This window comes from Acinetobacter sp. YH01005 (assembly GCF_013420465.1).
Taxonomy (GTDB): domain Bacteria; phylum Pseudomonadota; class Gammaproteobacteria; order Pseudomonadales; family Moraxellaceae; genus Acinetobacter; species Acinetobacter amyesii.
This window is the reverse complement of sequence record NZ_VOYA01000003.1, coordinates 1-115,343: the sequence shown is the minus strand read 5'-3', so window position 1 is coordinate 115,343 and position 115,343 is coordinate 1. Positions and strand designations below refer to the sequence as shown.

Genomic DNA, 115,343 nt, shown 5'->3' with positions numbered 1-115,343 from the left:
TCAACATGAATAAGGGTGAAATTCTGATTCCGGGTGCTCAAGGCATTGGCTTTATGGCTTTGGCGATCTGCCTGCTTTCCCCGATTTCACTGCTGAATAAAAACGAGAAAACTTCGCCCGAAGGTAAAGTTTAAATGCTGACGTTTTGGTATTCTGAGCGCTGTAACCGACAAATCAAGCTCATCATTTGTATCAGTACCTGTGTGCTTATTTTTCTATGCGCTGAACAAAAACAACTAGATCTCCGCTTTGCGGGCTTCAGTTTAGCCATTGGTATGATGATTGATCTGCTTTATAAGCTCAGACAAGACAAACTAAAAACACTGTCTCCGTCATTAAAATGCGGTTTGGCTAGTTTGCCAATTTTATGTTTAGTGTGCTTAATTTATTTTCTACCCAATGAGCAACGCTGGATTTTAGCGCTGCAATGTGTGGGCTTTGCTGCAATTGGATTATTTATCGTCTCGATCTACAGTCAGCGTGCAAAAAGGTTTGAAGACTAACCTTTTTTGCAGCCATGGGCTTTAATCTGCTAAGCGGTAATAGCTGTATTTCACATTTGGAGTTCGATAGACCGCATAACCCGCTTGACGATAATCAGATACCCAGTCCTTACCTGAATATGCTGCGATATGACCATAACGGCTACTTTGATTGCGGTCGATAATATAAATATCGCCTTTCTTTGGTCGATCAAACGCTAAATTAATTTTTTGATAACCAATTTTTTGTAATGTGCTGCCCCAGTCTGCTGCGGCAACGGGGTGACCGTTAAAACGTGCCCCTGCGGACTCAAGTGCTAAACGAACACTGCGGGCACATTTCTGAGTACTTCTTTGGCGGGTAATGCCTTGTAAAAATCCAGTCAAACGATCGATATCGATACGCTGACCATTGCGGGATACCACATTTTTAGTCGCTGCTTTTTGAGTGGTATTGGACTTGCCCGTATTTTTACTCGCCTGAGAACGAATTATGATATTTGCCTGAACTGGAGCATGCACTTCACTCAAGTTTACATTGTGATCATAAGCCATTCTTTAACCCACACTCCCGCCTATATTTAGGCATTCAAAAATTTTAACGAGGGTGATAGTACCGCGTAAATCATGTTTTTTCATGTAAAAAATGTAAGATTTCTTAAAACAAATCTTACATTTAAATACGACCGTCTATTTTTAATTCAAATAGATTTATTTTTTATATCAAACTCTTAATCAAAAATAGTTGTTCAATATCACCTCTTCATAATGAGAAAAATCACGTTTATTTTTTAATCAAACTTATCTGTATTTTTTTCAACACTGCGAAAGAAGCATCTCTCAATATGTAAAAAATAGAGCTTCGTTTTCTAAGCTCATGCTTGATTTAACAGACATATTGTCTCGTTAACACTTGATGTAGTTGTTATAAATAGACGTCTTCAGCTCAGGCAACTCAGCGCTTGTTGCCTGCAAAATTTGGTCATCACCCAATAAACACCGTATGTTTTGGATTTTTTAAACCTGACTATATTCAAGCGCCCATCACAGTTCCTTCCACACGCAAAACAAGCTAATATGTGCCACAAGAAATTTAGCAAATTATGAGAGAGACATGCGCCAGTATTTAGACCTTTTACAACACATTCTCGACAACGGCGGCGACAAGGGCGACCGTACGGGTACGGGAACACGTTCTGTATTTGGTCATCAAATGCGCTTCGATCTTTCTCAAGGTTTCCCTTTACTCACCACCAAAAAAGTTCATTTCCGCTCTATCGTGATTGAACTGTTGTGGTTCCTTAAAGGCGATACCAATGTTCAATATTTGCAAGACAATAAAGTTTCCATTTGGGATGAATGGTCTACAGCAGAACAAACTGCGCGTTTTGGTCGTCCTGCTGGCGAATTAGGTCCTGTTTACGGTCATCAATGGCGTAATTTCGGTGCAACCAAAAAAGCCGATGGCCTATATGAACAAGATGGTTTTGACCAAATTAAATGGTTGGTCAATGAAATCAAAACCAATCCTAACTCTCGTCGTCTAATCGTGTCTGGTTGGAACCCAAATGAAGCAGGTAATGTTGCATTGCCACCATGCCATACCTTGTTCCAATTTTTTGTCCAAAACGGAAAATTATCTTGCCAATTATATCAACGTAGTGCTGACGTTTTCCTAGGTGTGCCGTTTAACATTGCCAGCTATGCCCTGTTAACACACATGATTGCACAAGTTTGTGGTCTTGGTGTGGGCGACTTCGTTTGGACCGGTGGGGATACACATTTGTATGCCAACCATTTCGAACAAGCGCAGTTGCAACTGACACGTGAACCAATGGGTCTGTGCCAATTAAAACTCAATCCTGAAATCACCGATCTTTTCGATTTTAAATTTGAAGATATTGAAATTGTAGGTTATGAATCACATCCTGCAATTAAAGCCCCTGTTGCGGTTTAATTTCAGAAATCCCAAGTGAAAAGCAAAATCCCGCTTTACCTCAAGCGGGATTTTGCATTCTAATAGACGACAAATAATTCGGCTATTTGAGTTCAAACTATGGCATTTCAAAATTTAGAAATCGTGCACGTTGTCGCTATGGATCAGCAGCGCTGCATTGGTAAAGGTAATGATTTGCCGTGGCATATTTCTGCCGATTTACAGCACTTTAAAGCCATCACCCAAGGTGGTGTAGTGGTTATGGGACGCAAAACCTTAGAGTCTATGGGACGTACCCTTCCGAAGCGTGTCAATTGGGTCATTACACGAGATAGCAATTGGTCATTTGAAGGCACCAAAGTCGCATATAGTATCGACGAGGCGTTAACGCAAGCTGTTGCTGATGTCGCAAGTTCAGAAAAACCAACGAGTTTGTTTATTATTGGTGGTGGTGAAATTTTTAAGCAAACCATCGGCATCGCAGACCGTTTAGAACTCACGCATGTTGAACTGGATGTTCAAGGTGATGCGCATTATCCTGAAATTCCTGCGGACTTTCAAAAAGTGGCGTCAGAACAACATATCGACGACAAAACTGGGATTGCTTTTGAGTTCGCAACTTACCGAAAATAAAGAAAAATCTTAAGCTAAAAGAAAAATATGCAACAGAGTGACCAACAAGCAATGTTCAAAAAAATAGGGCGAAGTATTCTTCATGCTCTATTTAGTGTGTTTGTCCTCTGTTCTTCGATTTGGCTTTGTGCTGCCCTGTGGATACAGCAACCGGCAGGCTGGTTAGGCAGTCGCATTATCATTGGAATCTGGATTGCTTTTGCCCTGAGCATTTTAGGCATCTATATTACCCAACACTTTTTTAGCCGTCGTAAAGATGTCTTGATTTATATAGTGGGCTTTATTTGCGGTCTATTTTGGTATTTTGGCATGGAAGCGCGTCAAGATCGTGAATGGAATCCTGAAGTAGCAGAAATTCTGCATTATGAAAAGCAAGGTAATCTCGTCACCTTACACAATGTGCGTAATTTCGACTGGCATGCCGATGGCAGCTATACCCCGCGTTGGGAAACCCGCCAATATGACCTGAGTCAAATCAATGGCGTCAACATCATTACCTCGTATTGGATGGGGCCGCAAATCGCCCATACCTTGGTCAGTTTTGATTTTGCTGACCGACCACCGCTGACATTTTCGATTGAAATTCGCAAAGAGAAAAACGAAGAATTCTCTGCGATTGGTGGTTTTTTCCGTAAATATGAACTAAGCCTCATTGCATCAGATGAAAAAGATATTATCTATACCCGCAGCAATACACGCGGAGAACAGGTCTATTTCTTCCCCGTAAACATGCCAAAATCTGAAATGCAGGCGCTGTTTATTGAATATCTACATAAAGCCGATGAACTGCAGACTCAACCCAAATGGTACAACACACTCACTAGTAATTGTACAACACTGGTGTTTGACATGATTCAAGCGGTTTCCAAACATCAACTTCCAACTGATTACCGCTTATTTGCATCCGGTTATTTGCCGAATTATTTGCACGACCTCCATGCCATAGACCAAAATTGGGATATGAAAACATGGTATCAAAAAGCCCATGTTAACCCCCGCGTCTCTCAAATTAAGCAACTGAGCAGTGAACAATATTCGAAGTTAATCCGACAAGGTTTGCCGCATTCACAGTCTAATCCAAGCGCCAATCAATTGTAATTCTTAAATATTGATACAAATATGGCTAGCTTATCTGTGCGATATTTGCTTAGATAATTGAAATGCTTCCACGGGGAAATTCCGATGCTAAAACAAATATTTGTTGCTGCAACTTTGGTTTCAACTTTAGTGGTGACAGGCTGTGAAAGCATGCCTGCACAAGACAACACCATAACTGAAAATTTAAACCTATTACAAAACCGTACTTGGATTGCCACTCAGATTGGCAACACCCCAATCAAAACAGCACCCAATGCGCATAATATTCCAAGCATTCAATTCGATGCGGCTTCAAAACGTGTCTCAGGTGCAGACGGCTGTAATCGTATAATGGGCGGCTATAATGCTGGCAAAGACACCATAACGTTTGGCCCGATTGCAGCGACACAGATGGCTTGTCTCAATAACAATGGGCTAGACCGACTGTACCATGCAGCACTCGAAAAGGTAACGCATTATCAAGTTTTTGGAAAAACTTTGAAATTACTAGACCGTCATGGCAATTTATTAATTCAATATGAAAGCGCCGTTCAACCGCGTTAAATCATTTTAAAAGTCTGCTTCGGCAGACTTTTTTATTCACTGTTCAGTCATGCCAGAGACATTTAATGCACATAAACTTGTGATTAATATACAGACGTACATTGCAGTTTTTAGCTATAACCCCATATTAAACATCAGGGAACAAGATAGGATTTCACTATGCAACAAGCGGTATTTGGTGGTGGATGCTTTTGGTGTGTAGAAGCAGTTTTTCTACAACTTCAGGGCGTGCAAACAGTTGTCAGTGGTTATGCAGGGGGAATTACTCAGCATCCAAGCTATGAGCAAATCTGTGAGGGAAATACCCAACATGCAGAAGTCATTCAGATCAATTTTGATGACAGCCAAATCAGTTTTAGCCAATTGCTGGATGTATTTTTCGCAACCCACGATCCCACTACGCTGAACCGTCAAGGCAATGATGTCGGTACCCAGTATCGCTCAGTGATTTTCTATCAAGACGAATCACAAAAGCAAATCGCTGAACAACGTATTGAAGAATTAAAAGCTGAAGGCATCAATATCGTGACTGAACTGAGTCCAATGCCGACCTTCTACCCTGCCGAAGAATATCATCAGAACTTCTTTGCGCGTAACCCAAACCAAGGCTACTGTAATTTTTCAATACCACCTAAACTCATGAAATTACGTAGCAAATTTCAAGACCTACTCAAATCTGAGTGATCTAATTAAACAGCATCTATTTTCAAAATAGAGACATAAAAAAAGCGACATTTCAGTCGCTTTTTTTTAGTTATCTTTGCTCAGTGCTTAGTTATCACTGGCAAAGGCGATATCGCTGAGTCCGGCTCCACTCGCACGCGACATCACTTGTGCAACTGTGTCATAACGTGATTCTTTATCAGCTTTTAATACCAATGCAGGCTTACGTTCTTGCTGACCAGCTGTATTTAGACGACTTTCTAAATCTTCGAGCGTGACAATATCACCATTCCAAGCGATATCACCCGCTGAGTTAATGCTGATGGTTACGCTTTCAGGCGGCAGATCAATCACTTCTGCAGTCGTTTGTGGCAAGGTTAATGGAATTGATGGGTTGGCAACAGTCGCAGTCACCAAGAAGATGATCATCAATACCAACATAATATCGATGAGCGGAATGAGGTTCATCTCATTCATGCCAGCATCGTTGTCTTCACCCAATTGAAAAGCCATTAAGCTTGACCTCCAGCTAAACTTTGCTGTGCAGTTTTCACGTCTTCTTTCTTCGCAGCAGAATCTTGTTGCAACATCGTGTCAATCAATAAACCATGTGCTTGATCTTGCAATTCATTCGACAGTGTACGGTTAAAACGAACACAGATGTTATAAGCCAAAACCGCAGGAATCGCCACAGCCAAACCAAGACCGGTCATGATTAAGGCTTCACCAACTGGTGTTGCTACTTGTGCAAGACCTGCTTGACCGCTTTTTCCTACTGCTACAAGGGCATGAAAAATACCCCATACTGTACCGAACAAACCTACGAACGGTGCAATTGAAGCAATCGTACCCAATACAGATACGCCTTTTTCAGCATTAGCTTTTTCTACCGAAATTTGACGTAGTAATGCTTGTTCAGCCACAGCCTTACGTTGTTCAAAAGCTAAAGGAGCAAATTTCGCTTTCAGTTTGCTTAGTGCATCTGCAAGGTGGTTATATGCCACTTGCTTGAGCTGACGTGTGCCCATAATACGAAGAACGAAGATCGTCCAAGTCGCAATCGACATTGCAAGTAACACGAAATACAGTGTTTTGCTGACTGCATCTGCATGTTGCCAATAAACTGAAAAGTTCATATTCGAACTCCTAATGGGTTAGCCGGAATCTTAATTAAGTTTAAAGTTGAATGGTTGATCAACTCGCGTCGGAGTTGCCACACCATTATCAATATATTTGGATAAACGTGCACGCTTCACTGCATCAGTCACTTTACGGTTTACAGCAGCGCCACAAGTCGAGTTTTTAATCGTTGCTGATTCGACTTTACCTTCAGCACTTGCAGCAATCGCAACTTCAACTGTACACGACGCTTTTAATTCACCATTTTCAAATTGAACATTCGGTTTCTTAATCCAACTGACACCATTACCAATGCTCACAGTTTTAGGTGTCGGTGGCGCAGGTGGTGCTGGAGGCGCAGGTGGTGGTGCAACAGGTGCCGGAGGTGTTGGTTCAACACGAACGACTTTCGTTTCAGAAACCACAGTTGAAACAACAGGTGTTGGTGGTACGTTTTTGACCGCTTCAACAGTTGGTTTCGGCGCATCTTTCTTTTTCACCTGTTCCACTTTTTCCACTTTCTTCGGTGGAGGTGGTAAAGGCTTATCTACAATTTTGACTTCTTTTGGCTTTGGTGGCTCTTTCTTCGGTTCTGATTTTGGCTTCGGAGGTTCTGGTTTTTTCTCTTCAACAATCTTCACAAAGCGAACTTTAATCGGATCTTTTTCGATCGGTTTAAGTTCTGGTGCTTTCATATTGCTGACCGCCCACAATACCCCCATATGCCCTACCACAACAGCGAGAAGCGCAGTAATGATTTTCTTTTTCATCGGGTTAGGTGATTGCATCATTGGAGCGGGAGATTGACTCATTAAACTCAGTTACCTTGAAGAAGCGATTGCATTTATTTTGTCAAAAATACAATCATGCTCATCGGTTAGCACAATTAAAGTACGGCAATAATAAATGAGAAGTGTTTTCATTTGCAACTATTAATTCGTCAGATTTAATGACTTTTTTTAATCATAATATAAAAAAGGCATACCTAAAGTATGCCCTTTTATTCAAAAATTCATCTCGTTTTATTGAAATACAACAGTTTTATTACCATCGACAATAATACGATCTTCAAGATGCCATTTGACTGCACGTGCGAGTACATTACGCTCTACGTCCTGACCTAACTCACGCAATTGTTCAACGGTAAAGTCGTGACTGACACGCTCTACGTCTTGCTCAATAATCGGACCTTGGTCAAGATCAGCAGTCACATAGTGCGCTGTTGCACCAATCAGTTTCACGCCTTTTTCATGCGCTTGCTTATATGGGTTCGCACCAACAAAGGCTGGGAGGAATGAATGGTGAATGTTGATCACTTTCATTTCCCATTTTTGAACAAATTCTTCGTCTAAAATTTGCATATAACGAGCAAGAACGAGTAAATCATTGCCTTGCATCAACTGATCAATTTGCTCATAAGCTTCACGTTTGTTTTCTTTATTCACAGGAACAACTTCAAACGGAATACCGAAATTTTCTACAGATTCACGTAAAGCATCGTGGTTAGACACGACTTTGGTGATTTCACATGGCAAACCACCACGTGCATGACGCCACAACAGTTCAAGCAATGCATGGTCAACTTTAGACACCAAGATACCGACTTTCTTCACATCACTGACTAAAGCTAAACGCCAGTGCATGTTGTAACGCTCAGCAACATTGCTCGCAAATGTTTGAGTTAGACTTTCTTTACGGCTTTGTAAATTGTCCAATTCGAACTCAACACGCATGAAGTATCGCCCCCCTTGAGCTTCAGTCGCGTATTGATCAAGTGCGGTAATATTTGCTCCCTGATGATACAAAAAGCTCGATACAGCTTGCACAATCCCTGGTTTATCTTCACAGGTAATGAGTAAGCGTGCTGTGTTAGCGGTCGACATATTCATGTTGGTTTATATCACTAATCAGTTAAATTGAAAAAAGAGCCGAGTATTCTAACGCTTTTTAAAGCCAGACTAAATAGTCTTATTCAGTAACCTGATGCTTTGCGTTTGAAAGACTTGCAAATAAGTCCGACGGCCCTAAAGTTTCGAGCAATCGCTCATAGGTTTCACGGCTTTCACCACGTAGATATGCACCTTCTAAGAACACCATTTGTCGTAGTGCTTGCCACACCCATTTTTCTTCCAAAGTGTTTGAGTCAGTAATATGGCCAGACATATAAAGGAAGTTGGTCCAGTTGGTCAGCACGATCCACAAGTTAATGGTTAAGGCCTCAATTTCAGAATCGGTCATCTGCATTAAGCCTGCGTCAACAAAGGCACGATAAATTTTCTGCCCTTGTTGCATGACTTGACCGGCAAAACGTGGATACATTTTGCGGAAATCTTCATTATTTTCGACCAAGTGATAAACATCACGATGTAAAAAGCGATAAGCCCATAATTGGCTACTTAACACTTGGAAATAGCGAATTTTATCATTGGCATCAAGCTGACGATCATCAGGAAGCGCTAACATTTCTAGCGTTTCATGCTGATATTGCTCCATTAATTCCTTAATAATTTCACTTTTATTTCGGAAATGGTAATACAAGTTACCTGGGCTCATTCCCAGTTCAGCAGCAATATGATTGGTTGTCACTGAACGCTCGCTACGCTCATTAAACAACTGCAAACTCAGCTGCAAAATACGTTCTTTCGTTTTTAAGGTTTTGGTGTGAGACATCCTAAAACAACCATTTATTTCAAAGCATTAGAACACTAACACATAAAGTAACTTGACTATTTAGAGTATTTGCTCTAAAAATTAATTAATCGCTAATTTGGATATGGTCGTGCGACATGAATAGTCAGACAAAAACAACTTCAATGACACCACATTCTTTTGATCACCAGCATCTCAACAATATGTTGGAACAGCAGAAACAAGCGTATTTACGTTACCCATTGCCTACAGCGAAGGAACGTATTGACCGTTTGGCTCGGCTTAAGCGTATCTTAGTTAAGTATCAAGATCAATTTGCTGATGCAATTAATCAAGACTATGGTAACCGTTCTATTGGTGAAACCAAGATTGGTGAGTTGCTCACATGTCTTGAACACATCAAATATTATAGCAAGCATTTGACAGACTGGATGAAACCATCCAAACGCCATGTCGGAATTATTCATCAACCTGCAAAAGCATGGGTGCAATATCAACCGCTTGGTGTCGTCGGCATTATTACGCCATGGAACTACCCACTGCTTCTTTCTATAGGCCCACTGATTTGTGCTTTGGCTGCGGGCAACCATGCCATGATCAAAATTTCGAGTGCCTCTGCGGCATTCGGTGATGTGCTAGAAAAAGCTCTCGCAGAAGCATTTCCTCAAGAATTGGTCGCAGTCGTCAACGGTGGTGGCCCAATTTCAGATGCGTTTAGTCACCTTGCCTTCGACAAAATGATTTTTACTGGCTCCACCAATGTCGGTAAAACCGTCATGGCGGCAGCGTCTGAAAACTTAGTTCCGGTGATTTTAGAATTAGGCGGAAAGTCACCTGTATTGGTTCATCCGTCTATTGACCTTGCAGATGTCGCACAGCGTCTTGCGGTTGGTAAACTTTGGAATGCAGGTCAAACTTGTGTTGCACCTGACTATGTGTTCTTACCTCGTGGTAAAACAGCTGAATTTTTAGATCACTATAAAGTGTGCGTTGAAGCCATGTACCCAAGTATTGCCCAAAATCAGGACTACACCTCGATTATTAATGACAAGCAGTACAACCGCCTACAAGGTTATTTAGAAGATGCGCGTGATCAAGACGCACAAATCATCAGTTTTAACCCACAAAATGAAGATGTGGACGCTGTACGTAAAATTGCACCGACTGTTTTAACGGGTGTCACTCCAGACATGCAAATTATGCAGCATGAAATTTTCGGTCCGATCCTTCCGATCATGGAATATGATCAAATTGACGAGGTTATTGCTTTTATTAATAGCCGTCCTCGTCCACTTGCTTTATACTATTTCGACTTTGATCAGGCACGTGCCGACTATGTCGCAACACGTACCCATTCAGGACATTTCGGACAAAACACGGTATTAACCCATGTTGCTCAAGATGACCTGCCGTTTGGCGGTGTGGGGGCTTCGGGTATGGGGAAATATCATGGTCCAGAAGGTTTCTTCAGTTTGTCGCATGAACGCTCGGTGATGTCGAATCCAAAACTCTATAGTTTGAAATTCATTCTTCCACCGTTCAATAAGCCGATCCACAAACTGATTTCGAAGACACTTCTTCGATAAACGATCAAGGCATGAACGATCACACTAGGTGATCGTTCGTTTTATGCAAAATCGCTTGTCTTTTAAGCGCATTTTTGATATAAAACGCCCCTTGAATGAATTCAATGTTTTTTTTGACTGGCCATACAGATTTGCTGTTGGCTAAATCAATGGAGTTACACCATGTCTAAGGTTTGCCAAGTTACCGGCAAGCGTCCAGTCGTTGGTAACAACGTCTCACACGCCAACAACAAAACTAAACGCCGGTTCGAGCCGAACCTGCATCACCACCGTTTTTGGTTAGAAAGCGAAAAACGTTTCGTACGTCTTCGTCTAACTACTAAAGGTATGCGTATTATCGACAAATTGGGCATCGAAAAGGTTGTTGCTGACCTACGTGCTCAAGGTCAAAAGATCTAAGGAGCTACGAACATGCGTGATAAAATTCGCCTAGTTTCTTCTGCTGGTACAGGTTATTTCTACACTACCACTAAGAACAAACGTACTATGCCGGAAAAAATGGAAATCAAAAAATTTGATCCAAAAATCCGTCAACACGTAATCTTCAAAGAAGCTAAAATCAAATAATTTTAGTTTTTTGAAAAAAACGACCTGCTTAGGTCGTTTTTTTTTGCATTTTTTTTATTCGAATTGCTAAACTTTCAAAATGCTTTTGGCACTTTTTGTGCTTGTCTTTTTTACCCTTAACTTAGGCTTAAGGAGTTTTTAGTGCCTCATGATGTAGAACTCATAATATTACTTGCTGTTGGCTTTGGTTTTGCCTTAATTTTTGGCTATATAGCTGCGCGCCTGCGACTTCCTCCCCTCATCGGCTATCTGATTGCCGGTATTATTATTAGCCCAAATACGCCTGGAGTAGTTGGTGACATCCATCTCGCTAACCAGTTGGCCGAACTCGGTGTCATGTTCCTGATGTTTGGCGTGGGTATGCACTTTTCACTCAATGATTTGATGCAAGTCCGTCGTATTGCCCTCCCCGGTGCCATTTTACAAATTGCAGTGGCGACCTTACTCGGTATGGGAATTTCCACGCTTTGGGGCTGGAGCATGGGTTCAGCTTTAGTGTTTGGCTTAAGTTTGTCGTGTGCAAGTACTGTCGTTCTACTCAAAGCCTTAGGTGATCGAGGCTTACTCAACTCCGTCAATGGTAAAATTGCCGTGGGTTGGCTCTTGGTTGAAGACTTGGTGATGGTTTTGGTCCTCGTCCTTCTGCCTGCTACTGCCGTACTGCTTGGCGGCCAACCGCTCACAGAAAGCAGTGCTGATGAAAATATTTGGCTGACCTTAGGTCTAACTTTACTCAAAGTTGCTGGCTTTATTGCCTTCATGCTGATCATTGGTAAACGTTTAGTGCCAATGATTATGCAAGTGGTTGCACGCTTAGGCTCACGTGAATTATTCACGCTCACCGTGGTTGCAGCAGCCGTGTCTATTGCCTTTGGTGCCTACAAGGTATTTGGTGTATCCATGGCACTGGGCGCATTTTTTGCCGGCATGGTGGTCAAAGAGTCTGACTTTAGTCACCGTGCAGAAGAAGAAACCCTTCCGCTTCGTGAAATTTTTTCGATTCTGTTTTTCGTCTCCGTTGGCATGCTGTTTGATCCACGGATCTTGATTGAACAACCGCTTCATGTCTTAGCTGTGGTCGGTATTATCATGATTGGTAAGACCATCGCTGCAATGGCATTGGTATTGTTCTTCCGCTACCCCATCAATACCGCATTAACCGTTGGGGCGAGTTTGGCGCAGATTGGTGAGTTCTCATTTATTTTGGCGACCTTAGGTGTATCTCTAAACCTCCTTTCCATGGAAGGTCAAAATCTGATACTGGCAGGCGCTTTAATCTCGATTACGCTGAATTCATTTATATTTTCTGCAATCGAGCCTATGCAGCGACTCATCCGTGAGCGCTCGAATTTGGCCCGTTTACTGGAACGTAGTAGTGACCCATTAGCCATGTTGCCGGATGAGGTCTCACAGGATTATCTGCGTGATCAGGTGGTGCTGATTGGTCATGGTGAAGTAGGTCGTCGTATTACCCGCGAATTAATGAATGAAAATATTAAAGTGGTTATTGCTGAAGAAAACCGTGAAATCGTGGAAAACTTGCGGGAAAAAGGCATCGCTGCGGTATCTGGTGTAGCAACAGAACCGGGTGTTTTAATTCAAGCCCATATTCAACACGCACGCCTTTTGGTCATTTCACCTATGGATATTTTAGATATTCATAAAATTGTCGACATTGCCAAAATGCTGAATCCGTCTATCCAAGTATTGGTTTGTGCGGAAAGCAAAGAAGAAGCTGAAGTCATTCGTCGCGACAATGTCGGTGAGGTTTATTATGCCAAAGAGGAAATGGCGAAAAATATGAGCAATCATATTTTAAATCAAATCCAAATTGCCCATCATCAAACACCGACACACTAAGTGCCTAAATAAAACGCTTAGGGGCGATACAAAAAAGGCGATGCATTTAAGCATCGCCTTTTTTAAACTGATAAAATTCAGCATTTTCAAAATTACAAATAATTGAATTTAAAATATATATTGATAAAATTAGCACCAAACGAAGCATCATGTTAAATACTTCAAACAAGAAACGAGAAAAACATGTACATCCTCTATTTAGGCCTTGCCATTATTTTAATTGGCGGTCTGGGCTTTCTCATCGCTGCATTTAAAACCAGTATTTTATGGGGACTGGGCTGTCTATTGTTTTATCCCATTTCCATCGTCTTTCTGATTCTGTATTGGCAAGATGCCAAAAATCCTTTTTTCTTACAGCTCATCGGGGTCTTTATTGTATTTTTAGGTTCGATACTGATCTCACCTACTGAACTGGGCACAGTCTAAGTGTCATTTTGGGCATAAAAAAACGCACCGAAAGGTGCGTTTTCATTATCATGATCCGCAAAGTCAGCAGCTATATGATTAGCTCATATATTTGGGCTTTTCATCAACCACTTCGGCATGCCATTCATCCACTTGTTTTTCTAACAAACCAAACAATGCAGCCTGAATCATTTGCTGAGCGATCACACTCATTTGATCGCCCAAAATATTGCGTAATTCTTCATTGAATTGGATAGTCACCAAAGGCTCTTTTTCTGAGCCTGCATTACGCAATGCCAACTCACCACCTTCCAATTGAACCAGCTCTAAAATTGCTTCCTGGTTCCCAAAGAGTTCTTTCAACTGTTCTATAGACATATATCCCTCCATGCGCAACATGGTGATAAAGGCATCTGCACTTTGTATTACTTAGATAATCTTATATCGGGTTAAATAAATTTATTTCAAGTAGCAATAGTCCAATTAGAACTCCACCATCTCGTTACGAAATCCATCAATTAATTGAGTTAGATCACGATGCCATTCACGCAAAATAGCGGTATCTGGCAACCATGCTTGCGGTGTTTGGGTAACTTTAATAATTAAATTTGAAGACGTTTCATCTTCTGGCTCTGGTGCAGACGGTTCAGGTGCATATTGACACATACGATGTGCGCGTTTCAGCTCTGCAATAAAGCCCTGCTTTGCCAATTGCTGCATAACAGTCACTTCAGGTGATACCTGACCTTTTTCAGCCATCAGCGTTTCAATCGACTTTAACGTGGGCGCAGGATCATTTAAACGATAGTAACGCACCAACTCTTGTAAAAACGCAAGTACTGCACCATGCAAATGAAAAACTGCTGCTTCGCGATAAGCCTGAGCTTGTTGAACATGATCGGTCTGCTCAGCTTGCTGACATGCAAGACGGGTAAAATATAACTTTTGATTGGTACGATCAGCATGAAAGCGAGCAACACGAGACATGAACAATTCCCTAAATTTTGGCGTTTTTCTACATGAATAAGCTTAAACGGATTTTTAGGAAATTCACAATAAATATTATGGATGATCGATTTCAATTAAATAAATGTCACGCTTGGCAGGAACAGGCATATCCCAATCAATCATCCTGATATTTTCCAGACGCCAAGCCCAGTACCCTGCGGCCCAATATGTCGCCTGCGCTTGCTCTACCTCTGTTTCAGTCCATGCATGAACGTCATATACATCGACCTTCGCCACTGCACGTCCAATATCTTCATCTCCGCTTTCATGTAAGTAGCGTTGATTTTCCACGATCACTAAATCTTTTAAAGGCAAATGTTCGGGCTGCCATGAGCGGACTTCAAGCGTTTTAAGCCCACACGCAATGTTCGAACCAGATGGCGCAACAATAGACAAAGCTGAGTAGCATTTTTTCATAGATCACCGATAAAAAAAGGAGCGTTACGCTCCTTTTTGAATTTATGCTTTAGGCTTATCTTCAGCCGCTTTTACGCGAATACCCGCACCTTTGACTTTCAAAGTATTCAGGCCTTTAATCGCTTTTACAGCTTCACGACCATTTGGCATTTCGACAAAACCAAACCCTTTCGATTTACCTGTGCTTGCATCCATAACAACAACAGCAGACTCTACTGCGCCAAATGGTTTAAACAGTTCAACCAATTCTGCTTCAGTAACTGAACGCTCTAAGTTACGTACTAAAATTTTCATTCAATCTTCCAAATAGACAGCATCATCAAAAAGCATTTGTCTATTTTGCTTTTTAACTTGCGTGTAAATCACGTCAAAAATCTATTTTAATCGAGATCGATACCAAAATCTAAATTAATCGATTTTCTTTCGATTAACGCACTTTTTACGGTTTGCTGACGGGTTTTATAGTGTGTTTCCAAACTACATAAATTTCGAGTTAAATCATTCATAAAATAACTTTCTACTTTACGCCCTTGCTCATCCACAGTTTCACGTGCCCAGTGGTTCAAGTTTTGCTTAGTCAAAATCAATTCATTTTGCGCACGTGTCAGCGCCACATATAACACGCGACGCTCTTCTTCCACCTCATCGAAATTACCCTGAGCACGTGCATGCGGGTATTGCCCTGGTGTCACATTCGCCACATAACAGACTTTTTGCTCCGTTCCTTTTGCCGAATGAATAGTAATTAACGTCACGACATCACTGTCAGATTGGCGTTCAATTTCAGAAATGGAAACTGGATCAAGGACATATTCTTCTAAGAATTCACTCAACTGCGTATGTTTGGATGCCAATTGTTTCACCAGATCAAAATCACCGACACGGCGATTCCAATCTTTTTTATAGTTCTCTTCCAGCTGCTCAGAAATCGCTTGAACAGCCAAGCTTACACATTCTTTGACCTGATCTTTCAACACCGACATTTGCTTCATCATCAGAATCGCTTGGTCAGGCACTTTGCCAAATTTTTCCAACTTGGTTGCAATGGCTTGCATTTCTGGCTCAAGTAAAATCTGCTGCGATAACTTACTCGCACCGACATCACCCACACCATTCCACAAGGTTAAAAAGCGCATCCACGCGATATCATCTAAAGGATTGGCCACTACACGCAGCACACTGAGCAAGTCTTTGACATGGGCTGTTTCAAGTAATTTCATTCCGCCAATAAAGCGATACGGCACGTTTGCGGCAATACAGGCTGCTTCAATATGACGAGCAGCAAAGCTTGAACGCACAAGCACCATATGATCCGACCATTTGCTGCCTTCGAGGTAATGACGCTCTTTAATATCAATGGCAATCCATTTGGCTTCATCAAACTCATTCGGGAAAATATGCATTTTCGGCTTAATCCCTTCACCACGATAAGCATCTAGGCGTTTGTCATATTTAATTTCACTTTCATCCAACAACCAATTCGACAGATCTAAAATTTCTTGGGTTGAACGATAATTTTTTTCGAGTTTGAAAATCTGTGCGTCGGGTACACGCTCTTTGAAATGATGAATATTTTCAAAGTCTGCACCACGGAAGCCGTAAATGGACTGTGCATCATCGCCGACACAGAACAAACTGACACGTTCTTTTAGTGGCTCAAGTAACGCCCATTGCAGCGGATTGGTATCCTGCATTTCATCAACCAACATGTGGCGACAAATCGAAGCGACATAATCGACCAATCCATCTGATTCCGCCAAGGCTTTCGCCACAATCGCCAAGATATCGTCATAATCTAAAAAACTACGCGCACGTTTACGAGCTTCGTATTCTTTCATGATATCCGCGATTTGATCTTTTAACGCAAAGTACTCAGGCATTTGCTTTTCCATGGCAATGCTGAGTTTTTGACGCGTATTCCGCGCAAAGGAATACAGATCACAGAGTTCTTTCGGCTTGGGCAAGTGGTTCGGGTTTTTCTTATCATCACGACCACGAATCAGGCGGAACATCATGAGCTGATCATCACGATCAATAATCGAAAACTGTTCTAGACCAAAGGCTTTTGGAATGCGGCGCAATAGGTACATACAAAAAGTATGAAAGGTTGATGCGCGTAACCCTTTGGCTTGCTCACCCAGAGCCAGCTCCACACGAGCGACAATTTCACTGGCTGCACGGCGAGTAAAAGTCAAAATTTGAATTTGATTGGCAGGCACGCCTTGATCAATTAAATAAGCTGCACGCGCCACGATGGTTTTGGTTTTACCACAACCTGCTCCTGCCAAAACCAAGCTATGCTGTGCTTCTGTTGTTGCGGCTTGTTTTTGTTGAGGATTTAATTCATCAATCAGGTTGGCTAAACTCATGGTGTCTCATCGTGCTATGTGAGTTGGTAGTTTAACAGAGCTATAGATAAATTATGAGTTTTACAATCTAGTAAGAAATCTTGATTACCAACAAAGTGCAACACTTTATAGAATTAATTTCATTTAATAATGCCACTTGCTATCGAAAGTTTTTCAATAGTTTCGCAGTTTTTTTCAAAAGTCGTTCCTGATAAATTCTGAATTGCTAGTTGAAAAGGTAATATTTCATTTTTCAAATTATTTGCTAGATGCCCAGCATCTTGAATCTGTTTATTTTCTAAAGCTAATTTATACATTAGATCTCTTTCATAAATCAAAAAACGATCTTCTTTTTGGTTAATATTTGCACTCCGGATTTCTTAGCATTCGTGCATAATCTGCGGATGAAATACATCGATTCAAACAAGCTTTCTGATCCTCAGTTCAAGCGATACACAGGCATCTCATGGTCAACTTTCTATTTGATGGTTGAGCAATTGAAGAAACATGTCCCTGCCAAAGGCAGACCGCCCAAGTTAAGCCTGGAAGACCAGGTTCTGCTCTGTCTAAGCTATTGGCGGGAATACCGAACCTTATTTCACGTTGCGACGAGCTACGGGGTTTCAGAGCCCACAGCCTCAAGAATTGTCCGTCATGTTGAAGACTGCCTGATTCGGTCCAATCTCTTTAATTTACCCAAAGATTTACCCGAGGGCGAAAGCATCGATTGGAATGTTGTGATCGTGGATGCCACAGAAATTCCAATCCAAAGGCCTAAAAAAACAGAAGAAAAGCTATAGCGGCAAGAAAAAGACCCACACTTTCAAAGTACAGGCCATCATTCATTATCAAACTCAAAAAATCCTGAGTTTATGTACGAGTCGTGGTGCCGTACATGATTTCGAACTCTTCAAACGTAACTTGAATCAGATTCCTGCAGGTGCATTTATCCTTGCGGATAAGGGTTATCAGGGAATTTATACAGTGTATCCAAATAGCTTGTTGCCATTAAAAGCAAAGAAGCGCTGTAAACTGGATTCCGAACTAAAAATCTATAATCAGGAAATCAATAAAAGAAGAATTGGAATTGAGCATGTATTTGGCAGTTTGAAAACCTTCAAAATTCTTGCTGAGCGATATCGCAATCGAGGCAAAAGACTAGCATTAAGATTCAATCTAATTGCTGGAATTTATAACTTGGAGCTGAGTGAAAAATGACTTATGAAAGAAATCTATTGCTAATTTTGAGTCCCAAACTTTACATGTTAATAAATTGCTTTTTACAGTTGCCTCAAACGAACTTTCAGAACTTAACTTCTTTAGAGCTGCCTGATCACTAGCAAGTTCATTTTTATAATTTTTATAATTTACATTAAATTCCGCTTCAGAAATTCGTTCTGCATAAATCGATGTGCTCATAAACACTATTGAGAGAATTATTATCGGTTTCATAAATTTAATTTGTTTAATGATTGAAGAGAAACAATAGTACAAAATAAACAAAGTTATTAGTCTTTTATTATAAAAAATTATTACTAAAATTTCAGTCCCTTATAACACTCTATTTTCATCTAATAACCCTAACCACATTCTTGCAACACCTTTCTAAATTTCTCTCACCATTTTTTAATGCATCTTCCAACTTACAATCTGGTGGATTAATCCCAACAATCTGTGTGAAACCTAAATCGTAGAGTTCCGCGATATCCTCACCAACCACACCAGCAAAAGCAATCACGGGCTTATTTAAACTTTTTGCGACCTGTGCCACGCCAAAAGGCGTTTTACCTAGCTTGGTTTGTTGATCAATTTTTCCCTCACCTGTCAGCACATAGTCTGCCTGTGCTATTTTTTCATTCAACTGACATTGTTCAATGACCAATTCCACACCTGATTGCATCGATGCACCCGCAAAAGCCATCAGCCCAAAACCTAATCCACCTGCAGCACCTGCACCTGCGACATCACGTAAAGCACAACCCAGTGTCGTTTCAACCACATCGGCATAATGACTGAGCTTCTGATCTAACTGACGCACCATCTCCTGCGTTGCGCCTTTTTGCGGGCCAAAGATATGGGATGCGCCATTATCACCACACAGCGGATTAATGATATCACTGGCAATGATGATCTCTGTTTGAGATAAACGGCTATCGAGTTGGGAAAGATCAAGAGTTTGAATGAGATGAAGATTGCCACCACAAACTGCGATTTCCAAGCCATTTTCATCTAAAAATTGCGCCCCCAATGCCTGTGCCATACCTGCACCGCCATCATTGGTCACACTCCCGCCCAAGCCAATGATAATTTTACTTACTCCAAAGTCTAGAGTAGCCTTGATCATTTCGCCCGTACCATAAGTTGATGTCAGTAAAGGATTTCGCTGAGCCATATCGACAAGATGAATACCATTGGCTTTTGCCATTTCAATCACCGCAGTTTTCCCACCGTCAATCAAACCGAAATACGTCGTCACACGTTGATTGGGCAAAGGACCTGTAAGCGCTATCGGCACTTTTTGACCGTGGCAAGCACTGAGTAACGCATCTACAGTTCCCTCACCGCCATCTGCCATTGGCACAGCGATGACATTTGCATCAGGTATGAGCTTTAAAATTGCACGTTGCATCGCATCACAGGCTTGTTGAGCACTCATACTTTCTTTAAATGAATCGGGCGCAAGAACAAAAGTGGTCATCTAAATGCTCAAAATAAAACTTGTCCTCAACCATAACGGTTTTAAAATAGCAGGTATATCTAAAAACATCAGAAAGGCTCAAAATGTCACGAATCAATCTAGGTCAGTCTGCACCAGAACTGTATAAAAAAGTTGCAGAACTTGATGCACTGGCAATGCAAAAAATAAATGAGTCTGGCCTAAGTGAAGGTTTAGCCCATTTACTGAAATTACGTGCATCCCAAATCAACGAATGTGCATTCTGTATTCGCATGCATGCGCAAGATGCACTTAAAACAGGTGAAAGTATTGAACGCATTAGCCTACTCAATGCATGGCGTGAAACTGCGTACTACGATGAAAAAGAACGTGCTGCTTTAAGCTTGATCGAAGCAATTACATTGATTGCCGAAGGCCAAGTTCCCGATGCAGTTTATGAAGATGCTCTACCCTTTTTAACGGATGATCAAATCAGTGCAATTGAATGGCTCGCGATTGTCATTAACACATGCAATCGTATCGCCATTAGTAGCCGCTATAGCGTGAAACCTTAACGGGTTGTACATATTAAAAGTGAATAAAAAAAGAGTGCCTCAGCACTCTTTTTTTATTTATCGGATCCGCAAGCAGCTTACTGCTCTGCCGAGCTTTTCGGCACTTCACGTCGAATATAAGAAGCCAAAGTAAGGTAGTTGACCCCTTGGAATAAAATATCAACCGCCAAGAATAATCCTAATACCCAAAATGGCGCATCAGGCGACATCAAAATGATCACACCTGTAATCAAGGTCAATAGACCTGAAAATAGTGTCCATCCCCAACCTTGAAATGCTCGAAATAGCACAGCATTAAAGATACGAATGACCCCTGCAATGATCAAGATAATCGCCAATAAATTAGTCAGGACAATGGCTGTTTTGACAGGCGTTGTAAATGCATAATAGCCTGCGACCAAATACAGCACACCAAATAGTGCCCAGAACCAGCGGTAGCCGCCTTCAAAAATTTTAAATGCCGCGACGAAGTGGATTACACCACCTAACATCATCAGCACACCAAAAATATAAATCACCGTAAGTGTCGCAAATGGCAAAGCTGCCAAAAGGACCAATCCGAAGACCACCAATAAAGCACCTAAACCGAGATACCACTTACGGTTTTCATGGAGCTGACTGCGAATTAAATCGTTGCCTACTGTTCTCATGTTTTTTCTCAAGTTATTCGTTATTCAATGGATTATGCAACTTTATGATGAAGAAAAATGAAAGAAAAGTCCAAATCTTATCCACACTGCTGACTTAGACTGTGGATAAGATAGGTTTTATCCACATTATTTTTTCCATCCCACTTCAATCGCTGTGATGTCATTCACCACAGTATCAGCTAAATCTTCAGGCATTTTACTTTGCGTCTGTGAGGTAGGAATATGCCCCGCCATTAGTTCAGCTTTTCTTTGTGGAAACAAAGGCTGCCTTTGGGGTTCTGCATAACCGACAGGGAAGATTGGCTGACCTGTGGCCAAATCGTACTTATCAGTTGCACCAAAAGCGTGTAATAACTCATGGGCTAAAACGATTTTATTCTGCGCTGTCTGTTTATTCGATGCAAATAAATTCACCGATCCAATTCGACCATTTTCCAAAGCTGTGGAATGTTTAAGTTCTTTGGTTTGGGTCGGATCGTAATAATTTAGAAAGAGCGTGACACTCGAAACACCATCTACATTTTCATGCTGCTGCCAAGCATAGTAGCGGAATTTCAAACTCCATAAGATAACGTCCAACATACCGGCGTCATTGGGTACTTTGGGAGGTAAAACTTTCAGCTCGCGACCTAACTTAAAATACACATAAGTCGGTTGCCCTCGGTATTTCTGTGCTGTCGCTTGTAAATATTGTTGAACATCGTTTAAATCATTGACAGAAAGCTGCTGTATATAAGCTTGTGTGCTCTCTCGACCATCAGCATTAATTGGATGTAACAATACAAAGATCGGTTTACTCCAGTCTTGATTTTTGTCTTTATAGGCATTGACTGCGACAACCAATAAAATCAGCAATAAGCACAGTACCCGAATTTTTTTCCACATTCCCCAAGATCTCAATTAATTTTTAGCGTTTATTTTCAGAATTAAAACAGAACATTCGTAGAATGTCTTGGTCAATTTAAAAGCTCAATCGATTACTTACTTTAAAAAATCCTTGATCAAAAGACATAAAAAATGCCGACCGAAGTCAGCATTTTATTGGTTTTAAAGCTTAAGCCTCAACCCACTTACCGTCTTGGTACACCAAAGACCATTTGGTTTGTTTGCCTTCAGCATTTTCAGAACCAATATATTGTGCTTGGTTTTTACGGCTGAATTTCACCAATGTTGGGTTTCCTTCAGGATCGACATCTGGTGCTTGTAAGATGAACTGATATTTTGCATCCAACTGATCTGCGACAGAACGTAGTTCAGCCACTTTCGGTGCACGAGTTTCACGTACTTTCGGGAACTTACTTGCAGCTAAGAATAAACCTGCTGCGCCATCACGAAGGACAAAGAAGTCATCATGTTTGGTTGAGCGTAAGTGTTCCATTTTAATCGGATCTACACGTGGAGGTGCAGGCTGACCACTCTTCAACACTTTACGCGTATTGTCACAGCTATTACATGCAAAGTAAGGACCGAAACGGCCTGTCTTCAATTGCATTTCGCCATCACATTTGTCGCACGGAATGGTTGGGCCATCATAACCTTTGATTTTGAACTCACCTTCTTCAAGCTCAAAACCAGCACAGTCTGGGTTATTACCACAGATATGTAACTTACGGCCGCCATCAATCACATAGCTATCCATGGCTGTTTCACAGATTGGACAACGTTTTTTCGACATTAAATCTGCTGTTTCTGCCGAGTCATCGTCAGACAGTGCAGCCAATGATTCTACAGGTGTTAGGTTCAAAGTCCCCTTACAACGCTCTTTTGGAGGTAAGTTATAACCGGAACAACCCAAGAACACGCCTGTAGTCCCTGTACGAATCTGCATCGGACGATCACATTCTTTACAGTGCACAGCATCCACTTCTACAGGTAAATTACGGCGCATGCCATTTTCACCCTGAGCTGTGGTTAAACGTGTTTTAAAATCACCGTAGAAGCTATTGAGTAACTCTTTCCAGTTACGATCACCATCGGCGACTTTATCTAGCTGACCTTCAAGATCTGCCGTAAATGCATAGTTCATCAAGTTATTGAAGTTTTCATCGAGACGGTCTGTCACGATTTCACCCATTTTCTCGGCGAACAAACGACGGTTATCGAGCTTCACATAACCACGGTCTTGAATGGTTGAGATAATCGCAGCATACGTCGATGGACGACCAATCCCTTTTTTCTCAAGCTCTTTGACCAATGATGCTTCAGTGAAGCGCGCAGGTGGTTTAGTAAAGTGTTGAGATGGGTCTAATTTTTCAAGTTTCAGTAATTCACCGACTTTTACAGCAGGAAGCAGTACATCATCATCCGATTTGTTTTGGCCACGCACTTTAGTGAAACCATCAAAGACCAATGTACGACCTTTGGCTTTGAGTTCGACGCCATTGGCATTGACTAAAATCGTTGATGATAAATATTCTGCAGGGGTCATTTGACATGCAACGAACTGACGCCAGATCAAGTCATAAAGACGCTGTGCATCACGCTCTACACCCACCAAACTATCGCCTTTTAGCGCGACATTTGATGGACGAATCGCTTCATGGGCTTCTTGCGCACCAGCTTTATTGCCGTAGCGATTTGGTTTAGCCGGTAAATATTTTTGACCAAACTCAGTTTCAATATGACCACGAACCATATTTACAGCGTCATCACTCAAGAATGTTGAGTCTGTACGCATGTAGGTAATAAAGCCGGCTTCATATAACCGCTGTGCCAACATCATGGTTTTCTTCACAGAAAAACCTAAACGTGTACTTGCTGCTTGTTGCAATGTAGACGTGATGTAAGGCGCGCTTGGATTAACCTTGGTTGGTTTGTCTTCACGTGCTGAAACTGTGTAGTCGGCATCTTTAATCAGGTTCAGTAAAGCATCCGTTTCAGCTTTATTGTGCAGTTTTAAAGTCTTGCCATTTTGCTTCACCGCTTCTAAGCGGATATCGTCTTTCTTCGACTTGGTATCTGCAAAAACTTGCCAAAATTCTTCTGGAACGAAGGCACGAATTTCACGTTCACGCTCAACCACAAGTTTAACAGCCACAGATTGCACACGACCTGCCGATAAACCACGGGCGATTTTTTCCCATAAGAGTGGCGAGATCATAAAGCCCACAATACGGTCGAGGAAACGACGGGCTTGCTGAGCATTGACTTTATCTGTATCCAGGCGAGAAGGATGTTTAAACGCTTCTTGGATGGCATTTTTGGTAATTTCGTTGAACACCACACGTTGATAACGTGAGTCGTCACCGCCAATTACTTCTTTTAAATGCCAAGCAATTGCTTCTCCTTCCCTATCCATATCCGTTGCGAGATAGACCTCGTCAACTTGCGATGCAAGCTTTTTCAGTTCCGCAACAACATGTTCTTTACCCGGTAGGACTTCGTACTGTGCCTTCCAGTCATTTTCAGGGTCTACACCCATACGATTAACCAAAGCTTTTTGTGCTTTTTTGGCTTTTTCAGCTTCAGTTAATTTCGCACGAGTTACTGGCTTTTTCTCTGCTGTTTTACTCGAGCCGCCTGTAGGTAAATCACGGACATGACCCACCGATGATTTTACGATGTAATCAGAGCCCAAATATTTATTGATTGTTTTCGCTTTTGCAGGCGATTCCACAATCACTAACGCACGCTTTTTCCCAGCATCGGCAGATTTTGCTGTGGTACTTTTAGATGTGGACCGAGGAGCGTTCGCCATAGTTAACCATCATTCCTGTTTAATAGGTTTTTTAAAATTTAAAGTTCAGCCAATGAATGTAAAAATGCTTTCATATCTTCAAGCTGTGTGGCTCTTAAGTCAGATTCTTCGTTCCAATAGAGTCCTACACAGTTTGCCTGCATATCAATAGCATAAATGCCCTTTAATGTAATGGCTAAATCCTTGAACTTGTCATCACCATGTACCAGTTCAAGTTTGTCATCGACCACTAAAGCACGCATTAAAGGCAAACGCGCATCTGGAATCAGCACACTGTAATACGCCACCATACTGGCACGTTTTTCAGAAGCCATTGGAATCTTGGTCCAAGCAGGTGCAGCCACTAAACGTGGGTGCAGCCCCATCTTACGCGCCTTCTCGCGCATAATGCCCAAGGCTTTTTCTCTAGGATTTACTCGAAGTCCAAAAATCGACCCAAGTACAAAGACCACAATAAAAACGGTAACCCAGATTCCAGTATTTTCCATAGCACAACCTTTATATTCCTTTATTAGAGTTGCATAAGCGCAATATAAAACGCAAGTTCACTCGATAAAATTAATTCAGGAACATCTCGTGGCTATACAGCACTTCGTGACCATTCCAATAGATATATCCTTTTTCGATCAACTCTTTAAGTAATAGTCGAACATCAGATTGTGGGAACATTTGCTCCAATAAATCACGTAAGGCGTAGATATCTTTTGGTTTATCTGACTTTAATTCATGCAATTTTCGGATCACTTCCATTTGCACAGGATCAATCTTATTGAAATTTTTAAATAAGCCTTGCTGTGCAGCCTGAATCATCGATGCCGTATCATCAGTATTTGAGGTTTGATCTTCGAGTGAAGCAGAAAATGCATTCAGGTCTGTTTTGATGGGCAATGCTGTTTCAGCAGTCGCATTTAAATCTAGCTGCACCCATTGTTTGAGTACTTTTTTTCGAATCGAAATCTGCTCATCAAAGCGTTTGACGATTTTTAGATTGATCAACATACCGACCAAATGCTGAGCTTTTTCGCTAGAGACTTGCAAAATATTCATCAGCGAGTTTTTCAGTTTATCCAAACTGTTTGGCTTGCCACTGAGTTTTTCCAGACCATCACAATAGTGTTTAATCAGTAATAAATCAGGTTTATTCCGAATGGTTTCTAGGTCAGGAATCTTATACTTCACTTTATGTGAAACTTCTTGTTCTGACTGAATTTGAATGAGATGTGCACTGAGTCCAGAGCCATCCAATTGTTCCATCAGTAATTCAATATCAGACATTGCTGAAATGACTTCAATATGCGAATCTAGATCCATCAAGGCCATCAGTTGCCCCACAATCACCGCATATTCAAATTCTTTTTGCGGCGTTTCTGGAATATCCAAAACCACCAATTGACCACTCGCAATCCACCCTGCAATTTCAGTCAAATCTTCAAGTGCATATTCAAATTTTCCGCTGCAGCTAAACACATACAAAGTACTGTAATGCTCAATGATATTGCGCAATAGATTTGCTGTGGGCTGGTTATTTTCCAAATCTAGCAGGACAACTTTTTGACTCATGAGATGAAATAATGGGTTTCGATCAGCAGATGCGGTGCATTAGACCTGTCACGCTGCAAAAGGTCAAATAAATTTACACCAATCCACAGCTTTGGCGCTGATTCGTCATCTACCTGTCATTCAATAGTGACATTAATAATGCGGTGGGCGGTTGGTCATTGGGTCAAATGCCGCAATACCTTCAGATAAATCTGCCGATTCAATACGACGATACAACATCTGCATTTGTTTCTTTAAATCAGCGATTTCGGCGTTTTGACGCGCAACTTGATCATTCAGTTGGTCAACTAAATCATCTAAAAATGCAATTCGGACTTGCAAATCTTCAATGGGTGCGGAAAATGACGCCTGTTCATCAAGATTTTGTTGTGTAGTCAATTTACACTCCTCATATAAGATTTCAGGAAACATTATGGCCTATATTACCTTAAGGGACGTCCAGCTTGCGTTTGGCGGACCTTCCCTACTCGACGGCGCGAACTTCAGTTTAGAACGTGGCGAGCGAGTATGTCTAATCGGTCGTAATGGTGAAGGTAAGTCTACTTTACTTAAACTGATTGAGGGAACTTTATTGCCAGATGGCGGTGAAGTTTCATTGCAAAATGGCATTACGATTTCAATGCTTGCGCAAGATGTACCCATGGATTCGGGCAAAGTCGCTGATATTGTAGCCGATGGTGCTGGTGAAGCTGCAACTGTTCTACGTGCTTATCATGAAGCCAGCGAAGCCTGCGTACTCGGCGATATGGACGCCTGTGAGCGCATGGGTAACCTACAACATCAGATGGATCAAATGGATGGCTGGTCACTTGAAACTAAAGTGAATGCCATCCTCAGTAAAATGGGCCTAGACCCAGAAGCTGACCTTGCAGATTTGTCTGGTGGTCGTAAGCGTCGTGTTCTATTGGCACGTGCTCTCTTAACGCAGCCCGATGTATTGCTACTCGACGAACCGACCAACCATTTGGACGTTGAAAGTATTGAATGGCTCGAAAAATTCTTACTCGATCAAAACAACTTAACTCTGTTGTTTATTTCGCATGACCGGTCATTTGTCGACAATATTGCGACTCGTATCGTGGAACTTGACCGCGGCATTTTGCGTAGCTATGAAGGCAACTATTCACGTTACCTCGAACTCAAAGCTCAGCAAATGGAAGCTGAAGAAAAGCAAAATGCGCTATTCGATAAAAAACTCGCTGAAGAAGAAGTATGGATTCGTCAGGGCATTAAAGCGCGTCGTACCCGTAACGAAGGTCGTGTTCGTGCCTTAAAAGCATTGCGTGAAGAGTCTAAAGCGCGCCGTTCCCAACAAGGTAAAGTGAGCATGGCAACGCAAGATGCGCAGCGCTCAGGTAAAGTGGTCTTTGAAATTGAAAACTTAGCTGTGCAATTTGGCAACAGCGCGCCAATCATTAAAGATTTTTCGGCACTGGTGTTACGTGGTGACCGGATCGGTTTGGTCGGTGACAACGGCGTGGGTAAAACCACTCTTATCAAAGCTATTTTGGGTGAGCAAGAACATACTGGTACAGTGAAAACAGGTACACAGCTTGAAGTTGCTTACTTTGATCAGCTTCGAAATGCACTTGATCTTGAAAAATCAGTGAAAGATAACGTCTCCGAAGGCTCAGACCATGTCGATGTAAACGGTAGCCGTCGTCACATCTACAGTTATTTACAAGACTTCTTATTCTCTCCAGAACGTGCACGTACACCTGTTAAAGCACTATCTGGGGGTGAGCGTAACCGTATTCTGTTGGCTAAGCTTCTACTAAAACCATCGAACCTTATCGTGATGGACGAACCGACCAACGACTTGGATATGGTGACGCTTGAACTGTTGGAAGAAATGCTCAGCGCTTACAAAGGCACACTGTTACTGATTTCGCATGACCGTGCCTTTATGGACAACGTGGTGACTTCGACTTGGGTATTTGATGGTAAAGGTCAAATCGATGAATACATCGGAGGTTACCAAGACTATTTGGAACAGCGTCCTGACCAAACTGTCGTGGATCAAAAAAGCGATGTGAAAAAAGCCATGGCTAAAGCCGAAGCAGCGGCTGCCGCTGCGGTGCCTAAAAAAGTCAAGCTCAGCTATAAAGACCAACGTGCCCTAGAACAACTGCCGACTGAAATTGAAGCATTGGAACAAGAGCAAGCTGAATTGTCTGAAAAATTAGCTGACGGTTCTTGGTTTATGACTGACGCTAATGCTGCGACCAAAGCATCACAGCGTCTAGCTGAAATTGATGACGAAATGCTGGAAAAAATGGAACGTCTAGATGAGCTAGAAACACTTGCTAAAGGCTAAGTCCACAAAGATTCCATACAGAAAAAGCCGTATTTCGATACGGCTTTTTTTATGTCATATGACTCGACTGGATGGCTAACCTAAATGACGCTGTTTTAAATTGGAGCATACAGCGTTTGTAAAGACGATTCCGCTAATGTGAAAAGCTTGCTATGGTGACGTTCAACATAAGATTGAGTCACGAGCATGCAAATTTCAGATCAAATTGTCTTGGTTACAGGGGGCGCACGTGGCCTCGGTTTGGCAATTAGCCAAACGTTAATTGCTGAAGGCGCACGCGTGGTCGTGAACTATCTATCCAGTCAAACTGCAGCAGAACAGTTGGCGACCGCATTTCCTCAGCAAGTGTTTGCCTATCAAGCAGATGTCACCGATAAAGCTCAAGTAGAACAGCTTTTTGCGGCGGCGGAAGTACATTTTGGTACCGCAATCACCTCTGTCGTGAATAATGCCCTCATCCATTTTCAATTTAATGGCGATGCCCGTCCTAAAATGGAAGAACTGACTGCACAGCACTTACAGCAACAGTTTGATGGCGCAGTCGTCGCTGCACTCAACACCACGCAAGCGGCGCTTCCCAAGATGAAAGCACAGGGTTTTGGTCGCATTGTCAATATTGGCACCAACTTGGTACAAAACCCTGTCGTGCCTTACCACGACTACACTGCAGCAAAAGCGGCACTTTTGGCCTTCACTCGCACAGCGGCGCATGAGCTGGGTGAGTTTGGGATTAATGTGAATATGCTTTCAGGTGGCTTATTACAAAGCACCGATGCCAGTAAAGCGACGCCCGATGCCGTGTTTGATTTAATCGCGGCATCAACACCTTTACGCACAGTGACCACGCCTGAAGAATTTGCTGCGGCCATCATGATGTTCTTATCCCCATACTCACGTGCGGTCACCGGGCAGAATTTGATTGTCGATGGCGGTTTAGTCAAAGGTTAAGTCTAGCGCAGCATGAGGTTGAACTTTCTCTTTCAATTCAGCTTCATGCTAAACTGAACCCTATTTTTTAATCTTTGATTTAGCCCTATGAGTCAAAAGCCAACATATCAACCCGGAAAATTCCAATGGTCTTTCTTACTTCCTCAGTATTGGGGAATATGGATAGGGATTGTATTTCTTATGATTTTGGCGATTCTTCCATGGGCAGTTCAGTATCGACTTGGGCAACTCCTCGGTTCTGTTGCATTTAACAATCTTAAGTCACGTCGTAAAACCACGATTCGCAACATGGAAGTTTGCTTTCCTGAATGGACGGCAGAACAAGTTGAGGCCAATGCACGACAGGTTTTTATCGACCAAATGATTGGCATTTTTGAAACCTTAAATGCATGGTACAGCCCGCAGTGGTTCAAAAATCGGGTGCAAATTGAAGGCTTAGAACATATTCAAAATGCACAAGCTGAAGGCAAAGGTATTTTGCTCCTCGGCACACATTCTACCCTGCTCGATGCAGGTGGCTATTTATGCGCACAGTTCTTTGAACCGGATGTGGTTTATCGTCCGCAAAATAATCCGCTGTTGGATATGTTGATTGTGCGTTGCCGTGCCACCATCTATGCCAACCAAATCGACCATGATGATATGCGTGGCTTGATTCGTAATCTGAAAAATGGCCATGCCATTTGGTACAGTCCCGATCAAGACTTTGGTTTAAAACAAGGGGTCATGGCACCATTTTTTGGTACTCCAGCAGCCACTGTTACTGCACATCGTCGCTTATTAAAAATTGCTAAAGCCGAGGCGATCCCGTTGTATTTTTATCGAGACGGCGACATCAGCAACCCTCAATATCATGTATTGATTGAACCTGCTTTGGACAATTTTCCGAGTGACGATGAAGTTTCGGATGCTATTCGAACCAATAAAATTATTGAAAATCAGCTGCGAATCGCACCGACACAATACATGTGGTTCCATCGCCGCTTTAAAACCCGCCCACAAGGCTATGACAAAATCTATTGAGTTCAACTCAGCACATAAAAAAGAGAAATGCTATGAAAGTGATGCAGCTTTTACCTGAATTGAACAGTGGTGGTGTCGAGCGAGGAACCTTAGAAATAGCTCGTGCTTTAGTGACCGCCGGTCATGAGTCCTTAGTGGTTTCAAATGGTGGCCGTATGGTGACTCAATTGGAAGCCGAAGGCTCAACTCATCTCACGCTCGCAATCCATAAAAAAGCCTTATCAAGCTTATGGCAAATTCGTCCTCTACGTAAACTGATTGAGCAACATCAACCAGATATCGTGCATGTGCGCTCACGTGTCCCCGCGTGGCTCACGCATTTTGCCCTCAAAGAGATTCCTGCAAACAAACGACCTCACCTGATTTCAACTGTACATGGCTTTTATTCGATAAATCGCTACAGCCAAATCATGACGCAGGCTGAAAAAGTCATTGCGGTCTCGGATAGTGTTGTCAAATACATCACGGACAACTACAAAAACTGTCCTACCAAGGACATTGTGCGTATTTATCGTGGCATCGACCCTGCTGCTTTTCCACATGGCTATCAACCCTCAGCACAGTGGCTCAATCAAACCCTAAAAGACTTCCCTGAACTAGAAAATAAGCGTCTGATATGCTTACCAGGCCGTATCACCCGTTTGAAAGGTCATGAAACCCTAATCCATTTAATGGAACAGCTACGAACACAGTATCCCGACGTACATGCGGTGGTGGTCGGTGGTGCAGATCCGAAAAAAGCAGCTTATTTACAAGAAATGCAAGACAGCATTGCGGCGAAAGGACTGAGTGATCGGATTACTTTTGTCGGTCACCGTTCAGATATCCGTGAATGGTTAGCTTTTAGCGATTTGGTTTTATCTTTGTCGAGCCAAGCGGAAACCTTTGGACGGACTGTACTCGAAGCACTGTCTGTCGGTACACCTGTGATTGGTTGGAACCGTGGTGGCGTAGCTGAAATTTTATCGAATGTCTATTCGCAAGGTTTAGTCACTGTCGATGATGAAACACAATTACTCGACACTTTAAAGTTGCATTTAGACCAACCACAACACGTGCAGCCTATCAGTATGTTTAGTTTAAAAGAGATGTGTGACCAGACTTTGGAGTTGTATACGCAGGTGGTCTCTCAGCATTCAGCTTGATTGACTACACTCCATAGATCTTTGCTGTGCAGGATAACGCTCTGGAAATATTTTTAATTCAGCAACTAGATCTGCATCTAGAAAGGATATTGTGAAATGCACAATATCCTTTTTTATTATGAATGACTCAATGGTGATTCAACCCTACTATTTAGCCCTTCAATTTCGCGCTTCCACTTAGCCCTTCCACACACGGTATCGAGCCATTAACCAGAGGATTAGCGGCAGTAACAAGACATTCAAAATATGTTGCAAACTTTGCCCTATACGCCAATAACCTCTATCTAAAATATCATGGCGTGCATTAAACAATTCCAATCCCACTGCGACGACCACAACCGTCCAAATCGCATAAGGTGATTTCAATTGGCGGTGATGGCAAAAGGCCACAAAAAAGAACAGTATTAAGCCAAGGTAAATGGAAAGTGCATCGGTGGATAAGTGTGTAATCTGCAATATTTTTTGGTGCCATTCGTACAGCATAGAACGTCTCATACCTATATTTTTATTGGAAATTCATCGTTTTTTTCTTGGCACACTGTATAAAGAAATTGATCAAAAGAAAAGCAAAAAATTCTATATCACAAAAGCAAAACCCGAGTTCTGCATCCTGCAAAACTCGGGTCTATGAGGTTGTGCTTTCACAAGTATTCTTTTTATTTTTTATTGGCTTTCCTTTCCTGCATCCGTTCCGTGATGCTTCCATCGGCTTCGTCTTCCTTAGTGGGATGTTCCGTTCCCAGTTCCATGTGCCGATGAACAAAGAATAAGTCAATACACTTGACCTGACCATTCGTCAGAAGCCGAAAGCTGTGTAAGCTATTTCTTACACTTTTCTCTTAAATCAAACAAAATCAAGGTGCCTTCGTACCATCCTTATAATCACGGGCGATTTCATCAGTCACAATCTTCTCCTCTTCCTCAGCTTTTTCTATACCCTCCTGAATTGCCTCTTGCGCTTCTTGTTCATCTTCATCTGTTTGCTCTAATTCTTCTTGGATTTGCTCAAATACCCTGCATGTTTGCAGCACCACATAGACTGGAAAATGGTCTGAACCGATATTGGGCAAGCGTTCCATATGTACCAATGCAAAATCTGTACTATGAAAAATATGGTCGAGCGACCAACGCAGCAGTGGATAATTGGCATGAAAGGTATTTACGAAATGACGTCCAACACGCGGGTCTAAAAGCCCACTGATTCGTTGAAAGAGTCGTGTAGTACGTGACCATGCCACATCATTCAGGTCCCCCATAACGATGCAACTTTCATCTAAATCTTTAATCTGATCGCCCACAATCAGCAATTCTGCATCGCGTAAAGTTGAATCTTTGGCTTCTGTTGGACTTGGCGGTTTGGGATGTAAACAATACAGTTGAACCTGATTTCCTGATGCTAAGGTGACTCGGGTATGGATCGAAGGAATTTCATCACTGAGAATAAATTTGACTTCCGTTTCACTAAGTTCTAACTTGCTATACAAATGCATCCCATACAAATTATCCAAAGGTACGGGTACGCGATAAGGATAATCAGCTTCAATCACTGCCAATTCATTTTGCCAAGTTTGATCGGTTTCTAGCGTGAGTACTAAGTCAGGTTGATGCTTTTGTATTTGTGCCAATAATAAGTGATATTGAGTATTCGGCGTAAGTACATTTGAGACAATGATTGAAATTTGTTTCTGTTTATCTAACTGGTCTGAACGAACTTTTTTGACTTGTTTTTTCCAAATAAAGGTATAAGGCAAAACCATTTTTAATTGATATGCCAAGGCAGCAATCAACCCAATTAAAATGATTTCACGCGCCAAGTCCCATTCAGCATTCCATAAAATTAAGCCTATGAAGGCAAATATGCCCAAAGCCAAGATTTGCAGACGCGGAAAATCTGCACCACGAAACCACCATTCATCTCGTGGTATGAGTGACCAAAATGTCAACCAAATGACGAAGCTTGCCAGTATTTCAATCCAAATCATTACGCCTCCCTTATATTCTTTATTTTTTATTGATTCATAAATTTATATCAGTTTTGCATGTAACATAAACAAGATATATTGCACAATATTATTGGTGTTTTCATTATGTAGCGCTTGCAGTTATGCGCCCTTTTGGTACACTCGAACCCCCTTTTTATTTTTTTAACGCACCGAGGCAAAGTGACATGAAAGTAGGTCTGGTCGGTTGGCGCGGGATGGTTGGTTCCGTCCTTATGCAACGTATGGTTGAAGAAAACGATTTCGCTCATTTCGAACCGTTTTACTTTTCTACCAGTAATGCAGGTGGTGAAGCCCCTGCGTTTGGTGGTAAGACTGCCCCAGCACTTATGGATGCAACGGACATTGATAGTCTGAAGCAAATGGATGTCATTATCACCTGCCAAGGTGGCGATTATACGACTGAAGTTTTCCCTAAGCTGAAAGCAGAAAACTGGAATGGCTACTGGATCGATGCTGCATCGACTTTACGTATGGATGATGAAGCGATCATCGTACTTGACCCAGTAAACATGAACGTAATCAAAGACGGCTTAGTGAAAGGTACAAAAACATTCGTGGGCGGTAACTGTACCGTTTCACTTATGCTGATGGGTTTAGGCGGTCTATTCCAAAATAATTTAGTGGAATGGGCAACGTCTATGACGTATCAAGCGGCTTCTGGTGCAGGCGCGCAAAACATGCGTGAACTGATTTCAGGTATGGGCTACTTGTACAACAATACTAAAGATTTGCTGGATGACCTACGTTCACCAATTTTAGATATCGATTCTAAAATTGCACAATTACAACGTGGCGAAGGTTTCCCATCTGCAAACTTCGGTGTGCCTCTAGCAGGTTCGCTCATTCCTTATATCGACAAACAGCTTGAAAGCGGTCAGTCGAAAGAAGAATGGAAAGGTCAAGTTGAAACCAACAAGATCTTAGGCAACCAGCAAATCGTTCCAATCGATGGACACTGTGTACGTATTGGTGCGATGCGTTGTCACTCACAAGCATTGACTTTAAAACTTCGTAAAGATGTTCCACTAGATGAAATCGAAGATATCATCGCTAGTGCCAACGATTGGTCTAAAGTGGTTCCGAATACGCGTGAAGCTTCAATGACTGATCTGACTCCTGTTGCTGTAACTGGCACCTTGTCTGTTCCAGTTGGTCGTCTACGTAAGCTCAATATGGGTAAAGAATACCTAGGTGCATTCACTGTGGGTGACCAATTGCTTTGGGGTGCTGCTGAACCTTTACGTCGTATGCTAAGAATTCTCATTGATTATAAAAATGCTTAAGCATTTTTAAGTCTCTGAATAAGAAGCCGATCACAATTGATCGGCTTTTTTATGTAACTGTCGTGTAAATATTTTACAATTCTTCGACAACTCGCTAATCTATAATTTTCGCCATGCGACATATATTCGAGCTAAAGATTAAGATGACCGTATATAACAAATTAAAGATCGCCATTTTAGCCGTTATTGCATCTCAAAACATTCAAGCGATCAGCATTGATCCTGTACAAGTCCAGTCAGCACCCGGGGAATTGCTGTACGCTGAGATTCATTTTCGCCACTCAAATACATCTGTGCCGCTCAATGCAAGTTTAGCCACGGCAGAGGATTTATTGAGTATGGGTACAGGGCATCAACCACCGGGGCATTTAAACTTCTTCACGCGTCGTGATGGTGCGGGCAATGGGGTAATTACCATTACCTCTTCGCGTCCAGTGACCGAGGCTGAGCTTAATTTTATTGTCAATATTAAAGAAGGTAATGCTTCACGCCTGCAACAAATTCGTACCCCATTAAAACGCAATCCAGCGCCGTCGAATGCGACTCAAACCCGTGCCAATGAGCGTGCTTTAGCACCTGTTGTGATCGTAAATGAAAAAGAAATTGCCTTAAATTTACCTGTCAGCACCCTCTACACCGCAAAAGCACCTGTAGCTGCAGAACAACCCTTATTACTCAGCACCAAAACACCGCCGAAGTTAGCACAATTAGCAACGTCAACGCCTGTTGCGATTGAACCTGTCACGCATGTGCAAAATTATAGCGTTGCACCTGCGGAGCAAAATAGCGCAAGTACATCATCTGGTTCTGAAACATCAATTTCGCAAGTTACAAAAACCAATTCGACCGGTTCTGTCAGTTCAGAAATGCAAGCTGCAACAGCATCAACTGCAAGATCTCAAGACCCATTGGCACAAAAATTTGCTGCGGAACAGGCAGCACAGAAACGTGAAAATCCAACAACGACAGCTCAAACAACATCTACACCAAAACCAACAAGTACTGCAGCTGCATCGACAGCAACACCAGCGGCAAAATATGTGGTTCGCTCGAATGAAAGCCTTTGGGGGATTGCCTCACGTATTGCGACAGAACAAAACCGCCCTGTTTCTGAAGTCATGCAACAGATTAAAAACAGTAACGAACATGCATTCATTCAAGGCGATGTCAACCGTCTGCGCCGTGGTGCTGCCTTAAATCTGCATGGTATGCAGCAAGCAAAACAGCCTGTCAAAGTCTCTGCTACAGAACTTACCAAAGTGCCTTCGAAGCAGTCAGGCAAAACCAAATACCGCTTAAATCAAGCTGAAATGAGTCTGGTTGCAGAGAAAGCGCAAGATTCGGCACAATCTTCTGCCAACAGTGCAGCAGAAAAGAATAAAACTTCGAAAGAGTTGTCATTAAAAGTTATGACATCTCGTGAAAAAACCGTTAAATTACAGAGAAACGTAACTCAATTAGAATTGGCGCTAAATCAAAAGGATCACAGAATTCAATTATTAAATGCTCGTCTTGCCCAATTGCAACAACAGTTGAAAGCTCAACAAGCAGATAAAAGAAGCCAATAAACTAAAACGTTACCAATCAAGATTTTATAGGGATGAGTGCAACTGTATATCGCTCTATCTCCAAGGGGTTAAAACATGCTGATTTATGTGATTCCATTAGTGATCTTAGTGATCGTATTGGTTTTTTTAAACAAACGCCAAAAAGGTCAAGAATCAGATAAAGCCAAACCAACATCCACTAAAACCAAGAAAACGGGTGTTTCGGCCAAAGCGACTCCGAAGAAAACTCAAGTGGTTGAAAGCAGTGTCATTGAAAAAAAATCAATGACGCCGTTAACGACCGATGCTCGTGGTAAAATTGAAAAATTAATTGCGGAACGTAATTTCTTTTCTGCTGAAGCGCAAATTAATCAATCATTAAAACGTGACAACTCACAACATGAGTTGTATCTATATCTATTAGATATTCACATTTTACAAAAAGACGAATTTGCCATCAGCCAATTGCTGAGCCATATTCGTTCACTTGAACTCGATGAAATTTTAGAACAAGCTGAAGCAAAAAAAGTAGAGTTTGACAATTCACATGTTGATGAAGATATTGCGATTCATCATTCTTCTACATCATCAACTCCTAAAATTGCAAACAATACCTCAGATTTTGATGCGCTCATGAATTCAGCGCCAACTAAACCAATCTCTGAAGAACAAAAGCCTCTAGATTTTAATTTCACCACTGAAACGCCTGCAAAAGCAGACATTTCTACCCCAGTTGAAAGTGCGCCTGCTGAAAAAATACAGCCGCTTGAATTTGACACGCTTTCAATTTCACCAGAACCTGCACTTGAAGCGATACCGAAAACCGAAGAGATTGCTCAGCCATCTCCTGCCGTTGAAGAAATCAAACCAATTGATTTTGCAATGGACTTTGCCCCAAGCACTGAAGCTGCGGCTGAAACTAAAACAGAAACTGTAGAAGAAAAAATCGAGCCTTTAGATTTTTCATTTACAACAGAAACACCAGCTGTAGAAGAAAACAAAGTTGAAGCTCCAACCTTAAACTTTGACTTAGGTGCTTTTGAAACAGCAAAAACAGAAGAAGCGGTTGTCGCTCCTGCAACTGAGTTTAACTTAGAGTCTACGCCTGAAGAGAAACCTGCCGTACCTGCATCAAGTGGTGTGAGTTTTGACATTAGCGGTTTAGGCACACCGTCAACCCCATCTGCTACAGACCAAAACGATCCATTGGTTCAATCTTTCCCTGAACTGGTTGAAGTCAATGAAATTGAATTGAATCTTGAATTGGCAGCGCAATACATCAAACTAGGTGCTTATGACGCTGCACGTGAAATTTTGACTGAAAAAGAAGCTGAGTTTTCTTCAGCTCAACGTCAACAAGCAGATCAGTTACTGAATCAAATCGCATCTTAAGCAAAAGCGATTTAAACTAAAGCAGTCTTTCAAGGCTGCTTTTTTTATGATGAAAAAAATTGCTCTTATTTATATGGGTGGTACCTTTGGTTGTATCGGTGAACCTTTAAGCCCCATGCCAGCGAATGCGTTTTTACCTAAATTACAGCATGTCCTGCCACTGCACCTTAACATTGAATGTTTTGTCGCACCTGTCATTCGTGACAGTAGTGCCTGTACCGCACCCGACTGGCTGGCACTGATCCAACAAATTCAAAGCTTACAATTACAACAATTTCAGCATTTCGTAATTATTCATGGCACAGACACGCTTAGCTATGCCAGCGCAGTGCTTGCACACTTTATGGGACAGTCTGCTCATATCGTGCTAACAGGCAGCCAATATCCGCTGTTTAATGTGGCTGGTGACAACACCCGTGAATTTACCGATGCCATCGACAATTTAAATTTTGCATTGGAATCGGTACACCAATCGAGTGTTGGGGTTTATTTGGCCTTTCACCATCAATTGATGCATGCTCAATCCGCACTGAAAGTGCATACAACCGATCTGAAAGCCTTTGATGGGCTGCCAGCCACACAGCCACTTTCAATGCTGACATCGCCTTATATTGTTCAGGCCAATGATTTAGACAAAGCGGCTCATTTCAATTGCCTGAATTGGATGTGGCAACCGATTGCAACCAAGCTACACAGTCAAAATTTAACGACTCTGCTTACACACACGCCAGACGTTTTGATTCTGCAAGGTTTTGGCACAGGCAACATTGCCGTTGATGCTGAATTACTCAATGTATTGAAAGTCATACAACAAAAAAATTGCAAAATTATCTTAAGTACACAGGTTGTTCATGGCGGTATAGATCAGCGCTATGCTGTGAGTGACTGGGTCAAAGACAGCGGAATTTTACTGAGTAATTGTTTGGGGCATGCAGATCTTTATGCCAAATGTTTGAAAATGTATTTACAATACGGCAGTGACGCAGACTGGACTGCGCATTGGAACGATTAAGTCATTTGAGGTAACTATGCAACGTTTTGCGATTGGGATTGAGTTTTGTGGCATGCAATACAAGGGCTGGCAAACTCAGCAACCGGGCGTACCAAGCGTGCAAGAAACCATTGAAACCGTCCTCAGTAAAGTGGCCAATGAGCCAATCATGTTGCACGGTGCTGGCCGAACAGATGCTGGTGTCCATGCAACCAATATGGTGGCACATTTCGATACTCAGGCGATTCGTCCCATTCGTGGATGGTTAATGGGCAGCAATAGCCAATTACCCCGTGATATTTCCATCCAATGGATTAAGGAAATGGATCAGGACTTCCATGCCCGCTTTAAAGCGCAAGCACGTCGTTATCGCTATGTGGTCTATAATAATCCACAACGTCCAGCTTTATTACATAAGCAAGTGACCCATGTTTATGCCAAGCTAGATGTGCTGAAAATGCAACGTGCCGCGGCCAAATTTGAAGGCACTCATAATTTCGAAAGCTTCCGTGCCGCAGCCTGTCAGTCCAATCAGCCAGTTCGTCATGTCAGCCATTGTCGCTTGATCCAACACGGATGTTACTTGGTCCTAGATATTCAGGCCGATGGTTTTTTACATCACATGGTGCGTAACATCATGGGCTGTTTATTGGAAATTGGGCAAGGTATGTATGACGTTGACCATATTGACGACATTTTTGCGGCTGAAGACCGAAAAGCAGCTGGTGTCACCGCACCGCCCGATGGGCTGTATTTTATCCATGCAGACTATCCAGCACAGTTTGAACTTCCTCAAGTTCCGCTGGGACCTCATTGGTTAAATATGCCTGAATAAAAAATTCCTCCCAACCTCCCTTTCACAGAGGGATGAGTGTCATTTTCGCCATTGCTAGGTTCTAAAAATGAAAGTACCCCTTTCAAAGGGGGGATTCTGTTTAGGGAAGGATTTTATCGAAGATCAACCTTAACGCTGCTTCCGCTTACGGTATTCCACGGGCGTTTCATTGGTCCAGCGTTTAAATGCGCGATAGAACGTACTTGGCTCAGAAAAACCCGTTAAGTAAACAATGCGCTCCACACTTTCATTGGTATTGGCCAATAATTTTTTAGCCAAACGACAGCGATAGTCTGACAAAATTTGCTGAAAACTGGTATTGGCTTCTGACAACTGAGTCCGTAAACGACGTGGGGTAATGTTGAGCTGTGCAGCGACCGTTTCGAGTGTGGTTTCACCACTTTCAAGCGTTGAACCAATAGCACGGCGAACTTCACCAACCAAATCATAACGCGCCAACTCCTGAAGTTTTTCAATCGCTAACTGCTCATGCAATTGTAATAACTCAGGTTCTGCCTGCCACAATTGATACTCTAAAATAGCCGGATCAAAATATAATCGGGTTTCTTTCTGCCCTAAACTCACAGGGCATTCATAGACACGGAAATACTCATCATCTGGCGCGCCCTGACTAAAGTTAAAGTCGATATAAATTGGCTGAAAACGCCCTTCAGTAATAAACTTAAAGAAACGCAAAACACCCGACATCGCGCATTCAGAAAAATGACGATTCACGATATTTTCTGCCCAAGGCTGATGACCATTGGTCAAATAGCAGCGGTCATCTTCTATCACCAATTGCGCATGAAAGGCATCGCTGATTAAGCGTTGATACGCCAAAGCCCGCTTTAAACCTTCACCAAAATTCTCAGATGATATAAATAAGTGTTCAATCACCTGCCCTCGATATAAAGGCAAATGCTCTCCCAGATGCAAACCAATGTCAGGATCCTTACTGACTTCTTCTGCAGCCACCCAGAATGCAAATTGCGCATTCAATGGGGTACGGTCATTGGTTTCAACCTGATTTAATGCCACACCCGCTTTTGTTAAAATTTCTTCTGTTGGCAATCCGGCACGACGAATCGCTTGATACCCTAAACGCAACACAACAGATGCATCAGTTAGCTGACCCACTCCAGAACCTTCCTTGTATGTACTTCATTTATACCTAAAAAGATTGATTTTAGATTAACTGCGATTGACCAAACTGACAACAGTTACTGCACATTTTTTGTTGAAAATATTTAACTGAATTGTTCGCTTATTTTACTGACAGTCGATCAGTTCAAAGCCTTTTACGGCTTGTATTCTGAAAAAAAATTGACTATAATTTGCGCCTTGCTAATTTATTCATTCAGGTAGGCTATGGCCAATAAAGAGGAACTCATCGAGTTCGAAGGCGTTGTCACCGAGACGCTTCCTAATACTATGTTCCGTGTACGTTTAGAAAACGGTCATGAAGTGATTGCTCACATCTCTGGCAAAATGCGTAAACACTATATCCGTATTTTGACTGGCGACAGTGTTAAAGTAGAAATGACACCTTATGATTTGACTAAGGGTCGTATCACTTACCGTGCGCGCTAAGTTTTAGCGAAGCGAAAAAGCCACTTTATAAGTGGCTTTTTTTTGTATCTATTTCAATGCAATGATAAAAATTGACTGCAAATTTGCTTTCCTTTACAGTCTAAAAACATAAAAATTCGATTAAAAAATTTAAAATATAAGGATATAAAATCATATGAAACATCTAGGATTAGTCGGTGCTGTCTTTTGAGTTGCTTGTGCCACGACAGGCCAAAAGCAACTCAATCAATCCCTACAACACGATATTGGACAGCCAGCTGATCAAGTTCGTAAAGAGCTCAACTTAAGTCAATTGGGCTACAAAGTGATGGGAGCACTAGTACAAAGCAATGAAAAACTTAGCTATACGATTGTACGCTCGATGCCAATCCCAATAGGTACACCAAATATCGGCACCAGTATAGCCATGGGCGCACCGATCCCAACGCCTTCTAAAGGTGGAATCACTGTCGATATGGAATGTAAAATCGAGTTCAAATTACGCAACCAAATCGTTGAATCCATTGACTATGTCAGTAAAGCTTGTTGATCCTGTATTTGAATACTAGAGGCTAATCCTGCTCGGATGACCGTGTATCAAATGACTACAGTGTTATACAGACCAATCTGACTAAACTGAATTTATTTCGTGAGGAGCTGATCCATGAAATTTATTTTGGAACATCAGGTTTACGAAGATCACCATTTTATTCACTCCACATTGAGCATGGGTTGCGTTCTAAGCATTGTGTTATTGGCTGGCTGTACCACGACTTCAACTCTCTCATCCGTTGAACGTGAACGCTATTTAGCCTCATTTATTGGTCAATCGAGCCAAACGATTCAAGCAGAACTCGACCTCAGCAAACTGGGCTATCAAAGGACTTCTCCCGTGGAGGTCAGTTCGGACTACCTCCTTTATCGTGTCGCACGCCCGATTAGTATTCCTTTACCGATGGCGGAAAATCCTGCGATGGGCATGGGCAGCGGCGCTGCTGTGCCGATTCCCAGTGGAAATACACGCTATGAGGTTGAGTTAAACTGCCTTATTCAATTTCGCATAAAGCATAATATTGCAACTGATGTCCGATTAACTGGTCGCACCTGTTAGTGCATCAATTCTAGGATTGATAATTTGTAGGCACAAAAAAACGCAGCATAAACGCTGCGTTTTTTGATTCGCCATTAGTTCAATGCAGAAACTACAGCTTGACCCATTTCAACAGTACCGACTTGAGTACTGCCTTCTGACATGATGTCACCTGTACGTAAGCCTTGATCTAAGACATTACCTACAGCATCTTCAATTGCTTTTGCCGCCGCTTCTTCACGGAAGGTATAACGTAGCATCATAGCAACAGACAGAATTGTTGCTAATGGGTTCGCAATGTTTTGACCTGCGATGTCTGGTGCTGAACCGTGGCAAGGTTCATACATACCTTTACCATTTTCATCTAAAGAAGCCGATGGCAGCATGCCGATAGAACCGGTTAACATCGCCGCTTCATCAGACAAGATATCGCCGAACAAGTTACCTGTCACGATTACATCAAACTGTTTTGGCGCACGGACCAATTGCATGGCAGCATTGTCAACGTACATATGAGACAAGTTAATTTCAGGATACTGCTCTTCTTTTAACGCAGTTACGGTTTGTTTCCAAAGCTCAGTCACTTCTAGCACGTTGGCTTTATCCACTGAACACACTTTACCACCACGTAAGTTCGCCATTTCAAAAGCAACTTTGGCAATACGCTTGATTTCAGATTCTGCATATACGTCAGTATTGAAACCTTGTTTTTCACCGTTTTCGAGTTCACGAATACCACGTGGTTGACCGAAATAGATCCCGCCAGTTAACTCACGTACGATCAAGATATCCAAACCTGCTACGATTTCAGGTTTTAAGCTCGACGCATCTGCAAGCTGCGGATAAAGAATTGCTGGACGTAAATTGGCAAATAAATTTAATTCTGAACGAATTTTTAATAGGCCACGTTCTGGACGAATTGAACGCTCAATGGTATCCCACTTAGGACCACCCACTGCACCCAATAAAATCGCATCAGCAGTCTTCGCTTGTGCTGCTGTTACTTCTGGATAAGGTGAACCGTGCGCGTCGATCGCTGCACCACCTAAAAGACCTTGTTCCCAAGTCAAACCTAAGTTGAATTTTTCGTTTACACGTGTCAGCACTTGTTCAGCCGCTTTCACGATTTCAGGACCAATACCATCACCTGGTAAAATCAAAATATGTTTTGACATGAGTCTTTCCATTTATACGCTGGCTTGATTACCAGTCGGATTTAAAGTTTCTTTTCTACAAACTCACCAAGTCCTGTGAGGACATTGTAGGGTCGGCAGAAACGTCGAATCGTTTTTGCACCTTGCTTTAAGTCTACACAGAGCGGATCAGGCGCAGATTTATCTAGTAAACTGCCTGTGTTTTTTGAACGCTCACGGTACATTTTAAAGGTGTACTCGTGTTTGGACCTAAAGTTGTGAATGACATGCAAGCGCTCTGCTTTTTCCTGAGAAATTGGATAATAGCGAATCACGACTTCATGCTGACCTGAAGGTACAGACAAATACAAAGGATTAGGCTCAGACAATGAACGACCATTCAACCGTACAATGCCTGCTTTAATCGCAGCACGTTGTACATGTTGATTATTTGGATCAACCACCTGTATTTGATCAAAACGCTCAAATTCACAATGCGCTGTACCTGCACAGTAAATCAGAGCATTATTTTTTGTACTTTCAGTTTCTTTCACATTTTTAATGCGTGCCGTGTCAAAGCTTTGACAGGCAGAGAGCGTTGCGAACAGCGCTCCCGTTACAACCAGCTGACCGAAGAACTTTTTCATTTTTCGAACCCAACCTGATAAATTCTGGCTAACGTATAAATTTTGTTTCGCCTGATATTAGCAAGACTTAAGCCGACTGACTACTAAGAAGTTCTACAGTGACACTGACTTAAGCTTTAATTTCTGCAAATACCCAAGGGCGAGATGCTTTGGTTTTTTCTTCATAAGCGCGAATATCATCGGCTGCTTGTAAGGTTAAACCGATATCATCCAAGCCATTCAATAGGCAGTGTTTACGGAATGGATCGACTTCAAATGTAAATGCTTCACCACTCGGTGTACGTACTTCTTGCGCAGCCAAATCAATGGTTAATTGATAGCCTTCAGATGCAGCACATTCTTTAAATAACTGATCTACGATCTCTTCAGACAAGATCACTGGCAACATGCCATTTTTAAAGCTGTTATTAAAGAAAATATCCGCATAGCTTGGTGCAATGACAGTACGGAAACCATATTCTTCTAATGCCCAAGGCGCATGCTCACGGCTCGAACCACAACCAAAGTTTGCACGAGAGATCAAAATCGACGCACCTTGATAACGCGGTTTGTTCAATTCGAAATCGGGGTTAATCGGACGTTTTGAAATGTCCTGACCTAAATAGCCTTCATCCAAATAGCGCAACTCATCAAATAAGTTGGCTCCGAAGCCTGTACGCTTAATAGATTTCAAAAACTGTTTTGGAATAATTAAATCTGTATCAACATTGGCACGGTCTAATGGTGCAACGATACCTTGTTCAACGGTATATTTTTTCATGCGATTTGCTCCTATTAGCCCTGATTAGAAGGTACGAACGTCAACGAAGTGACCTGCAATTGCCGCAGCTGCTGCCATTGCTGGACTCACCAAATGCGTACGACCACCATTACCTTGACGACCTTCGAAGTTACGGTTAGACGTTGATGCACAGTGCTCACCCGGTTGCAACTTGTCAGCATTCATTGCCAAACACATTGAGCAACCCGGCTCACGCCATTCAAAGCCTGCTTCAATTAAGATTTTATCTAAGCCTTCTGCTTCTGCTTGTGCTTTAACTAAACCTGAACCCGGAACCACCATGGCTTGTTTAATCGATGCCGCCACTTTTTTGCCTTTGGCCACTTCAGCCGCTGCACGAATATCTTCGATGCGTGAGTTGGTACATGAACCAATGAATACACGGTCTAATTGGATATCTGCCAAAGCTTGACCCGCTTCTAAGCCCATATAGTTGTATGCACGTGTCCAGTCATTACGCTGTACGTCATCTTTGGCTTGTTCTAAAGTTGGCACTGCTTGAGATACAGGAATCACCATCTCAGGAGAAGTCCCCCAAGACACTTGTGGCTCAATATCTTCACCTTGCAATACCACAACAGTATCAAAATGCGCACCTTCATCAGACACTAAAGTATTCCAATACTCTACTGCAGCGTCCCACTGTTCGCCCTTCGGTGCATACGGACGGTCTTTCACATAGGCAATGGTTTTGTCATCGACAGCCACCATACCCACGCGCGCGCCACCTTCGATCGCCATGTTACATACCGTCATACGACCTTCGATCGACATATCACGGAACACTTGACCACCAAATTCAATCGCGTGACCTGTACCACCCGCCGTACCGATTTTTCCGATAATCGCTAAAACCACGTCTTTAGGAGTTACGCCTTGACCCAATTGACCATCAACACGCACCAACATATTCTTCATTTTCTTTTGAACTAAGCATTGAGTCGCCAATACGTGTTCAACTTCCGATGTGCCGATACCATGAGCCAAGCAACCAAATGCACCATGCGTTGCAGTATGTGAGTCACCACATACCACGGTCATACCGGGCAAGGTTAAACCTTGTTCAGGCCCCACCACGTGCGCAATACCTTGACGTACATCGTTGATGTCAAACTGGGCAACATCAAAAGTTTTACAGTTGTCATCTAAAGTTTGCACTTGGATACGTGAGGTATCATCTTCAATACCTGCAATACCTTCAGCACGCTCCTTAGTAGACGTAGGTACGTTATGGTCTGGCGTTGCAACATTAGCGCTTAAACGCCACGGTTTACGACCTGCAAGTTGTAGCCCTTCAAAGGCTTGTGGAGAAGTCACTTCATGCAATAAATGACGGTCGATATACAATAATGAAGAGCCATCATCTCGCTGTTTTACTAGATGGTCATCCCACAATTTGTCATACAAGGTTTTTTTTATTTGGGTTTCCGCTTTTTGGGTTTCGCCTGCCATGTCGATTTGCTCCACTGGACTGGGTAAATTCTTTCGTTAAATCGATTATAACCACGTATTCACATAAATCTAATTTATCATTTTTATTAGTTTAAAAACTTATAGGAATGATATTTAACTGCTGATTTCCGCTACATTTTAAAGACCATTAATGCGTTTAAAACACGCTCACTTCAATACTTTCAGCAGATGAAACTTTAGAATTTTCTCCGACTTTTTTGTTCACTGTCTGCCATTATTTAAACAGTAATTTAAAAATTCAATGATCATAAATCGAATTTTCTCTTTTACATTGCAAATAAGAATCATTATTATTAAATCATTGCCAAGATTTATCAATTTAACAAGGAGCTTTTTCATGGCACACATTAACAAGTTCGTCGAAAATAATCAGCGCATGTTCAAAAAAACCTTGAGCTATTACATCATGCATATCACGGTTGCGATGTTGGTTGGTTATTACGTGACAGGCAGTATTGCAATGGCCATTACATTAAGTTTACTTGAACCAACTGTTCAAGCGGTTGCCTTTTTCTTCCATGAAAAAGTCTGGGAAAAGAAAGATAAAGCTGTAGAGGAAAATATCCCCGCTTAATCCAATCCTGCTCCTTGTAAAAAACCACCATAACGGTGGTTTTTTTAATGACCTTAAAACGTTCTTTTACTCTATCCACTTTAACTTTCTATTCATTTCATCCTATAGATTCAATTGTAGACAGAACATCAAAGCTTGGTTTTTTGCTGTAAGGCCAGCTGATCATGCGCCTCAACCAATTGTTCTATCGCAAGAATTAGTTTGTTTTTTGCCGCATTACACTCGGCAGCTGCACGGTTTTCGTCGTCTTCATCATCTGCGATTTCATATATCGCACAGCGCTTTTCGACTGTCCCTTCAAAAATATCCAATAAATTTTTAATGTGTTTAATATCCATCGCCTTCTCCCTGTGAGGTACAACATTGCTAATCGATGCAGCCATGACTGTACCTGTTGCTATAATTATTCACTGAAAAGTATGTTCCCCAAGCCATCAAAACTTGAGTTCATTTTTTTGTTTTAGTTCAATACTGAATTAAAAAGAAACGTCATCGCTCCTCTTTAATTCAAACGGTTGAATTACTTTCCAGCCCTGTATTTTTTATATTATGCATAACTCTGGTTTCGGTTTAAAAAATAACTTTGTAACAGCGCATTTGAGCTGAAAATGTCACAGCCCAATCTTAAATCATGCAGTGACCAAGTACTCAAATAACACTATTGAACCCTGAAAATCCCCTCAGATTTAAAGCGTCATCTGGCTTGAACGCCTAGTTTTAAATCAAAAGATACAACTTTTCCTTTGATTTATTCTTAAAATATTATAACAATGAGACTACGCATAAAAATTCTTTATAGGAATGAAGATGAATCTCGCAGCCTTTGAAGCCTTTGTAAAAGTCATGGAAACTGGTTCGATCTCTTTGGCAGCAGATCAGCTCTTCATTACGCAACCTGCTGTGACCAAGCGTATTCACAGTTTAGAAGAATACTTCGGTGTCAAACTTTTTGAATCCGCGGGTCGTGGTGTTCAAGCGACGCATGCGGCAAACTCTCTCTTGCCAAAAGTAAAAAGCTGGCTGAATGAATTGGGTGATATTCACCATACGCTCAGCCATGAGCAAGGTCAGGTTCAAGGTAAACTGAAAATTGGCACTAGCCATCATATCGGCTTACACCATTTACCGGCACATTTGCGTCAATATGTACAACAGTTTCCAGAAGTGACCTTAGATGTACACTTTGTTGATTCTGAACAAGCCCATGAGCAAGTTTTAGCTGGCGACTTAGAGTTGGCTTTTTTGACTTTACCGCCACAAGGTGACAGCCGTTTAAAATACATCACGACATGGAATGATCCACTGGTATTCGTGGTTGCGCCTTTCCATCCTTTGGCGCAAGTTGAGCATTTAACCTTAGAAGATTTGATCCAGTACCCAAGTCTTTTGCCTGCGGCGCAAACCTATACCAGTCAAATTACTTTGGCTGAATTTGAAAAGTATGGACTAAAACCAAAAGTCACCATGAGCAATAACTCACTTGAGTCGATTCGTATGTTGGTTTCCATTGGTCTCGGTTGGTCAGTCCTTCCTAAAACCTTATTGAACCAAGATTTAAAACAACTGAATTTACCTTCAAACATGAATCGTCAATTGGGCATGGTATGGCACCCAGGCCGTACTCAGTCACTTGCTGCACAAAAGCTGGTTGAATTGATGAAACACATCTAATTCATTTTTTTGCCTACAAAATTCAATTATTAATCAAGCCACCGCTATGGTGGCTTTTTATATTCATCTGTTTAAGCATTTAGAAAAAGCGAATAATTTTCTATATGTTGAATGGTCGCTTAAATTTCTTTTGCATTAAAAATGGGATCGCCTATTTCAGCCGATCCCATTAAAAAACCCAAGGAAGACCTGTCGGTTTTATTTCGTCAATGAATCTTCATGTAATGATTCATTCAATTGATCGACAATAATCGCCCATTCACCATCTGACTTAATTTTTTCGGCCAAGAACTGACGCTGAGCATCTGTCCAATAGTCTGCTTCGGTAATTTTAGTTTGGGCACTGAGTTGATGCGTCACGATAAATAAAGCAATCGCGTCTTCACTCGAATCTAAACCCAGTTGTTCAAATAGATGAGTCATGCGTGGACGTACACTCATTGTCATTCTCCGTGTTAAAACTTATTGTTTATGGATACAAAATTATTCTGTTTTAAGGATATAACACGGAACGGACACGCACTCAATTACAGAATTCTACAGCGGTGAAAATTGAATAAAAGGCAAACTGAGCATAATCATCACGACCGATTGAATAAATACCAACAATAAAGGCAGCCCCCAGTTCACTCCGCCTTCTTCAGCAAACACCTGCTCACTATATTTCGGCTGCTGCATATAGGCTTTGGTCTTTTGCACAGCAAAATCGCTATAAAGCCGCTTTCCGATCCCTGCGAGTACGGCGTTAGGAATCAATGACAGCCCCATCAAGACCTGTTCAGGCACACCGATGATGAGCGCCAACATGCTAATCAAAAAACCAACCGCAAAGAATAAGAAGAAATAGCGATACATCTTCCGATAGAGTAACCAATAGGGCCCAAAAATTAACCCCGCCCAACTCAGGCCACTGTTGTGCCCACCTTGTTGTTCTATGAACTTTAAATAAGATTGAGCACGTGGCCCTATAAAGATTTGAATTAAATGTTTAAAAGAAGTTTCTGTCTGCATATGGAGCGATAGTTCAAATAAGTGAGCCGAAGTTTAATCAAAAGAACGTCAAATAAAAAAGCATCTCAAGATGCTTTTTTATCATATCTATTTTTAGGCTTGAATTGACCAGTCTTGAATGTCCCAACCTTGTTCTTTTGCTAGGACTTCTAAACGGTCATCTGGGTTAATTGCAAAGGCATGATCGGCATATTCCAACAGGAAACGATCATTAATCGAATCTGAATAGGCCCAAGACTCTGTCACATCACGACCTTCTAACCATTGATTCAAGCGGACTAATTTGCCTTTTTGATAGCACGGAGTATTGATCACTTTACCCGTATATTTACCATCCACAACTTCGGCATTGGTTGCAATGATTTCAGTAATACCAAATTCACGAAAAATCGGTGCGGTAATAAAATCAGACGTTGCGGTGATCCCGACCAATTGATGCCCTGCATCTTGATGGCGCTGAATGGCAGCAAAGCCCTCTGGACGCATTTGCGCACGAATGACTTTTTTCATAAACAACTGATGTAACTCAGTTAAGTAGGCATTGTCATGTTGAGTTAAAAACTCAAATACAAATTCATTATAAGCAATCGGGTCAAGCTGGCCTTTTTTATAATCATCATAAAATTTATCATTCATGGCACGATGATGAATTGGATCAACCAAGCCTTCATTGACCAAAAACTCCCCCCAAGAATGGTCTGAGTCGGTATTTAATAAGGTGTGATCAAGGTCAAACAGTGCCAATTTCATGAAAATACTCGTAAAAGCTGAAATTTAAGAAAAAAATTGTAAATCTATCTCCGCTAGTCGATAGAAATTCGTTAAGATCATAACAATTTTAACATTTTTACACTTTGCTTTTTCGAGATGGACACAGAAATAAACGTCCCCGTGAGCAAAGTCATAAATTACACAATATTTAGGTAGCCAAATGATCGATTCAGAAGGTTTCCGACCCAACGTCGGGATCATTTTGGCAAACGACATTGGACAAGTTTTATGGGCAAAGCGCATTGGTCACAATGCCTGGCAATTTCCACAAGGAGGTATCCAACATGGAGAAACCCCCGAACAGGCACTTTACCGTGAGCTGAGAGAAGAAGTTGGCTTACTGCCCGAACACGTCCAGGTGATAGCACAAACCCAAGGGTGGTTGCGCTATCGTTTGCCACATCGGTATATACGTACGGATTCAGACCCCGTTTGTATTGGTCAAAAACAAAAGTGGTTTTTATTAAAACTGACGGCTTCGGCACAGCATATTCAGCTGGATTTGTCAGACCCACCAGAGTTTGATCAATGGCAATGGGTCAGCTATTGGTACCCTTTGGGTCAAGTGGTGAATTTTAAACGCGATGTATATCGTAAAGCCATGGTGGAGCTGTGCAATCAGCTTCCGCAAAAACCGTAAAAATTTGCAGAATGGATGCAGATTTTTAGGATGAGTGTTGTTATAAATAAAGCAGAATAAATTTTGGAGCAGACACGATGTCGAACATGCAACTGGATACCTTAAGACGCATAGTCCAAGAGATTAATGCGTCGGCCAGTTTGCATGAATCTTTAGACATTATGGTCAATCAAGTGGCCGAAGCCATGCATGTGGATGTCTGCTCAATCTACTTGCTTGATGAACGAAATCATCGTTATTTACTAATGGCTTCTAAGGGTTTAAACCCTGAAGCCGTTGGGCATGTCTCTTTGCATACCAGTGAGGGTTTGGTCGGCTTAGTTGGACAACGTGAAGAAATCGTCAACCTTGATAACGCACCGAAGCATGAACGCTTTATGTATCTGCCAGAAACGGGGGAAGAAATTTACAATTCCTTCCTCGGTGTTCCGGTAATGTATCGCCGTAAAGTTATGGGCGTCTTGGTCGTTCAAAACAAAGAACCTCAAGACTTTAGCGAAGCTGCCGAATCCTTCCTCGTGACCCTATGCGCTCAGCTTTCAGGGGTGATTGCCCATGCACATGCCGTCGGGAATATTGAAGTCTTTCGTAAACCAAACAACCTCCCTGCCTATAAAACTTTCCAAGGTATTTCAGGTTCAGGCGGTATTGCGCTAGGTCGTGCAGTCATCCTGTATCCACCTGCTGATTTGGCTTCAGTCCCCGATCGTGAAGCCGATGACATCAGTGAAGAACTCGAATTACTCGACAATGCCATAGACGCAGTTCGTCAAGAAATTTTGTCTCTCGATGAAAAGATGCAAGATGCCCTCATGGCCGAAGAGCGGGCATTATTTAGCGTGTTCTTGCGGATGCTCGATGCCAATGCCCTCCCCGCGGAAATCAAAAGTGAAATTCGTGACGGTAACTGGGCACAAGGTTCGGTACGCATTGTTATTGATAAACACATTGCGCTCTTTGCACAGATGGAAGATGACTATCTCCGCGAACGTGTTTCAGACTTAAAAGATCTAGGGCGTCGTATCTTGGCCTTTTTGCAAGAAGCAGATGCCAGTCACCGTGAAATCACCGATGAAAGCATTTTAATTGGTGAGGAAATTTCTACGGCTGCCTTGGTTGAACTCCCTGTCGATAAAATAGCGGCGATTGTAACCACTGAAGGTGCCATGAACTCACACATGGTGATTGTGGCACGTGCCCTCGGTATTCCAACCGTAGTCGGTGTGACTGAACTACCAATTAATACCCTCGATGATGTCGAAATGATTGTCGATGCACATCAAGGTCGTGTATTCATCAATCCACCTCGTCGTTTACGCACACGTTATAAAGAGATTCAAAAAGAAGAAGAGCAAATTGCTAAAGATCTGAAGCAATACGAAACCAAAGATGCCATCACCCCTGACGGTGTTGCGGTTCGATTGTTTGTAAATACTGGCTTGATGATCGATGTGGTTCGCGGTGTACAACGTGGCGCCAAAGGTGTCGGTCTATACCGTTCTGAAATTCCATTTATGCTGCGTGATCGCTTCCCCGGTGAAGAAGAACAGCGCGCTATTTATCGTCAACAGCTCAGTCATTTTGCCAATAAACCAGTGGTGATGCGTACCCTCGATATTGGTGCAGATAAAGACCTTCCTTATTTCTCGATTGAAGAAGAAAACTCAGCACTAGGTTGGCGTGGAATTCGCTTTACCCTCGATCATCCTGAGATTTTTTCAGCCCAAATTCGTGCCATGCTCAAAGCCAGTATTGGCCTGAATAACTTGCATATATTGCTGCCGATGGTGACCAGTGTCAGCGAAGTCGAAGAAGCGTTGTATTTGCTCGATCGTGACTGGCAAGCGGTGCAAGAAGAAGAACAGGTGAAAATTACCAAACCCAAAATCGGCATCATGGTCGAAGTGCCGAGTGTGCTGTTACAGATCGATGAGTTTGCTGAATTGGTTGACTTCTTCTCGGTCGGATCTAACGATTTAACTCAATATTTACTTGCGGTTGACCGTAATAACCCACGGGTTGCCAATGTCTATTCACACTCACACCCAGCCGTACTTCGTGCGCTGACTCGCTTGGTGCAAGAATGTCATAAATACGACAAGCCGATTAGTATTTGTGGAGAAATGGCCGGTGATCCACTCACAGCTATTTTACTGATGGCGATGGGCTTTAATACCCTATCGATGAGTTCGAGTAATATCCTCAAAGTCCGTAAAGCCATCTGCCATGTGCCGATGCCAGATGCAAAAGAGCTCTTGGATCGTGCTTTGAGCATGAATAATCCACTGATGGTGAAAAGCATGATGGAGTACTACTTCAAGACTCATGGTCTTGGTGATATGGTGAAATCGGCAACCCGAATCGTGAGTGCTTAAGAACACTCATGTAAAATAATAAAATGAGGTGATGATGGATTTTTTATTTTTTCTGGCTTTTGTCGCCATTGCCTTTTATATGACAAAGATCCATCCGCAACTCAAACAAAAAATGTTAGAGCTGCAACACGATACACCGATTGAAAAAGTATCCTCAACTCGACCTAGACCGTCCCAAGCACAACAAGTCAATATACGCCCAACCAAGCCAACAAAATCCAAAGCTCCGGTCAGCCGCTCTCGTATTCCCCCCTTACTCGGTATAGAAATTACTGCGTCACAGCAGCGCCGCTTAGGTAAAAATGATCCATCGGTGCTGGCTGCACAGCGCGCCAAACAGCTAAATCAGACGCAGCACAGCGACGCAACATGGTTTGAGCAATTGACCAGTCAGGTGGAACACGTACTTCAGCAACCTAATAACGCCGTAAAACATCAAAGCACAGCGTCTAGACCACAACAAAAATCCACATTCAACAAAATGTTTGAAGACTTATTTTCAAAATAAGCGGTGTTTTAATGTTCAATATTTCAACTCAAAACCAATGCTTTAAATCCTGCATGGAACCACCTAAATGAACGTTGGTATCTTATTATTCAACGAAGTTGAAGTCTTAGATGCTGCGGGGATTTCTTCGGGGATCAATGCATCTCTTTATATTGTGGCCAAATTGCATGGCCTAGAGATTGCGAAGCGAACAGTAAAACGTATGGAATATGATGTGAACTTTGTTTAAGCAGATGCTGAAGCCGAATCATTTAGTAGACTACAAACTGAGAAAACACACTGAAATAAAAAGGGAGATAATCATTCGAATATCCCCCTTTTTTGTGCTTTGCATAGCCACGTTTTGCATTTTTCTTTCGATCTACAAAAGTTTGGCTTTTGTTAAAATCGTTCATGTGTTTTGCCACAAAGTTGCGAACTTCAACTTCAGGCAGGACTTTTTTCTTTGCCATTTGCATTCACCTTTTTGCCTATACAGCACCCTCGTGCTGTAGTGCATATATTGGTCTATTTTTAGATTTTTTCAAGCACTTTCCTATGGCTTTTTGATACAGCGTAGTTAGCCCCAAGGCCATAAAAAAATTGCTTTGCCACATTATTTCTCTCTCCCTAACCCTCTCCCATTGAGAGAGGGAAATACGTTGTATTTAGCTAGCAAAAGCCCGTTCTAATACTCGCTCTACATCGACCTTTTTAGCATCCAGCATGCCCACCACTTGCCCATGTTTCGCACTATAGCGGCTTTGAATAAAACCATTTGCTACATAATCAGGCGCATAGCGTTTCAATAACACCGCTTGTGCAAGTACCGTTAAACGACTGACCAAACTGCGCCCCATAAATTGTAAATCTTCAGGTGATTGATGGAACAACCTGAACAAGTCCTGCAATTCTGTTTGCAAGCTTTCATCTGTACTTGCTGTACTCGCCAAATCTTTAAACAGCACTTCAATAGATTCAGGGTCATGCCCAATCGCACGCAGCACATCTAGGCACATGACATTGCCTGAACCTTCCCAAATGGTATTCACAGGTGCTTCTTTAAAGATACGCGCCATGATGCCGTTATCGACATAGCCATTACCACCAAAGACTTCCATCATCTCACCAGTTAGTTCGACTGCACGTTTACAAATCCAAAACTTAGCTGCTGGGGTCATGATGCGTTTCCATGCCACAGACAAAGTATCATCCGATTCATAGCACTGCGCCAAATGGAAACTGAGCTGCGTCGCTGCTTCACTTTCTAAAGCCAAATCTGCCAAGACTGCACGCATAAGCGGTTGATCAATCAAATGTTTACCAAAAGCCTGACGCTGACGGGTATAGGCAATGCATTGCACCAAAGCTTGACGCAGCATGGCGCTCGAACCGACCGAACAGGTCAGACGGGTGTAATTCGCCATTTCAATAATGGTTGGAATGCCACGCCCTGCCTCACCAATCATAATGCCCCACGCATTTTTGAATTCGACTTCCGAGCTTGAATTACTGCGGTTACCGACTTTTTCTTTTAGGCGTTGCACCTGAATATTATTCTTGGTGCCATCTTCCAACCAACGTGGCACAAAGAAACAAGCCAAGCCATCTTGTTCGTTTTTTGCCACCACCAAATGCGCATCACACATCGGTGCAGAGAAAAACCATTTATGCCCCGTGAGTAAATAAGCTTTACCTCGTCCTGTTTCTGCCACAGGCACAGCTATAGTTTCATTAGCACGTACATCTGAACCGCCCTGCTTTTCGGTCATGCCCATACCGAGCCAAATCGACTTTTTCTGCGCAATCGGTACATCGCGTTCATCATATTCAGTCGATAGTAGTTTCTCGCCAATTTTGGCCCACAGTTCAGGTTCGCGCTGAATGAGTGGAATACTGCCGAGCGTCATGGAGTTTGGACATAAATTGCCGCACTCGACCTGACCTGCTAAATAAAAACGTGCTGCCCATTCCACCCATTTTGCCTTGGAATTTGGCTGATTAAATGGATGTGCATGGGTATCAAACTGGCGGTTGAGCCCCATCCATTTATGCCATGAAGGATGAAACTCGATAAAGTCAGTACGGCGACCTCGCGCATCGAAGGCATGTAAAATTGGGGTATGTTTGTTGGCTAAAGCCCCATGCTGAAAGTATTCACTCGAACCTGCCACTTTGCCCATTTCGCATAAAGTCGGCTGATCATGGCTGCTGCAGCGTTTTAAGATTTCATGTAAAACCGTATCGCTTGAAAATAGATTGTAGTTTTCTAGTTCATCAAATTGGTTGCTGATTTGATGCGTCATCCATGGCTGTTCTAATGTATTCATCGTCTATATTTTCCACTTGTTCTTGTTGGCTTTTCATTTCAGTATAGAGAAAATTTAAAGCATAGACGTTCGGTTTTCAGCGCTTAACAATATGAAGAATTCAGCCATTCAGATACGGCGTAAGCCGCGTCAATCGCGTGCAAAGCTCACGCAAGAAGCCTTACAGGACAGTTTTGTTCGGCTTTTGCATGAGCGCCCTGCCAGTCAAATTACCATTCGGGAAATTACCGACCTTGCAGGCGTTGGCTTAGGGACATTTTATGAATATTTTTCCAAGAAGGAAGATTTGATTGCGCTAACCATTCATTTGCATGTGAAACACAATGCTGAACAGATGAAAACTTATGCACAATCGCTGATCAAGTTATCCACAGATTTGGATTTTCAAGAGTATTTACAGCAAATCATCCACTTTCAAATTGAGCAAATTCAAGCGCAGCAGTTTTTATGGTCACAGGTGTTTTTATTGGAACGGCGGATTTCAGATATTGAAAGTTACCGTAAAAGTTATGTCATGATGGTGCAAATGTGGCAACACATGCTTAAGCCTTTTATAAATAACGAGGAAAAGCTCAAGCCAATGGCTTTAAATATACAAAGAGTGTGTTATGGCTTTGTGTCGCAAAGCTTGTTGATCGTACCCAACTTTACTGAATGGGATGAATTAAAGCGAGATATAATTCATATGTTGCGCGATTAGACTTCGCGGACAAGTCTAATGACGTTTCAAATGCATCGGTGAATAAAATAAAGTCATGTTATTTACAAAAAAAACCGGCTCTTAAACCAGTTATTTTAGATATTTAGGAAATTCATTTTTACGGTAGAAGAAAATCATTCATCACTTGGTTCATCCTTCAATAAAAGTGCTTTAGAAGTTATGCTTTTATTGCCAGCTTACTTATCTCATTTATACGCCTTTGCAATGCTGGCCAGTTGTAAGCTCTTTAAAAATTCAGCCTTATATTTTGGACTATGGCCTAATGCACCCCGATGATAGCCATTTGGGATCGCCTGATAGACTACTGGCAATTTTTATTTGCACAATTTCTGGTAATAACTTTGAGTACCAAGGTGATCGACTAAATGGTCTGCGGCGCCTTAAACAAACATCAGTGTTACGGTTAGGGTCTTATATTCAATCGACTGCCGTTTTAAATAGCTTAGGGATGGCCTTAAGTCTGAATTTTTTAAAAGATTGGCTGAGGTGCTTGTTCTAACTCAGTTTGTAGTTCTGACAAACAGCGTTTACGGGCCTGATTTAGTAAAGACTGCATATCTGGACTAACCTGTTGATCTACATTGATCGATCTGCTGCGGCTGCTCCCAACAACATGATTGGGAAAAATGCCGCTACATTGGTATCTAGATTTGGATTGGTTTGTACGTATTCAGCAATGCCTTCGTATTGATAACCTCCCGGTGCCAAGGGTATTGCAGCTTTAAGATTCAATTCAAGCGCATCTTTTTGTCCCTGAGCTGCAACCGCAATAGCAGCTGCACCACCTTGACTATGCCCCATCTCCATCCAGTCTTTATTAAATTGCTTCGGCTTGCAAGAATGCAGTGCATGTACAGAATCCACCACATTATAAACTTGACTGGGTGCATTTATATAAGGATGTATTCTCGGTGTACCCAGTCCTTGATAATCTGTTGCAACCACTACATAGCCATGCCTCAAACAACTGTCGATTGCACCATCTATGACTAGTTACAAACTATATACAGGCCCATTGTATAATCACTTGAAGGAGCACTTGTATCAGCCACACGAGTCGTGCCATGTGCTCATGCCAATACGGTCCAGTCTTGTTTAAGTGCTTATCCATTTGGGAGTAAAATATATCCCGAGGTCAAAATGGGTTCGCCATTAACCCCCTCAACTACGATATGCGATCACGTAAGGTTGCCTAGTATGTTGATATGATGTAGGAATCGATTCAAGCTGGAGTGACAACACCTGACCTGACAACAATAAAGATAGGTGTGCCAACTAGCATCACCCCATAAAGAATTTATTTACAATTTTCTAAAACAACTTAGACCACTTGCCAATATTTCTTCAGCTGTATTTTTAGCTTATTTTAAGTATTAAATAATGTCTTTAATGTTGAAAATCTCTGCAATATTAACAACATAAAATGTCTTTCATTAACTAGAATCAGCTAAAAAACCTATATGAAGGCAAAAAACCATAATAAAAATATGGATTTAATTAGTTCGTCCTCTTCTACCTATCATAGCAACATATTTGAGTTTAATTCATGGATAAAATATTAAAACAAAATATATAAATAAATAATATAAATTCAATAACTTAATCAATCGAATTAACCATTTATACAAAACTATTTTTCCATTTGTCAAAAGCCACAGAAAGCTTTAGAGTCAATAAGTATATAGAGATTTTTAAGCTTTTAACGGCTACAGTTTTATAACTTCTCTTCGATTGATTGCTGCTTGAAAAATTTTAGAATAAGAGAAAAACTGTTGTCACATTGTCACTTTAAAATGAATTAACAAAACGGTTAATGTCATGTGCTGTTGAGCGTGTTATCAATTGAAAGGTTATAACTCCCAACTTTAATACATGATTATAATAATGGAGATACTCAATGAGCGACGACGTTAAAAAATGTCCTGTCACCCACCTAACAACTGATGCTGGTGCTCCTGTTGTAGATAATCAGAACAGTATGACGGCAGGTGCACGTGGTCCTTTACTTGCCCAAGACCTATGGCTTAATGAAAAACTCGGTAATTTCGTTCGTGAAGTAATTCCAGAGCGTCGTATGCATGCCAAAGGTTCTGGTGCTTTCGGTACGTTTACCGTGACTAACGATATTACCCAATATACCCGCGCTAAAATTTTCTCAGAAGTTGGTAAAAAAACTGAACTTTTTGCTCGTTTCTCTACCGTAGCGGGTGAGCGTGGTGCTGCAGATGCAGAACGCGATATTCGTGGTTTTGCCCTTAAATTCTATACTGAAGAAGGTAACTGGGATTTAGTTGGTAATAACACCCCTGTCTTCTTCCTACGTGATGCTCGTAAATTCCCTGACTTAAACAAAGCAGTAAAACGCGATCCTAAAACCAATAAGCGTAGTGCAACTAATAACTGGGATTTTTGGACTTTACTACCTGAAGCTCTACACCAAGTTACTATTGTGATGTCTGACCGCGGTATTCCAGATGGTTACCGTCATATGCATGGTTTTGGCAGTCATACTTTCAGTTTTATTAATGCCAATAATGAACGCTTCTGGGTTAAATTCCACATGCGCACTCAACAAGGCATTAAAAACTTAACCGATGCTGAAGCTGAAGCGATTATTGCCAAAGACCGTGAAAGCTCACAAACCGATCTGTTCAATGCAATTGAACGCGGCGATTTTCCAAAATGGAAAATGTACGTTCAAATTATGCCTGAACTTGATGCAGAAAAAGTACCTTATCACCCATTTGATTTAACCAAAGTATGGCCTAAAGGCGACTATCCGTTGATTGAAGTGGGTGAATTCGAACTCAACCGTAACCCTGAAAACTATTTCCAAGATGTTGAACAAGCCGCTTTTGCACCAAGTAACTTGGTGCCGGGCATTAGCTTCTCACCTGACCGTATGCTGCAAGCGCGTTTATTCAACTATGCTGATGCTGCACGTTATCGCGTGGGTGTAAACCATTACCAAATTCCTGTAAATGCACCACGTTGCCCTGTTCATTCCAACCGTCGTGATGGTCAAGGCCGTATGGATGGTAACTATGGTGCAACACCGCATTATGAACCAAACAGCTTCAGCCAATGGCAAGAGCAACCACAATACAAAGAACCACCATTGAAAATTACTGGTGATGCTGACTTGTGGGATTATCGTGAAGATGACAGCGACTATTTCAGTCAACCACGTGCATTATTCAACTTAATGAATGATGAACAAAAACAAGCATTGTTTAATAACACTGCTGGCGCAATGGGCGATGCACTCGACTTCATCAAATACCGTCATATCCGTAACTGTTACGCATGTGATCCAGCTTATGGTGAAGGTGTTGCAAAAGCATTAGGCTTAACTGTAGCGGATGCGCAAGCTGCTCGTGCAACTGATCCAGCTCAAGGTAATCCTGGCTTGCTTTAAGTTTTATCTTTGAATAAAAAAACCACCTTTTAAGGTGGTTTTTTCTTGGCATTAAATATTCCAATTAACTTCTAATTAATCCTTAAACAATCAATTTTTTGCCTTCATGCATGGTTAAAAATGGATTCATTAACTTTGACGTTTTACGCATGGCTTGATGTAAGTCATGTTCAGGTTGGTCTCTAGCTTCATCAGTCAACTGAAAAGTCCGATAATGCATGGCCAATGAACATTTAGACTGTAAGTCTTTATGCGCTTGAAAAGCCTCTTCGGGATTCATGTGCAAATATTTCATTAAACGACGTGGCTCATAAGCCCCAATCGGCAATAACGCCACACGCGGTGCGCCTAAGCGTGTATGAATTTGCTTGAAATGTGCGGCATAACCGGTATCACCTGCAAAGAAGAAATGCCCTGTGCTATGTACGATAGAAAACCCGCCCCATAAGGCATGATTTTGATCGCGCCATCCACGCCCTGAGCCATGCTGTGCCGGCGTATAGACGATGCGTAAATCTTCAAACATTTCCGATTGCCACCAATCAAGTTCAATGACATTGAAGTGTGTTGGCAAATAATAAGCGTTGCCTAAACCAGTATAAATCGGCATAGCGAATTGTTCATGCAACCAATTTAGACTTGCCAAATCCATATGATCATAATGATTATGGCTCAGTAAAACCCCATGAATTGTAGGTAATTCTTCTAAGGCAATGCCTGCAGGACAAGCACGTCGTGGTCCAGTCCCTTGACGTGGGCCTGCATACTCCGCCCATACAGGATCGGTCAAAAAATTATATGGCCCAATTTGAATTAGCACCGTAGCATGCCCAACAAACCATACCAACCAATCATCCATTTTAGCCAAAGGTCGATTTTGCGGAATGCTGCGCGAAGATGCAAAAAACTGTTGGTATTCTTGCTCACGATCTACTTTCCACGTGTCGCTTTTACGCGTCATGATCCATTTCAGCATATCTTTACGCGTAAACGCATCTGGATTTCGAATGGTATTAAAGAATTTTTCCCCATTAAAATGGTCAGTTGCCAGATAATCAAATACAGGCTTCGTCCACGTATGTTTCATACAGCGTTCAGTACTGATTTGAAATTGTGCTGATTGAGTTTTTTGATTCATGTGTATTTAAAATTCATTCACTATGCTGACAAACCTTGCAAAGTATTTAACCTCGCAGACCTATTGATCAAGACGACCTTTCATGCGCTCAAGCCAAACCTTCCGAGATTGAGGCTTGACAAAGAGTGCCACAATTTCAGGATGAAGCTGTTTAATTTGTGCTTCAATTCTGTTGACACAAGCTTCGATATCATCTGACGTTAAATTATCTTTAAATTCAAGACTCAAAGATGCCAAAACTTGATGTGCACCCATCTGTTCTGTTAACACCCCATTGGCAGAATGCACTGCTGGATCTTGCTCTGCAACCATCAAGACATTATGCCTCAACTGCGGGTCTGCGGTTTCTCCCATGAGCAATCCTTTAGTCTCACGTGCAAGTAAGATCGCTGAAATAGCGAGCACCACACCAATTAAAATCGACGCCAGTCCATCGAGCATTGGCATATTCAGCGCGTGTGATAAATAGATACCGATCAGGGCAATAAACAGACCAATCAGCGCTGCTGAATCTTCAAATAACACGGTAAATGTCGTCGGATCTTTACTGCGTCGAAATGCTTCAAAATAGCCCTGTTTCCCTTTGATTTTACGAAATGCTTTCAATGCCACAAACCAAGAGGTCCCTTCACACAAAATCGCAATACCTAATACGATATAGTTAATCATCGGATTTTGCATTTCTTCGGGGTGATAAATATGACTAATCCCTTGATAAATCGACACGATCGCACCTAAAGCAAAGACCATCAACGCCACAATAAAAGCCCAAAAATACAGCTCTCTCCCATAACCAAACGGATGGCGTGCATTTGCTGGCTGCTGCGATTTTTTCATACCGTAGAGCAGTAAGATTTCATTTAAAGTATCAACCACAGAGTGAATAGCTTCACTCAACATGGCCGAACTATTCGTGATGTAGGCAGCGACAAACTTCACCAGTGCAATCGCTAAATTGCCGAAGAGCGCTGCATATACCACGATTTTGTTAGATTCAGACATTTAAAATTGTCCTAAATTTATTTTTATCAAACAGATCTATTTGATTTTATAGCTCATTCCATAGTACTCAAACTGACTGTAGCTGTTGTTTGTTATTTTGTTGTTTTTACACCAACTGTCGATTGTTTCGACAATGCCATCATGTTCCATGTGAAACACGCTCTTTAGCGCAAAGGTATAGAAAAAAAAGGAAGCCGCAGCTTCCTTATAATTCTGTAGATGTACACGGTTCAACGTACTTTATTAAAATATTGCTCGCGCCACTCTTTCCAAAAGTACATCACAATACCAAACATCACGACCACGATTCCAACAAAGGCATTGGAGCTAATATATTCACTGTTCAACGTCGCTCCCAAAACCAATGCTATGACAGGTGTCATCACATTACTGAGTGACACCGTTGATGCCGCCAAACGTTTGATCAGCCAGAAGTAACACAGCATTGCCACAATAGATGACATGATCATGGTAAAGACAAAACCTATCATGGCACGGCCACTTGGCAATTCGGTTGGAAAATGCTGCCAGATAAAAGGAATAATGAGTATCGATCCTAAAGCAGAAACAATCAGGGAACCGGTTGCCTGTGACATCGGCTTTAACGGTGCATTAATCTGCTTCACCCAAAAAATCGAACTAATATACGACACCATGCTGATTAGCATCAGTACAACGCCAATTGGATTGACTTTGCTATCAGCAGAATCTGCAAAGACAAAAGTTAGACCACCCACTGCAACCGCCATGCCCAACCACTGCAAAGCGACCAATTTATGTGTTTTTAAAATTACATGCCCAATCAAACCGGCAATTAAGGGTGAAAAACCAAAAATCAGTGCCATTAAACCTGAGGTGAGATAATTGGCTGCCAGATAAATAAATAACTGTGCGCCAATCAAATTCAAACTCCCTGCCACATAACTTTTTAATGAGGTTTCATCAAACGGCAAAGGATCACGCATCAATTTCAACAAAAACAGCGCAATAATAGATGCACCGAAGTAACGGATAATCAACACCCACATCGGATGTATTTCCTGCACACTCCACACAATCGCGAGCGGCGTCGTCGCCCAAATCAGTACCAAAAGAGCATATATACTTGCCGTCAGCGGCAGTGAAGATTTCATTTCATTCTCAAATTTGATTGTTCTAACGACTTAACCTGAAACCCACTATTCAGATCTGGAACTACTCGTAAGACCAGTAACTAATAAAGTTTAAGACCAATTATTGTTCTCCCCTTTATCAACTAAATTGGAGGCGGTATGAATGCCACCCGATCGTTTGGGGTATATGGACTTCTCTTCAAACGATCAATAATCTCCCCTAACCCCTCTTTAAAAAAAGAGGGGGAACCATCCAAACGAAATCCATTCTTCACAAAGACTACTCCCTCCTTTGAAAAAGGAGGGCTGGGGAGGATTAAAACCGTTGAATAGATCTACATAAGCTAAAACTGTATACATGGACTACAAAAATAGCTTTATTAGTGCGACGCTAAAACTAAAGACATAAAAAAACAGACCTACGTTACCGCAAGTCTGCTCCTCTTAGACATTCAGCTTACTTTACAAGTTTACGTAAATCTTGGCTTAAATCTAAATATTTATCCGCTTCAAACGTCGCATTCTTGCTAATCAATTTTTTCAAATGACGCATCTCTTTCGCAGCATTTACAGTGATACCACCCACGATTACACCGTCAGTAACACCAAATAAAACAAATGATGATTCTGCAGCTAATTCAGGATTTACTTCACCACGTGCGATCCATTCCTCAGCAGCCATATCACCTACAAATTGGTAGTTAATATTGAGCTGATCCGTCCAGAACCATGCTGGATTTGGCGTTGGATGTTCAACATCCATCACATGACGGGCAAAAATACCCGCTTGAAGGTTGGCATTTTCCCATGTTTCCACGCGGCGATGGTTACCACAGTCACGAAGCTGAGTTGCCACATCGCCAGCTGCATAAATATCAGGATGCGAAGTTTGACAGTTTTCATTCACTTTAATGGCAAGGTCAACATCTAAGCCAGCCTCAGCAGCAAGCTGTGCATTTGGCACAATACCAATACCGTAAATCACCGCATCCGCACGCAGTTCTTCACCCCCTTCAAGGGTAATAACCACTTCTTCACCATCGAGTTTGCAATCTGCAATGGCCGTTGAAAGACGGACATCCACACCTGCCAGACGTTGCTGAGCCAATAAGAATTCGCTCAACACGCGTGGAGATGAACGACCCATCACCATTGGACCCATTTCAATGACAGTCACTTCACAGTCTTTAGAACGTGCAGAAGATGCAAGTTCCAAACCAATCACACCACCGCCGATCAATACAATACGGCGACCCGCTTGTAAAACAGGGACAAGCGCTTGCGAATCTTCAAGATTACGCAGGGTATAAACGTGCTTACCCAAAGCATCAAAGTTTGGTAAACGACGAGCAGCACCACCTGTTGCAAGCAATAACTTATCAAATGCAATGCTTTCGCCATTTTTGAGTTGAACAGTTTTCGCTGCTGCGTCAAGGCTGATCACACCATTACCACGAATATGCTCAACACCCAAATCTGCCAGTTTTTCTTCTGACAAAATTTCAATTTTGGTGTCTTCAGGTTTTAAAATCACGTCTTTTGACAAAGGCGGACGTTCATAAGGAAGATGTGTTTCATCACCCACCAAAATGATTTTGCCTTCATACTTGTTCGCACGGAGTTCTAAAATGGCGCTAGCACCAGCTTGACCAGCTCCAACAATAACGATGGTTTCGATACCATTTTGGCTCATGGGTATATTCCTTATTTCAATTCTGCAGATACGATGCCGAAGCCCGCAATCCACTCACTAATATCTTCGTAGCAATGTATAGTCATATCGTATTCGCCCACTTCATGCAGTGCAGCAAATGCAGCCATCCAAGAACGAACTTCTTGACCACCACGACCGCCCTCGGCACGAATTTCAGCTTCAGTCATCGCTTCAATGGCAGCAAAGTCAGCTTTGGCGAACGTTGCGAGGAGTGCGCGGTCCCATTCAGGATTTAAAGGCACAGCCACAGAGGTATCACCCGCCGCGAGTTTTTGGCCGACAGCAATGATTTTGCCTTGACGTGTATTACGTGCCTCTTCAGTTGGGTTACGACCTGCAATCAAGAACTCTTCCACTTCAGGTGGAACTGAACCCATTTGCGGTGTTGGTGGATCATGTGAAAGACCACCTGTACCCAAAATCAATACACGTTCATTTTCGAGGTTCAATGATTGAATAAACTGACCGACTGCACGACCCAAAGCGACTGTACGCTTAGTTGTCGGCATCGGTGCAGCAGCACCATTGATAAAAATTGGAATCGTTGGATAACGATCAAGCTTGCCACCACAAAGGAAATGTAATGGTTGAGTCACGCCATGATCTGCTTGCATACGGTATGAGTACGCAACATCAACACCTTCATCCAACACACGACGTACTAAATTCACTGCAGTTTCTTCAGGTACGTTGATGTGATCATTGTCTTTACCATAATCCCAGTCACCTGCGGCTTTGGCACGAATACCCACGCAGAAACTTGGCATCAGGTCATAGAAGAAACCATTGAAATGGTCTGGACCAAAAGTAATGATCAATGTTGGATTATAGTCTTCAACTTCTTTCGCAAGTTGGGCAAAAGTTTCACGAACTTTTTCCTCTTTATATTTCTCTTGCGGAGAAGCAAATTTCATCAGGGGACTGTGCGATGCACAAATGAGTTTAACGGCCATGGGTGACTCCTAAACGGAAGGCAGCCAAGACGGCTGCCGAGTAAGTCCTTTACGTATTTGGCGAATTAAATCTCGTCAAAGAAGCCAGCACGTGGTTGACGTAAACCACGGATACCCAGACCACATTCAGCATTAATTAAAACACCAGTTAATGGGCGGTTGTTTTGACGAGAAGCCAATAACACGTATGAACCAGTCATATCTTCAGGTTCGGGTAAGAAATTGAGCGGCATGCCGCGTGCAATCTTCTCAGGATCGCGTGCATCGAGTAGACCGAGGTTTTCTTGGCCTAAAGAAGCAGCACCTTTGATGTTTACATTCATACCCGACGGAGCAACAGCGTTCACTCGTACTTTAGGCGCAAGCTCGTAGGCTAATTCTTTCATGATCCCAACGCCAGCATGCTTAGACGCTGTGTATACAGGGCCTCCGCCTGCCGAATACAGTGCTGAGTTAGACAAAGTAAATATGATAGAACCTTCCGAAGCTATCAATGCATCAAGTGCAGCTTTGGCACCTAAGATGAGAGATTTGGTGTTAATACCCATAATCTCATCAAAAGCTTTTTCCAGCTGTTCACCCGATGTATTGACGATATCTGCGTAATGATCCCAGATACCTGCGTTTCCGACGAAACAGTCAAGTTTGCCATAATGTTCTACAGTTGCTTGAACTGCACGAACATTATCCTCATAGCTGGCTACATCTCCTGCGATCGCAAGCACGCGGTCACCAAAATGTTCTTTCAATGCATCAACTTTCGATTGAGAACGTTGAAGAACAGCAACTTGTGCACCTTCTTCTAAGAAACGTTCAACCAATGCCCAGCCTAAGCCTGAACCACCACCGGTAATAAGTGCAACTTCGCCTTGTAGCCAACCCATGATTACTCTCCTGCCATCTCTACGTATAAAGCACCATCTTCAACAATCACAGGGAATGTCTTGATAGGATCTGTTGCTGGTAAGCATAATGCTTGACCAGTTTTCAAACAGAATCGAGCCGAATGAAGTGGACATTCAACAGTGCCATCATCTTCAAGGTAACCTTCAGACATTGAAGCATTACCATGTGAACAACGGTCGTTCATCGCGAAAAATTCGCCATTGTTGTTGAATACTGCAAGCGCATCGATACCGTTAACGCCGCAATCTACTTTCAATGCTTCGCCTTCGTCTAATTCGTCAACTTGGCAAACAAAAATCTTATTCATTAGAAGAACACGCTCAGGTTATGTGAGTTGTAAGTCACCTGATCAAGGGTAATCTTACGGTTGAAGATTTCGAAACCTTGCTCAGTGTCAACTTTGCGGATCTTGTCGTGACGCTTACCACAGTAGATTGTTACATCTTTCTCTTTCTGGGTACGGTACAACAAGTACGTTACGTAAACGTCGTATTCGCCTTCAACTTCTGTCGCTTCAACAATCACATTTGAAACCATGTGTGTTGTACGTGAAGGAGGTTCTTCAGCCCAAGCCATACCTGTCTCTAAACGAGCTACACGGCGTTCCAACAAATCTTTAGTATCGTTAAATACCCAAGTTGTTGGCGGCTCAATCGAACGACGACGGTCACGTGTTTGCGCGTTTGGTGTGGTGCGAAGCGTATAAGAAATATCTTCCGCTAACACAGCCAACCAATCACGGAACTTCCAGTCATCAAGAAGCTTGGCTTCTTGATAAAGGAACTGACTAATTTGGTGATGGAGTTCTAAACTAACTTGACTCATTTCATAAGCTCCTTCTCATATTCGTCAGCCGCAGCTTCAACGTCTTCCCATTTTTCATGAATCAATAGGTCAGCCCAACGACGGTACATACCGCGCGCTGCAGTTTCAGAGAAAATGTAGTTAGTGATACCCGGGATACCATCTTCACGTACTTTCTCGTTACCTTTACCCATTTCCATAATTAATTTGTTTTGACGGGCTTTATAACCACGTAAAACTTTTTGAATTTCAATCCAGTTCTCAGAGTCATCTTGCTCAAGGAAACCAGCAGGACCAAATGCACGTGTTGCAGAACGTTCGAATGCTTCTTTCACTTCTTGAGATGCTTCAGCGTCTGCAATACAGAATGCCCACACTTCAGTTTTGTTTGGACCACGTGGGTGCCATACACGAAGCGTTGCAGTACCGTTCAACCAAGACAATGTTGGGAACATGGTGTTGTGACCTGCAAGACGAAGTGCACGCACTTCACCAAGACGCTCTTTAACTTCATCAAATGTTTCACGGAAGTAGTTCGCTACTTCACCGTCTACCCAAACGTTTGCATCTGGTTTTTCAGTAAAGAAGAAGCCTGAACCATGACCGCGTGAACCATATTGAATCGCGTCTTTCGCAGTTTCCCAAACAGGACGAGCGGTTTGTGCAGCACCTAATTTCTTAGATGATTCGTCATCTGGTTTTGCACCCAATACTTGGATCGCAGATGCGTGAGAGAACAATGCGTGGTATTGGTCAGATGCAAACTGTTCAGCTGCAAATTTCCAGTTACACTCGATTTCCCACTTGTGTACACCACCGATAATTTCTGTACCACCTGGACGACGGTCAAGAACACCATCTAAATACCAAGCGATATCGCCCATGTATTCTTCTAGGTCAGGTGTAGTTTCATCCCAACAAGCGAATACTAAGCCTTTGTATGATTTAACACGGTTAACTTCAACAAGACCCCATTTCTCTTTGCAAGCACCGTGCGGGAACGCGCGGTCTTCAAGTGGGATATCTTTTAAAGAACCATCAATGCCGTAAGACCAGCCATGGTACGGGCAAGTAAATGCACGTGTATTACCACAGTCTGCGAAGCTCACACGCATAGAGCGGTGACGACATTGGTTTAAGAATGCTTTGATTGAGCCGTCTTTTTGGCGTGCCACGATAATCGGATCTTCACCCATGTAGGTATTGAAGAAATCGCCGGCTTTAGGAATTTGGCTCTCATGGCATAGGAATAACCATGTACGACCAAACACACGTTCTAATTCAAGTTCGTAAATGTCTGGATCGGTATAGATAGATGGCGTGATACGTCCATTTTGTGCATCGACTAAAGCATCGATTTCGCGCACATCAATTTTTCCACTCATGAAAAGCTCTCCTGTGACCAGTAAGGCACAAAGTAATAGACTCAACTTTTCAACGATGATGGATTTTAGACCGATTTTCGGGAAATATTTATTTTGTTTTAATTAAGAGATTTTATGGATTATTACGGTAGATTTTTTTTATGGCATTTTTTTTAAATTGCCGAGAACACCATTTATTTCGTGAATGGTAAAATAATCCTCACGCAATAGTTGTTTATAGATTATACTGAACGGACTTCTAAGTAAGACATTTTTTGGATTACTCCACGGGTTGATTATATGGAATTACGACACTTACGCTACTTTATTACTGTCGCTGAAGAACTCAATTTCAGTAAAGCTGCGTTAAAACTTTATACTGCTCAACCTTCTTTAAGCCAACAAATTAAAGATCTTGAAGAAGATGTCGGCGTAAAACTGTTGCACCGTACTAAACGTAAAGTTGAGCTCACAGAAGAAGGTGCCGTATTTCTAGAACAAGCACGTTTAACCTTGGCACAAGCAGACAAAGCTGTGGCTATGGCACGTCAGGTTTCACAAGCCAAACAGCAGATGCTGCGCATTGGTTTTGTCCCTGTTGCAGAGATGAAAATCTTCCCTTATGTGCTGCCAAATTTACGTGTTCAGAACCCAGAACTCAAGATTGAATTACTCAGTTTAAATAACCGCGATCAGATGAAATTGCTGCAAAAAGGTGAACTGGATATCACTTTTACCCGCAATAACTTCCACAGCGACGAAATTGAAAGTCAGTTTGTACTGCGTGAACCGCTGATCTTTATTTTACCCAAAGATCACCCTTTAGCGAAGTACGAGCGCATTCCAGTTAAAGCATTGAATGGGATTGATTTTATCATTCCTGCACGTGAACAATCTGGCACGTTGCATGAAGCCATTTTGGACTTTGCTTCGACCCATGATATTCAATTTAATATCGTGCAAAAAGCCGACAATATCCTGTTTAACATTAACTCCATCGGCATGGGCTTAGGCTGCACGATCCTACCGGGATACATCGCGCCATTGACCATGAACAATACGGTGATTCGTCCTTTAGATGTCGAATTACCGTATCTAGACTTGTATGTAAGTTACCGAAAAACGGCGAGTTCTGTGGCTGTAGATAAATTCCTTGAACTGCTAACCAAAGTTTTTTATCTCGATATTAATCACGAACAGCGTTAATTTTCGCCAAGTCATAATTTATAGATATAGCACCATTATTTTTAAAATGAATAATGGTGCTTTTTTTATGGCTAAAAAGTCGCTTTTTTAATCGTTTAAATGTTTTAATCGACGCATTTTATCTATCATGCATATCGACTTGATGGAAAATAACTTATAAATTTTAGTTTAGACATTGATAAAAATTGCTAAAAATTGCCGATTTACAACTTAAGTCTAATAAATAATTCCCCTTCCCCAACCATTCAGATGAGCTTATTTTATGCCTTTTTACTGATTTAGACCGTACACTGTCGACCCATTAATGAGAATAATACTCATTTAAAGTATTTCTTTCAAAAGATTTATATAAAAAAAAGGATGGCAAAACCATCCTTTTTTTGAATTTCATGTCAGTGACAAGAAATTACACACCACGCGCTTTTAAATAATCTTTAATCACGGTGTTGAATTCTTCTGCTTTTTCAACTTGTGACCAGTGACCACATTGGCTAAAGATATGCGCATCCGCATTTGGAACTGTGTTCAAAATATCCCACGTACGAGATACTGGAATCACCACGTCTTGTACACCGTGAATCAACAATACTGGCACAGTAATGTCTTTCATTTTTTCAAAGTCGAGTGGGAATTCGAAACGGTCACGGTCGCGTGCGCCAACAACATCCATCAAACGATTTGATGCATAGTCATTTGCAGCAGAAGCGAAACGTACTTTTACCAATTCGTCTGTGATCAAGTCTTTGTTTACAACAAACATAGACAAGGTTTTCTTGATGCCTTCTTCGGTTAATACAGGGTTTGCATGTGCTTTAAGTGCTGCAGTTTGTTTAGCACCGCCTGTACCCATAGACACGATACCCAATACACGTTCTGGATAGTCCAAAGCCATTTGGAATGCTAACCAGCCACCGAGTGAGTTACCCACTAACCAAGTTTTTTCAATACCTAGGGCATCTAACGTACGTACAGCGTGATCAACCCAAGCACGGATACCATAAGCAGTATTCGGTGCAACAACAGTTTGACCATAGCCAATCGTATCGATAGCGATACAACGAGCTTGTTCACCAATTTGTGGAAGGTTTAACCACCAGTTTGCCGCAGCAGATACACCTGTACCTGAACCGTGTAAAAATAGAATTGGTGTGCCTTCACCCACTTCGTGGTAATGCGTTAATTCGCCTTCAGCAGTTTCAATCCATTTATCTTCTAAACCAAAGAATGAATCAGTTGTATAGTCAGGAATCTGAACAGTGCTCATACATGCTCCTCGTATTGCGTAGAGCTTATGTTTCAATCCATAACGGATTTAAACACAAGGGGGACTCTTTTGGATTTTGTGGTTTTTACAGTCTCATATTACCTGTTCAGCCACTGCTAACTGATACATATTTACGATCATAAACAACAAATAGACTATAATTTAAGTTATTGTTTTTAAATACATAACTCAAAAATATATCCATAAAATCTTTGAGGTATTTCTTTTTTAAATAAACCAGCGAATAAAAAGGGAAGCAATGAATCCACTTCCCTCTTTTTTATCCTGAGAAATTAGAACTTATAGGTATAAGTTGTTGCCACACGGTATTCTTGCAAGTCAGACTTGTAGTCGAAGTTTGCATCGATATACATGGCTTGTACACCTAAACCCTTTAACTGACCTTCAGGTACCGTGTAATTAACAATCAAATTAAGCTCATCTGAGTCTTGGTTTTTCACACCTTTCACCTCAGCATCCCAACCAGTGAAATACACCGCAGTTGCATTCAAGCCTTTCACACCCAATCCTGAGAAATCATAGTTGTAATTTACACCTACAGATTTTTCATCTTTTTGAGTGAAGGTTGCTACACCCCAGTTCGACAAATAAGCACCTGGAACCCAACCACCCAATGTTGGGAATGCACTATCCCCCATCATTTGCTGGTAATTCAACCCAACAGTGTGCGCGCCATAATTCACTTTTGCACTAGCAGATAATGCTTGGTTATCTAAATGACCATATAAGCTGCTACCTGAATCTGCTGTATCGAAGTAACGTACATGGCTATCTAATTTAGCATTTTCACCCAATTTGGTTTTGTATGCCGCACCTACATAATGCTGCTGATAAATATCTTTTACATCACCAAACCAATAACCTGCTGAAAGTTCAGGGGTAAATTGATGATCCACACCTGCGATAATCATGCCGTCAGATTCAAGACCTTGATCTGCATGACCACCTGGTTGACCTAAAGTAAATAATGTCAAATCACGGAATTGGTTGTCATAACGGTTGTTAATGCCGTTCACATAAGCCAAAGTCAATTTGGTATCTTTTAAATCTTTTGACTCTAACCAAGCACCACTGAAGGTGGTCACTAACTGACGAGTTGGATCATAGGTCAAAACTGGTGAAATCGGCAATAATTCACCTACGCGAAGTTCTGTTTTAGATACCTTCGCTTTTAGGGTTGCACCCACCTTACCGAATTCATCCTTAGATTTTTTACCATCATGCGGCAAAATATAATCAGCATTTTTGTCACGAGCATTCAATTTAAATGCGTGCTGTACCAAAAGGTCTGCACCAACTTGGATTCCACCTCCAATATCGTGATAACCCGATTTCGCATCTAAAGTAATGCCTTGTGACCACGAACCCCAGTTACCCGCCGGATTTTCTTTAATTTGACGGTCTAAGTAGAAGTTTTTAAATTTCAATTGTACTTGGCTGTCGTCAACAAAGTCCGCATAAGTTGCAGATGTTCCTAATGTTGCTGTCGCAGCAAGAATTGCTATCCATAAATTTTGACGACGCATGGCTTATTCCCAGTGATCAAATTAAGCTATGACATCATCATGCTCAACAATACCTTGGAAAAAAATCCGACTACAGTATTAAGGTTTATCAGGCTTTTGTGCGACTTGAACTTTGGAAGCTATTTCTGCTTATTTTCCTTAGAGATTAAAACAATAACTCTTTTTTATCATTTAGAACAACTGATTAAATTAACCCCATGTTTTATTAACATAAAATTTAAAGTTTTTTATTTTTTGCAATTACATGCGCTGTATTAATTGCTTTTAAGTTTAAACAAAGTTTTTTGCTGAGATTTATCCTTATTTGAGTTATAAAATTTAGCTATGACATGATATTTAATTTATATAATCATCAACAACTTAAAGTTAAATTTCACCACCATGACTGCTCGAAATCGACCATTGGTTCGCAGAATTTTTCTTATTTCAATCCGCTTTCTATGCATCAATTCAATCTCAACTAAAAACCAAGCCCATATAGTCAGTTGAGACATAAAAAAAGCGCCCATTTCGGGCGCTTTTTGACTTAAAGCAAATTAAGCATTGGCTTCTTTTGCTTTAGACATGGTCAATGCCAAGTCTTCAATCATATCTTCTTGACCACCAACCGTACCACGACGACCAAGCTCAAGAAGAATTTCACGAGCAGATACGCCGTATTTCGCTTCAGCGCGTTTTGCGAACAATAGGAATGAAGAATACACACCTGCATAACCTAAAGTTGCTGCATCACGGTCAGCACGGATTTGATGTGTCATCATCGGGATGATCAGATCTTCTGCTACGTCTTGCACTTTAAACAAGTCCACACCTGTCTCCATTTGCATACGGTTGGCAACCGCAACAAACAATTCAAGTGGAGTATTACCTGCACCTGCACCTAAACCTGCAGAAGCTAAATCGACACGCGTTGCACCAGCTTGAACCGCTGAAACAGAGTTCGCAACACCCATACCTAAGTTATGGTGACCGTGGAAACCGATTTCGATCTCTGAAGCCAGGTTGGCACGTAAAATACCCACGCGGTCAGTCACGTCTTGAGGCAACATATAACCAGCAGAGTCAGTCACATAAATACAGTTTGCACCGTATGACACCATTTTGCTGGCTTCTTCCAAAAGTTTTTCAGGAGTTGCCATGTGCGCCATCATCAAGAAGCCCACAGTGTCCATGCCAAGTTTACGTGCAGCAGTAATGTGCTGTTCAGAAACGTCAGCTTCAGTTGAGTGCGTTGCAACACGAATAGTTGCTACACCAACATCATGTGCCATTTTCAAATGGTCAACCGTACCAATACCAGGAAGTAAAAGTGCAGATACTTTCGCCTGTTTCAGGTTTGGAATCACCGCTTTTAGGTATTCTTCATCGGTTGCTGCTGCAAAACCATAGTTCACAGAGTTACCGCCTAAGCCGTCACCATGCGTAACTTCGATTAAAGGTACACCTGCATCATCCAAAGCAGTTGCAATGGCAACCATTTGTTCAGGTGTAGTTTGATGGCGCATAGGATGCATACCATCACGTAAAGTCATATCATTAATAATAATCTTAGACATTTTGGTATTCCTTAAGCTTCAGCAGTGTTTAATACGCGTTCTGCAAACATTTCTGCAGTACGTGCAGCTGCCGCAGTCATAATGTCGAGGTTACCTGCATATTTAGGAAGATAATCACCTAAACCTTCAACTTCTAAGAAGATTGAAACACGGTTACCGTCAAATACAGGACCATTTACAAGTTTGTAACCTGGTACATATTTTTGAACTTCAAGAATCATCGCATGTACAGATTCAGTGATTGCTGCTTGATCTGGTTCACCTTCAACAAGACAGTGAACAGTATCACGCATCATCAGTGGTGGCTCAGCAGGGTTAATGATGATGATCGCTTTACCTTGTTTCGCACCACCCACTTTTTCAATAGCGCCAGCAGTCGTACGAGTAAATTCATCAATGTTTTTACGTGTACCTGGACCCACAGATTTTGTTGATACTGTTGCAATGATTTCGCCATATTCAACAGGCTGAACTCGTGAAATCGCAGCAACCATAGGAATCGTTGCCTGACCACCACATGTCACCATATTGACGTTCGGAACTTCACCGGCATCCAATAACGCTTCTAAGTTTACTGGTGGTACGCAGAATGGACCGATTGCAGCAGGTGTTAAGTCAATCATTAACACGCCAAGTTCATTCAATTTACGGCTGTTTTCAGCATGAACATAGGCAGAAGTTGCATCAAATGCGATTTTAATGTCGTCTTCAATTACGTGTGCAAGTAAACCATCTACGCCTTCAGCAGTGGTTTTTAAACCCATTTTAGCAGCGCGAGCCAAACCTTCAGACGTCGGGTCAATACCAACCATCCATACTGGTTCTAAAAATTCGCTGCGTTGAAGTTTGTAAAGCAAGTCAGTACCAATGTTCCCTGGACCGATCAATGCACATTTAATCTTTTTCATGAATGTGTACTCTTAAAAATTCCGTAAAACCCAAGCTTATTTCGCTGCAAATGCTGCAGTCACAGAACCAAAGCCTTCAATTTCAACTTTGAATTCATCACCAGGATTTGCCACAACCATTGGGCCTAAGGCACCGGTCAATACGATGTCACCTGCAAGCAATGGACGACCACGACGAACCATTTCGTCAGCCAACCACACTGCTGCATTTAATGGGTTAGAAAGACACGCTTTACCCACACCTTGTGAAACCACTTCTTCACCACGAGTCATGACCATTTTGCAATTTACAAGGTCAAGATCTGCAAGTTTTACAGGCTTAGAACCCAGCACAAAACCTGCTGAAGATGCGTTATCTGCCACAGTATCAATCAACGAGATTTTCCAGTTTTCAATACGGCTATCGACCACTTCAATTGCAGGCAGTGCATATTCTGTTGCACTAATAATGTCTGCATAGGTGTGTTTTTCTTTGGTCAAATCTTGGTTAATCACCAAAGCAATTTCTGCTTCAACTTTTGGCTGAATCAATAAACCAGCAGGGATTTCTTCACCATCGCCATACGCCATGTCAGCAAACAACATACCGAAGTCAGGTTGATCAACGCCTAACTGCGCTTGTACAACTTTTGAAGTTAAGCCAATTTTACGACCTACAAGGCGACGACCTTCTGCCACCGCACGTTTGGTATTCACTTCTTGAACGGCATAAGCAATATCTACATCAGCACTATCACCACCAAGTTGTGGACGGATCGGTGCAATCGCAGCCTGATTTACTTCCGCATCGCGTAATGCTTGCGCAACTGATTCAACAACAGCAGAATTCGACATCAATGTTTCCTTAAACTGCAAAAATTGGATGCACAACGTGTTTCATCCCGATCACCATCAAAATCAAAGTGATGAAAGTCATGTCAGGATTCGCCTAAAGCATTTCACTTGACATACTACACGTTATGTTTAGATGCATTTAGCATCGAGATTTTAGAAAGTGAATACCAATACTTATTTTATTTATGACTATAGCTATTAGCTATAAATTAATCATTATTTATTATTAATATTCAAAAACTTAAGTCAAAATAATTAAATAAAATTCACTATTTTTTTCGCCCTTAAATCTGAATCTCTACTAAAAAACTTGGCTTATACGACTAAAAGATAAGATTAAAAGATTATTTTAGCGTCAGCCTAATACCCGAATAACAATGTTCAATTATGATAAATTAAGTACGCCACTTTCTTCAAATAAAAATAATTCAATAAATAACAACAAGATAAATCATAAAATTCAAACAAAGAATCTATTCCAGCTTGTGGTAAAAGGCCAAATAGTTGCGCTCAACTTTTTAAGGTAAATTTGCTAGAAGACTGCTTGTTATTGTAGAAAAATCTAGTGTTATTACTTTTTTAAATAATTGAATTTACTCATTTCAACAACTAGAGCTTGCGTTACTATTCATTTGGTAACAAAAAAGGTGAAAACAAATTTCACCCTTTTTACTCGTTTGTATCTAAAACTATACAGCTAGACGTAATTTCACGTGTTCTAGTAGAAATTCAGTCAAATCACCTACGCTATGTGCAATATGTAAGGGTTGAAAACACTGGAGTGTTTCTACAGTATGCACTCCATAGCTCACGCCTACACGTGGCATCTGAATATTGAGGGCCATTTCTAAATCATACGACGTATCACCAACCATAATGGCTTGATCGGCACGTAGTCCTGTTTCCGCCAAAATTTCTGCCAACATCAACGGATCTGGCTTAGATTTGGTTTCACTGGCTGCACGTGTCGCACGAAACAACTCATGACTTTGCGTTTGAGCCAAGACACGGTCTAGACCTTTACGACTTTTTCCTGTTGCAACAGCCAATTGTAGACCGGCATCGCGTAATTCCTGCAACATATCCGCGACACCATCAAACCACATATCCCCTTTGGAATGGGCCACATAGTGATCGGCATAACTTTGCAAAATTTCGCTGTGCAATTCAGGAACCGTCGGAAATAACCGCTGTGCGACTTCCGGCAGACCTAAACCAATAATACTTTTCGCATCAGCATCGGTCAGCGGCTGTGAATATTGATCTGCTGCAAATTTTAAACTCGCTACAATTTGACCCACAGAATCAAATAAAGTGCCATCCCAATCGAAAATGACTAGTTTTACAGCTGAGTTCATACGTTTTCCTAGATTTGATTCAGTGTTTGGTAATTCAGATTCTGGAGTGCATCAATTTATTTACCTCACCCCGGCCCTCTCCTTAAAGGAGAGGGAGAAAGAAAACTTACGAAGCAGTCCTGCTCAGGGAGAGAAGTCTCGTATTTAAAACTTACTCGTCATCTTCTGAAGACTTCACCACTTTGTCGGCTTTTTGCGCGCGTAGCTGCGCCACAAGGCTTTGCATATCTTCTGGCAATGGCGCTTCAATGGTTTGGTAACCCGGAATTTCTAAACGCATAGCATGCAGACATAAACGACGTGGCTTTGGACCACGGTATTCAGTTTCATGACCGTATTTTTCATCGCCCACCAATGGATGACCAATACTTAAACCATGTACACGGATCTGATGGGTACGGCCCGAAAGTGGAGACGCATACACCAAGGTGGCATGCATAAAACGTTCTTTCACGTTCCACAGCGTCTTCGACTCTTTACCTTCTTTAGGTGATACACGAACACGACGCTCGCCATTTGCCAGTTCGTAACGATGCAAAGGCTGATCAATGAGCTGCTTATCCAAACTCACCACGCCTTTCACCACAGCAGCATAAGTTTTTTGGATTTTGTGCTCACGTAACATGTCTTGCAGGCTTTTTAACACACTACGTTTTTTCGAAATCATCACCAAACCAGAAGTGTCGCGGTCAATTCGGTGAATCAGCTCAAGGTATTTCTTCCCTGTTGCGGCACGTAAGCCTTCGATCAAGCCATACGCCACACCACTACCGCCGTGAACAGCAATACCAGAAGGTTTGTTTACCACCATTAAGCCTTCATCTTCGTACACCACACGGCTCAGTAAACTTTGCGCGACTTTGTCCGATACGGGAACCGCAGACTCATCTTTTTGCTCATAACGAATTGGAGCAACTCGAACTTGGTCACCAATATTGAGTTTGGTTTCCGCTTTGACGCGTTTTTTATTGACGCGGACTTGGCTTTCACGAATCAGACGATAAATGCGACTTTTAGGCACACCTTTCAGACGACTAAACAGGAAATTATCAATACGTTGACCCGCCTGATGCTCGTCCACTTCAAACCAGGTGACGCTTTGCCATTCTTGCGTAGAATTCATACAGTTACTGTAACCTAAAAAAATACTAAAATTGATTAAAAATTGATCATTTAAGCTATACTTTTCGCAAGAAACATAAGCTTAGCCCATAGGCAGATGATGCAAGGTTTGATATAGTCAGCGCACGGAAACCACCGTAACTGAGTAAAAGTTGATTCATTTCAGTATTTACTGTCATTGAACTTTCAAGCAATTACTCATTTAGCTCGGAAAGGTCCCAAAAGAATTATGCCGACGCCGAAGGCTTATTATATCGGCAAAACTGCAAACTGTTGCGTTTAATTGTGCCGTAGGTACATAAAACAGTTTGCCCCAAAAAAATATGTGCCAACCAAGGTTGGTTTTTAAACGTAAACTGATACACATCAGACCAGTCGCTCCCTGGAAATCGTGTTCAGGCCACAACGTTTGATGCATTGGATCTGCACAGTTTGTAAAGGTACGATGATAATTCCGTATCAAGACGCTCTATCAGATATGAATGGATGCTCTTCGAGCAATGTGACAGTGAAAGTTACTCACATCCAATGCACCGTTTGTCCGCCAGTGAAACGCGTTCAGGTGACTTTAATCGTTTAAAAGATTGAAGCCGTATTGCCATCATCAATACGTGAATCAAAAACCGTTGCCCGCCCAAAGAAGGTCGGCACACATGCACAGATGATGTTTTTCGATCTGTGCAACTTGATCCATGCTATCTGATGCTCGCTACGAGTCAGGCGATGTTCTTCTGTGTATCACTATTAGGTGTTACACCCATGAAACGTATGTTGATTAATGCAACACATGCCGAAGAAATTCGCGTTGCACTTGTCACTGGTCAGCGTCTTTACGATTTTGACTTAGAGAATCGTACCCGTGAACAAAAAAAATCGAATATCTATAAAGGTCATGTGACTCGCGTAGAGCCGTCTTTAGAAGCTGTATTTGTTGAATACGGTGCAGGTCGTCAAGGTTTCTTGTCGATGCGCGAAATAGCTAATTCTTATTACAAAGCAGATCCTCGCCAAACTTCAAACATCCGAGAATTGATCACTGAAGGCACTGAGCTTTTAGTTCAAGTGGAAAAAGAAGAACGTGGTAATAAAGGTGCTGCCCTTTCTACATTTATCTCACTTGCTGGTCGTTATTTGGTTTTGATGCCAAACAACCCGAAAGGTGGCGGTATTAGCCGTCAAATTTCAGGTTCAGTTCGTGAAGAATTGAAAGAAATGTTGGCGTCTTTAAATGTCCCTCGTGGCATGAGCGTGATTGTACGTACTGCTGGTATTGGTCGTTCTCAAGAAGAACTCCAACTTGACCTTCAACACTTGCTTGACCTTTGGGCACAAATCCAAAGCACATCAAGTTCAGGTCCATCACCAATGTTGGTTCACCAAGAAGCCGGTGTGGTTACACGTGCGATCCGTGACTATTTACGTGATGATGTTGCTGAAATTCTGATTGACTCTGAGCAAGCGTATAACGAAGCCTATAACTTTGTTAAAGCGGTGATGCCACGTCAAATCGACAAATTAAAAACCTATACTTTAAATGAACCGTTATTTGCTCATTTTGGTATCGAAAGTCAAATCCAAACGGCCTATGAACGTGAAGTAAAACTTCCTTCTGGTGGTTCAATTGTGATTGACCAAACTGAAGCATTGGTTTCAATTGATATTAACTCTGCAAAATCAACACGTGGTAGCGATGTAGAAGATACAGCGCTCAATACCAACCTTGAAGCTGCAGAAGAAATTGCTCGCCAATTACGTTTACGTGATATCGGTGGTTTAGTTGTGATCGACTTCATCGACATGACCAAAGACCGTAACCAACGTATGGTTGAAGCTAAACTTCGTGAAGCAACACAAAGCGACCGTGCGCGTATCCAATTCGGTCAATTGTCACGCTTTGGTTTGATGGAAATGAGCCGTCAACGCTTACGTCCATCGCTTGAAGAAGCCACAGGTTATGTGTGCCCACGCTGTCATGGTACAGGTATGGTACGTGACCTACGCTCTTTATCACTTTCAATTATGCGTAAAGTGGAAGAAATTGCGCTACGCGAACGTCATGGTGAAGTTCAAGTTGAAGTGCCTGTTGAAATTGCTGCATTCCTATTGAATGAAAAGCGTCACAGCCTTGTATATCTTGAGCAAACTTCAAATGTTCGTGTGACCGTACTTCCACACCCTCACCTTGAAACACCACATTACGAAATTTCGTATAACCCTGAAGGTTTTGCACCGACAAGCTATGAACGCACTGAAGCAACACGTTCTAGTGAAAAAGAATTGGGTTACGAAGCATCTGAGTGGCATTTAGGTGAAGAACAGGCCGCTGCTGCTCAGCAACAAGCACCTGTACAACAACAAGAAAAAGGCCACAAAAAGAATAAGCAACAACCTGTTGCTGCTCAACAAGCACCTGCACAAGTTGCAGCTCCTGCTGCATCATCTAGTCCATGTGCATGGTTAGAAAACTTATTTGTTCAAAAACAAGCTGCAACCGTTGACCAGTCGCGTACTGCAAACAATGCTGCTGCTGCAATTGAACAAATGGTGAATGGCGGTGCTGCAAGCCGTGGCCAGTTTGGTCAAATTACCCCTGCATCGGCAGCGCCTGTTGTTGTCGTAGACAATAATGCTTACCTTGCGCCTTCTTCTGTTGTGCACAAACAAGAACGTGACAGCCATTCAGAAAAAGCTGACCGTGAAGAAAAACGTCACAACAAAAAGCGCACTAAGCATAAAGAACCACGTGAACAAGAAGCTCAACCGCATCAAGTTCATGAAGAAGTGTTACAACCTTCACGTCAAGATCGTCAAGAGCAGCGCAATAACGAAGCACGTCAAAACGAACGCCAAGAGCAACGTTCTGAACGTCAAGAACCGCGCCAAGACAACCGTCAAGACCAACGTGAAAACCGTCGTAACTCACGCCGTCAACATAACAATGAACAAGTACAGCACGATGTTCAAAACAATGAACAACCGCAGTCTGTTCCACGTCGTGACCGCAACAACCAACAACGTCCAAATCGCCCAAATCGCCACCGCGATCAAAGCGTATTGAACGAGCAAGTGATTGCTCAGGAAGTTGCAACTGAGCAACAATCTGAAAACCGCAATCAACGTCAACCTAAAGTTGAAGTTGTTGATGCACCACGTCAAGACGTGATACCAACAGCACTTGTAGTAAATGTTGATCAAGCTCAAAGCGAAATCGTAGCGCTAAATACTGCCCCAGCAGTTGAAAAACCTGTAGAAACCCCAGTAGTCCAAAAAGCCGCTGTCGTTGAAGCAGAAAAAGTGGAAAAACCTGCGACTGAAACAAAAGAAGTAGGACATAAACCACAGCATGCTCAGCAAAAACCGTCTCGTGCAAGCAATGACCCACGTCAACGCCGCCGCGAACAACGTGCAGCTCGCGCTCAACAAGCACAGGCTCCGAAAATTTCGCCATCTCAAGTGCCGACACTGGGTCAATACACTGTAAGCAGCTTGATTAAGCATGTATACGGTGAAGACTGCTCAGTACTGATTGAGCAATTTGGCTTAATTCCAACATTCAACCGTGCATTGCAAAAATTCACGGAAGAATATGCCGCGACTTTGACTGCACCTGCAGCTGAAGCAGCTGTAGAGAAAAAGCCTGTCACTCGTGATGTTCAAGTTACAAAAGCTGCACCTGAAGCTGAACCAGCGCCAATGTTGGATTTGACACCACCAAAGCCTGTGTCAGATAAACGTGTTGCTAATGACCCACGTGAGCGTCGTCGCCTTGCTAAACTTGCCGCTGAACAAGCGAAACAAGACCAAGCAAAAGCACATGCTGAGGTGGAAGCTACGCCTGTCGCAGACACTACTATTGAGGCGCCTGTAGTTGCAGAAGCTAAAGCTGCTACAGTTGAAGCCAATGTATCCGACGTTGCAAGTCAAACTGAAGCACCTGAACCCGTTCAAGCTGAAGTACTGACACCCGTTCAAGCTGAACTGGATGTGAGTGCGCAGCCTGAAAAGACGGAAGAAGTGTCTGAAGCTCCTACTAAACCAGTAGAAGAAAAAGCTCAAGCCGTTGAGGCGGAAAAGAAAGTTGAGGTTCCTGTAGACGAAAACTCGGCCGCTGAAGGTGAAAAACCTGCACGCCCTCGTCGTCCTCGCGGTCGTCCACCGAAAAAAGCAAACACCGCAACTGAGCAGTAATTTGCTATTTTGCAGGTGAATAAAAAAATCCAGTCATTTCGGTGACTGGTTTTTTTTTGATACTTTTGTCAAATTAGGTTGATTGCACTAGATCGAAACGATTAAAAGACAATTGTAGAATTTGCTGCAAATTTCATTGCAAAGAAATAGACCGTATCGGATTACGAAAAATAAATAGGATTCACATGAGCCAAACTACACAACACGACCTTATTGGGATTGCTGATGTTGCAGCAAAAATTCCCGCGTTCATTAGCAAAGTACCCAACCTGTTGAGTGGTCTAAAGCAAGCCTATTTACGTACCCCAAATACTTCCGCAGGCTTGGGAATTGCATTTGAAAAAGCCGTAAAGCGTAATCCCAAGGGTTATGCACTTTATTTTGAAGAGCAAAAATATACCTATAACGAATTAAATGAATGGGCCAATCAAATTGGTCACTATTACCTTGCACTCGGTGCAAAAAAAGGTGATGTGATTGCAGTGATGATCGAAAACCGATCTGAACTCGTGGCAACCATCGTGGCTTTAGCCAAAATTGGCGTCACCAGTGCTTTGGTCAATACATCACAAGTCGGCAAAGTCCTGACACACAGCATCAACTTAGTGAACCCAATTGCGGTAATTGTGGGCGAAGAATGCCGTCAAGCTGTAGAAGAGATTCGTGATGATCTCAGTGTAGCTGCAGATCGTTTACATTGGTTCGCAGATCAAGCCACTCGTGTAGATGCTGGTCAAGCACCGAAAGGCTTCTTAAACCTTGCAGAAGCGATTGATGAATTTCCAAAATTCAACACACCCACCACTGCAAGTGTAAAAGGCAAAGACGGCCTATTTTATATCTACACCTCTGGGACAACAGGCTTACCTAAAGCGGTGATTTTCACCAACAGCCGTTGGACTTTGGCTTATGGAACATATGGTCACGTCCTTAATCTGAATAAAGATGATGTGATGTACGTAACTTTGCCGCTCTATCACGCTACAGGCACTGTAGTTTGTTGGTGTGGGGTGATTGCCGGTAGCGCCACCCTTGCCCTGCGTCGCAAGTTCTCGACCTCTTCATTTTGGAAAGATGTACAAAAATTTGATGCATCAGCCATTGGCTATGTGGGCGAGCTTTGCCGCTATTTGATGGATGCTCCACATTCAGACCTTGAAAAAGGCCATCGTGTGAAAAAAATGATTGGTAACGGCATGCGACCAAACATTTGGGATAAGTTTAAAGAACGCTTTGGGGTCGAAGAAGTCCTTGAACTCTATGCTTCAAGTGAAGGCAACGTCGGCTTTAGTAATGTGTTTAACTTCGACAATACCGTTGGTTTTTCACCAACGCCTTATGCGATTATTCAGTTTGATAAAGAAAAAAATGAAGCTGTACATGATGCTAAAGGTCGCTGCATTAAAGTTAAAAAAGGCGAAGTTGGCTTACTCATCGGTAAAATTACCCGTCGCTCACCTTTCGATGGCTATACCGACACGGAAAAAAACAAATCCGTCATTATGAAAGATGTATTCAAGCATGGTGATTCATACTTCAACACTGGCGACTTGGTTCGTGACATTGGCTTCCGCCATGCACAATTTGTCGACCGTCTAGGTGATACTTTCCGCTGGAAAGGTGAAAACGTTTCAACCACTGAAGTTGAAAATATGGTGAGTGAGTACGATAAAATTGCTGAAGCTGTGGTTTATGGCGTAGAAATTCCAGATACAAATGGCCGTGCAGGTATGGCTGCCATCACGCTCACCGACGGTGCCGAACTCAACGAACAAGATTGTAGTGAAATGGTTCTACAATTTAAAAAATGCTTACCAGCTTATGCCGTGCCAGTATTTTTACGTGTACAGAAAAAAGTCGAAACCACAGGCACATTTAAATACCAAAAAAACAAGCTGAAAGAACAAGCTTTTGATCCTCAGCAAACTGATGAACGTTTATTGGTATTGCTGCCAAATGCAACTGCTTACTGTGATTTAACTCCTGAAATTTATGCCAATATTCAGGCATATAAATACCGTTTTTAAGCAAATAGCGCTCATTTTAGCGACAGATATCCGCTAAAATGAGCTACTTTGTTGTATTTATAATCAAACACAAGCAAGTTTATGATTTTTTACTTGCGCTTGAAGCAGATCTTGCTACAATACGCACCATCAAGCGAAATGGGTCGTTAGCTCAGTTGGTAGAGCAGTAGACTTTTAATCTATTGGTCCCGCGTTCGAGTCGCGGACGACCCACCATTTCCTTCGATACCACAAGATGGGTCGTTAGCTCAGTTGGTAGAGCAGTAGACTTTTAATCTATTGGTCCCGCGTTCGAGTCGCGGACGACCCACCATCTTTCTAAAATGCCAGTTTTAGATTACAATCTTGTGCATACCCCCTAAGGGTCGTTAGCTCAGTTGGTAGAGCAGTAGACTTTTAATCTATTGGTCCCGCGTTCGAGTCGCGGACGACCCACCATTCTTTCTTAGGGCTTCTTTCTTCCGGCAGTTGAAGAAAAAGAAACCTGCAGGTTCCGACCAAGACAAACCATCACCATTACTGGTTTTGATTCGCCATTCTCGAAATTTTGCTATAGCGATGTTGCGAAGTATCATTCTTGTCTTGCTAGATGAAGTATTTGACCTGAAAAATTTTAGATAACAAATATTCCCTAGTATTCAAAACTACGCGCTTCGTTTATCTTGCTGAAATTTTAAAATGCTCTTTTAAAATTTTCTCAGGGTTGTTAGCTCAGTTGGTAGAGCAGTAGACTCTTAATCTATTGGTCGTGGGTTCGAACCCCACACAACCCACCAATTCTGTTTAGTCTTAACTATGTCGTATTAATAATTCAATTTTTTATAAGCTAGTTACATTCGATCCACCAAGATCTGCGAATTTCACGCCGACGCTCAAACGCAATTCATAATTTTATTTACTTCATTCGCAGCATTTAATTCGGGTCTTTCACCAAGGTATAGGCATGTTGAGGCTGAGGATAACCCTTGGAAAATAATTCCTGATTTCGGTCGACTTCACCTTGACGAATTTTGTCTAAATCCATGGTGATTTTATTTTCATTAATCACGTGATAATAAAAATTCACGCCTTCTTTTCGATGAACCACCAGCTCGGTATGTGCTTCATTGACACTCCACGTATCCTTTCGGTATTTCACATTAATGCCTGGCGTATTGGTTTTTTCAGCAAATACTTTTCCAATTTGAATAATACTGCGGTGTACCGTGCCATCTGGTAATAAGTTGAGGATGAACTCCGCATCGCCTTCTGGGCATGGAATAAAACTGTCATCGCATTTTACTTTGGCATGAAAACGTCCAATAAAAATTTTGGCATGTTCAGGAACAGGAGCTGACTTTAATTCATCATCATTCGGCAATGTCGCCTGCCCTGCCACTTGGGTTAATTTTTTTCCATGATCTTGCTTCGCTTGAACTTCCGATGCGACAGTTGATGCTGAACTTTCACCCTTATCCGCTGCGGGTTGAGGCGTTGGACTACAACCAATAAAAGAGAGGCTGAACACTCCTGCAAACACTGAAAGATATGCAAATTTCATCAAAAAAGGTGAAGCCGATGTTTTCATATAATGTGCCAAGACCAATCATTCATTGGTTTTTTCAGTTCTTGCTGACTTAATATTGTAATCAAAAAATCAACGCTGTATACATATATTTGCGATATATGTTAATCATATCTCATTGTTATCGTTGATATTTAATTAATAATCAAGCTATTTTAAAGGCAAACTAATCAAACCAATTCTTCAAATTACATAACTTTACTTAATTTTTTTTCTGCACCCTTTAAATCGCAAAGCTTGTCACCATTTCTATAATATGAATTTGGAAATATTCAAATTTATTCTTTTTTGAAGGAGACCTGAATGGCCAATGTTGGTTTATATCGCTCAAACCGCTCTAACATAATTGCTGGTGTGATGGGGGGTATTGCTGAACGTTTTGGTTGGAACGCAAATTTACTGCGTATTATTTTTATCTTTGTATCATGCTTAAGCGCAGCCTTTCCCGGTATTTTGGTGTACTTGGTTTTATGGTTAGTCATGCCTAAAGCACAAGATAACTTTTTCCGTACCAATGGCTATTCAGACCCGATTCGTACTGTGAATGATGACAGACGTTAAAATCCTTTGACCCAGTTTGGTCGCTACGGTTTCTCCCCCAAGATTCCGTAGCTTTTTTTTGCCTACATTTTGGCAAAACCATATTTAAGTCTGATGAATTTAAATCAAAGTTTAAGGCTTAAGATTTTGTTTGCTGATTTAGCTGTTGATATAACGCTGCGATCATATCAGCACGGCTAATCATTCCCACCAACCGTTTTTGCTCAACGACTGGAATATAATTAAAAGATCTTTCCACAAAATACGGCACTAAATCTTGAATGGGTTGATCCGGCTGCACGGTCACCACTTTGGGATTCATAATTTGATAAACGTGATTTTCCCAACTGGCTTTGGGGTCTGCGGCACGTTTAAACCATTCCACTACATCATATAAAGCCAAATTTCCCACCAAGCGATCCAAATCACTCACCACTGGCAAACTCATCAAATTGACTTGTTTAAACTTTTCCAATGCTGACTGAATATCATCTTCTGCACGCAAGCTAATCACTTGCTGGCTCATGAGATCACGACAATGAAACTGGCTTAGACCACGACGACTAGCTAACTGCTGTGCTTCTAAAATGATTTTTTGTAGGTCGTATTCACTGATATCGAGTAACTGACTTTGCTGTTCTAAGACTTGCTGAATATCCGCAGGTTGAATCGACACTTTTTGTGTCGGTGTTGGATCTGTCGTCCGAGTATTGACTTGTGCTTTTTGTGGATACTGCTTGCCTAGTAATCGGTTATAAATGATAGCAACCACCATCAAGAGGACCGAATTTAAAAGGACTGGATAAAAAAGAAAGGCATAGCCTAAATCATGGACTGCCTCTCCGCCCAATACCGCTGTAATCGCCACGGCTCCACTTGGTGGATGCAATGAGTCTGTGGTCATCATTAAGATAATCGCTAATGCAACCGCGATACTAAATGCTTCGGTTAAATTAGGAATAAACATCGCACACGTCACGCCAATCAAGGCCGCAAGACTATTACCAACCACCATATTCCACGGCTGTGCCAATGGGCTGGCAGGTACCGCAAAGAGCAGCACAGATGATGCACCCATCGGTGCGATGTACCATGCATTTAAGTCACCTAGCGCCAGCCAACTGATCAGCGAAGAAATACTCAGGCCCAGCAAAGCACCTACCCCACACAGGATGCGGTCTTTTAAAGGCAGAACTTTAAAGTTGGGTTTAAGCGTATTGAGCCAAGCTGATTTTGCGTGAAACATGGTCATGCCTGATTTTTTGAGGATGAGAAATTATAGGAGATTTAGTCCTAAAATTTCATCAGCATCAGATGGAATTTTAAGGTTATTCTATTTTAACGTTCATATCCCATAGCTTTTACCCTCTTACTAATCCACAATATTTTTGCATTTATTTAAATAAGTTTCTTCTTCTTCCAATTTGAGACCAAAGACAGGTTGAATCGGTATTTCATCCGTTCTGTAATAGCATTTTTCACGCCATTTTATCGCCTCTTCCTCATCTTGAGGCAGTCCATTTAAACCGTGATAATAATTTTGAAACATATTCTCAAGACCTTGTGAATATCCTAAATTACCTGACTTAATGTACCATTCGGTTGAGATTTTTCCATTTTTTTCAACTCCTAATCCTCTTTGGTAAAGTACACCCAAATTGTTCATTGCTGCTGGATTACCTTGAGCAATCGCCTTTTCATACCAATATTTAGCTTGTTGAAAATCAACTTCTGTACCTAATCCTGAATGATAGGACTCTCCAAGTTTAAACTGAGCATCAGCATTACCCGACTCGGCAGACTCTTTTACTAATCTAAAAATTTCAGGATACAGCTCTGGATCATGCTTATATGCATAAAGTCTTGCTAAATTTAATTTGGCGAGTGGACTTCCTTGCTGAGATGCTTTTTCAAATAGTTTTTCGATTTTTATGTCTTGTTCAGTCGGCTGATCATTTTCATCCTCATCTCGATTTCTAACGCCTTCATAGATATTTTTATAGTAGAGTAAAGCAGCATAGCGATTTAAATCATCGCCTTTAAGTTCCTGTGTCTTGTATTTAAAAGCAGCTTTAAGATAGTTAAGGTTATTTTTTACACTCGAAAAACCGATAAAAATCAGAAAAACGACACCAAGTAGGAGGTAATATTTTTTTAAGCTCATAATTTTATAGATTTTTTCAAATAATTTTTAAATTTTACTTACATATATTTCATCAAAACACGGTTCATTATGTATAAGATTCATTATCTAGACAATCACTTGTTTAAAATTTAAAATGTTTAAATCGAAAAATTATATAAAATACAGATAATGAATACAGAAAAACCTTTTAATTTCAAACCTAAAGAAGCACTTATTTTATCACCACTTATTCCTATACTACTTTTCATTGGATATTTTTTAATTAATGGTTCATTCAAGCTTGATGTTTTAGAAATTGTAGGAACTTTTGCTGGAATTTATTACGTTATCTTGTATCCAATTTTACTTAAAATTTGCCAAATTCTTATAGCCAAAAAATTATTTATTTTTCCTTTTATATGGTTAGGTGCGCATCTAACCCTAGTCATGATCTACTTTTTCATTACAACTTTTCAAAATTTCTACTATGGATTTCCAATTTTCGAATCTGTTGGTCGAACAGTGTGGGACACAGCATTTTCCTTATTCATAGCGATCGTTAGTTTTGTTCTTTCCATTATTTTTTGGAGTTTTTCAACATTGCAACCAAAGCTAAAACTCAAAAAATAAATAGCGCTATTAAAATCTTAAAAGGAACCAAGTAGCCTTTGCCACTCCTCTGCAAAATCCTTATACTTAGAGCCAATTTTTCACTAATTTTAATGGATGCTACATGAGTCGCGCCATATCGCATATTGATACATTTCAAGGCTTAATTCTTGCCTTACAAAACTACTGGGCTGAACAAGGTTGTGTAGTGTTACAACCTTACGATATGGAAATGGGTGCAGGGACATTCCACACTGCAACTTTCCTACGTGCTTTAGGCCCTGAAACTTGGAACGCGGCTTATGTTCAGCCTTCTCGTCGTCCTAAAGATGGCCGTTATGGTGAGAACCCGAATCGTCTACAACACTACTACCAGTTCCAAGTCGTGTTGAAGCCAAACCCAGACAACATCCAACAGTTGTACTTAGATTCATTAAAAGCCATTGGTATTGATACCCTTGTTCACGACATTCGTTTCGTGGAAGACAACTGGGAATCTCCAACACTTGGCGCATGGGGCTTAGGTTGGGAAGTTTGGTTAAATGGTATGGAAGTGACTCAGTTCACTTACTTCCAACAAGTCGGTGGTGTTGAATGCTACCCTGTAACTGGCGAAATCACTTACGGTCTAGAACGTCTAGCGATGTACCTCCAAGGTGTAGACTCAGTTTACGATTTAGTTTGGACCAAAGGTCAATTCGGTACAGTGACCTATGGCGATGTGTTCCACCAAAATGAAGTTGAACAATCAACTTATAACTTCGAATATGCCAACGTTGAAAAAATGTTTGAGCTATTTGACTTCTATGAAGCTGAAGCAACTCGCTTGATGGAAGCGGAACTTCCACTTCCTGCATACGAACAAGTGATTAAAGCATCTCATAGCTTTAACTTGCTTGATGCACGTGGCGCAATTTCAGTAACTGAACGTCAACGTTATATTTTACGTGTACGTACATTGGCTCGTGCGATTGCCCAAAGTTATGTCGCTGCGCGTGCGAAGCTTGGCTTCCCGATGGCAGAACCTGCTTTACGTGACGAAGTATTAGCTCAGTTAAAAGCACAAGTTGAAGCGGAAGCAAAAGTTGAATCTAAGGAGAGCAAATAATGTCTAAACATACAGTATTGTTCGAATTAGGCTGCGAAGAACTTCCACCAAAAAGCTTAAAAAAATTACGTGATGCGCTACATGCAGAAACGGTAAAAGGCTTAAAAGACGCAGGTCTAGCATTTGATGCGATTGAAGCATATGCAGCACCACGTCGCCTTGCATTGAAAATTGTCAATGTAGACGGTGCACAAGCAGACACACAAAAACGTTTTGATGGCCCTGCTAAACAAGCAGCGTTTGATGCCGAAGGCAAACCAACTAAAGCGCTTGAAGGCTTTATGCGTGGTCAAGGCATCACGGTTGATCAAGTATCGACTTTCCAAGCAGGTAAAGTTGAAAAAGTGTGCTACTTAAAAGATGTAAAAGGTCAAAGCCTTGATGTTTTACTTCCACAAATTTTACAACACGCTTTAGATAACCTACCTATCGCAAAACGCATGCGTTCTGCTGCAAGCCGTACTGAGTTTGTACGTCCTGTAAAATGGGTTGTTTTGTTGAAAGACAGTGATGTAATTGAAGCAACCATTCAGGATCACCAAGCAGGTAACGTGACTTATGGTCACCGTTTCCATGCTCCTGAAGCAATTACACTTGCAAATGCCGATGCTTATCTTGATGCCCTGCGTACTGCAAAAGTGATTGCAAACTTTGAAGAGCGCCAAGCCATCATCGACCAACAAGTCAAAACTTTGGCTGATGAAGTAAATGCCATTGCGATTGTCCCTGCGGACTTACGTGACGAAGTAACAGCATTGGTTGAATGGCCAGTTGCGCTTCGTGCAAGCTTTGAAGAACGCTTCCTTGCTGTTCCTCAAGAAGCACTCATCACGACGATGCAGGACAACCAAAAATATTTCTGCTTAGTGAATAGCGACAATAAACTTCAACCTTACTTCATTACAGTGTCAAACATTGAGTCGAAAGACCCGACACAAATTATTGAAGGTAACGAAAAAGTTGTACGTCCACGTTTGTCAGATGCTGAATTCTTCTTCTTACAAGATCAAAAGCAACCACTTGCATCTCGTAAAGAGAAACTTGCAAACATGGTGTTCCAAGCAGAACTTGGCACACTATGGAACAAGTCTGAACGTATAGCGACTTTGGCTGTTGCACTTTCTGCAATCACTGGGGCAAACCCAGCAGATGCTGAGAAAGCTGCACTCCTTGCAAAATGCGACTTAACCTCTGAGTTGGTGGGTGAATTCCCAGAGCTTCAAGGTATTGCGGGTACTTACTACGCACGTATTGAAGGCGAAAATGATGAAGTTGCTGAATCTTTAGGTGAACAATACTTACCTAAATTTGCAGGTGACGTTTTACCAAAAACCAAGACAGGTACAACGCTTGCACTTGCTGACCGTTTAGATACATTGACAGGTATTTTTGGTATTGGTCAGGCGCCTACAGGTTCTAAAGACCCATTTGCACTACGTCGTTCTGCCATTGGTATTTTGCGTCTTGTGACTGAAAATGATTTAGACGTTTCGATTGAAGATCTAATCAAACTTGCACTTGCTGCTTATGGCGATGTATTGAAAGACCACGATAAAACTTTGGCGGATGCAGTTGCATTCCTTGAAGGTCGTTACCGTGCAAAATACGAAGACCAAGGCGTGGCTGTAGATGTGATTCAAGCTGTTCAAGCACTTTCTCCAAAATCGCCACTTGATTTTGATAAACGTGTAAATGCGGTAAATCATTTCCGTGACTTACCTGAAGCTGCTGCACTTGCCGCTGCAAACAAACGTGTTGCAAACATTCTTGCAAAAGAAGCTGCACCTGAAGGCGCTGTGGTTGAAGCGAACTTGGTTGAAGATGCTGAAAAAGCATTGTTCGCTGAACTTGCAAAAATCACACCTGTAGTTGAGCCATTATTTGCTGCGAAGGACTACACCGCTGCCCTTTCTGCACTTGCTGCACTTCGTGCGCCAGTCGATGCGTTCTTTGACGGTGTGATGGTGATGGCAGATGATGCTGACCTAAAAGCAAACCGTTTACGTATGCTTGCACAGCTTCGTGACTTGTTCACGAAAGTGGCTGATATTTCGGTGTTACAGCACTAAGCTTTAACTGCTTGTAAAACAAAAAAAAACCCGCTATAAATTAGTGGGTTTTTTTGAATTTAGATCATGAGCTTACAACATTTATTAAACGAACAAATTGATATTCTTTTCGAAAAAGATAAGGACTTAAAAGATTATAATGGCGATAAATATGAAAAAGCGGTTCCAATCTTCTGCAATTTAAAGCATTTAAATGGCTTAGAAAATGAAGAACTCATGGCTGGTATTCTTGGTTCTGGCGGTGATCAAGGAGTAGATGTTAGCTATACATTCCACAACTCTGAACTCATAAATAGCGATTCTGAAATAGATATAAAAAAAGATCACACTATTAGATTCGTATTTTTTCAGATAAAACGAGAAACATCTTTCAAGACTAACGGATTTAAACTTTTTAAAGAGGGTATTGAAAAAATTTTCGACTTAGACACCACAATCGAATCAATACAGGAAGAGGGAGCCAATAAAGAGTATATAAATCTTTGTCAAAATACTCGAGAAATATGGAAAAATGCGCGTCGCGCATCAGCTACAATTTTAGTTGATATCTTTTTCGTGACTCAAGCACCTAATACTAAATTAGCTGCTGCTATTGAAGTTAACCTTGAAAAACTTAGAAAAAAGTTAGAATCAACTAATATAAAATTTAACTCATTATTTTTAAATGCTAGAGATGTTTTAGATTTAGTTCAAAAGACAGATGACAAAATCGGAATTAACTTCCAAAACCCCCCTTTAAATATTAAAGATAAAAGCATCGCTACAAGTGGTTTTGCAGGAATTATTGATGGAAATACCCTTTTAAAAAGTTTTTCTGAAACTGATAAATCATTAGACAACACTGAAATCACAGTAGATCAAAATATACATTTAAAATTTAAAAATTATTTAACCGAGGGTAATGTTCGATATTTCTTAGGTGAGAAAACACATATCAATAAAGGTATTATTGATTCGGCAAAAGATGAAGATAATGCCGAAATTTTTTGGGCGATGAATAATGGCCTAACCATTATATGTGAAAAAATTACAGATATATCTTCTACTGAGTTTGAATTACTAAATCCAAGTATTGTAAATGGCTGTCAAACTATTCACTGCCTATATCAAGCTAGGGAAGAATTACAAAAACCATTACCTAAAAAATTAGGAGTATTTTGTAAAATTATTCAAACTGAGAATTTTTCGATTCAATCTAAAATCATATTATCAACCAATTCTCAGAATGAAGTAAAAACTGCCTCTTTAAAAGCTAATGATTCAATACAAAAAAGTATTGAAGAATACCTACTACCTTTTGAAATTTACTATGAGCGACGTGAAAACTACTATAAGCGTAAAAACTACACAGGTAATAAAGTGATTAGTTTGACTCGTATGGCTCAAATTTTACAAACTGTGATCAATAAAGAATCAATTGCCGCTATTAATGATGTAAAGAAATGCTTCGAAATAAATACACTCTATCAATCAATTTTTGATGAAACAACAGATTTTGATATCTATAAGTTTTCAACTTTATTGTATTTAAAAACTTTAAGTTTAAAAAATTCAGACTTAAGGAATAACCAATATGAACTAGAAGATAAGTCATTGATAAGCAAATCTACTTTCGTAATCTTGCACATACTTTCTAGCTTAGTTATTTCAAATAGCCAATCTGATAATGATGAGCAATGTACAAATTCTACGAAAAAAATTAAAATTGCTGAGAAAAAAAATGATTTTAATCTTAAGAAAAAAAATATTTTCTTAAATTTAGAAGATAATGAATTTATGAAAAAATTATATTCAAAATCTATTGAAATACTTTTAGAGGCAGCTAATCAATACACAAAATCAACAGGAAAGGAAAGAAATTCCCTTCTTAAACAAAGAAAATTTGATAATGACTTTTTGATACCTTGTATAGATAGTTTTTTAAAACGTAAAAAATCTTTAAATAACAGTTGCTAATTTAAAATGTAAAAAGCCCATAATATGGGCTTTTTACATAAGTGCTCGATACATAATAAGAATGAGGAAAATTAGAGGCTAATGGATAAAAAACAGGACCCTCTTTTCCATTGCTTTATCTTACTAGCTATACAGTTATCAAACATCAAAGCCACAGCAAAATACTGATTAGTAAAAGCGAAGAGCATAAATATCTTAGACTATCACCTATAGCCAATAATTCACCAATTCCCTATACTCAATCCAACAACACTCAACAAGAATGAAACTTATGAAATTGAAAGCATTCCTTTTGACTGGTCTTGCGGGTCTAACACTTTCTGCATGTACATCTGCACCAACGATTCCACAACTTGAAACAGGTGTATTACAAGAGGTTCAAAACATTGATGTCTACCCAGATACCACAGATAACAAAGCAAAACTGACTAAATTTGTAGATAAATGCGTGATTGAATTTACAGGCAATTTAGAAGAAGCAAAATCTGTTGAACAATGGTCATTTAAAGGCTTAACCCTAATTTCAGGTGGTACAGCAACCTTTGCCAAAGATGGTACAAGTTCAGCGCACAATTTTGATTTAAATGCGGCGGATGTACAGAAAAACTTCCTTGCATTACGCGGTCATTTTGCAAAAGATGCGCTTACACAATGTGAATAAATAATAAAAACCATATCTCCAAAATGGAGGTATGGTTTCATTTTTCGTTTAATCTTGAATCATAATCAGTTCAAACCCATAATTTTTAATCATGAAAATCGTAACTAGAACCACACCACAGCAACGCTCAAAACACATATAAGCCACTGTATTTTCATAAAATTACAATAATGCATTAACTTAACCATGTTTCCACACTTCAAACTTCCGCGTATCTGAGCTGTTATTGCATTGTGTGACTTATCGCACAAAACCACTTTTTGCTTTTTTTTACTCTTAAGATGTCCTCTGCTCCAAAAGCGCAAATGCTGAGTGCAACAGCAGCGTTCAATAAAAGAGGACAATTGCAAAGATGAAACCTTTATTTAAAACAACACTGATCACCGCAGCATTATTCGCAAGCACCCCACTATTTGCGAACACCGCAGTAGAAGCCAATGCGAAAGTTGAAACACAGCAACCGTCTGTACTGCAAAATCTAAAACAAGACATTAATCAGTCTGCGCATACAGCCGGTGACAAAATTGAAAAAGGCGTCGATAAGACCAAAACATTCACCCAAGAAAAGTGGCAAGACACCAAAGAATTCAGTGCTGACAAAAAGCAAGATGCAAAAAATAAATGGGCTGACCTAAAACAGTCTAAAGATGAAAAGTCAGATGCAGCGAAAGCCAAGATCGATGCCAAGGCTGAGCAAAATAAAGCTAAGCTTGATGAGCGCAAAGCACAGCTCGATGAAAAAGCTGCAAAAGACAAAGCAAAACTCGATGAACGTAAAAGCAATGTCGACAACAAAGTTAATCAAACCAAGAGTTATTTAGGTGAAAAAGCTCAGGAAGGTCGCCAATTTGCCAGTGAAAAATGGCAACAAACCAAAGCGAATTTCCAAAAAGGTCAAGAAGCTAATGTGAGTGGCAGTAGCAATGTACAGTTGCAAACGCCTGTCGCACAAGCTGAAGTCCATAGCTCACATGAAGCCAGCTTAGGTGCTCACAAATAAGTAAACTGGCTTTCATACCCTCCCCTCCAGAGAGTAGGCTCACCCTTCGGTGGGCCTTTTTTTACCTTATGCAAAATACAAACGTGTACAAAGCTGTCATATGCTGTATTGATTTTGCTACGGCAAGTTTTTTTCGCTGCAATTTTTCCTATAATGCGTTAAAACCATTCATCAGATAGAAAATCTATAAAATTCAGAGGTGAAGCTGTGAAGATTTCATTAAAAACAACGTTATGCCTAAGCTTAATATTCACGACACCCATGCTTTGGGCACAAGAAAACACAGCAGCGCAAAGTACTGAGCAACAAGCGAAAAAGCCTGTGAGCCCTTATGGTGATAATCCAAATTTATTGCATGTTTGGGCCTATAAAGCCCAAGAAGGCGTGGTCGGTGCTGCTAAAAATATTGGCGAAATGACTGAACGTGGGATTTCTAAAATTAAGCCTTCGGTTGACCAAGCTTGGGACAATACGAAAACTGCTACTCAAAATACAGTGCAACAGGTTGATCAGGGCGCACAGCAAGCCACCCAAAACGTTAATGAAAAATTGAAGCAAACCCGTGAAAATATCACAGGCAAAACCAGCCAACCTGCGCCCATTAGCCAACAGTCATTGAGCGAACCGTATTCAGGCAATACGATTAATACGGCTCCAAGCAATAATGCGGGGCAAAATAACAATCAATATCCACAAAGTAGCTATCCATCAAGTTCGACGTCTACGACGTATCCAGTGACTGATTTATAATTTAACACCACATTTAAAAGCTCAACTTTGGTTGGGCTTTTTTAAAACCAAAATTGAATGCTTTGGGTCTTTGGCCTATGCCTATAAAAACAATGAATTAATGAGAAAAAAATGCGAATTTTATTTGGTATCTTGCTTGGTATTCTGCTCTACGTTGGCTCTGTGATTGGCTTGCAACGTTTTCCACAATTGTTGAAAAGTTATCCACAGTTGCAGACTATTTTTCCCCAATTGTACGATTCATACCAATATAACCATGATGCCGAAGGTAAATTATTACAAACCTTAGAGATGCTAGATGACGAAGAATACAAATCGACTGAAGGCAATGAAGCGACACTGTATCAACTCGATGGTCAATGCAAAATTAATCTTTATCTTTTTGGTGAATCCAATCAATCCCTAACAAGTTTCTATTTTCACAATGATCAGATTTTACGTGCCTATGAGACAAATTTGATCTACCCAAATGGTGGCTTTAATCCTGTACCCAATACCAAAGAGCCTTTTAAACTCGAAAAAAGTTATTTACGAATCATGATGCCAAACAGTATCAAGACTGAACTTGAATTTGAGCGGATCAAAAATCATTTCAAACCAGCCTTCATTAAAGCCTGTTAATGCTGTGCATCTTCACTTTGAAGCGATTCACCACACTGTAAAAGTGTTATTGCTTACAGAGATATACCGCACGTACGGTCAATGCCATACAGAGCTGTAAAAGCATCAATCCAACACAGAAAAAGCAGTGTTAAAGACAAAATTTAGTTGACCTGACGACGAGGATGGCCCGCTTCAAAGGCTTCTACATTTTCCACCAATTGCTGCACAATGCGTTGTCGTGCATCGACGCTTCCCCATGCACTATGTGGGGTAATGATTAAATTTGGAATACTTGGGTCGAGCAGCACATTACCCTGCTTGGGTGGCTCTACCGTCAAGACATCGGTTGCTGCGCCTGCGATCTTTCCTGATTTTAATGCCTCGGCTAATGCAGATTCATTGACAACACCACCTCGTGCGCAATTGATCACAAAGGCCGATGCTTTCATTTGAGCCAAGCTTTCATGATTGAGTAAATCACGAGTTTCATCAGTTAAAGGACAATGCAAACTCAGAAAATCGACCTGCGCTAGCATCTCAGAAAATACCACTCGCTCAGCCGCCATGGGGCGATTCGGTAGCGCACCAATCATAATTTTCATGCCAAAAGCTTTAGCCAAATGTGCCACGGCTTGCCCCAATTCGCCATAGCCGACAATCCCCAAAGTCTTACCAGCCAACTCAATAATTGGAAAATCCAGTAAGCAGAACTGATCCGCTTTTTGCCAATTTCCCTGTTGAACCGCCCGATCATACTGTCGAAATGATGTCGCCAAGTTCAACATTAACATCAAGGTATGCTGTGCGACTGCAGCGGTGCCATAAGCTTGGCAATTACACACCACGATGCCTTGTTGCTGTGCGTGTACAAGCTCAACGTTATTGGTGCCAGTAGCAGAAATCAAGATCAGTTTTAATTGCGGATTGAGCTGCATGTGCTCAGCATTGATGTGTACTTTATTGCTGATAATCACATCAGCCCCTTGTATGCGCTGGGCAACCTCTGAAGCCGTTGTTGCGGGATAGAGTGTCAATTCATCAAACTGTGCGTCTAGTCCGCTAAAATCTAAGTCCTGTTTATCTAGAGACTGATAATCTAGAAATACCGCTTTCATGGCTGCTTCCCTTCTGGTCGATTATAAAGATTCGATTGTGGATGATTAAAACCTGTGATGCACCAAAGTGCAATCGAACAGCATATAAAAAAACCCGCTATTTCGCGGGTTTATCGAGATGATGTTGCAGTGAATTTCGAATTTTGAGTATGACATAAATGGTCAGTATCGTAAGTAACAACATACTGCTGCTAAAAATCAGTATGCTTGAACTAACCCCCTGTGCATAGGCTGAACTCATGGTCAGCACTAAGATGAATAATACAGCAAGCATCTGTGTTGAATGCATACTGATACCCCTCATATTCCTTATGATGTTTTGGGCAGTATGGTTGTTTTTTATACTACCTTTCTCTCATCATAATCTCTTCCTACAAATTAGCAAGCTTTGGATTTTCAAACAAATGTCGAGCTTAAATCTGTTCGGGCTGCACCACGAACTGGCAAGACGCATCGGGGTTTTCGACAAAGAAGACTTGACCAAATTCATCGCTACTCAAACGCAGTTCTTTATAGTTGAGCGTGTAATAGCCCACATATTTCTGCATTAAAATCGGATGCATACCTGTCGCCAATTCATCTTGAGCTAAGACCAGTTTCATTACCTGACGGTCATTCATCACCACCATGTAACGCTCATCTTGGACTTGCACGTATACCAGGCCTGTGCCCTTCGGCTGCAAAGGGATCAAAAACTTGTGATTCAGCGCAATCACACCGGCTGCATAGCTTTCAATTTTTTGGCTAATCACATTAAACACTAAACCATGTTCAAACTGGTCGAGTAACAGGTTACGATTATCCTGTGGCACAAAAGTTGTGATCCCCAACTTTTGCAGATCTTGCTCACTGACTTGTTTGTTATTAAACAATACCCGTAATAAGGTCTGCTTTTGTTTGGCATCAAAAAATTGTGGATCAAGCTGAAACGAATTGCTTTTTAAAATTTCACCCAAGGCATCACGATGGCGTGTCAGTAAATTTTCAATGACTTTTCGATAGTAGAATTTACTGTTTTTCTTAACCCGACGCATTTTTTGATAAAAATACGGCGCATCAAAAGGATGTCTTAAGAAATCATTTAACAGTTCTGAACTCGCCAATACCGCAATGGCATCATGCCCTGTAAACGGCAGATGCAACACATGCACATGCGGAATTAAAGCCTGTAGTTTTTCAAAGTGCGCGCGGTCTTCTGGACAATAAGGATCATACACCACGATATATTCGCGTGTAGTAGATACGTCTTCAGCAAATACCCGCATATTAGCATGCAGATTGGGTTGAAAGAACATGCCATAGCGAGTATCGACAATGTCATCAGGGTCTATGGAGTACTGCGGCACCATACTGACCACACGCTGAAATCCAAATAAATTGGCATACTTAATGGCCGCATAGCCGCCCATGGAACCACCATAGGCAATACGCAGCTCAAATTGATCAAGGATCGGCTTGATGGCTTGATACATCGGTTGCATTGACGATGCTGGAAACCACGATTTTTGTTTCGGCATCACACCGATCACATTAAAATCATATTTTTGCAAAGACTTCTCGGCATTGATGCTCAAGCCCTTGGCACGGGTAATCAAATCACCGAAGGAGAAAATAAGCTCACGAGAACTACCGGGCTGAAAAATGACACGAATTTGATCATCTTCAAAAATGATGTGCTTTTCCATTGTGCTTTGCTCCAGTCCTTGTTGCGTCACGCTTTTCCTTCCTTGTTGCATTCAAAGTTTATCTTGTTCCGAATATGCTATTTTATAGAGGCCATACAGATTAAAAAGTGCAGAATATGACACATTCAATACATCCTGCCGCACAACAAGGCTTTAGCTCTGCAGCTGAACTCTATCAACAAGCCCGTCCTGACTACCCGATTGAAATCAGTGCGTGGCTACAACAACATTTAGCTTTAGCCCCTCAAGCCCATCTGGTGGACTTAGGCTCAGGTACAGGCAAGTTTCTCGAGTATATTCGCCCACTCAGTGAAAATATCACCGCGATCGAACCTGTGCATGAAATGCTGCAACAATTGCAGAAAAAACATCCGCATATTGCAACTTTAGCCGCCCAAAGTGATCAGATTCCACTGCATGATCATTCTGTAGCAGCGGTATTTTGTGCCCAATCATTTCATTGGTTTGCCACCCCTGAAACCCTCAATGAAATCAGTCGTATCTTGGTTCCCAATGGTGATCTTGTTTTGATTTGGAACCAGCGTGATATCCAAGTCAATTGGGTCAAACAACTCGCTGATGTCTTGAGTGAACTCGAAGGTGACACACCACGTTATCATAGTGGGCAATTGCAAAAAGTGTTTGAACAGCAGCAAACATTTAAATTAATTGCCGAAACGACCTTTCAACAATTGCATCATGGTACAGTGGAACACGTGGTTTCCAAACGATTATTGTCCACCAGTTTTATTGCAGCGTTAAGCACGGATGAACAACAAAAACTGAAACAACAATTTGAAAATATCGTGGCTGAATCAACCCAAAAGACTGCGCAGGATTTCATTGATTTCCCCTATATCACGCATGTCTATATCTTTAGAAAAACACATTAGGACACGATTATGCTCTTGCCAATCTCTTTAAAAAAACTCAGTGTCATCTTCCTCATGGGTACAGTCTTAGGACTCACTGCATGTGAAAAATCATCAAAAACGGTGGAACAAAATAGTGAAATCAGTTCCGACGATCAAATCATGAAAGAGCTGAGTAGTGATCCTATTAAAAACTTTGCCAAGACCCCAGATGATCTACACGACTTAACGCTTCTGACGCAATATGACGAGAGCTTTAGTCAAATTAGCGATGAGATGGAAGATGAGCTGATGAAACTGCGTGAGGAAGGAAAACTCACCGATGAATTTTCTACACAGCGTAAGCGTGACAACATCCAATCGGCATTAAATATGCTCAAAGAACTCGAAATGAAAACTGAACAAGGCCGTTACATTCAAGGTTTGATGTATCAGTACTGGGACAATCAATCACAAATTTATCGTGAGAAAAATCAAGCAGCCGATGGTGAGTTAAAAAATCCTAGTGATAGTGTCAAAGGTCTCGGTCAGTTTATTCATGCACAAGAACAATTGGGACATTGGCAGGAACAATATCCTGAACTACAAAAAACTCGACAGCCTTAATCTTCCAACCCTGTTGCAATCTATTCACCCAAATTCAACATGGATGAATGAGAAGGTGACACGAGCTTAAAACTCAACCTCAAGGGCAAATTCATGCCCTTGAGGTGATTGCTCAATCTTAATTTGCGCTATGGTCGTTCAGCATATTGTGGTAAATCGCCTGCGATATCATCCCATTCAGCTTTGGATGCGACAAAGATATGACAGGTCGGTTTCTGTGTCAGAGGCGTGTCTAAAGTGCCTATACGTAAGCGATAGTAATCCGGAGTATCGGCTTTAATACTCATAATTGGTGAACCACATTCCCCACAAAAACAACGCTGTGTGGTTGGTGAAGATTTAAACTTTTTCAATACCTGTTCACCCGACACAATTTTGAAATCTGCTTTGGCTATTGGAGCATTGGTCGCAAATGCCGTACCATTGGCTTTTCTGCACCGAGAACAATGACATTGCACGATCTCACCAATCGGACCATTGATCTCATAACAAACCGCTCCACACAAGCAGCTTCCGGTATATTGTTCTTGTACGCGCATAGTGGTCTTTCTTAGAAGAATTTCATCTCAAAATATCACAACTCCTCAGCAAGATTGTGACAATTTGAAGCGCTTAGTTCTGCAAAGAAACCAGATAGTTTTGAACCCCTTCACCCGCTGCTCGACCGGTTGCAAGACATGCTGTCAGCAAATAGCCTCCAGTAGGCGCATCCCAATCCAACATTTCCCCGCAGACAAATACTGCAGGATTGCTCTGCAATTGTAAGCCATCATTTAGGACTGAACGCTTCACACCACCCGCGCAGCTAATCGCCTCATCTATCGGGCGAAATCCGTCAAGTTGAATATTTAAGTGTTTAATTTTCGCTGCAAGTAAGGCTGGCTCATGCCATAAAGATTTATCTACCAATTCACGGACCAGCGCAGCTTTCGCCGCATCTAAACCGGCTTTACGCCAAACATTGGTTAAAGACTGCTTCTTCGAAGGCTGTAGTTTCTTTGCCAATTGCTCAACACTTTGATCTGGCAATAAGTCCAAAGTCAGCTGCATGGGCTGAGCAGATTTCACCTGTTGACGCAGTGCTCGACCTTGTTTGTAGATCAATCCACTTTCCAGTCCATAGTGTGAAATGATGATATCGCCTTGGGTTTGCTCTGCATGATCGACCCATGCATTGACTCGCTTTAAAGGCTGTCCAAACACAGGCTGCATGAACTTCGACCAAACACGTTCCACGCCTGCATTACTGGCCTGAAAAGCTTCAATGCTCTCAGGCTGTAGCCATTTTTGCCATGCGCCATCACTGCCTAAACGTGACCAAGACACAGCCCCACACGCCATAATAATCGCATCAAAGCCAAGCGCTTGATTTGATCCATCAACAAGGTTTTGAATTGTCAGCTGATTGGACTGTAAGTCCAAAACTTGATGTCGATAATGAAACTGCACCCCGTCTAGACTGAGACGTTTTAACCAGGCTCGCAGCAAAGGCGCAGCTTTCATTTCAATAGGAAAGACCCGACCAGATGAACCAATATAGGTTTCAATGCCCAGCCCCATCATCCACTGTTGAATCCATGCTGCATCCCACTGCTTAACCCATGGGCTCAGCCATTCCACTTGATCATAGCGCTGCACAAATTGTTCAACGGGTTCTGCATGCGAAATATTCAGCCCCGTCTTGCCAGCCATTAAAAATTTACGGGCTGCCGATGGTTTTTGCTCATAAACATGAATCTCATAGTCAAATTGGCTAAGCACTTCCGCCGCCATCAATCCCGCAGGACCTGCCCCAATGATTGCAATACGCTGAGTCATGCCCAATTATTCCGCAGATGCTTCGGTGGGTTGCTTGCCTTGTAGCGGCTGAAAATCATCAAAACGTGTGGTATAGCCAGCGGGTTTAGTCACCAATAATTGTTGGCACAACTCACCACGTTCTAGATATTTAATCTCAAAGTGTGTACGTGCTGAAGTCTCTGCAATGCGTTCTTTGACAAAAGGTAGCTTCCAAACATCGATTAACTGCTGCTGCGCTTCCTCAATATATTCAGGAATATTACTGGCCAAGGTAATCTGACCACCCGGCTGCAAACGCGACAATAAAAATTCAAAAAACGGCATATTTAACCAGCGCTGTGCAGGATTATGCGGTTCAGGGTTTGGATACAAAATAAAGAATTGCTGTACTTGCGCAGGATGTAAGGCATGTACTACCCAAGGCAATGCATCAGCATGAATTGGAGCTAAATTGCTTTGCCCTTCAAGTTGATGCTGCTTTTGCATTGCCACAAATTTTTCACGTGTCCGCTCAACAGCAATCAATTGAAATTCAGGGTGATTGGCTGAAAACAATAATGCATGTTTACCTTTACCAGCCCCAATTTCCACACAAATCGGCGTGGAATCAATCGGCTGAAAATCACGGGGAGCTCGCATACGTTGCGCTTGAAATTGACGAATAGGCATAAACAGATCAAACTAAACAGAACGGCATAAGTCTAACAACTGCGACTGTATTTGCCTAATTGAATCATCCGTTTTTGCTGGAGTTAAGCATGCCCACCACCATGAATTGTCCACGCTGCGGCGCATTGACGACTTGGGAAAACAATGAGTATCGTCCGTTTTGCTCAGATCGCTGTAAATTGATTGATCTCGGTGCATGGGCCAATGATGAATATCGTCTGCCGACACAAGATGCACCTCAGGCCGATGGTGGCCGTGAAGAAGACCAATTCTAAGGACTCAAGTGCATAACCCTATTATTTAGGTAAATAAAACAGGAATCCGTTTGGATTCCTGTTTTGTTAATTTAAGTTTCTCAATCTAGTTGCTTAACCCGCTTTACCAGCAACGAAAGGATTATGTTGTTTTTCATAACCAATGGTACTCATTGGACCATGCCCTGAAATAAACTGCGTGTCATCCGGCAAGCTAAAACATTCACGCTGAATGGAGTCGAGTAATTGTTGATGGTTACCACGTGGAAAATCTGTCCGGCCTATCGAGCCTTTAAATAACACATCACCCGTCCAGAGCACGGCATATTTTGCGTTATAGAACATGACATGACCCGGTGTATGCCCCGGTGCAAAACGAACTTCAAACTCTTCAGCACCCAGCTTCAAGGTTTCGCCGCCTTCCAACCATTGGGTCACATGGACATTTTCAGGGATCGGGAAACCGTATTTCGCAGAAACCTCCTGAATCATGTCCAACCAAAACGCATCTTCTTTATGCGGGCCAATCACTGGAACATTCCAAGCTTGGGTTAATGCCCCAACCGCACCTGCATGGTCTAAATGGCCATGCGTTAACCACAAGGCTTTGACCGTTAAACCGAGCGCTTCAACTTCGGCTTTTAATTTTTCAGGCTCTCCCCCTGCATCAATCAAGACCGCTTCTTTCGACTCAGAGTCCCAAACAATGGAACAGTTTTGTTGAAATGCCGTAACGGGCACGATTTTAACTTGCAACATAGGGCGAAAACCTCAAGGCGATGAATGGGCTAATGTTTGCTTTAAGGCATCAAGATTAGCTTGAAGTAATAAATTGAGCAATGCGACATGATCATCCCGCGCGTTTAATGCAGGAATATAACCATATTCACCACCGCCTGCAGCTTGGAAAATTTCAGCATTTTGCAGCGCCAACTCTTCTAGCGTTTCCAAACAATCCGCTGAAAATGCAGGGCTCATAACCTGTACCGATTTCACGCCTTGTTTGCCCCACGCTTCCAAAGTGGCATCGGTATAAGGTTTCACCCATTCTTGCTTACCAAAGCGCGATTGGAAACTAATCTCATACTGTTCAGCAGTTAAACCCAAGGCTTTTGCAACCAAATGACCCGTCACACGGCAACGATCTGCATAGGGATCCCCTTTATCAGCATAAGGCTGTGGAATGCCATGAAAAGACATCAGCAACTTATCCGCGACCCCATGCTCCGCTTGATAATCACGCACACTTTGCGCTAAAGCTTGAATAAATAGCGGGTGCTGATAGTAGTCACGAATAATGGTCAAACCCGGCAAATTACGCTGCTGTGGAATCCATTTAGCAATGGCATCGTATAAAGGTGCCGTAGATGTTGCTGAATACTGTGGAAACAACGGAAATAATAGAATGTGGTCTTGAGGCTGCTCAGCCAATTGCGCTAAAGCGGTAGAAATCCCTGGATTACCATAAGTCATGGCCGGAATCACATTCAGTTCAAATTCTGGATATTTTGCTGTGAGATGCTGTTTTACTGCGGCAACTTGCTCAAATAAAATTTCACGCATGGGCGAATCATTACCCCAAACCATTTCATAAGCATGTGCAACACGTTTAGGGCGAAATGGCAAAATAAACAAACGTAGAATGATTTGCCAAATCGGTTTCGGGATTTCAATCACCCGCTGATCCGACAAAAACTGTTGCAGAAAACGACGCACTGCGGGCACAGTTGGCGCATCAGGCGTACCTAGATTCGCGAGAATAATGGTGACTTTAGCTTTTTCGGCAGGCAACATTACGCTTTTTCCATCAATTTGAATGACGCTAATGTAACAGCTTTTTATCCATTTAATAAAATAGATTAATATGCAGATTTAAATTGAAAAACTCGATCATTATCAAGCAAATTACTTTCTAACAATTTTTGACCTTTACTGGTCACTTGCCACAACATCCGCTGACGATCATCTCGGCCATTGGGTACAATCCAGTCATTCTGCCGCATCTGGCTTTTAATGCTGTGTAAAGCACGAATATTCACTTGTGCCCGCGCAACCGCATGAGCACGTGGCATCTCAATACGTGCATCATCCAGACCTGTTTCATTCAAAAACTCATTCATTCGTTTAGAGAAGAATTCTTCAGGGGTTGGATTAACAAAGGTTGCGCCTAAAATCGACAAGAGCTGCGCCCACGTCATTTTCTTCTGTACTTTTAATTCTTTGAAATTACCATCTTGATAAGCGTGCATGCGGTATTCAAATGAAAATAGTTCATGCATCGACACTTTTGGTAAAGATAAGAACGGATCAACTTCGCGTTTTCCAGACTCTGTTTCGAGTTGAACTAACTGGGCTTTTAAACGATCAATTTCATCATGTAAAGCTTGAGTATTCTGTGGACGCACCCAACCTGTAACAGGATAGCGTTCTAGCATTTGTGGCATGTTCAATCGAACTGCCATTTCTAAATCACGCAAACTACGATAGGTAAAAACTTGATCGACTTCATTTTGTAATAGTTTTCTAAATTCTTTAAATTTTTCACGAAGTTCAGGTTTAGCATCATGTAACGCATCATCACGTGAATCTGGATCATCATGCATAAACACAATGACAGGTTTTTGCTTGGTCACCGCATAGATGTATTCAAGATGCATATAGCCCACACCAGACACAGACTGCTCACCGTATTGACTACCCAATAAAATCATCACATAGTCACAATCGTCAATTTGACGACGTGCAAAAGCAGTGCTCAATGGTGTGCGTTGTTCTAGCCCCCATGAGAAAAACCCCATTCCCACAAGCGTCTGAGCCAAAATAATCCGTTCTGGCTGCATTTCGCTACCAGATGTGGAAATGAATACTTGATAACGCTTATCGAGCATTAGTGATCCTCTCCCGCTGCATAACGCACTCAGCATCGAATTGATCTTAGCTGGAAAATGCGACATGACTACCCCAATAAAAAACTAATTTTTTCATTTAACGTTGTCCAAAATGACTGGTTTAGTCTTCTGAACTTATAAGTCCGATGTTGGCAATGTTCCAAGAAATATCATCTTGAATCAGGCGCGCCACAACCGGTTTTAAATTTTCCGCATTATTGCCACTGACATAGCATTCAATACGCAAACAATTTTCTCTTTTCTGATCAAATAATAACTCATTTTTAATCAAAATTCGGGCTGTTTGTCGTGCAACTGCAAAACCTGAGTCAATTAATGTCAGCTTCTGACCAAAAATATACTGAATTGCCGATTTTAGGAAGGGGTAATGTGTACATCCAAGCACTAAAAAATCTGTACCTTGATTTACAACTGGCTGTAAAACCTCAGTTAATGTGTTAAGACAAGCCTCACTCATCTGCGCGCCTGCTTCTACAAAGGGTACTAATTCCAAACTGGTAACAGTCAGAACATTGACCCCTGCCGGCTCAGCAAAACGATGCATCACATCTTTAATCAACTTTCCACGAAATGTCGCAGGCGTTGCAAGAACAGCCACTGTTTTACTTTTGGTCTGTAATACAGCAGGTTTTAAGGCAGGAACTAATCCAATAATCGGAAAGTTCTCACCGTAGTGTTCACGCAAATAATCCAAACTAAATGCCGATGCCGTATTGCATGCCACCACCGCGACTTTACACCCCTGACGGTATAACCACTCAATCGCATGTGCAGTCAGTTCACGGATGTCCTGATCTTGACGCGGGCCATAAGGGACATGTGCCGTATCTGCAAAATAAACAATCCGTTCATTCGGTAAATAACGTGCAATTTCCAACGCAACAGACAAACCACCAATACCTGAGTCAAATACCCCAATAGGCGCATCAGCAGTCGCTTTTGGCATGGGTACATTTAAGGGGTAAATGGGATGAATGGCGGTCATAGGGTCACTTTAATTTAGATTCAGAATGACAAGGTGGAAAGCTTAAACCTCAGGTGCCTAATTGCAAGTGCAAATCACCACTTTGTAACACTAAAATGGACTCCCCTTGCTCATTTTCAAGCAGCTCACCCATCTCGACTAAATGAAAAAATGCAGCACGTTGAATTAAGGCATTTATACCAAAACGAACATGCACATAAGGACGTAGTTCACCCTGATATTCACGCATAAAAATCGGATGTTCCTGATCAACAATAATCAGGTCTTGGGTGGTTGTGGTGAATTGAATATAGTTTTTAGCGTCAATCTCAACGTGATCCACCTGATTGACAAATAAAGGCTCATCTTCCACCTGTATTTCAATTTGTTCCACAGGGGTTTTTAAATAGAATTTCCCATCTTCTTTCCAAAGCACGGTTGAGAACAGATCAATGAGTGCTTGCCGCTTGATCAATTGACCATCGTGCCACCATTCTCCATTGGCTAAAACCTTCAAATCCATTGCACCACAATGCTTTGGATGCCATTGATCTAATGGAGGGATTGACCTTTTGTGACCGGACTGTCCATCTTTTAAGTATTGTGCAATGTTCATTAAATTTCTATCATCCCTATTAATGAATTTTTTCGTCGGGTTTTCGTTCAATTGCTGCTTCATCCGCCTAATAAATACCTTAGTGACGGAAAAATAATATGATTCAGCCAATTGGCTAGAACTCGGTTTAAAACTATACTAGCCCACAATATCAAAGACACGATAGAAAAATTGTGTCTGGGCATTAAGAACACTCATGGCAGCACCATTTAAATGAATTGAATGGATGCCACCTTCCGAAATATGAGGAGTCCTACATGGAACACATCGAACGTGAATCGATGGAGTTTGACGTAGTTATCGTCGGTGCAGGTCCTGCCGGCCTATCTGCTGCGATTAAAATTCGTCAACTTGCAATTGAAAATAACCTAAACGATCTGTCCGTTTGTGTCGTGGAAAAGGGCTCCGAAGTGGGTGCGCATATTCTATCAGGTGCTGTGCTTGAACCTCGCGCAATGAATGAATTGTTCCCAGATTGGAAAGAACAAGGTGCACCTTTAAATGTGCCTGTGACTGAAGATAAAACCTTCTTCTTATTGTCTGATGAAAAATCACAAGAAGCACCACATTGGATGGTGCCAAAAACCATGCATAACGATGGCAACTATGTTATTTCGTTAGGTAATGTGGTTCGTTGGTTGGGCGCTAAAGCTGAAGAATTAGAAGTGTCTATTTTCCCAGGTTTTGCAGCGTCTGAAATCCTTTACCACGAAGATGGTACTGTGAAAGGTATTCAGACTGGTGACATGGGCATTGGTAAAGATGGCGAACCAACGCATAACTTTACTCCTGGCTATGAACTTCATGCCAAATACACATTATTTGCTGAAGGCTGTCGTGGTCACTTGGGTAAACGTCTGATTGCTCAGTTCAACTTAGATAAAGATGCTGATCCGCAACATTATGGTATTGGTATTAAAGAACTTTGGGAAATCGATCCTGCTAAGCACAAGCCAGGTTTGGTGATGCACGGTGCAGGTTGGCCTTTAAGTGAAACAGGTTCTTCAGGCGGTTGGTGGTTATACCAAGCTGAAAACAACCAAGTGACGTTGGGTATGATCGTTGACTTGTCATATACCAATCCACACATGTATCCATTTATGGAAATGCAACGTTGGAAAACACATCCACTGATCAAGCAATATCTTGAGGGTGGTAAACGTATTTCTTATGGCGCACGTGCGGTTGTAAAAGGTGGTTTCAACTCTCTACCTAAATTCACTTTCCCAGGTGGTAGCTTAATTGGTGATGACGCAGGTTTCCTAAACTTTGCAAAAATCAAAGGCTCTCACACTGCCATGAAATCAGGCATGCTGTGCGGTGAAGCTGTATTTGAAGCGATTGCTGCGGGTGTGGAAAAAGGTGGTGACCTTGCCATTGCACGTGTAACTGAAGGTGAAGACTTCTTCACAAAAGAGTTAACTGCGTACACAGACAAGTTTAACAACAGTTGGTTGAAAGAAGAGTTATATAACTCTCGTAACTTCGGCCCTGCTATGCATAAGTTTGGTCAATGGATGGGTGGTGCGTTCAACTTTGTTGATCAAAACATCTTTAAAGTGCCATTTACACTACATGACTTACAGCCCGACTTCAGTGCTTTAAAAACTGTCGATGCTGCGAACTTCAAACCGAATTATCCAAAACCAGACGGTAAAATAACATTTGACCGTTTGTCTTCAGTATTCGTATCGAATACCGTTCATGAAGAAAACCAGCCTGCTCACTTGAAACTGACAGATGCGTCTATTCCAGTAAATGTGAACTTACCAAAATGGGATGAGCCTGCTCAGCGCTACTGCCCTGCTGGTGTTTATGAAATTATGGAAGAGAATGATGGTTCTAAGCGTTTCCAAATAAACGCGGCAAACTGTGTACACTGTAAAACTTGTGACATCAAAGATCCGTCTCAAAACATTACTTGGGTAACACCTGAGGGTGGCGGTGGTCCTAATTACCCTAACATGTAATCTCCTTTGAGATAAAAATAAACCCGCTTAGTGCGGGTTTATTTTTTAATATACAATCACACTCTTTAAATAAATATTATTACAAAAAAACTAGTTCCTATAAAAAATGAATTTCATAATTAGTTTATTTTAAATAATTATCAATGTGTCATTTTATACCCATTAGATTTATATATTTTATAAATAATTAAAAGAAATAACCTCACTAAGCCTAAATAAAAATTTAAATTTCATCTATATAGTAATATATTCTTTTAGATCCTTCAATTTTATAATAATTAATTTTAATTTCTCTAGAACTTTCCATATTACAAAGCTTACTTACAACTTCATCTCCTCCACCGTACATTGTAATTTCCTTATTTTCGATCAGAAAATTAAACGATGTAGGCTCTTCATAATTTCGATGAATTTTTTCCAACTTATATTTTAAGGTTAGATCTTTTATGTTAGAAAAATCAGTACTATTAAATGGAAAAACTCCCCTATTACACCCCCTAAAAAAAGCGCTTGTTTATTTTTCTCGTATAAATATGCTATTTTTTCGTCATCAGCATATACATGCGAGCTAATGAGCACTATAAATAACAATCTAAAAACACCAACAAAATTCATCATAGCTCAATTTATTTATTAAAAATAAAATACATAATTTTTTTAAAATCAAACCCACTAAATAAAATTAAAAAATCAATATCAACAAAAACCATTGCAAGAAAGTTTAAATAATTAAAAAATCAGAATAAAATTCCGCCTACAAAATTATTACTTCAAACATTAAAAATACAATTCCCCTGCACAAAAAATATGAAAAAACCAAATATACGACATGCAATTCATTTAGAATAAATAAATTCATTCAAACTAGTTAAATAATGAAAATCACCTGCAATAATACTTGGCGATAGCACTCTAAGATCCATAACAACATAATATTTTAGCTCTGCATCATCTATAATTTTTTGATATTCTTCTAGCTTATCCATTTCATTTTTATCTAACTTGAAATGAATACTTTTTTTCATTTTCCCAGGTAATATTAGATTGTTTAATAAATCCTCATTTTTCTCTATCAAATTATATTTATTCAAACTAAATTTAAAAGATGCATTCAAACCATCCCTAATCACTAAATTTGATATTATTTTACTTCTTCTATTTTCATTACTCACCTCCCAATCATTAACCCCAGTGATTAATATATCTTGCCCAGATAAATTCTCAAATATTAATTCTAAAACATAATTAGATTCACTTTTTTTTATTTTAGTAATAATTTTAAATCCTATTTCCATTTTACTTTCACTGGAATTAATAAAATTTATTTTTTTTTCATTAAACCATTTTAAAACTTCCTGCCCATTACTGTCTTTTGAATTAAAAAGTATTGAAGAAACAGTATTCTCACCTGAAATTTCAAAAAATCTAAAATTTAGCTTCTTATCTTTACTACTTTTGACATCATATTTTTTATTAAGCAAGAAAATTTTTTTTCCATATTTGTCATAATCTTCAGCCTCTTTTTCGGTTAAGCTTTTAACAATCAAACCGACTCCGTTTATTTTATTATTTTTACTACCTATTCTATCTACTGTAGAGTTTTTCAAATAAAATTCTTTACCATTATTAGCCCAAAATTTTTCTATAAGAGGATTACCCCAATAATTTGGATATGTACTCGTGTAAAACTCTTGATTATTTTTCGCCATTGATACAGTACTCATAAATAAAATTGAAACCATTATAAATTTAAGATTTAACATCCCAATTAATCCCTGTTTCTTTTTCAAACCAATCTCGAATTTGATGCAGATAATATTCATGCATTTGTGGATTTTTAATTAAAGTTCCTTCACCCATTAAATTATTTTTTGAATTTCTTTTCCAAAAATCTGCAGGCTCTGCAATCTTAAGATCTATTTGATATGGTGGATTACTTGTAGCTAAAGTATATCTTTGATTTACTGCTCCCCCATAAGCAAAATACTCATCTGGCCAATTAAATAAATGACCAGATTCATGCGCATGTATATTATTCGACATCCAACTTGGCTCAAATTTCCAACATCCGAAGTCATATTGTTGAAAATCAGTTAATGAAGTTGAGTTTTCAATAAATTCATAAATTTGATAGTAATCAGTTACCTGTTTTTTCGATGCTTCGTATTCTGCTGTAGCATTTATAGACCAATTACTTGAATCCGCACGTGTACTTAATTTGTATATATTAACCTCATGACCATCTTGTGCTTCTACAACTTCCAACCAAACTGGAACTTTACACGTACATTTTGATTGAGCACAGTTTTTCGGATATAAATAAAAATTATTTTTATTTAAAATTTTCTCAATTTCAGATTTAGCTTTATTAAAGTCAAACCAATCTTTATATGGAATTTCTATATCCTCAAAAGAAAACATGGAATTTTGCAAATCTAAGCTAGAATCATATGGTAATTCTACTTCTATACCACTTTTATTAGTAACTATCTGGTTATTATTGTCAACTAAGACACGCTTTTTTCCTTTAAAAGATATCTTTGTTGTTACTGTTAAGAGGTTTTTAAGTGGATCAAACTTAATATCAAATGGTTGGCTTATCTCTGAATAATCATAAAATTTGACTTTATACCTCTTTGAATTTTCATAATAGTCAACATAACCATCTTCTAAAGTTTCATTTTTTTCTATACCTATTGATATTAAATTTCCGTTTTCATCCGTATCTACAATTTTCCCAGAAAGAGCTTCTGGTAGATAATCAACTATACTAATTGGTTTTAATAAAGATGAACAACTATTTCCATGTAATGCTGAATCATTCAACGCCGTGGATGACTCAGCATTAGATATATATTCGGTATTTGAATTTGATTGTTTTAACCTTATAGGACATTCGCTCACTGAATTTTCTTTGATTTTCAGTGCAGGTAAATTTACATTCAAAGTGGGAATCTTGTTCCCTCCCACAAACTTATGCTGCCCCGCCTTCACTTCAAACTTACCGCTAGTTGTCGGTAATACACCCGCACTACTAATCTCAATCTGACTACCACCCGCAACCAAAACAATTTTTTTGCTCGCTTTGATTTCAACTTTATCTTCCGTGGAAATAATTTGAATACCTTTTCGGGCAATCAGATCTGCCCCATCTCCTTGGGCTTGGATTTCAACTTTGCCTTTGCCTGCATACGCACGTAAACCTTCTTGTGCCGCAAATAGACTGATCTTGCTTTGTGCATGGGCAATTAAGGATTTTTGACTGCTG

116 protein-coding genes, 4 tRNA genes and 1 pseudogene (1 of these 121 running past the window's edge) are annotated in these 115,343 nt (G+C 41.3%); 55 read left to right on the top strand and 66 right to left on the bottom strand.

Going from position 1 to position 115,343, the window contains the following annotated elements:
* Together FTT72_RS02140 and FTT72_RS02135 are read left to right on the top strand one after the other, a co-directional pair.
* Nucleotides 1-134: the 3' end of a hypothetical protein gene (locus FTT72_RS02140; protein WP_180007175.1), read on the top strand. 259 nt of this gene lie to the left of the window's left edge; the window shows 134 of its 393 coding nt (coding positions 260-393); its start codon lies off the left edge, out of view; the stop codon is at nt 132-134.
* Nucleotides 135-503 (top strand): hypothetical protein, encoded by a 369-nt coding sequence (locus FTT72_RS02135; protein WP_180177781.1) that lies wholly within the window; start codon nt 135-137, stop codon nt 501-503.
* Between the two features lie 21 nt (nt 504-524).
* Here FTT72_RS02135 and FTT72_RS02130 read toward each other — a convergent pair whose 3' ends face one another.
* Nucleotides 525-1,037: a peptidoglycan amidohydrolase family protein gene (locus FTT72_RS02130; RefSeq protein WP_168377881.1), complete on the bottom strand. Its 513-nt coding sequence runs from the start codon at nt 1,035-1,037 to the stop codon at nt 525-527.
* A 559-nt stretch (nt 1,038-1,596) separates the two neighbouring features.
* On the opposite strand from FTT72_RS02130, the gene thyA reads away from it, so the two are divergent.
* The 5 genes from thyA to msrA all read left to right on the top strand — a co-directional run bounded on the left by thyA (nt 1,597) and on the right by msrA (nt 5,376).
* Entirely contained in the window at nt 1,597-2,439 is an 843-nt protein-coding gene (thyA, locus tag FTT72_RS02125) for a thymidylate synthase (RefSeq protein WP_078189681.1), read from the top strand.
* A gap of 99 nt (nt 2,440-2,538) precedes the next feature.
* On the top strand, nt 2,539-3,051 hold the full coding sequence (locus FTT72_RS02120) for a dihydrofolate reductase (RefSeq protein ID WP_168377882.1): 513 nt from the start codon (nt 2,539-2,541) through the stop codon (nt 3,049-3,051).
* A 27-nt stretch (nt 3,052-3,078) separates the two neighbouring features.
* Nucleotides 3,079-4,149 carry a DUF4105 domain-containing protein gene (locus tag FTT72_RS02115; protein WP_180177780.1) on the top strand — a complete coding sequence of 357 codons (1,071 nt, stop codon included), beginning with the start codon at nt 3,079-3,081 and terminating at the stop codon, nt 4,147-4,149.
* Nucleotides 4,150-4,233: 84 nt separating this feature from the next.
* Nucleotides 4,234-4,692 (top strand): META domain-containing protein, encoded by a 459-nt coding sequence (locus FTT72_RS02110; protein ID WP_180065323.1) that lies wholly within the window; start codon nt 4,234-4,236, stop codon nt 4,690-4,692.
* A 159-nt stretch (nt 4,693-4,851) separates the two neighbouring features.
* Nucleotides 4,852-5,376 (top strand): peptide-methionine (S)-S-oxide reductase MsrA, encoded by a 525-nt coding sequence (gene msrA, locus FTT72_RS02105; RefSeq protein WP_180010195.1) that lies wholly within the window; start codon nt 4,852-4,854, stop codon nt 5,374-5,376.
* Nucleotides 5,377-5,463: 87 nt separating this feature from the next.
* Here msrA and FTT72_RS02100 read toward each other — a convergent pair whose 3' ends face one another.
* From FTT72_RS02100 to FTT72_RS02080, 5 genes are all read right to left on the bottom strand, one after another.
* Nucleotides 5,464-5,868: a biopolymer transporter ExbD gene (locus FTT72_RS02100; protein ID WP_078189686.1), complete on the bottom strand. Its 405-nt coding sequence runs from the start codon at nt 5,866-5,868 to the stop codon at nt 5,464-5,466.
* Complete coding sequence (locus FTT72_RS02095; protein ID WP_168377886.1) at nt 5,868-6,491, bottom strand: MotA/TolQ/ExbB proton channel family protein; 624 nt, start codon at nt 6,489-6,491, stop codon at nt 5,868-5,870. The genes FTT72_RS02100 and FTT72_RS02095 overlap by 1 nt, the downstream gene beginning before the upstream one ends.
* Nucleotides 6,492-6,521: 30 nt before the next feature.
* Nucleotides 6,522-7,286 (bottom strand): TonB family protein, encoded by a 765-nt coding sequence (locus FTT72_RS02090; RefSeq protein ID WP_180177779.1) that lies wholly within the window; start codon nt 7,284-7,286, stop codon nt 6,522-6,524.
* Nucleotides 7,287-7,496: 210 nt separating this feature from the next.
* On the bottom strand, nt 7,497-8,363 hold the full coding sequence (purU, locus tag FTT72_RS02085; RefSeq protein WP_078192727.1) for a formyltetrahydrofolate deformylase: 867 nt from the start codon (nt 8,361-8,363) through the stop codon (nt 7,497-7,499).
* Between the two features lie 79 nt (nt 8,364-8,442).
* Nucleotides 8,443-9,144, bottom strand: coding sequence for a TetR/AcrR family transcriptional regulator (locus FTT72_RS02080; RefSeq protein ID WP_168377888.1), 702 nt, complete (start codon nt 9,142-9,144; stop codon nt 8,443-8,445).
* A 116-nt stretch (nt 9,145-9,260) separates the two neighbouring features.
* On the opposite strand from FTT72_RS02080, the gene FTT72_RS02075 reads away from it, so the two are divergent.
* From FTT72_RS02075 to FTT72_RS02055, 5 genes are all read left to right on the top strand, one after another.
* Entirely contained in the window at nt 9,261-10,709 is a 1,449-nt protein-coding gene (locus FTT72_RS02075) for a coniferyl aldehyde dehydrogenase (RefSeq protein ID WP_180177778.1), read from the top strand.
* A 162-nt stretch (nt 10,710-10,871) separates the two neighbouring features.
* A complete protein-coding gene (rpmB, locus tag FTT72_RS02070) occupies nt 10,872-11,108 on the top strand; it encodes a 50S ribosomal protein L28 (protein WP_000048256.1) in 237 nt (78 codons plus the stop codon).
* Nucleotides 11,109-11,120: 12 nt separating this feature from the next.
* The gene (gene rpmG, locus FTT72_RS02065; protein ID WP_001205031.1) at nt 11,121-11,276 is read left to right on the top strand and encodes a 50S ribosomal protein L33; all 156 of its coding nucleotides are present in this window, start codon (nt 11,121-11,123) and stop codon (nt 11,274-11,276) included.
* A 141-nt stretch (nt 11,277-11,417) separates the two neighbouring features.
* On the top strand, nt 11,418-13,136 hold the full coding sequence (locus tag FTT72_RS02060; protein WP_180177777.1) for a cation:proton antiporter: 1,719 nt from the start codon (nt 11,418-11,420) through the stop codon (nt 13,134-13,136).
* Nucleotides 13,137-13,319: 183 nt separating this feature from the next.
* On the top strand, nt 13,320-13,562 hold the full coding sequence (locus FTT72_RS02055) for a hypothetical protein (RefSeq protein WP_078192731.1): 243 nt from the start codon (nt 13,320-13,322) through the stop codon (nt 13,560-13,562).
* A gap of 78 nt (nt 13,563-13,640) precedes the next feature.
* Here FTT72_RS02055 and FTT72_RS02050 read toward each other — a convergent pair whose 3' ends face one another.
* From FTT72_RS02050 to FTT72_RS02025, 6 genes are all read right to left on the bottom strand, one after another.
* A complete protein-coding gene (locus tag FTT72_RS02050) occupies nt 13,641-13,919 on the bottom strand; it encodes a hypothetical protein (protein WP_078192732.1) in 279 nt (92 codons plus the stop codon).
* Between the two features lie 105 nt (nt 13,920-14,024).
* Nucleotides 14,025-14,528, bottom strand: a complete 504-nt coding sequence (locus FTT72_RS02045; RefSeq protein ID WP_078189695.1) for a DUF6586 family protein — start codon at nt 14,526-14,528, stop codon at nt 14,025-14,027.
* Between the two features lie 75 nt (nt 14,529-14,603).
* Complete coding sequence (locus tag FTT72_RS02040) at nt 14,604-14,966, bottom strand: ASCH domain-containing protein (protein ID WP_180048843.1); 363 nt, start codon at nt 14,964-14,966, stop codon at nt 14,604-14,606.
* Nucleotides 14,967-15,008: 42 nt separating this feature from the next.
* Nucleotides 15,009-15,260 carry an RNA-binding protein gene (locus tag FTT72_RS02035; protein WP_078189697.1) on the bottom strand — a complete coding sequence of 84 codons (252 nt, stop codon included), beginning with the start codon at nt 15,258-15,260 and terminating at the stop codon, nt 15,009-15,011.
* A gap of 86 nt (nt 15,261-15,346) precedes the next feature.
* Nucleotides 15,347-17,335 (bottom strand): ATP-dependent helicase, encoded by a 1,989-nt coding sequence (locus FTT72_RS02030; RefSeq protein ID WP_168377891.1) that lies wholly within the window; start codon nt 17,333-17,335, stop codon nt 15,347-15,349.
* A 119-nt stretch (nt 17,336-17,454) separates the two neighbouring features.
* Nucleotides 17,455-17,631: a hypothetical protein gene (locus FTT72_RS02025; RefSeq protein WP_180177776.1), complete on the bottom strand. Its 177-nt coding sequence runs from the start codon at nt 17,629-17,631 to the stop codon at nt 17,455-17,457.
* A gap of 87 nt (nt 17,632-17,718) precedes the next feature.
* On the opposite strand from FTT72_RS02025, the gene FTT72_RS02020 reads away from it, so the two are divergent.
* Both FTT72_RS02020 and FTT72_RS02015 read left to right on the top strand, forming a co-directional pair.
* Nucleotides 17,719-18,114: a transposase family protein gene (locus tag FTT72_RS02020; RefSeq protein WP_180177775.1), complete on the top strand. Its 396-nt coding sequence runs from the start codon at nt 17,719-17,721 to the stop codon at nt 18,112-18,114.
* Nucleotides 18,062-18,532: an IS5/IS1182 family transposase gene (locus FTT72_RS02015; RefSeq protein ID WP_039254797.1), complete on the top strand. Its 471-nt coding sequence runs from the start codon at nt 18,062-18,064 to the stop codon at nt 18,530-18,532. The genes FTT72_RS02020 and FTT72_RS02015 overlap by 53 nt, the downstream gene beginning before the upstream one ends.
* A 349-nt stretch (nt 18,533-18,881) precedes the next feature.
* On the opposite strand, the gene FTT72_RS02010 is transcribed toward FTT72_RS02015, so the two are convergent.
* Nucleotides 18,882-20,012, bottom strand: coding sequence for a glycerate kinase (locus FTT72_RS02010; protein WP_180177774.1), 1,131 nt, complete (start codon nt 20,010-20,012; stop codon nt 18,882-18,884).
* An 83-nt stretch (nt 20,013-20,095) separates the two neighbouring features.
* Between FTT72_RS02010 and FTT72_RS02005 the strand changes: the two genes are divergently transcribed.
* The gene (locus FTT72_RS02005) at nt 20,096-20,545 is read left to right on the top strand and encodes a carboxymuconolactone decarboxylase family protein (RefSeq protein ID WP_180177773.1); all 450 of its coding nucleotides are present in this window, start codon (nt 20,096-20,098) and stop codon (nt 20,543-20,545) included.
* Nucleotides 20,546-20,622: 77 nt separating this feature from the next.
* Here the strand turns inward: FTT72_RS02005 and FTT72_RS02000 are convergent, their stop codons facing one another.
* The 6 genes from FTT72_RS02000 to FTT72_RS01975 all read right to left on the bottom strand — a co-directional run bounded on the left by FTT72_RS02000 (nt 20,623) and on the right by FTT72_RS01975 (nt 26,830).
* A complete protein-coding gene (locus tag FTT72_RS02000) occupies nt 20,623-21,195 on the bottom strand; it encodes an HdeD family acid-resistance protein (RefSeq protein WP_180021110.1) in 573 nt (190 codons plus the stop codon).
* A 126-nt stretch (nt 21,196-21,321) separates the two neighbouring features.
* Complete coding sequence (locus FTT72_RS01995) at nt 21,322-22,080, bottom strand: hypothetical protein (protein ID WP_180106018.1); 759 nt, start codon at nt 22,078-22,080, stop codon at nt 21,322-21,324.
* A gap of 169 nt (nt 22,081-22,249) precedes the next feature.
* Nucleotides 22,250-24,892, bottom strand: coding sequence for a type I DNA topoisomerase (gene topA / locus FTT72_RS01990; RefSeq protein ID WP_180005285.1), 2,643 nt, complete (start codon nt 24,890-24,892; stop codon nt 22,250-22,252).
* 38 nt (nt 24,893-24,930) lie between these two features.
* Nucleotides 24,931-25,380 (bottom strand): ammonium transporter, encoded by a 450-nt coding sequence (locus FTT72_RS01985; RefSeq protein WP_180005286.1) that lies wholly within the window; start codon nt 25,378-25,380, stop codon nt 24,931-24,933.
* 70 nt (nt 25,381-25,450) lie between these two features.
* On the bottom strand, nt 25,451-26,452 hold the full coding sequence (locus FTT72_RS01980; RefSeq protein ID WP_180062920.1) for a hypothetical protein: 1,002 nt from the start codon (nt 26,450-26,452) through the stop codon (nt 25,451-25,453).
* A 132-nt stretch (nt 26,453-26,584) separates the two neighbouring features.
* Nucleotides 26,585-26,830 carry a SlyX family protein gene (locus tag FTT72_RS01975; protein ID WP_078189840.1) on the bottom strand — a complete coding sequence of 82 codons (246 nt, stop codon included), beginning with the start codon at nt 26,828-26,830 and terminating at the stop codon, nt 26,585-26,587.
* Between the two features lie 34 nt (nt 26,831-26,864).
* On the opposite strand from FTT72_RS01975, the gene FTT72_RS01970 reads away from it, so the two are divergent.
* The 4 genes from FTT72_RS01970 (at nt 26,865) to FTT72_RS01955 (ending at nt 31,885) form a co-directional block, all read left to right on the top strand.
* Nucleotides 26,865-28,769, top strand: coding sequence for an ATP-binding cassette domain-containing protein (locus FTT72_RS01970; protein ID WP_180005288.1), 1,905 nt, complete (start codon nt 26,865-26,867; stop codon nt 28,767-28,769).
* Between the two features lie 186 nt (nt 28,770-28,955).
* Nucleotides 28,956-29,717 carry a 3-oxoacyl-ACP reductase gene (locus tag FTT72_RS01965; protein ID WP_180007158.1) on the top strand — a complete coding sequence of 254 codons (762 nt, stop codon included), beginning with the start codon at nt 28,956-28,958 and terminating at the stop codon, nt 29,715-29,717.
* A gap of 87 nt (nt 29,718-29,804) precedes the next feature.
* Complete coding sequence (gene lpxL, locus FTT72_RS01960; protein ID WP_180055618.1) at nt 29,805-30,740, top strand: LpxL/LpxP family Kdo(2)-lipid IV(A) lauroyl/palmitoleoyl acyltransferase; 936 nt, start codon at nt 29,805-29,807, stop codon at nt 30,738-30,740.
* A 32-nt stretch (nt 30,741-30,772) separates the two neighbouring features.
* On the top strand, nt 30,773-31,885 hold the full coding sequence (locus FTT72_RS01955) for a glycosyltransferase family 4 protein (protein WP_180177772.1): 1,113 nt from the start codon (nt 30,773-30,775) through the stop codon (nt 31,883-31,885).
* A 177-nt stretch (nt 31,886-32,062) separates the two neighbouring features.
* Here the strand turns inward: FTT72_RS01955 and FTT72_RS01950 are convergent, their stop codons facing one another.
* Both FTT72_RS01950 and FTT72_RS01945 read right to left on the bottom strand, forming a co-directional pair.
* A complete protein-coding gene (locus FTT72_RS01950; RefSeq protein ID WP_257233389.1) occupies nt 32,063-32,368 on the bottom strand; it encodes a hypothetical protein in 306 nt (101 codons plus the stop codon).
* A 371-nt stretch (nt 32,369-32,739) separates the two neighbouring features.
* Nucleotides 32,740-33,867, bottom strand: a complete 1,128-nt coding sequence (locus FTT72_RS01945; RefSeq protein WP_180177770.1) for an endonuclease/exonuclease/phosphatase family protein — start codon at nt 33,865-33,867, stop codon at nt 32,740-32,742.
* A 185-nt stretch (nt 33,868-34,052) separates the two neighbouring features.
* Between FTT72_RS01945 and asd the strand changes: the two genes are divergently transcribed.
* The 5 genes from asd to truA all read left to right on the top strand — a co-directional run bounded on the left by asd (nt 34,053) and on the right by truA (nt 39,936).
* Nucleotides 34,053-35,171: an aspartate-semialdehyde dehydrogenase gene (gene asd / locus FTT72_RS01940; protein ID WP_180177769.1), complete on the top strand. Its 1,119-nt coding sequence runs from the start codon at nt 34,053-34,055 to the stop codon at nt 35,169-35,171.
* 143 nt (nt 35,172-35,314) lie between these two features.
* A complete protein-coding gene (locus FTT72_RS01935) occupies nt 35,315-36,739 on the top strand; it encodes a hypothetical protein (protein ID WP_180134951.1) in 1,425 nt (474 codons plus the stop codon).
* Nucleotides 36,740-36,814: 75 nt separating this feature from the next.
* The gene (locus FTT72_RS01930; RefSeq protein ID WP_180134950.1) at nt 36,815-38,110 is read left to right on the top strand and encodes a fimbrial protein FimV; all 1,296 of its coding nucleotides are present in this window, start codon (nt 36,815-36,817) and stop codon (nt 38,108-38,110) included.
* A gap of 49 nt (nt 38,111-38,159) precedes the next feature.
* Nucleotides 38,160-39,122: an asparaginase domain-containing protein gene (locus tag FTT72_RS01925; protein WP_180177823.1), complete on the top strand. Its 963-nt coding sequence runs from the start codon at nt 38,160-38,162 to the stop codon at nt 39,120-39,122.
* 16 nt (nt 39,123-39,138) lie between these two features.
* On the top strand, nt 39,139-39,936 hold the full coding sequence (truA, locus tag FTT72_RS01920) for a tRNA pseudouridine(38-40) synthase TruA (RefSeq protein WP_078189716.1): 798 nt from the start codon (nt 39,139-39,141) through the stop codon (nt 39,934-39,936).
* Between the two features lie 129 nt (nt 39,937-40,065).
* Here the strand turns inward: truA and FTT72_RS01915 are convergent, their stop codons facing one another.
* A complete protein-coding gene (locus FTT72_RS01915) occupies nt 40,066-41,073 on the bottom strand; it encodes an AraC family transcriptional regulator (RefSeq protein ID WP_078189717.1) in 1,008 nt (335 codons plus the stop codon).
* 231 nt (nt 41,074-41,304) lie between these two features.
* Between FTT72_RS01915 and infA the strand changes: the two genes are divergently transcribed.
* From infA to FTT72_RS01900, 3 genes are all read left to right on the top strand, one after another.
* A complete protein-coding gene (infA, locus tag FTT72_RS01910) occupies nt 41,305-41,526 on the top strand; it encodes a translation initiation factor IF-1 (RefSeq protein ID WP_001284370.1) in 222 nt (73 codons plus the stop codon).
* 304 nt (nt 41,527-41,830) lie between these two features.
* The gene (locus FTT72_RS16225; protein WP_257233388.1) at nt 41,831-42,055 is read left to right on the top strand and encodes a hypothetical protein; all 225 of its coding nucleotides are present in this window, start codon (nt 41,831-41,833) and stop codon (nt 42,053-42,055) included.
* Between the two features lie 114 nt (nt 42,056-42,169).
* Nucleotides 42,170-42,616, top strand: a complete 447-nt coding sequence (locus FTT72_RS01900; RefSeq protein WP_257222549.1) for a hypothetical protein — start codon at nt 42,170-42,172, stop codon at nt 42,614-42,616.
* A gap of 74 nt (nt 42,617-42,690) precedes the next feature.
* Here the strand turns inward: FTT72_RS01900 and leuB are convergent, their stop codons facing one another.
* The 4 genes from leuB to leuC form a co-directional block, all read right to left on the bottom strand.
* Nucleotides 42,691-43,770, bottom strand: a complete 1,080-nt coding sequence (gene leuB / locus FTT72_RS01895) for a 3-isopropylmalate dehydrogenase (RefSeq protein WP_078192754.1) — start codon at nt 43,768-43,770, stop codon at nt 42,691-42,693.
* A gap of 41 nt (nt 43,771-43,811) precedes the next feature.
* Nucleotides 43,812-44,375 carry a hypothetical protein gene (locus tag FTT72_RS01890; protein ID WP_168377913.1) on the bottom strand — a complete coding sequence of 188 codons (564 nt, stop codon included), beginning with the start codon at nt 44,373-44,375 and terminating at the stop codon, nt 43,812-43,814.
* 109 nt (nt 44,376-44,484) lie between these two features.
* Entirely contained in the window at nt 44,485-45,135 is a 651-nt protein-coding gene (gene leuD / locus FTT72_RS01885; protein WP_078189721.1) for a 3-isopropylmalate dehydratase small subunit, read from the bottom strand.
* Nucleotides 45,136-45,159: 24 nt separating this feature from the next.
* On the bottom strand, nt 45,160-46,608 hold the full coding sequence (leuC, locus tag FTT72_RS01880) for a 3-isopropylmalate dehydratase large subunit (protein ID WP_180010169.1): 1,449 nt from the start codon (nt 46,606-46,608) through the stop codon (nt 45,160-45,162).
* 358 nt (nt 46,609-46,966) lie between these two features.
* Here leuC and FTT72_RS01875 point away from each other — a divergent pair, with 358 nt between their 5' ends.
* Nucleotides 46,967-47,203, top strand: a complete 237-nt coding sequence (locus FTT72_RS01875; RefSeq protein ID WP_111884090.1) for a DUF2061 domain-containing protein — start codon at nt 46,967-46,969, stop codon at nt 47,201-47,203.
* A 128-nt stretch (nt 47,204-47,331) separates the two neighbouring features.
* Here the strand turns inward: FTT72_RS01875 and FTT72_RS01870 are convergent, their stop codons facing one another.
* Nucleotides 47,332-47,541, bottom strand: coding sequence for a hypothetical protein (locus FTT72_RS01870; RefSeq protein WP_180024477.1), 210 nt, complete (start codon nt 47,539-47,541; stop codon nt 47,332-47,334).
* A gap of 469 nt (nt 47,542-48,010) precedes the next feature.
* Here FTT72_RS01870 and FTT72_RS01865 point away from each other — a divergent pair, with 469 nt between their 5' ends.
* Nucleotides 48,011-48,874 (top strand): LysR family transcriptional regulator, encoded by an 864-nt coding sequence (locus tag FTT72_RS01865; RefSeq protein ID WP_078189725.1) that lies wholly within the window; start codon nt 48,011-48,013, stop codon nt 48,872-48,874.
* 198 nt (nt 48,875-49,072) lie between these two features.
* On the opposite strand, the gene FTT72_RS01860 is transcribed toward FTT72_RS01865, so the two are convergent.
* From FTT72_RS01860 to FTT72_RS01850, 3 genes are all read right to left on the bottom strand, one after another.
* Nucleotides 49,073-49,315: a DUF2789 family protein gene (locus FTT72_RS01860; RefSeq protein ID WP_078189726.1), complete on the bottom strand. Its 243-nt coding sequence runs from the start codon at nt 49,313-49,315 to the stop codon at nt 49,073-49,075.
* A 96-nt stretch (nt 49,316-49,411) separates the two neighbouring features.
* Nucleotides 49,412-49,885, bottom strand: coding sequence for a DUF2628 domain-containing protein (locus FTT72_RS01855; RefSeq protein WP_180134486.1), 474 nt, complete (start codon nt 49,883-49,885; stop codon nt 49,412-49,414).
* Nucleotides 49,886-49,978: 93 nt separating this feature from the next.
* Nucleotides 49,979-50,635 carry an HAD family phosphatase gene (locus tag FTT72_RS01850; protein ID WP_078189728.1) on the bottom strand — a complete coding sequence of 219 codons (657 nt, stop codon included), beginning with the start codon at nt 50,633-50,635 and terminating at the stop codon, nt 49,979-49,981.
* Between the two features lie 181 nt (nt 50,636-50,816).
* On the opposite strand from FTT72_RS01850, the gene FTT72_RS01845 reads away from it, so the two are divergent.
* The 4 genes from FTT72_RS01845 (at nt 50,817) to FTT72_RS01830 (ending at nt 54,408) form a co-directional block, all read left to right on the top strand.
* Nucleotides 50,817-51,296, top strand: a complete 480-nt coding sequence (locus FTT72_RS01845; RefSeq protein ID WP_078189729.1) for an RNA pyrophosphohydrolase — start codon at nt 50,817-50,819, stop codon at nt 51,294-51,296.
* Nucleotides 51,297-51,373: 77 nt separating this feature from the next.
* A complete protein-coding gene (gene ptsP, locus FTT72_RS01840; protein WP_180005299.1) occupies nt 51,374-53,671 on the top strand; it encodes a phosphoenolpyruvate--protein phosphotransferase in 2,298 nt (765 codons plus the stop codon).
* 34 nt (nt 53,672-53,705) lie between these two features.
* A complete protein-coding gene (locus FTT72_RS01835; RefSeq protein ID WP_180006997.1) occupies nt 53,706-54,179 on the top strand; it encodes a hypothetical protein in 474 nt (157 codons plus the stop codon).
* 67 nt (nt 54,180-54,246) lie between these two features.
* Nucleotides 54,247-54,408, top strand: a complete 162-nt coding sequence (locus FTT72_RS01830; RefSeq protein WP_180048824.1) for a hypothetical protein — start codon at nt 54,247-54,249, stop codon at nt 54,406-54,408.
* 22 nt (nt 54,409-54,430) lie between these two features.
* Here the strand turns inward: FTT72_RS01830 and FTT72_RS01825 are convergent, their stop codons facing one another.
* Nucleotides 54,431-54,631, bottom strand: a complete 201-nt coding sequence (locus tag FTT72_RS01825) for a hypothetical protein (protein ID WP_180042069.1) — start codon at nt 54,629-54,631, stop codon at nt 54,431-54,433.
* A gap of 195 nt (nt 54,632-54,826) precedes the next feature.
* Entirely contained in the window at nt 54,827-56,488 is a 1,662-nt protein-coding gene (locus FTT72_RS01820) for an acyl-CoA dehydrogenase family protein (protein WP_180177768.1), read from the bottom strand.
* A 91-nt stretch (nt 56,489-56,579) separates the two neighbouring features.
* Here FTT72_RS01820 and FTT72_RS01815 point away from each other — a divergent pair, with 91 nt between their 5' ends.
* Nucleotides 56,580-57,188, top strand: coding sequence for a TetR/AcrR family transcriptional regulator (locus FTT72_RS01815; RefSeq protein WP_180134484.1), 609 nt, complete (start codon nt 56,580-56,582; stop codon nt 57,186-57,188).
* A 597-nt stretch (nt 57,189-57,785) separates the two neighbouring features.
* On the opposite strand, the gene FTT72_RS16375 is transcribed toward FTT72_RS01815, so the two are convergent.
* Nucleotides 57,786-58,154, bottom strand: a complete 369-nt coding sequence (locus tag FTT72_RS16375; protein ID WP_373686880.1) for a hypothetical protein — start codon at nt 58,152-58,154, stop codon at nt 57,786-57,788.
* A 952-nt stretch (nt 58,155-59,106) separates the two neighbouring features.
* On the opposite strand from FTT72_RS16375, the gene FTT72_RS01805 reads away from it, so the two are divergent.
* Nucleotides 59,107-60,627 carry a catalase gene (locus FTT72_RS01805; RefSeq protein ID WP_111884100.1) on the top strand — a complete coding sequence of 507 codons (1,521 nt, stop codon included), beginning with the start codon at nt 59,107-59,109 and terminating at the stop codon, nt 60,625-60,627.
* 82 nt (nt 60,628-60,709) lie between these two features.
* On the opposite strand, the gene FTT72_RS01800 is transcribed toward FTT72_RS01805, so the two are convergent.
* The 9 genes from FTT72_RS01800 to hcaE all read right to left on the bottom strand — a co-directional run bounded on the left by FTT72_RS01800 (nt 60,710) and on the right by hcaE (nt 69,641).
* A complete protein-coding gene (locus FTT72_RS01800) occupies nt 60,710-61,765 on the bottom strand; it encodes an MBL fold metallo-hydrolase (RefSeq protein WP_180177767.1) in 1,056 nt (351 codons plus the stop codon).
* Nucleotides 61,766-61,825: 60 nt separating this feature from the next.
* Nucleotides 61,826-62,767, bottom strand: coding sequence for a cation diffusion facilitator family transporter (locus FTT72_RS01795; RefSeq protein WP_078192768.1), 942 nt, complete (start codon nt 62,765-62,767; stop codon nt 61,826-61,828).
* A 230-nt stretch (nt 62,768-62,997) separates the two neighbouring features.
* The gene (locus tag FTT72_RS01790) at nt 62,998-63,900 is read right to left on the bottom strand and encodes a DMT family transporter (RefSeq protein ID WP_180177766.1); all 903 of its coding nucleotides are present in this window, start codon (nt 63,898-63,900) and stop codon (nt 62,998-63,000) included.
* Between the two features lie 436 nt (nt 63,901-64,336).
* Entirely contained in the window at nt 64,337-65,572 is a 1,236-nt protein-coding gene (gene hcaD / locus FTT72_RS01785; RefSeq protein WP_180177765.1) for a 3-phenylpropionate/cinnamic acid dioxygenase ferredoxin--NAD(+) reductase subunit, read from the bottom strand.
* An 11-nt stretch (nt 65,573-65,583) separates the two neighbouring features.
* Nucleotides 65,584-66,546, bottom strand: a complete 963-nt coding sequence (locus tag FTT72_RS01780; protein WP_180177764.1) for a 3-carboxyethylcatechol 2,3-dioxygenase — start codon at nt 66,544-66,546, stop codon at nt 65,584-65,586.
* A 65-nt stretch (nt 66,547-66,611) separates the two neighbouring features.
* Nucleotides 66,612-67,430 carry a 3-phenylpropionate-dihydrodiol/cinnamic acid-dihydrodiol dehydrogenase gene (gene hcaB / locus FTT72_RS01775; protein ID WP_078192772.1) on the bottom strand — a complete coding sequence of 273 codons (819 nt, stop codon included), beginning with the start codon at nt 67,428-67,430 and terminating at the stop codon, nt 66,612-66,614.
* A gap of 2 nt (nt 67,431-67,432) precedes the next feature.
* Nucleotides 67,433-67,759 carry a 3-phenylpropionate/cinnamic acid dioxygenase ferredoxin subunit gene (gene hcaC / locus FTT72_RS01770; protein ID WP_067763933.1) on the bottom strand — a complete coding sequence of 109 codons (327 nt, stop codon included), beginning with the start codon at nt 67,757-67,759 and terminating at the stop codon, nt 67,433-67,435.
* Nucleotides 67,759-68,277 carry a 3-phenylpropionate/cinnamic acid dioxygenase subunit beta gene (gene hcaF, locus FTT72_RS01765; protein WP_180010270.1) on the bottom strand — a complete coding sequence of 173 codons (519 nt, stop codon included), beginning with the start codon at nt 68,275-68,277 and terminating at the stop codon, nt 67,759-67,761. Before hcaF ends, hcaC begins: the two co-directional genes overlap by 1 nt.
* Nucleotides 68,274-69,641, bottom strand: a complete 1,368-nt coding sequence (gene hcaE / locus FTT72_RS01760; protein WP_067763943.1) for a 3-phenylpropionate/cinnamic acid dioxygenase subunit alpha — start codon at nt 69,639-69,641, stop codon at nt 68,274-68,276. The genes hcaF and hcaE overlap by 4 nt, the downstream gene beginning before the upstream one ends.
* Nucleotides 69,642-69,920: 279 nt before the next feature.
* Here hcaE and hcaR point away from each other — a divergent pair, with 279 nt between their 5' ends.
* Entirely contained in the window at nt 69,921-70,826 is a 906-nt protein-coding gene (gene hcaR, locus FTT72_RS01755; RefSeq protein ID WP_180177763.1) for a DNA-binding transcriptional regulator HcaR, read from the top strand.
* A 406-nt stretch (nt 70,827-71,232) separates the two neighbouring features.
* Here the strand turns inward: hcaR and FTT72_RS01750 are convergent, their stop codons facing one another.
* The 8 genes and pseudogenes from FTT72_RS01750 to FTT72_RS16370 form a co-directional block, all read right to left on the bottom strand.
* Nucleotides 71,233-72,090 (bottom strand): alpha/beta fold hydrolase, encoded by an 858-nt coding sequence (locus tag FTT72_RS01750; RefSeq protein WP_168377928.1) that lies wholly within the window; start codon nt 72,088-72,090, stop codon nt 71,233-71,235.
* A 293-nt stretch (nt 72,091-72,383) separates the two neighbouring features.
* Nucleotides 72,384-73,637, bottom strand: a complete 1,254-nt coding sequence (locus tag FTT72_RS01745) for an OprD family outer membrane porin (RefSeq protein ID WP_180177762.1) — start codon at nt 73,635-73,637, stop codon at nt 72,384-72,386.
* A 536-nt stretch (nt 73,638-74,173) separates the two neighbouring features.
* Nucleotides 74,174-75,193 (bottom strand): 4-hydroxy-2-oxovalerate aldolase, encoded by a 1,020-nt coding sequence (gene dmpG / locus FTT72_RS01740; RefSeq protein WP_111884105.1) that lies wholly within the window; start codon nt 75,191-75,193, stop codon nt 74,174-74,176.
* Nucleotides 75,194-75,204: 11 nt separating this feature from the next.
* Complete coding sequence (locus FTT72_RS01735) at nt 75,205-76,101, bottom strand: acetaldehyde dehydrogenase (acetylating) (protein WP_078192779.1); 897 nt, start codon at nt 76,099-76,101, stop codon at nt 75,205-75,207.
* Nucleotides 76,102-76,137: 36 nt separating this feature from the next.
* A complete protein-coding gene (mhpD, locus tag FTT72_RS01730) occupies nt 76,138-76,935 on the bottom strand; it encodes a 2-keto-4-pentenoate hydratase (protein WP_180078115.1) in 798 nt (265 codons plus the stop codon).
* A 689-nt stretch (nt 76,936-77,624) separates the two neighbouring features.
* Nucleotides 77,625-78,293, bottom strand: coding sequence for an HAD-IA family hydrolase (locus tag FTT72_RS01725; protein ID WP_180177761.1), 669 nt, complete (start codon nt 78,291-78,293; stop codon nt 77,625-77,627).
* Between the two features lie 151 nt (nt 78,294-78,444).
* Nucleotides 78,445-79,416 carry an RluA family pseudouridine synthase gene (locus FTT72_RS01720; protein ID WP_078189751.1) on the bottom strand — a complete coding sequence of 324 codons (972 nt, stop codon included), beginning with the start codon at nt 79,414-79,416 and terminating at the stop codon, nt 78,445-78,447.
* Nucleotides 79,417-79,471: 55 nt separating this feature from the next.
* Nucleotides 79,472-79,780: pseudogene (locus FTT72_RS16370) on the bottom strand (hypothetical protein).
* 394 nt (nt 79,781-80,174) lie between these two features.
* Here FTT72_RS16370 and FTT72_RS01715 point away from each other — a divergent pair.
* The 6 genes from FTT72_RS01715 to FTT72_RS01690 all read left to right on the top strand — a co-directional run bounded on the left by FTT72_RS01715 (nt 80,175) and on the right by FTT72_RS01690 (nt 86,406).
* Nucleotides 80,175-83,603, top strand: a complete 3,429-nt coding sequence (locus FTT72_RS01715; RefSeq protein WP_180177760.1) for an Rne/Rng family ribonuclease — start codon at nt 80,175-80,177, stop codon at nt 83,601-83,603.
* A 185-nt stretch (nt 83,604-83,788) separates the two neighbouring features.
* Complete coding sequence (locus FTT72_RS01710) at nt 83,789-85,630, top strand: long-chain-acyl-CoA synthetase (protein WP_180062897.1); 1,842 nt, start codon at nt 83,789-83,791, stop codon at nt 85,628-85,630.
* A 140-nt stretch (nt 85,631-85,770) separates the two neighbouring features.
* Nucleotides 85,771-85,846, top strand: a tRNA-Lys gene (locus FTT72_RS01705).
* Nucleotides 85,847-85,867: 21 nt separating this feature from the next.
* Nucleotides 85,868-85,943: transfer RNA gene (locus FTT72_RS01700), tRNA-Lys, on the top strand.
* 49 nt (nt 85,944-85,992) lie between these two features.
* A tRNA-Lys gene (locus FTT72_RS01695) sits at nt 85,993-86,068 on the top strand.
* A gap of 262 nt (nt 86,069-86,330) precedes the next feature.
* Nucleotides 86,331-86,406 (top strand) — tRNA-Lys (locus tag FTT72_RS01690).
* Between the two features lie 137 nt (nt 86,407-86,543).
* Here the strand turns inward: FTT72_RS01690 and FTT72_RS01685 are convergent.
* A complete protein-coding gene (locus FTT72_RS01685; protein ID WP_257226926.1) occupies nt 86,544-87,197 on the bottom strand; it encodes a hypothetical protein in 654 nt (217 codons plus the stop codon).
* 300 nt (nt 87,198-87,497) lie between these two features.
* Between FTT72_RS01685 and FTT72_RS01680 the strand changes: the two genes are divergently transcribed.
* Nucleotides 87,498-87,755 carry a PspC domain-containing protein gene (locus tag FTT72_RS01680; protein WP_180116674.1) on the top strand — a complete coding sequence of 86 codons (258 nt, stop codon included), beginning with the start codon at nt 87,498-87,500 and terminating at the stop codon, nt 87,753-87,755.
* A gap of 118 nt (nt 87,756-87,873) precedes the next feature.
* Here the strand turns inward: FTT72_RS01680 and FTT72_RS01675 are convergent, their stop codons facing one another.
* On the bottom strand, nt 87,874-88,980 hold the full coding sequence (locus FTT72_RS01675) for an HPP family protein (protein ID WP_180177759.1): 1,107 nt from the start codon (nt 88,978-88,980) through the stop codon (nt 87,874-87,876).
* Nucleotides 88,981-89,106: 126 nt separating this feature from the next.
* Entirely contained in the window at nt 89,107-89,898 is a 792-nt protein-coding gene (locus tag FTT72_RS01670; RefSeq protein ID WP_078189755.1) for a tetratricopeptide repeat protein, read from the bottom strand.
* Nucleotides 89,899-90,048: 150 nt separating this feature from the next.
* On the opposite strand from FTT72_RS01670, the gene FTT72_RS01665 reads away from it, so the two are divergent.
* The 8 genes from FTT72_RS01665 to FTT72_RS01630 all read left to right on the top strand — a co-directional run bounded on the left by FTT72_RS01665 (nt 90,049) and on the right by FTT72_RS01630 (nt 98,633).
* Nucleotides 90,049-90,489: a hypothetical protein gene (locus FTT72_RS01665; protein WP_180010262.1), complete on the top strand. Its 441-nt coding sequence runs from the start codon at nt 90,049-90,051 to the stop codon at nt 90,487-90,489.
* Between the two features lie 103 nt (nt 90,490-90,592).
* Complete coding sequence (gene glyQ, locus FTT72_RS01660) at nt 90,593-91,576, top strand: glycine--tRNA ligase subunit alpha (protein ID WP_078192785.1); 984 nt, start codon at nt 90,593-90,595, stop codon at nt 91,574-91,576.
* Entirely contained in the window at nt 91,576-93,645 is a 2,070-nt protein-coding gene (gene glyS, locus FTT72_RS01655) for a glycine--tRNA ligase subunit beta (protein WP_180177758.1), read from the top strand. Before glyQ ends, glyS begins: the two co-directional genes overlap by 1 nt.
* A gap of 66 nt (nt 93,646-93,711) precedes the next feature.
* A complete protein-coding gene (locus FTT72_RS01650; protein ID WP_180177757.1) occupies nt 93,712-95,601 on the top strand; it encodes an AIPR family protein in 1,890 nt (629 codons plus the stop codon).
* A 271-nt stretch (nt 95,602-95,872) separates the two neighbouring features.
* On the top strand, nt 95,873-96,262 hold the full coding sequence (locus FTT72_RS01645; RefSeq protein ID WP_078189759.1) for a hypothetical protein: 390 nt from the start codon (nt 95,873-95,875) through the stop codon (nt 96,260-96,262).
* A gap of 352 nt (nt 96,263-96,614) precedes the next feature.
* Complete coding sequence (locus tag FTT72_RS01640) at nt 96,615-97,262, top strand: hypothetical protein (protein ID WP_180007117.1); 648 nt, start codon at nt 96,615-96,617, stop codon at nt 97,260-97,262.
* Nucleotides 97,263-97,475: 213 nt separating this feature from the next.
* Nucleotides 97,476-98,012 (top strand): hypothetical protein, encoded by a 537-nt coding sequence (locus FTT72_RS01635; RefSeq protein ID WP_373683899.1) that lies wholly within the window; start codon nt 97,476-97,478, stop codon nt 98,010-98,012.
* Between the two features lie 111 nt (nt 98,013-98,123).
* Nucleotides 98,124-98,633, top strand: coding sequence for a hypothetical protein (locus FTT72_RS01630; protein WP_180177756.1), 510 nt, complete (start codon nt 98,124-98,126; stop codon nt 98,631-98,633).
* A gap of 143 nt (nt 98,634-98,776) precedes the next feature.
* On the opposite strand, the gene FTT72_RS01625 is transcribed toward FTT72_RS01630, so the two are convergent.
* The 3 genes from FTT72_RS01625 to FTT72_RS01615 form a co-directional block, all read right to left on the bottom strand.
* A complete protein-coding gene (locus tag FTT72_RS01625; protein WP_180177755.1) occupies nt 98,777-99,730 on the bottom strand; it encodes a 2-hydroxyacid dehydrogenase in 954 nt (317 codons plus the stop codon).
* Between the two features lie 97 nt (nt 99,731-99,827).
* Complete coding sequence (locus FTT72_RS01620; RefSeq protein ID WP_180002912.1) at nt 99,828-100,019, bottom strand: hypothetical protein; 192 nt, start codon at nt 100,017-100,019, stop codon at nt 99,828-99,830.
* Nucleotides 100,020-100,143: 124 nt separating this feature from the next.
* A complete protein-coding gene (locus FTT72_RS01615; protein WP_180177822.1) occupies nt 100,144-101,415 on the bottom strand; it encodes an alpha/beta fold hydrolase in 1,272 nt (423 codons plus the stop codon).
* Nucleotides 101,416-101,531: 116 nt separating this feature from the next.
* On the opposite strand from FTT72_RS01615, the gene FTT72_RS01610 reads away from it, so the two are divergent.
* Nucleotides 101,532-102,308, top strand: a complete 777-nt coding sequence (locus FTT72_RS01610; protein WP_180177754.1) for a class I SAM-dependent methyltransferase — start codon at nt 101,532-101,534, stop codon at nt 102,306-102,308.
* Between the two features lie 9 nt (nt 102,309-102,317).
* Nucleotides 102,318-102,893 carry a hypothetical protein gene (locus tag FTT72_RS01605; protein ID WP_180105937.1) on the top strand — a complete coding sequence of 192 codons (576 nt, stop codon included), beginning with the start codon at nt 102,318-102,320 and terminating at the stop codon, nt 102,891-102,893.
* A gap of 128 nt (nt 102,894-103,021) precedes the next feature.
* Here FTT72_RS01605 and FTT72_RS01600 read toward each other — a convergent pair whose 3' ends face one another.
* From FTT72_RS01600 to FTT72_RS01590, 3 genes are all read right to left on the bottom strand, one after another.
* The gene (locus FTT72_RS01600) at nt 103,022-103,432 is read right to left on the bottom strand and encodes a GFA family protein (RefSeq protein ID WP_180105936.1); all 411 of its coding nucleotides are present in this window, start codon (nt 103,430-103,432) and stop codon (nt 103,022-103,024) included.
* Between the two features lie 73 nt (nt 103,433-103,505).
* Nucleotides 103,506-104,711, bottom strand: a complete 1,206-nt coding sequence (locus FTT72_RS01595; protein WP_180177753.1) for a TIGR03862 family flavoprotein — start codon at nt 104,709-104,711, stop codon at nt 103,506-103,508.
* Nucleotides 104,712-104,717: 6 nt separating this feature from the next.
* Nucleotides 104,718-105,368, bottom strand: coding sequence for an SAM-dependent methyltransferase (locus FTT72_RS01590; RefSeq protein WP_180002966.1), 651 nt, complete (start codon nt 105,366-105,368; stop codon nt 104,718-104,720).
* 83 nt (nt 105,369-105,451) lie between these two features.
* Here FTT72_RS01590 and FTT72_RS01585 point away from each other — a divergent pair, with 83 nt between their 5' ends.
* Entirely contained in the window at nt 105,452-105,637 is a 186-nt protein-coding gene (locus FTT72_RS01585; RefSeq protein ID WP_078189771.1) for a DNA gyrase inhibitor YacG, read from the top strand.
* 93 nt (nt 105,638-105,730) lie between these two features.
* On the opposite strand, the gene FTT72_RS01580 is transcribed toward FTT72_RS01585, so the two are convergent.
* The 5 genes from FTT72_RS01580 to FTT72_RS01560 form a co-directional block, all read right to left on the bottom strand.
* Nucleotides 105,731-106,375 (bottom strand): MBL fold metallo-hydrolase, encoded by a 645-nt coding sequence (locus tag FTT72_RS01580; protein WP_078189772.1) that lies wholly within the window; start codon nt 106,373-106,375, stop codon nt 105,731-105,733.
* A 12-nt stretch (nt 106,376-106,387) separates the two neighbouring features.
* Nucleotides 106,388-107,410 carry a ferrochelatase gene (hemH, locus tag FTT72_RS01575; protein WP_180177752.1) on the bottom strand — a complete coding sequence of 341 codons (1,023 nt, stop codon included), beginning with the start codon at nt 107,408-107,410 and terminating at the stop codon, nt 106,388-106,390.
* Nucleotides 107,411-107,475: 65 nt separating this feature from the next.
* Nucleotides 107,476-108,504: a DUF4062 domain-containing protein gene (locus FTT72_RS01570; RefSeq protein WP_067764038.1), complete on the bottom strand. Its 1,029-nt coding sequence runs from the start codon at nt 108,502-108,504 to the stop codon at nt 107,476-107,478.
* A gap of 121 nt (nt 108,505-108,625) precedes the next feature.
* On the bottom strand, nt 108,626-109,510 hold the full coding sequence (gene murI, locus FTT72_RS01565) for a glutamate racemase (protein WP_180177751.1): 885 nt from the start codon (nt 109,508-109,510) through the stop codon (nt 108,626-108,628).
* Between the two features lie 49 nt (nt 109,511-109,559).
* Nucleotides 109,560-110,168, bottom strand: coding sequence for a DUF1285 domain-containing protein (locus tag FTT72_RS01560; protein ID WP_168377951.1), 609 nt, complete (start codon nt 110,166-110,168; stop codon nt 109,560-109,562).
* A 194-nt stretch (nt 110,169-110,362) separates the two neighbouring features.
* Between FTT72_RS01560 and FTT72_RS01555 the strand changes: the two genes are divergently transcribed.
* Complete coding sequence (locus FTT72_RS01555) at nt 110,363-112,075, top strand: electron transfer flavoprotein-ubiquinone oxidoreductase (RefSeq protein ID WP_180177750.1); 1,713 nt, start codon at nt 110,363-110,365, stop codon at nt 112,073-112,075.
* Between the two features lie 836 nt (nt 112,076-112,911).
* On the opposite strand, the gene FTT72_RS01550 is transcribed toward FTT72_RS01555, so the two are convergent.
* Together FTT72_RS01550 and FTT72_RS16365 are read right to left on the bottom strand one after the other, a co-directional pair.
* Nucleotides 112,912-113,784, bottom strand: coding sequence for a hypothetical protein (locus FTT72_RS01550; RefSeq protein WP_180048794.1), 873 nt, complete (start codon nt 113,782-113,784; stop codon nt 112,912-112,914).
* 40 nt (nt 113,785-113,824) lie between these two features.
* Nucleotides 113,825-115,343, bottom strand: a 1,519-nt coding sequence (locus tag FTT72_RS16365) for a DUF2345 domain-containing protein (RefSeq protein ID WP_373686878.1), incomplete at its 5' end; no start/stop codon positions are given.

Bases quoted from the DNA above. Each gene is read 5' to 3' on its own strand.
- infA (WP_001284370.1), top strand. From the start codon at position 41,305: ATGGCCAATAAAGAGGAACTCATCGAGTTCGAAGGCGTTGTCACCGAG.
- FTT72_RS02045 (WP_078189695.1), bottom strand. From the start codon at position 14,528: ATGTCTCGTGTTGCTCGCTTTCATGCTGATCGTACCAATCAAAAGTTA.
- FTT72_RS01890 (WP_168377913.1), bottom strand. From the start codon at position 44,375: ATGAAAAAGTTCTTCGGTCAGCTGGTTGTAACGGGAGCGCTGTTCGCA.
- FTT72_RS01870 (WP_180024477.1), bottom strand. From the start codon at position 47,541: ATGGATATTAAACACATTAAAAATTTATTGGATATTTTTGAAGGGACA.
- FTT72_RS01630 (WP_180177756.1), top strand. From the start codon at position 98,124: ATGCGAATTTTATTTGGTATCTTGCTTGGTATTCTGCTCTACGTTGGC.
- FTT72_RS01600 (WP_180105936.1), bottom strand. From the start codon at position 103,432: ATGCGCGTACAAGAACAATATACCGGAAGCTGCTTGTGTGGAGCGGTT.
- thyA (WP_078189681.1), top strand. From the start codon at position 1,597: ATGCGCCAGTATTTAGACCTTTTACAACACATTCTCGACAACGGCGGC.
- leuC (WP_180010169.1), bottom strand. From the start codon at position 46,608: ATGGCAGGCGAAACCCAAAAAGCGGAAACCCAAATAAAAAAAACCTTG.
- FTT72_RS01820 (WP_180177768.1), bottom strand. From the start codon at position 56,488: ATGAATACATTAGAACAGCCATGGATGACGCATCAAATCAGCAACCAA.
- FTT72_RS01925 (WP_180177823.1), top strand. From the start codon at position 38,160: ATGAAAAAAATTGCTCTTATTTATATGGGTGGTACCTTTGGTTGTATC.
- FTT72_RS02075 (WP_180177778.1), top strand. From the start codon at position 9,261: ATGAATAGTCAGACAAAAACAACTTCAATGACACCACATTCTTTTGAT.
- ptsP (WP_180005299.1), top strand. From the start codon at position 51,374: ATGTCGAACATGCAACTGGATACCTTAAGACGCATAGTCCAAGAGATT.
- hcaC (WP_067763933.1), bottom strand. From the start codon at position 67,759: ATGAATAAGATTTTTGTTTGCCAAGTTGACGAATTAGACGAAGGCGAA.
- FTT72_RS02010 (WP_180177774.1), bottom strand. From the start codon at position 20,012: ATGACCACTTTTGTTCTTGCGCCCGATTCATTTAAAGAAAGTATGAGT.
- FTT72_RS01675 (WP_180177759.1), bottom strand. From the start codon at position 88,980: ATGTTTCACGCAAAATCAGCTTGGCTCAATACGCTTAAACCCAACTTT.
- FTT72_RS01665 (WP_180010262.1), top strand. From the start codon at position 90,049: ATGAATACAGAAAAACCTTTTAATTTCAAACCTAAAGAAGCACTTATT.
- FTT72_RS01935 (WP_180134951.1), top strand. From the start codon at position 35,315: ATGACCGTATATAACAAATTAAAGATCGCCATTTTAGCCGTTATTGCA.
- FTT72_RS01735 (WP_078192779.1), bottom strand. From the start codon at position 76,101: ATGAAAAAGATTAAATGTGCATTGATCGGTCCAGGGAACATTGGTACT.
- leuB (WP_078192754.1), bottom strand. From the start codon at position 43,770: ATGTCAAAACATATTTTGATTTTACCAGGTGATGGTATTGGTCCTGAA.
- FTT72_RS01965 (WP_180007158.1), top strand. From the start codon at position 28,956: ATGCAAATTTCAGATCAAATTGTCTTGGTTACAGGGGGCGCACGTGGC.
- FTT72_RS01615 (WP_180177822.1), bottom strand. From the start codon at position 101,415: ATGGAAAAGCACATCATTTTTGAAGATGATCAAATTCGTGTCATTTTT.
- FTT72_RS01680 (WP_180116674.1), top strand. From the start codon at position 87,498: ATGGCCAATGTTGGTTTATATCGCTCAAACCGCTCTAACATAATTGCT.
- FTT72_RS01670 (WP_078189755.1), bottom strand. From the start codon at position 89,898: ATGAGCTTAAAAAAATATTACCTCCTACTTGGTGTCGTTTTTCTGATT.
- rpmB (WP_000048256.1), top strand. From the start codon at position 10,872: ATGTCTAAGGTTTGCCAAGTTACCGGCAAGCGTCCAGTCGTTGGTAAC.
- msrA (WP_180010195.1), top strand. From the start codon at position 4,852: ATGCAACAAGCGGTATTTGGTGGTGGATGCTTTTGGTGTGTAGAAGCA.
- FTT72_RS01875 (WP_111884090.1), top strand. From the start codon at position 46,967: ATGGCACACATTAACAAGTTCGTCGAAAATAATCAGCGCATGTTCAAA.
- FTT72_RS01780 (WP_180177764.1), bottom strand. From the start codon at position 66,546: ATGGCCGTTAAACTCATTTGTGCATCGCACAGTCCCCTGATGAAATTT.
- FTT72_RS01795 (WP_078192768.1), bottom strand. From the start codon at position 62,767: ATGTCTGAATCTAACAAAATCGTGGTATATGCAGCGCTCTTCGGCAAT.
- FTT72_RS01790 (WP_180177766.1), bottom strand. From the start codon at position 63,900: ATGAAATCTTCACTGCCGCTGACGGCAAGTATATATGCTCTTTTGGTA.
- FTT72_RS01715 (WP_180177760.1), top strand. From the start codon at position 80,175: ATGAAACGTATGTTGATTAATGCAACACATGCCGAAGAAATTCGCGTT.
- FTT72_RS01595 (WP_180177753.1), bottom strand. From the start codon at position 104,711: ATGACTCAGCGTATTGCAATCATTGGGGCAGGTCCTGCGGGATTGATG.
- FTT72_RS01610 (WP_180177754.1), top strand. From the start codon at position 101,532: ATGACACATTCAATACATCCTGCCGCACAACAAGGCTTTAGCTCTGCA.
- FTT72_RS01725 (WP_180177761.1), bottom strand. From the start codon at position 78,293: ATGAACTCAGCTGTAAAACTAGTCATTTTCGATTGGGATGGCACTTTA.
- FTT72_RS01950 (WP_257233389.1), bottom strand. From the start codon at position 32,368: ATGCTGTACGAATGGCACCAAAAAATATTGCAGATTACACACTTATCC.
- FTT72_RS01955 (WP_180177772.1), top strand. From the start codon at position 30,773: ATGAAAGTGATGCAGCTTTTACCTGAATTGAACAGTGGTGGTGTCGAG.
- topA (WP_180005285.1), bottom strand. From the start codon at position 24,892: ATGGCGAACGCTCCTCGGTCCACATCTAAAAGTACCACAGCAAAATCT.
- FTT72_RS01640 (WP_180007117.1), top strand. From the start codon at position 96,615: ATGAAACCTTTATTTAAAACAACACTGATCACCGCAGCATTATTCGCA.
- FTT72_RS01845 (WP_078189729.1), top strand. From the start codon at position 50,817: ATGATCGATTCAGAAGGTTTCCGACCCAACGTCGGGATCATTTTGGCA.
- FTT72_RS02030 (WP_168377891.1), bottom strand. From the start codon at position 17,335: ATGAGTTTAGCCAACCTGATTGATGAATTAAATCCTCAACAAAAACAA.
- hcaE (WP_067763943.1), bottom strand. From the start codon at position 69,641: ATGAGTGGAAAAATTGATGTGCGCGAAATCGATGCTTTAGTCGATGCA.
- FTT72_RS01685 (WP_257226926.1), bottom strand. From the start codon at position 87,197: ATGAAAACATCGGCTTCACCTTTTTTGATGAAATTTGCATATCTTTCA.
- FTT72_RS02020 (WP_180177775.1), top strand. From the start codon at position 17,719: ATGAAATACATCGATTCAAACAAGCTTTCTGATCCTCAGTTCAAGCGA.
- FTT72_RS02115 (WP_180177780.1), top strand. From the start codon at position 3,079: ATGCAACAGAGTGACCAACAAGCAATGTTCAAAAAAATAGGGCGAAGT.
- FTT72_RS02130 (WP_168377881.1), bottom strand. From the start codon at position 1,037: ATGGCTTATGATCACAATGTAAACTTGAGTGAAGTGCATGCTCCAGTT.
- asd (WP_180177769.1), top strand. From the start codon at position 34,053: ATGAAAGTAGGTCTGGTCGGTTGGCGCGGGATGGTTGGTTCCGTCCTT.
- FTT72_RS01560 (WP_168377951.1), bottom strand. From the start codon at position 110,168: ATGAAGCAGCAATTGAACGAAAACCCGACGAAAAAATTCATTAATAGG.
- FTT72_RS01745 (WP_180177762.1), bottom strand. From the start codon at position 73,637: ATGCGTCGTCAAAATTTATGGATAGCAATTCTTGCTGCGACAGCAACA.
- FTT72_RS02095 (WP_168377886.1), bottom strand. From the start codon at position 6,491: ATGAACTTTTCAGTTTATTGGCAACATGCAGATGCAGTCAGCAAAACA.
- FTT72_RS01970 (WP_180005288.1), top strand. From the start codon at position 26,865: ATGGCCTATATTACCTTAAGGGACGTCCAGCTTGCGTTTGGCGGACCT.
- FTT72_RS01550 (WP_180048794.1), bottom strand. From the start codon at position 113,784: ATGGCGAAAAATAATCAAGAGTTTTACACGAGTACATATCCAAATTAT.
- FTT72_RS02025 (WP_180177776.1), bottom strand. From the start codon at position 17,631: ATGTATAAATTAGCTTTAGAAAATAAACAGATTCAAGATGCTGGGCAT.
- murI (WP_180177751.1), bottom strand. From the start codon at position 109,510: ATGACCGCCATTCATCCCATTTACCCCTTAAATGTACCCATGCCAAAA.
- FTT72_RS01645 (WP_078189759.1), top strand. From the start codon at position 95,873: ATGAAATTGAAAGCATTCCTTTTGACTGGTCTTGCGGGTCTAACACTT.
- FTT72_RS02015 (WP_039254797.1), top strand. From the start codon at position 18,062: ATGCCACAGAAATTCCAATCCAAAGGCCTAAAAAAACAGAAGAAAAGC.
- FTT72_RS01650 (WP_180177757.1), top strand. From the start codon at position 93,712: ATGAGCTTACAACATTTATTAAACGAACAAATTGATATTCTTTTCGAA.
- FTT72_RS01815 (WP_180134484.1), top strand. From the start codon at position 56,580: ATGAAGAATTCAGCCATTCAGATACGGCGTAAGCCGCGTCAATCGCGT.
- FTT72_RS02120 (WP_168377882.1), top strand. From the start codon at position 2,539: ATGGCATTTCAAAATTTAGAAATCGTGCACGTTGTCGCTATGGATCAG.
- rpmG (WP_001205031.1), top strand. From the start codon at position 11,121: ATGCGTGATAAAATTCGCCTAGTTTCTTCTGCTGGTACAGGTTATTTC.
- FTT72_RS02000 (WP_180021110.1), bottom strand. From the start codon at position 21,195: ATGAGAACAGTAGGCAACGATTTAATTCGCAGTCAGCTCCATGAAAAC.
- FTT72_RS01555 (WP_180177750.1), top strand. From the start codon at position 110,363: ATGGAACACATCGAACGTGAATCGATGGAGTTTGACGTAGTTATCGTC.
- FTT72_RS01830 (WP_180048824.1), top strand. From the start codon at position 54,247: ATGAACGTTGGTATCTTATTATTCAACGAAGTTGAAGTCTTAGATGCT.
- FTT72_RS01805 (WP_111884100.1), top strand. From the start codon at position 59,107: ATGAGCGACGACGTTAAAAAATGTCCTGTCACCCACCTAACAACTGAT.
- FTT72_RS01720 (WP_078189751.1), bottom strand. From the start codon at position 79,416: ATGAATTCTACGCAAGAATGGCAAAGCGTCACCTGGTTTGAAGTGGAC.
- FTT72_RS01580 (WP_078189772.1), bottom strand. From the start codon at position 106,375: ATGTTGCAAGTTAAAATCGTGCCCGTTACGGCATTTCAACAAAACTGT.
- FTT72_RS01900 (WP_257222549.1), top strand. From the start codon at position 42,170: ATGAAATTTATTTTGGAACATCAGGTTTACGAAGATCACCATTTTATT.
- FTT72_RS02090 (WP_180177779.1), bottom strand. From the start codon at position 7,286: ATGAGTCAATCTCCCGCTCCAATGATGCAATCACCTAACCCGATGAAA.
- FTT72_RS02110 (WP_180065323.1), top strand. From the start codon at position 4,234: ATGCTAAAACAAATATTTGTTGCTGCAACTTTGGTTTCAACTTTAGTG.
- FTT72_RS01985 (WP_180005286.1), bottom strand. From the start codon at position 25,380: ATGGAAAATACTGGAATCTGGGTTACCGTTTTTATTGTGGTCTTTGTA.
- FTT72_RS01620 (WP_180002912.1), bottom strand. From the start codon at position 100,019: ATGCATTCAACACAGATGCTTGCTGTATTATTCATCTTAGTGCTGACC.
- FTT72_RS01865 (WP_078189725.1), top strand. From the start codon at position 48,011: ATGAATCTCGCAGCCTTTGAAGCCTTTGTAAAAGTCATGGAAACTGGT.
- hemH (WP_180177752.1), bottom strand. From the start codon at position 107,410: ATGTTGCCTGCCGAAAAAGCTAAAGTCACCATTATTCTCGCGAATCTA.
- FTT72_RS01945 (WP_180177770.1), bottom strand. From the start codon at position 33,867: ATGATTTGGATTGAAATACTGGCAAGCTTCGTCATTTGGTTGACATTT.
- FTT72_RS01625 (WP_180177755.1), bottom strand. From the start codon at position 99,730: ATGAAAGCGGTATTTCTAGATTATCAGTCTCTAGATAAACAGGACTTA.
- FTT72_RS02040 (WP_180048843.1), bottom strand. From the start codon at position 14,966: ATGAAAAAATGCTACTCAGCTTTGTCTATTGTTGCGCCATCTGGTTCG.
- FTT72_RS02080 (WP_168377888.1), bottom strand. From the start codon at position 9,144: ATGTCTCACACCAAAACCTTAAAAACGAAAGAACGTATTTTGCAGCTG.
- FTT72_RS01605 (WP_180105937.1), top strand. From the start codon at position 102,318: ATGCTCTTGCCAATCTCTTTAAAAAAACTCAGTGTCATCTTCCTCATG.
- FTT72_RS01850 (WP_078189728.1), bottom strand. From the start codon at position 50,635: ATGAAATTGGCACTGTTTGACCTTGATCACACCTTATTAAATACCGAC.
- glyQ (WP_078192785.1), top strand. From the start codon at position 90,593: ATGAGTCGCGCCATATCGCATATTGATACATTTCAAGGCTTAATTCTT.
- FTT72_RS01860 (WP_078189726.1), bottom strand. From the start codon at position 49,315: ATGAGTGTACGTCCACGCATGACTCATCTATTTGAACAACTGGGTTTA.
- FTT72_RS02005 (WP_180177773.1), top strand. From the start codon at position 20,096: ATGTCACGAATCAATCTAGGTCAGTCTGCACCAGAACTGTATAAAAAA.
- hcaB (WP_078192772.1), bottom strand. From the start codon at position 67,430: ATGGGTTGGCTACAAGGCGAAGTTGCACTTATTACCGGTGGTGGTTCA.
- FTT72_RS01995 (WP_180106018.1), bottom strand. From the start codon at position 22,080: ATGTGGAAAAAAATTCGGGTACTGTGCTTATTGCTGATTTTATTGGTT.
- purU (WP_078192727.1), bottom strand. From the start codon at position 8,363: ATGAATATGTCGACCGCTAACACAGCACGCTTACTCATTACCTGTGAA.
- FTT72_RS01750 (WP_168377928.1), bottom strand. From the start codon at position 72,090: ATGAGCACTGTTCAGATTCCTGACTATACAACTGATTCATTCTTTGGT.
- FTT72_RS01825 (WP_180042069.1), bottom strand. From the start codon at position 54,631: ATGGCAAAGAAAAAAGTCCTGCCTGAAGTTGAAGTTCGCAACTTTGTG.
- FTT72_RS01930 (WP_180134950.1), top strand. From the start codon at position 36,815: ATGCTGATTTATGTGATTCCATTAGTGATCTTAGTGATCGTATTGGTT.
- dmpG (WP_111884105.1), bottom strand. From the start codon at position 75,193: ATGTCTAAGATTATTATTAATGATATGACTTTACGTGATGGTATGCAT.
- FTT72_RS01710 (WP_180062897.1), top strand. From the start codon at position 83,789: ATGAGCCAAACTACACAACACGACCTTATTGGGATTGCTGATGTTGCA.
- FTT72_RS02055 (WP_078192731.1), top strand. From the start codon at position 13,320: ATGTACATCCTCTATTTAGGCCTTGCCATTATTTTAATTGGCGGTCTG.
- glyS (WP_180177758.1), top strand. From the start codon at position 91,576: ATGTCTAAACATACAGTATTGTTCGAATTAGGCTGCGAAGAACTTCCA.
- lpxL (WP_180055618.1), top strand. From the start codon at position 29,805: ATGAGTCAAAAGCCAACATATCAACCCGGAAAATTCCAATGGTCTTTC.
- FTT72_RS02050 (WP_078192732.1), bottom strand. From the start codon at position 13,919: ATGTCTATAGAACAGTTGAAAGAACTCTTTGGGAACCAGGAAGCAATT.
- FTT72_RS01835 (WP_180006997.1), top strand. From the start codon at position 53,706: ATGGATTTTTTATTTTTTCTGGCTTTTGTCGCCATTGCCTTTTATATG.
- FTT72_RS02135 (WP_180177781.1), top strand. From the start codon at position 135: ATGCTGACGTTTTGGTATTCTGAGCGCTGTAACCGACAAATCAAGCTC.
- FTT72_RS01585 (WP_078189771.1), top strand. From the start codon at position 105,452: ATGCCCACCACCATGAATTGTCCACGCTGCGGCGCATTGACGACTTGG.
- FTT72_RS01570 (WP_067764038.1), bottom strand. From the start codon at position 108,504: ATGCTCGATAAGCGTTATCAAGTATTCATTTCCACATCTGGTAGCGAA.
- hcaF (WP_180010270.1), bottom strand. From the start codon at position 68,277: ATGAGTCAAGTTAGTTTAGAACTCCATCACCAAATTAGTCAGTTCCTT.
- mhpD (WP_180078115.1), bottom strand. From the start codon at position 76,935: ATGTCGAATTCTGCTGTTGTTGAATCAGTTGCGCAAGCATTACGCGAT.
- FTT72_RS02100 (WP_078189686.1), bottom strand. From the start codon at position 5,868: ATGGCTTTTCAATTGGGTGAAGACAACGATGCTGGCATGAATGAGATG.
- hcaD (WP_180177765.1), bottom strand. From the start codon at position 65,572: ATGAGCCAAAATGGTATCGAAACCATCGTTATTGTTGGAGCTGGTCAA.
- FTT72_RS01855 (WP_180134486.1), bottom strand. From the start codon at position 49,885: ATGCAGACAGAAACTTCTTTTAAACATTTAATTCAAATCTTTATAGGG.
- FTT72_RS02035 (WP_078189697.1), bottom strand. From the start codon at position 15,260: ATGAAAATTTTAGTACGTAACTTAGAGCGTTCAGTTACTGAAGCAGAA.
- FTT72_RS01800 (WP_180177767.1), bottom strand. From the start codon at position 61,765: ATGAATCAAAAAACTCAATCAGCACAATTTCAAATCAGTACTGAACGC.
- leuD (WP_078189721.1), bottom strand. From the start codon at position 45,135: ATGAAAAAATATACCGTTGAACAAGGTATCGTTGCACCATTAGACCGT.
- FTT72_RS01980 (WP_180062920.1), bottom strand. From the start codon at position 26,452: ATGAGTCAAAAAGTTGTCCTGCTAGATTTGGAAAATAACCAGCCCACA.
- hcaR (WP_180177763.1), top strand. From the start codon at position 69,921: ATGGAATTACGACACTTACGCTACTTTATTACTGTCGCTGAAGAACTC.
- truA (WP_078189716.1), top strand. From the start codon at position 39,139: ATGCAACGTTTTGCGATTGGGATTGAGTTTTGTGGCATGCAATACAAG.